This is a genomic window from Paenibacillus phocaeensis, from assembly GCF_900021165.1.
GTDB classification, from domain to species: Bacteria; Bacillota; Bacilli; order Paenibacillales; family Paenibacillaceae; genus Fontibacillus; species Fontibacillus phocaensis.
Genome location: NZ_FCOQ01000006.1, coordinates 57672 through 173014 on the forward strand (window position 1 = coordinate 57672; position 115343 = coordinate 173014).

Here is a 115343-nt window from a genome sequence, read left to right on the forward strand (position 1 = left end):
CAGCCCGCGGTAAAAATCCGCCGACAACGGATTATATACGTTCAGGTTGAAGTCGCCCACCATGGGGTAACCTGCCCCGGCAAACCTGCGGATCGCCCCCAGATTGGTGACCAACAAGCCGTCGATCGGCAGCCGCTCGCCGTGCAGCAATCCTTCATAGAGATCAAAATGCTGCTCCGTCATCATCCGAGGCAAACCGAGATACAGCTTGGCTTCGCCTTTCATTGCCGCCAGTTCCTTGAGGTCAGCCTTCGTAAACGGCCGATCCGGCTCGAAAACGTCGCCGGACAGGTAGAGATGGTCGGCTCCTGCTGCCAATGCGGCTCTGGCTTGCGCCATATTGTTCACATGCACGGAAACACCGGCGTTCATGCCACTTCCCTGCGGGTTCCCCTTCTCTTGACCGGCGACGACAGCGAGCGCCTCCCGGATCGCCTCCACGCGCTTCTCGCCAAGCTCCCGCTCCTCTGTCGGCGTGCTGAACACTTTGCCCGTGCTATAGAATTTGCCCGTCCCCTCATACCGCCGGTTGATGTTGGACAACCCCGGCCGGCCAAACGCGTACCCGGTTGAGAAATCGCGTTTGCGGTTTTCATACAGCAGCTTCGTGTCACGGCTTCGGTCAAAGCCAACCGGATCGTCGATATAGCGATCAATCGCATCGCCGTAAGCCTTCACGAGCATGACCACGAATGCGGCGTCGCGCATGCGCCCTTCGATCTTGAAGGAGGTGATGCCGCCGTGGATCAGCTCCGGGATATGCTCGTACATGAACATGTCTTTAACAGCCAGCGGGTATTCCGCCGGATAGACATTGCCGTCTTTTTTCACACGGTAATCCCAGCGGCACGGCTTCAGGCATTTCCCTCGGTTGCTGCTCATGCCGAAAACCATAGAGCTGAAGTAACAGTTAGCTCCATGCACCGAACACATATCTCCATGCACAAAATACTCCAGCTCCATGCCGGTCGCTTGCTGCAGATACCGGGTTGTCATCAGGTCCATCTCGCGCGACGTAACGACCCGGGTCACCCCCAGCTCTTGCAAGGCACGAACCATTTCCACGTTATGCACGTTCATCATGACTGAGGAATGTACCTTGAGGTTAAGCCCCATTTCCCGGATCAGCGACAGAACGGCGAAATCCTGAACGATGATCGCATCGGGACCCGCCGATTCCAAAAATCGTAAATACGCCTTCGCCTCGTCCAGCTCACCTTCATTCAGCAGATTGTTGACGGTGACGTAGACTTTTTTGCCGAGACCGTGCGCAATCCGGACCGCCTCCGTCATTTCCTCCAAGCTAAAATTGAACCCTTTGCGCATCAAGCGCATATTCAGGCTGGGTCCCCCGAAATACACCGCATCGCAGTTCTCTCCAATAACTTGCTTGAAAATTTCGAACGTTCCCGTGGGCGCAAGCAGCTCGACTTCTCTCCCATTAAAAAAACGTGCCACAGTCGTTTCCCCCTCACATGATTCAATCGCCAACCTATCAACTAGCGATCTATCCTATCCTACATCCCATCCAAATTTGTCTGCATCACTCTACTACCTACTGCGAAACCTGCATTTGAGGCAACCTTCCCGCGACTCTTCCGGTGGACGGAGGCCAAATGTTGCAAAAACTGCAGCATTCCGGGGACCATCCGAGCGTTCCACCCAAGAATGTTGCATAAACTTCAACATTTCAGCGCCTATCTGAACATTTCACGTAAAAATGCTGCAGAAAATGCAACATTCCTCCCCTTTCCCTCGCCTACCCTCCCAAAAAGTTGCAGAAAGTGCAACATTCCGCTGGAGAGAAGGTCCGCCAGATCGCAACGGCAGCGTTATGACGCATGGTCCCCTTACAACGGCGGGAGGCAGCGTTGTAACGCATGTTGCTGCGCGTCAGCGCAAAGCCCAACGTTGCGAGGCCTTGCACATCGCAAAGCTTAGCGCAGTTACGCAAGTGTGCGCGCCGGGGCACTGCGCCTCGATTCAAAGCAAGCGATAGCCCACGGCCGCAGCCGCCAGCAGGACATAGGACACCACGAACCAGGTGTCCCTGCTTCTCCAGGCCAGCAGGTGGTATTCCGAGCGGGGCGCGCCGATCGTATACCCCCGGGACTCCATGGACAAGACGAGCTCCTCCGCCCGGCGGAAGGCGCTGACCGTAACCGGAACGAGCAGCGAGACGAGCATGCGTCCCTTCTCCCTCCAGGGCAGCTCCTTCAGGTCCGCACCGCGGGCGGCTTGCGCTTTGAGGATTTTGTGCGTCTCGTCCAGGATCGTCGGGATGAAGCGCAGCGCAATGCTCATCATCAGCGTCAGCCGCTCGGACGAGATGCCGACCCGCCTCAGCGGCTTCAACACGCCGCTAAGGCCTTGGTTCAGCAGCCCCGGCGTTGTCGTAAACGTCAGGATCGCGGTGAAGGACACCAGCAGCCCCATGCGGAAGGCGGCGATCAGCCCGCTACTCACTCCTCCGCTGTACAGCGCCCAGGAGCCGATGCGCCAGAGCACCGCTCCCGACTCGACCGTCAAGCATTGGACGACGAAGATAAATACCATCAGGACCCAGAGCGGTTTAGCCGCCTTCAGGTAATATCTCAACGGGATTCTGGTCGACAGCATGTAGGCGACTGAGAACGCGGCGGCCAGGGCCAACGCAGGCCAGGAGCCTACGGCTACGATAGCGACCAGATACAACACCATTCCGGTCAACTTCGCCCGCGGGTCAACGGCGTGCACCCAGGAGCCGGTGTCAATGCTGCGTCCGAACAGCAGTTTATTGCGCATGTTCACCGCCTCCTCCCCGGGGAGGGCCCGCCGAGACCGCTTCTTCCTGCGGCACTGGCTCGGGACGCTCCTGCATCGACTCCCGCAACGATGCCTCCGTTGGCTCCTCCAACGGCTCCTGCACCGACTTTTTCGTTCGCTCCTGCATCGACTTCCGGCTCGACGCCTCTGTGGGTTCCTCCATCGACTCCTTCGTCCGTTCTTGCATCTGCTCCTGCATCGACTCCTTCGTCCGTTCCTGCAACGGCTCCCACTTCGACGCCTCCGTCCGCTCCTCCAACGGCTCTCGCTTCGACGCCTCCGTCCGCTTCTGCATCTCCCGCGCCAGCCGCTCAGCCAACGCCTCCGCCGTCAAGCACGGCGGCTCGCCGGTCAATCCGTATTGCGACGCCGCCCGGTTCCAGTAACGGATGCAGGCCGGGATCGCCAGCCCTTCCGCCTCCAGCCGCGCGGCCTCCCTTACCAGTTCCGCTGCGTTGCCCTGGAACGACTTGCGCCCCTCCTTCATCACGATCCACTGCTCAGCATACGGAAGGATTTCCTCCATCCGGTGCGTAACCACAATTACCGTCTTTCCCGCTTCGCGATGCAGCCGCGACAGCATTTCCGCCAATTCGGCCCGGCTTTGCGGGTCCAGCGTAGCCGTCGGTTCGTCGAGGGCGAGGACGTCCGGCTCCATCGCCAGCACCGAGGCGATCGCTACTTTACGCATCTGACCGCCGCTGAGGTGAAACGGGTTGCGGGCGAGAACCGAATCGTCCAGGCCGACCTGCGCCAATGCGCGGCGGGCTCGCTCCTTCGCTTCGGCTAAGGTGCAGCCGAAATTAAGCGGCCCGAAGCAAAGATCCTTCTCCACCGTATCCTCAAACAACTGTTGCTCGGGGAACTGGAAGACGAGTCCGACGCGGCGCCGAAGCTCGCGCATCGGCGGCATCTTGTCGCCCGCCTGCATCGTCATCTCCAGAACACGCACCTTGCCGCCCGTCGGCTTCAAGATGCCGTTAAAATGCTGCATTAACGTCGATTTACCCGATCCGGAAGCTCCGGCGATCCCGGCGAACACCCCGTCCGCCAGGTATAGGTCGACCTCCTCCAGCGCGGGCTGGCGCCATAAGCTGCGCTCATCATAAGCAAAGCTGACCCGCTCGAATTGAATGGCCATCAGAGATCCACCTCCCCTTTGCCGTCCATTCCCCAGCCCGCAGGAACGGGCACTCCCCGCCGCTCCAACTCCTGCTGCAGCCGGATTCGGTACGGAGCGATTAACCGGCAAGCGGCAAGCCGCGCCTCGTCGCGAAACAGCTCGCCCGGCGTCAGGTCGGCGGCTACCGTCCCGCCGCCCAGCACGATGGCCCGGTCAGACGCCAGGATCTCATCGGCATCATGCGTGATCGACACCATCGTGTAGCGACCGCTTTGCTTCATTTCCCGCAGAATGGCGAGCAGCTCGCCGCGCGCTTTCTCATCCAGCATCGAAGAAGCCTCGTCGAAGATCACGATGCCCGGTTCCATCGCCAATATCGAAGCGACGGCCACCCGCTGTTTCTGCCCCCCCGACAGCTCGGAGGGGGATTTGGACAGCAGATGGCCGATTTGCAGTTTATCCGCGTACTCCCGCACGCGATGCACCATTTCCTCCCTTGGCAGATTCCGCCCCTCCAGGCCAAAGGCGATATCCTCCTCCACGGTGGCGCCGATAAATTGATTGTCCGGGTTTTGGAACACCATCCCGATCCGCGGACGCAGCCGCTGAACGGTGCTCCGGTCAAGCGGAGTTCCTTCCACGTAAATCGCACCGCCGTTTACAGCCATCAGACCGCCCAGCAGCTTCGCCAGCGTGGATTTACCGCAGCCGTTTGGCCCAACCAGCGATACCCAGCTACCCGAAGGGATGCTCAGCGTGATCTCGTGAAGCACGGGATGCGCCGGGTGATACGCGAAGGACACCTTCTGAAGTTCGTAAGCCAATCCGGTTTCACCCATTTCTCTCTCCCCCTTAAGGAATGCGAAGTACGAGGCCCTCCGGCTTAAGCCGCTTCCGCCAAGAAACCTTCAAATAAAGACAGCTTTGACAATGCGGGGATCAAATACTTTACAGCAATCCCAACCGCGATCCCGGTCAGAACCCCCATAATCAACAGCATCGGCAAATAATAGAAGATATTCGTCGTATTGAAATACAGCGCAGCCGCCGTCAACTGCCCGATATTGTGGGCAATCCCCCCAACGATGCTGATCCCGATCACGCTGAGCCGCTTCCGGCCAATCAGAAGCAAGAACCACATCGCTGCAAAGCTGAACAATGCCCCCATAATACTGAAGAGGAAGCTAGAAAAAGTCCCGAAGATAAATGCGGTCAGCAACGTTTTCAGTACCACCATCATCAAGGCATCGCGGGCCCGCAAAAAATAGAGACAGGTCAGCACCATAATATTGGCTAGCCCCAGCTTCGCCCCAGGTACGCTCATGTTCACCGGAATCGCGGATTCCACCAGACTAAGCACCACCGCTACCGCGGCAAATATCGCCACGATCACCGTTCTCTTCAACATTAAATTAGACGATTCATTTAACGAGCGCATCGACATCCTCTCCTCCTCCCGTAGATACCACTTCGACCATCAATTTATGTGGAAGGCAGACGATCGTCCCGCCGTTTCGGTCGATGAATCCGAAGGTCAGGCACACTTTGTCCGGGCAATCGGCGTCGATCATCTCAATACCGTAATCATGCACCTTCAAAATATTGCTGCCGTACTCCGTTTCGATGTCCACAGTCTGTTCCTCCCCGGTCAACTGAACCGTTTTGAACAGCTTCCCGTCAACCGTGATTCTCGCTACCCGTTCTCCATTGTTGTGATTGTTTTCACTTGAATCGTCAAGCCATCTCGGAACCAAGAACACTAAAGCGACGGCAACGATTAAGCCGATCAACAGGATATCTCCGCGTTTCATGGCAAACTCCCTTATTTTTTGATTATATAAATCTTAGATGAACTCATTATACATGGTGCCTCCCGAACTTCAGTGTGACAAATATCTCACCCCCATGTCCTTTCCCTGGTTTTCACAAAATCATCACTTTGAAAGGGATTTTATGGATAAGTATTGCATTTTTAAATTATTCAAAGTATAATTAAAAATTAGTTGTTATAACCACGTTGCAGTTCCTCAAAAGATTATAACTCTCCTTATACCATTCCGGTATGAAATTCCTATTTGAATGACCCAATAAAAGTAAGAATTTTGACGATTTTCTGATTCACACTGGCGCGGTCATCGGAGCCGCAAGGACAAATGAGAGGTAGGGCTTTTGTTGTTTTAGAAACAGGCAGTATGTTGTAGTCGAAGCAGGAACACCGGCCAGTCTTCACGTGTACATGAAGGCTTGGATAACAATACGAAGCGGGCATTGGCGCGAATAGCCGATGCCTGTTTTGCTTACACTAATATTGTCTTTCCAAACAAAACCAAAGGGGTGTGTAAAATGCGCGAAGGTTTGATTCCTACCGTTCTTGGAGCTGTAGTATCCGCTTCGGCCGCATCACTGCTTGGAAGCAAGTATAAGCTTGCCGCTACCGGCGTGCTGGGTTTCGGGTTAGCCCATATCGTACTGGGCACCATTGACTTGATCGAGCACCGATAGCTTCCGTTTGGGAGACGGACGACCCGGGGCGCATGCTCCGGGTTTTTTTACATTCCTCTGATCTGCCTCCAACAAAAATGGGGTTAAATTCATTATCTTCGAGCGGAAATATGCAGAGGATGGTCAGCGATGCGCTTCAGCGATCGTCTCGCGAAGCTCTCGAATATCCAGCATGGGAGACCGCCCGTACATCCGAGCGTATTCCCTGCTGAATTGGGAAGGGCTCTCGTAACCGACGCGAAAAGCCGCATCGGCGGCCAGCATCCCTTCCGTCAGCATGAACCGGCGCGCTTCCTGCAAGCGCACGGTTTTCTGATATTGCAACGGGCTCAGGGAGGTGACGCGTTTAAAGTGTTTATGAAATGCCGAGGTGCTCATATGAACAGACTCCGCCAGTTGATCAACGGCCAGCGGGCTGTCGTATTCCCGATTGATTTGTTGAATCGCTTTGGCGATCCTTTGGGCATGGCTTCCTATTCTCGCAAATTGACGGACTAATGCGCCTTGTTCGCCTTGAAGCACGCGATACAGGATTTCACGAATCACAAGCGGCGAAAGAACCGGAATATCCTCAGGCGTATCCAAGAGCTCCAGGAGCCTCACAACGGCTTGGAGCAACGCCGGCGATAACGGATTGACCGCGATCCCTCTGCTCGCTTCTGCCCTCTCCGGCCGCTGAGGTTCTTCCATCTCTTTGACGATGTCCAGAACGACATCCGTGTCGAAGCTGAGCTTTAACGCCAGGTAGGGCACCTCCGGCGATGCCTCGACAATACGGCCGATCATCGGCAGTTCAACGGAAACGACCAGGTAGGTCGAGGGATCATACCGATAAATATCATCCGCCAAAGTGGTCGTCTTTGCCCCTTGGGCCACAATGCAAATCGACGGCTGTTGCACCGATTCCAACGGTTCCGAAGCCTTCGTTGCATGCCGCAAGGTTAAGGCGGGAACGGCTGTCGAATACAAGCCGTCGGCCGGGGCATGACGCCGGATGAGCCCGGCCAATTGCTGCAGGGACGGTTCCAACTTCCCCGTTTCGTTCATTGGGCATCTCTCCCTCTCGCATCACTACAGTATTCCCTTTATCATAACCAGGCCGAAGAGAATTAGGCAAGAATTAAACAGTTCCGTTCTAACGGACTGAACCGGTCCTCCCTTATGATGAAGAAGCAAGGCTGAGCAAGATCCTCAAGATCAGCCAAATCTCGGACCTAAGGAGCGAACAAATATGAATTTAGTTGAAAAGGTTGCTATTGTTACCGGAGCATCGCGGGGGATCGGCCGACAAATCGCCGTTCAATTGGCGCAGAGCGGAGCCAAAGTAGTCGTTAATTACACCTCGAATCGGGAGAAAGCCGATGAAGTGGTCAAGACAATCGAACAAGCCGGCGGCACGGCCGCGTCCATCCGCGCGGATGTCAGCAAGGTCAGCGAAGTCGAAGCTTTATTTGCCGAGACCCTTGAACTCTTCGGGCGTGTGGACATTCTGGTCAACAATGCCGGTATCCTGGAATATACCGCGATTCAAGACGTAACGGAGGAGTTGTTCGATCGACATTTTGCCATTAATGTCAAGGGGACCTATTTTGCTTGTCAACAAGCGATGAAGTATATGGCTGCCGGAGGAACCATCGTCAATCTATCTACTTCCGTCTCGGGCGCCATGCTGCCAACGTACAGCGTTTACGCCGCAACCAAGGGTGCGGTAGAGCAGCTCACGCGCCAATTGGCCAAAGAATTCGGTCCACGGGATATCATCATTAACTGCATCGCGCCCGGGCAAGTGGCTACCGAGCTGTTCCTAAACGGGAAATCGGAGGATTTGATTGACTCTTATCGCCGTATGAATGCCTTCGGACGCTTGGGTGAACCGGAAGATATCGCGAACGCGATCGAGCTCCTTGTTAGCGACAAAGCCCGTTGGATTACGGGACAGACCCTCCGCGTCAATGGTGGATTTAATTAATCCAGGAAAAAGCAAATCCCCCTCCGGCAGCCGGAGGGGGATTCAGGCGTTCTGCACCTCCGACGCTGGGGAGGTTCCCTGCTTCTAAACAAAAAAACGCGGCCCCCGAAATCCTCGGAGACCACGTTACGCTTGCCTTATTAAGATGCTGGTGAAGGGATTCGAACCCCCGACCTACGCATTACGAATGCGTTGCTCTACCAGCTGAGCTACACCAGCAGGTTCGTTTTTAGCGAACAAAATTTATTATACCCCGATTTCAAAATAATGCAAGCGTAAATGTCGGGGAAATCGGAGGATCATAATTTCTCGCGAACGGAGCGCAGCTTCTGCTCGGAGGAGCTCGCTTTGTCCCGGCGGTCATCGATCTTGATCGACGTCGATACGCGGCCGGTGCCCGATTGGAACGGCGCTTCGTGGATGGCGCGAATGGCGGCGAACACGTCGTCCAGCGGCCCTTCGAGAATCGTGCTCATCGAGGTGAGGGTAAAGGTGATGCCCGGCTGCTTCTCCAGCACCCGATGCAATTCGGCGACATAAGCGCTCAGGCTGGTGCTTCCCGTTCCGATCGGAATGACGGTCACTTCGGCGATAGCCATATTGGTCCCTTCTTTCCTGATATGGATTTGGATTAGGATAAACCCCATAGACTTGGTTTTCCTCCTATACGTATTCTACCCGTCCTTGCTCTTGAAGATCAACCACCAACCGCGTCATGGAGTTTGTTGCAGAGGCCTGGCTTCTAACGGAACACAGCGCCCTTATTCACTCGTTTCCCGGCGATTTCCCACTGTAACGGAACTCAGAGACCCTATTGGCCCCTTTTGGCGGAGATCCGGCTGCTTTTCCCCGGAATAAGGTCCCCTGGTTCCGTTAGAAATCAAGACAGCCCCAATACGAACAAATAGCGGCTTGAGGTTCCGTTAAACCATGCCGTTTGTCCAGACGCAACCTCCATATCGATCTTCCTAGTTCCTCAGCCCCATTTAAAAATGTTCACAATTGGCCTCCGTCCCCCGCTCTCCGCATCACTACGCGGACCGGAGATTTTCATGTGGTTTTCAGTCCTTTTTCAACACAAATCCACCGTTTACAAACACAACATCTTGGGCTATTCTTAGATCATCGCAACAAAATATAGTGTGAACGGGTGATCCGGCGGACAAGCCGCCGGACCTTAAAAGGGAAGTGCGGTGCAAGTCCGCTGCGGTCCCGCCACTGTAATCGGTAGCTAGGCGCTAGAGGCGAAGAGTTCCATCGTGTCGTCTTTTAGGCCCAGCCGTTCGACTGACTTCTATGCCACTGCGGCTTGATTCATCAGCTGCGGGAAGGCGTCAGCAACGCCCCGAAAGCCAGGAGACCTGCCCGTTTGGAAGACACCGACGGAAAACCTGCGAGGAACAGGGATGGTGTCCGCTTGCCGCTGAACCCTAGGGCTGTTGTTGTTCTGCCCATCTATCGACGTATGCAGCGCATTCGGGCATGTCCACCCTCGTCGGGTTGGACATGCTTTTTATATGAAATAAAAGCTCAGTTTATGGGGAGGAGAACTTTGTTATGGCATTGCTAAACCAAACGTATACCGACCGGGACACCTTGCTGGATGAAGTCATTCAATTAGGTGAGGAAATCGTGCACAGCCGCAATCTCGAGGTGCTGCGCGAGAACGCCAATTTGAACGGAGAGAGCTTCTCCGGCAAGATGAGTAAATTCGGAAGCGAGTATGCCAAATGGTACGCAAACCATTTCGTGATGCCAGCCCGTTTGGTGCAAGCGATCCAGGACAATATCGTCTACGTTCACGACCTGGACCAATACGCCATCGGTACAACCAATTGCATCTTTATCCCTTTCGATAAGCTGCTTCGCGAAGGCTTCAATACTGGAAACGGCAGCGTACGCCCGCCTACCTCGATCATGACGGCGATGGCGCTGGTGGCGATTATTTTCCAGTCCCAGCAAAACTCCCAATACGGCGGCGTATCCGCAAACAAATTGGACTTCGATCTCGCCCCGTACGTTGCCAAATCGTTCGCAAAGTATTTCCGCAAAGGGCTGGATTACTTCGAGGAAGGCATCGCAAGCGCCGAGCTGGGCGACATCACGATGAGCCGCAGCGATCTGCGTGAGCAATATCCGAGAACTTTTAAATATGCGCTGAAGGAAACCGAAAGCGAAACCCTGCAGGCCGCGGAGAGCCTGATCCATAATCTGAACACGATGTCGAGCCGGGCCGGCGGGCAAATCCCGTTCACCAGCATCAACTACGGCACGTGCACCTCACCGGAAGGGCAACTGGTCATCAGCTCCCTGCTTACCGCAACGATGCGCGGGCTGGGCAGCGGGGAAACACCGATTTTTCCGATCCAGATCTTCAAATGCAAGCAAGGCATTAACCAGAACCCGGGAGAGCCGAACTACTCCCTGTTCCTGAAGGCGGCGGAATGCTCGGCCAAACGGCTGTATCCGAACTTTGCCAACCTGGACGCCCCGCTCAATCTGATGTATTACGATCCGTCGAATCCGGATACGGAATTCGCCACCATGGGCTGCCGCACCCGCGTGCTGGCCGACCGGTTCGGACGGAATCATCTGTCCGGCAAAGGCAATCTTTCCTTTAATACGCTGAATCTCGTCAAGTTGGGTTTGGAGCATGGCATTGTACTGGGGCAACGGAAGGAAGCCGACGAACGCGGTTTCTACCGCGAGTTGACGCATTATATGGACATCGCCCTGGAAGGACTGCTGCACCGCTTCAACATCCAGGCCTCGCAGAAAGCGAAGGCTTCCGACTTCATGATGCGCGAAGGCGTCTGGGAAGGCGGCGAGAAGCTGGCGCCGGAAGACACGGTCGGCGACCTGCTGAAGCACGGCAGCTTGTCCATCGGGTTCATCGGGCTGGCCGAATGCATGAAGGCGATGTACGGGAAGCACCATGGCGAAGACGAAGCCGTGTACCGCAAGGCGTACGATCTGATCGCTTACATGCGCGATTATTGCGACCGTCAAAGCGATATCCATAACCTGAACATCACCTTGTTCGCCACTCCGGCGGAGGGGCTGTCCGGCAAGTTCACCAAGCGCGACCGCGCGGTTTACGGTCCGGTTCCCGGCGTTGTGGATCGCGAATATTACACGAATTCGTTCCATATTCCGGTCTACTATAACATCAGCGCCGCGCGTAAAATCGAGCTGGAAGCCAAGTTCCACGGGCTGTGCAACGCGGGAGCGATCTCTTACATCGAGCTGAACGGCAATGCCCGCAGCAACCCGGCGGCGTTCCTGAAAATCGTGCAGTACGCCCTGCAGCAGCAGGTCAGCTATTTCAGCATCAACCATCCAATCGACCGTTGCTCGGCCTGCGGTTTCGAAGGGATCATCGGCGCAACCTGCCCTTCCTGCGGCAGCCATGAGAACGACGTGCACATCCGCCGGCTGCGCCGGGTGACCGGGTACTTGACCGGCGACTTCCAAACGCGGTTTAACGCCGCCAAGCAAGCGGAAGTCCGCGACCGGGTCAAACACGACGTATGAAGCTTTGCGGCTATTACCCGGAATCCATTAATGAAGGCGAAGGCTTGAGGGCGGCGATTTTCATCAGCGGCTGCCGTCATTATTGCAAGGGCTGCTTCAGCCCGAAGACCTGGAACTTCGATTACGGCGAACCGTTCACCTTGGAGCGCGAAACCGAAATCATTCATGACATTAAAAATAATCCCCTGCTGAGCGGCCTATCGATCCTTGGCGGGGACCCTTTCTTCTCCGCCGCCGAGGTCAGCGGGTTTATCGACCGGCTGGTTGCCGAAACGGGGCCGGTATCGATCTGGATTTACAGCGGCTATACCTACGAAGAATTAATAGAACATCCCGGCTCGCCCGAATATGAGCTGCTGCGGCGCTGCGAGGTGCTGGTTGACGGAAGGTTCGTCGAAGAGCTTCGCGACCCTTCCCTGCTCTATCGCGGGAGCTCCAACCAGCGGCTGATCGACATTCAGCAAAGCCTCCGGCAGGGACAAGCCGTCTTATGGGAGTCCATATTCTCTTTCTAACTATAGAGATAAAAGCTGATTTTTTGAACACGAACGACAGGAGTTTCTGGTATAATTAAAAGCCTGTGACCTTCGTCACAGCCCGACAAACTTCATCACGGAGCGCAAGCAGATGGGCGCCCCCTTTTTTCACCTGTTATCTGCAATTTAAACATTCAAGATTTGCGGTAACGCCAGCATTTGCAGCAATCATTCTACTTATTTCACGAAAGCGAGGATTCATCTCATGCCCACTCTAGTGACGAAACCCAACAACCGACAGCTAGCGTTTGACGGCGAGCGCCTTGGCGTCTATGCCGACCGTGTTCTGCAAGGCTTACATAACCTCGATAAGGAACGCCTGCTGCGCGGCGTGAATGCGAAGCTCCGCCGGGATGAAGTGACCGGGGAAGAGATCAGCAACGCGTTTACGATGTCCGCCCTGGAGCTCGTCACCAAAGACGAACCGGATTGGAAATTCGCGGCCGCCCGCTCCCTGCTGACTTCCCTATATAAAAAAGCGGCGGTCAACCGCCGTTACAAAGCTTATCCCGAGGAGCCGTACGGCTCGTTCTACCATTTGATCGCCGAGCTGTGCAAGCTGGGCATCTACCGCGAGGAACTACTCGAGTGCTATACGAAGGAACAAATCGAAGAGCTGGGCCGCACGATCGACCCGTCCTGCGATTTGCTGTTCGACTATATCGGCCTGCTGACGCTCACCGAACGTTACCTCGCCACCGACTTCGACGGACGGACGATGGAGCTGCCGCAGGAGCGCTACATGGTCATCGCCATGTATCTGATGCACAAAGAGCCGGAAGAGAAACGTCTGGAACTGGTGAAGGAAGCATATTGGGCGATGAGCAACATTTATATGACCGCCGCAACCCCAACGATGTCCAATGCCGGTAAAAAGGTCGCCGGCCAGCTGTCCAGTTGCTTCATCGATACCGTCGACGACTCCCTTGAGGGCATCTTCGACTCCAATACGGACGTAGCCCGTTTGAGCAAAATGGGCGGCGGCATCGGCGTCTACCTAGGCAAGGTCCGCGCCCGCGGCTCCGATATCCGCGGCCACAAGAACACCAGCTCCGGCGTTATCCCTTGGATTCGCCAGCTGAACAACACCGCCGTCAGCGTCGACCAGCTCGGAACGCGGAAAGGCGCGATCGCGGTTTATCTGGACGTTTTTCATAAAGATATTCTCGCCTTCCTTGACCTGAAGCTGAACAACGGGGATGAGCGGATGCGCGCGCATGACGTTTTCCACGGCGTCTGCCTGCCCGACCTGTTCATGGAGGCGGTGGAAGCCCGCGGCGAATGGAATCTGTTCTGCCCGCATGAAGTGAAGAAAACGATGGGCTGGAAGGATGAAAATGGACGTCCGCTGGGTCTGGAGGACTTCTACGATGAGGAGTTCGGGAAAGGCAGCTTCCGCGAAAAATACGCCGAGGCCGTCGCCCACCCTACCCTCTCGCGCATCACGATGCCGGCGATCGATATCATGAAGCGCATTCTAAAATCGCAGCTGGAGACCGGTACGCCGTACATGTTCTACCGCGACACGGTGAACCGCGCCAATCCGAACCGCGCGCATGGGATGGTGTATTCGTCCAACCTGTGTACGGAAATTATGCAGAACCAATCGCCGACCGTCGTCGAGCAAGAGGAACTGGTGACGAAGGACGGGCAAACCCGGATCGTCGTATCCAAAATCCCGGGCGACTTCGTCGTCTGCAACCTGAACTCGATCCACCTGGCGCGCGCGGTGCCGGCCGGCGTGCTGGAACGGCTGGTGCCGATCCAGACGCGGATGCTGGACAACGTCATCGACATCAACAATATCGAAGTGCTGCAGGCGCAATACACGAACAGCCAATATCGGGCGATCGGGCTCGGCACGTTTGGTCTGCATCACCTGCTCGCGCTCGAAGGCATCCGCTGGGAGTCCAAGGAAGCCGTGGCGTACAACGATGCGCTCTATGAGAAAATCAACTACCTGCTGGTCAAATCCAGCATGGAATTGGCCAAGGAAAAAGGCAAATATCCGAAGTTCGCCGGCTCCGACTGGGAGACGGGGCATTACTTCGAAGCCCGGAACTACACGGACGGCACACGCGAAGGCAAATATGTGACGACCGAGCAATGGCGCGAGCTGCAGAAGGAAGTCCGCGAGAACGGCGTGCGCAACGCCTGGATGTTCGCGATCGCACCTAACGGATCGACCTCGATCATCGCCGGCTCCACCGCCAGCATCGATCCGCTGTACGAGCTACTCTCCTATGAGGAGAAGACGACGTACAAGATCGCCAACCCGGCGCCGGACCTGTCCGAAAAAACGATCTGGTACTACAAGACGGCGTTCCTGATCGATCAGCACTGGTCGATCGACATGGCGGGCGCCCGCCAGCGCCACGTTGACCAGGGGCAAAGCTTCAACCTGTACGTGCGGCCGGACATCAAGGCCACCGAGTTCCTGGAGCTGCACCTGCACGCCTGGAAAGCCGGGCTGAAGTCGACGTATTATGTACGGAGCCGGGCGTTGACGATTGAGGAGTGCGAATCGTGTGCATCGTGATCTCAACCCTCCCCACCCCTCCCTTACCGTAAGGGAGGGCGCCCGAGGGCCCGCTGCCCTCTGGTCTCCCGCAAACGGGGGGAACGTGGGAGTGACTGAGGCGCTCCTGCACGCTCTCCCCTGCGGGGATACGCTTAGGTTGGCTCGTGGAACGCTTTTCCCCCTTCGGGTACGTCTTACTTTGGGCGCACCCGGGTCACCTGGGAAACCGTGCTGCTCATGACTGCTGCTTTCGAGGCACCCGGGGGACGTGGGCGCCGGGAGCGCTTCTCGCCCTTCGGGCCCGCTCTACTGCGGCGCTCCTGCGGGGCGGGGACTGCGACTGTGGCGGTAAATGGTGCTGCAGCGTGCGTAACTCTCGTTGTCCCCTTCGGGGATGCACTGACTACTGGTGCAAAGATTAGTTAGTTAAAGGACGAAGGAGTAGCAAAGGCGCTTAGTAGTGCCACTGTGTGCTGGGAGGCGTTGTCCCCTTCGGGGATGCACTTGCTTCAGGTGCAAAGATTAGTTAGTTAAAGGACGAAGGAGTAGCAAAGGCGCTTAGTAGTGCCACTGTGTGCTGGGAGGCGTTGTCCCCTTCGGGGATGCACTTGCTTCAGGATCAAAGATTAGTTAGTTAAGAGACGATTGAGCGGCAGGGGCGGTTGAAATGCCACTGCGTGCTAAGAGACGCTGTCCCCTGCGGGGATGCACTTACTTTACAGAACAACAGAGCAGCAGAGGCGCTGTTTTTTAAATGCACTGCGTGCTCGGAGGCGCTGTCCCCTGCGGGGATGCGCTCACGGCTATGTAAATAAACATGCGGGGAATGGGTCAGAGGGATCCGTGAGCAACAGCGATCGTAAGAACATTTCAACCCGGCAGCCCATAAACTGCATTTCCCAGCCATCGTTTAACTTACGCCATCACATATTTAAGGAGCGAAAATCCCATGCAACTTCAAACGATTTTCAACACCGAAGCGCCGAATAAATCGACGCGGATCATCGGCGGCGAATGCTCGGGTATCCTGAACTGGAACGACATCCGCATGCCGCATATGTATAAGCTGTACAAAGTGCTGCTGCTCAACCACTGGATCGCCGACGAGATCCCGATGGCCAAAGATGCGCAGCAATTCGCCCTGCTCGATCCGGAAGAACAGCGCACGTTCAAGATCAACATCTCCTTGCTGGCGGTGCTCGACTCGATGCAAACGATGTTCGTCGGCGATGTGAAGCGTTACTTCACCGACTCCTCGCTGGAGGCGATTTCGGCGATCATCGGGCAGCAGGAAGTGGTCCACAATCAATCGTATTCTTATGTACTCTCTTCGATCGTGTCCGAACAGGAGCAGAAAGAGATTTTCGAATATTGGAAACATGATCCGGTGCTGCTGGACCGCAACAAGTTCATCTCCGACATCTATCAAAATTTCCGCAACGAACCGACGCCGCAGTCGTTTTTTGAGTCGCTAGTCGCTGATCTTATTCTTGAAGGGATTTTCTTCTACAGCACGTTTGCGTTCTTCTATAACTTGGCGCGCGATCAGAAAATGATGGGCACCAGCCAAATGATTTCGTACATCCAGCGGGATGAGAACCAGCATTGTTACTTCTTCGCCGAGGTGTTCAAGCAGTTGCTGATCGATTACCCGGAGCTGAACACGAAGGAAAACATCGATTATGCCTACCGCACGATCGACCGGGCTGTGGAGCTGGAGACGAACTGGGCACACTACACGCTAAAAAATGTAAAAGGCATCGACTTGAACGAATTGTCCGATTACATCAAGTACATCGCGAATAAACGATTGACGCTGATGGGACTGGACAAAGCGTACCAAGGCGTTGATATCAACTGCATGCCGTGGATCAAGCCGTTCTCCGATGAGGCGCTGAATGCGACGAAAACGGACTTTTTCGAGGCGAAATCCCGCAACTACGGCAAAGTTGGCGACGACAACGGGTTCGACGACCTGTAAGGACGACGCTGCTCTAGTAAGGAGGCTCTTTCGCTCTCAATGCGGAAGAGCATTTTTTTGCAAAAAAATTCGTCCCATTTAACTTCAGTTTAAAAAAACAGGATATGCTAAGATCATCTACCAAATTGGCCCAGCGCCTGAACGATTGGAAGGACGTTTGCATTTATGGACTTGCTGATTACCGTTATTCTGCTCCTCATTTGTCTTGTGGCTTCCAATATCATTAGCCACTATATCCCGCTCATCCCTACTGCGCTGACGCAAATCGCTCTCGGGATCCTCATTGCGCTGGCCTTCAACGGGTTTTCGCTGGAACTGGAGACCGAGTGGTTCCTGCTGCTGTTCGTTGCGCCCCTGTTGTACAACGACGGCCGGTATTTCCCCCGCGATCAACTCTGGAATATGCGCGGGGCGATTCTCGGGAACGCGATCATTCTGGTGGTCTTAACCACGCTGGGAGGCGGGTACCTCATTCATGCGGTGATCCCCGGTATTCCGCTGGTTGCGGCTTTTGCGTTGGCAGCGATCCTCTCCCCTACCGATCCGGTGGCCGTGAACGGGATTGCCAAGCGGATTCATCTCCCGGAGAAGGTGCTTAATCTGGTCCGGGGCGAATCGTTGATCAACGATGCCTCGGGCTTGGTCGCTTTTAACTACGCGGTTGCTGCGGTTGTTACGGGTTATTTTTCGCTGCGGGAAGCCGTGTTCGATTTCTCTTACATGTTCGTAACCGGGGCCTTACTGGGGCTCGTGCTCAGCTTGATCATGACCTGGATCCGCTTCTCCTTGCTCAAACAAGGGATTAAGGATGCTACGCTGCATTCGCTGCTGCAGATTCTGACGCCGTTCCTGATCTTTATCATTACGGAGGATTTCCTCCATGCCTCCGGTGTAATTGCCGTTGTGGTGGGCGGTATCGTGCACTCGCTGCTGCGGGAGCGGACGGAGACGATGCTGGCGGAAGAACAGGTATTAACGGAAAATATCTGGTCCACCGTGCTGTTCATCCTGAACGGGATCGTTTTCCTGCTGCTTGGGTTGAACATCCCGTCGTCGATGCAGGCTACCGTGGATAACCCGAACATCAACAATGTGCTGGCGATCGGTTATGTGCTCGTCGTTGGGGTCGGGATTTTGGCGATTCGTTTCATCTGGTCGCATTTATTTGCGATTTATGAATACCGGAAGGCTAAAGGGGGCGAGGTTGACAAACCTACGGTAAAATCCAGCCTGCTGCTGACCCTGACCGGGGTACGCGGGGCGGTTACGATGGCCGGGGTCCTGTCGATTCCCTATGTGGTCGCCAGCGGCGGTCCGTTTCCGGAACGGTCGTTGATTTTGTTCTTGGCGGCAGGTGTCATCTTGTTTACTTTGATTGTGGCCACGATCTTTTTGCCGTTGCTTAGCAAGGGGGGCGTACCCGGCGTGGAGGCCGACGAGTTCCTCGATATGAATGAAGCCCGTACCCGCGTGCGGCGGGTGGCGCTGAACAAGATCAAAGAGGAGATGAACGAGGACAACAAGGCTGCGGCTTATCAGCTCATAGACGAGTATAGTCGGCTGCTTCATCCGGCCTTTGCTCAGGGGGGAGCGGGGCGTCTGGACCGACCGGTCATGTTGGGAAAAATCACCGAGCTGCACCGGTCCGCACTGAAGGTGGAGCGCAGCTATATTCAGCAGGTGATGTCGGACGGAGGCATGGACAAAGACATGTTCGAGGCCTTCGAGAAAGCCCTGGAACATCGGGAAGAGAAGCTGTCGCAAAGCGGCCGTGCCCGCTTCTTCTTTCTGGTCAGCAGTGCGGTACGGGATTTCCAGCGCGCCAAACGCAAATCCAAGGGATATGCCATGAAGGCCGAAGGAAGAACCATCCAAATTCAAGCGCTGCAAGCTGCACTTGAACACTTGCAAGGGCTGAAGAAAGGGAACGAATCGGACAACCTGGTCCAATTTGTCATCCTGGATTACAAGCGTGTGATCGCTCGATTGAAAGGCAACGAGGATCCATTCAATGAGAAAACGGAAGCGCAGAAGGAAGAACTGCGGCTGCTGGTAATGGACGCCGAACGCGCAGAGATCAGCCGCATGTTCGAAAACGGCGACATTAGCCGGGAACAAGCCCGGGAGCTGCGCCGAACGATCAACCAGATCGAAAGCCTCACCCTCTACGAGCACGAGGAGTAGAGCAAGTGCAAAAGGCGGACCCGCCTCCCGAAACGGATGCGGGTCCGCCTTTTGGGCGTAAGGGCGGGGGCGAAGCGGGAGTGCGGGGTACGGGGTACGGGGGGAGTACTGCGGGGCCTCGCGGGCTTGGCCCCCGCGAGCGTAACGGAACGTAGCGCGCTTATGGGGGCGTATAGCGGACGCCTTCCCAATCTAACGGAACTGAGGGACGCTATTGGGGCGACTGGGCCTGGATTCAGGCCCAAAACCGCCAAATAGCGTCTTTCCGTTCCGTTAGATCGGGAGTCCGGCGTTTTTCGCCCAAATAAGGTCTGCTCGTTCCGTTTCGCGAGCCGCGCGGCGGTGGCGCATCCAACGCGCTTGGGCGGAGCCCCCGCGAGCGTAACGGAACGTAGCGCGCTTATTGGGGCGTATAGCGGACGCCTTCCCAATCTAACGGAACTGAGGGACGCTATTGGGGCGACTGGGCCTGGATTCAGGCCCAAAACCGCCAAATAGCGTCTTTCCGTTCCGTTAGATCGGGAGTCCGGCGTTTTCCGCCCCAATAAGGTCTGCTCGTTCCGTTTCGCGAGCCGCGCGGCGGCGGCGCATCCAACGCGCTTGGGCGGAGCCCCCGCGAGCGTAACGGAACGTAGCGCGCTTATTGGGGCGTATAGCGGACGCCTTCCCAATCTAACGGAACTGGGGGACGCTATTGGGGCGGGTGGGCCTGGAATCAGGCCCAAAACCGCCAAATAGCGTCTTTCCGCTCCGTTAGATCGGGAGTCCGGCGTTTTTCGCCCAAATAAGGTCTGCTCGTTCCGTTTCGCGAGCCGCGCGGCGGCGGCCCCCCGCGGGGCTTGGCTCCCGCGAGCGTAACGGAACGTAGCGCACTTATGGGGCGTATAGCGGACACCTTCCCAATCTAACGGAACTGAGGGACGCTATTGGGGCAGGTTGGCCTGGAATCAGGCCCAAAACCGCCAAATAGCGTCTTTCCGTTCCGTTAGATCAGGAGTCCGGCGTTTTCCGCCCCAATAAGGTCTGCTCGTTCCGTTACGTGAGCCGCGCGGCGGCGGCCCCCCGCGGGGCTTGGCTCCCGCGAGCGTAACGGAACATAGCGCGCTTATTGGGGCGCATAGCGGACGCCTTCCCAATCTAACGGAACTGAGGGACGCTATTGGGGCGACTGGGCCTGGATTCAGGCCCAAAACCGCCAAATAGCGTCTTTCCGTTCCGTTAGTTCGGGAGTCCGGCGTTTTTCGCCCCAATAAGGTCTGCTCGTTCCGTTACGTGAGCCGCGCGGCGGTGCAGCCCCGCGGGGCTTGGCCCCCGCGAGCGTAACGGAACGTAGCGCACTTATGGGGCGTATAGCGGACGCCTTCCCAATCTAACGGAACTGGGGGACGCTATTGGGGCTACTGGGCCTGGATTCAGGCCCAAAACTGCTAAATAGCGTCTTTCCGTTCCGTTAGTTCGGGAGTCCGGCGTTTTTCGCCCCAATAAGGTCTGCTCGTTCCGTTACGTGAGCCGCGCGGCGGTGCAGCCCCGCGGGGCGGAGCCCCCGCGAGCGTAACGGAACGTGAGCGCTCCCGCCAGGGCTCATCAGGATCACCCTCGCCGCGCGAGGATCATAAACCGATGCTCCCGGCTGGACACATATCCGGTTTGCTCCAATTGGTCCTGCAACTCGCATAACTTCTCGAAACAACGTTCCACGGAGAAACCGGCAAATTCCCATTCGATGATTTTGGCATAATAAACGAGCGCGCCGATCTCCCTAAACCTCACCTCGGGAAAAAACTCCTGCTGCACTTCGACGGTGTACCCCGCTTCGGTCAAATCGCGAACCGTGTGGGCCAAATCGAAATTAGCCGGCGTCTCCATCGCTCCCTCGCCGAGCAAATACCGCGACAGCTCCCGGTTATTCTGACCTCCGACCTGTTGGGTAATAAACACCCCGCCCGGTTTTAGAATCCGGTAGACCTCCCTGGCCGAAAACGATTCATGGCGATTAATGACCAGATCGAAAAATTCATCTTGATACGGCAGCCGGTCATCCTCCTCCACCTTAGCGACTTCAATTCCATACGCAGGCAGCTTGGCCTGGCACAGCTCATAGTTGGGTTGATAAGCTTCCGTCGCATAGGTGCGGCCCGGCGGAGGGGACAAGGACAACAGAAACTCGCCTCCGCCGGTTCCCATATCGAGCATGACCGTCTCTTGATGCAGGTGCTGCTGGACCATGGCCCTATAATCCCAAGGCAGTTCCTCTTCCTCCAGCCGTCCGTTCAGTGCGGAAAAGTCCCAGCCTTGAAAACCCTTGGCTTCCTCCGCTTCCCACAACTTCTTCAGTTCACTTCGTTCCAATCCAACCACTCTCCCCGTCCTAGTTCCGCGCGACAATTTCCTGCAACGCCTTCTCCAGCGTATCGTAATGGAAGGAGAAGCCCGCCTGCTGCAGCCTTTCCGGCAAAACCCAGCGACTCTTCAGCACCAGCTCGGTTTCCGTGCGGATGAGGCGAGCGCCGAACTCCAGCATCCAGCGCGGGGCAGGCAGTCCCATCGGAACGCCCATCGCCCGGCGCAGGCTGGCCATCAGCTCCCGATTCGTGACCGGGTTCGGAGCGGAAGCGTTAAATACGCCGTCCAGCTCGGGACGTTCCTGCAGAAACCTGACGATGCGGAACAGGTCCTCCATGTGAATCCAACTAAACTGCTGACGCCCGGACCCTTGGGCCCCACCCAGCCCGAAGCGGACCAGGTTGCGCAAGGGGCCCATCACTCCGCCGTGATCCAACACGATGGCGATGCGCAGTGCAATTTGCCGCGTAGCTGGGAGTTCAAAAGAAAAGAACGCTTCCTCCCACGCTTTGGCAACGTCAACCGAAAAACCCGTGCCGATCTCCCCGCGCTCCTCCGTCATCGGGCGGTCCTCCGCATGCCGGTAAATCGTCGCCGTACTGGAGTTGATCCATAACGCCGGCGGGCGCTGGCAGGCGAGGAGGTTTTCCCCAAGCAAGCGCGTCGTCTCCGTCCGGGAATCCAGGATGAGTCGTCGGTTCTCCGGGGTGTAGCGGCAATTCACAGATCGGCCTGCCAGATTGATCAGCAGGTCCGCCCCTTCCAACGCCTCCACGATGGCGTTCTGATCCTCCCAAGGGATATGGGGAGCTTGTCTGGAAATGACCTTAACCTCAGCTCCCTGTTCCTTAAACCGCCGCGCAAACGCCTGTCCGACAAACCCCGTACCTCCTGCCAATACGACCTTCGACATGTGATCCGCTCCTTCGCTTTGACATTTTGTTCATTATACCATGGGCGGAAGGGTGATTTTTTCCAAACTCGAGGGTTCCAAAATCGGGAGTTGTGTGAAGGACGAAGTTAGGCGATAATGCTCCTAAGTTGAGTTGAAGCTTCTGATGCACAAATGAGGAGGATGAACGTGGACAAATTCGGCATGTACGCCAAATTCACGACAAAACCCGGAGCGCGCGACCAGTTGGTTGACATTTTGCTGGAAGCAGCCGCGGGGGCCGGAGCTGTACCGGACTGCGAGCTGTATGTAGTCAACGTCTCGGAGACGGAGCCCGATACCGTGTGGGTCACAGAGGTATGGAGCAGCGCGGAAGCTCATGCCGCCTCGCTGCAAGATGAAGCCACGCGGGCGATGATTCAACGCGCCATGCCGCTGATCGCCCGGCGTGGAGTCGATTCCGCTCCGCCCGGTTGGCGGAAAGGGCATCAAGTAGGCCGCTCCCGGCCTTCCTGCTTCCTGCTTTCCGCTTTGCGGAGGGAGTCGATGGCAGCGGCTCGCACGAAATGCAAAAGTGCAGCTCGTTTCCGCCATTTCGCGCCAATTCGGGCGGTCAAATGTAAAAGTGCAGGCGATTTCCGGCAAATCGCCGACTCTCTCGGATTCGTCCCCGAATCAAATGCACTTTTGCACTTCGTCCGCTTTGGAAGCGAAATTTGCGGAAAATCAGCTGCACTTTTGCAGTTGGCTTGTGGCCCTGGCGGGGAAAGACCAGCCCTGAGCCCTGAGCCCAGAACCGCAAAAAGCCCTGTTCCCACCCTACCATCGGAACAGGGCTTTTCGCGGTTTATGCTTGCAGTTCTTTCACGATGCTGCGGACTGCGTCAACGAGCGGCGTGGCCGGCCGGCCCAGCAGCGCTTCCAGGTCGCCGCTCGGAACGTCCAGCGCGCCTTCGCGGATCGAGCGCTGGATGGACACGAGGAACGGCACCACCGGTTCCGGTACGCCCGCACCGCGCATCGCTTCAGTGTATCCAGCATCGTCGACGTGCTGTACGAGCACCTCGCGGCCCAAGGCCTCGCCGATGATCCGGGCCAGCTCGGCATGCGTAATCGGCGTGCCTGACAGCTCATAGGCCTTGTTCTCATGGCCGTTGCCAGTCAACACTGCCGCTGCGGCTTGCGCATAGTCCTCGCGCGTGGCCCAGCCGACCTTGCCCTCTCCGGCGGACGTCACGAGCGGCGCGCCAGCCAGAATTCCCTGGATCGTGCCGGTCTCATTCTCGATGTACCAGTTGTTGCGCAGGAACACATAAGGAATTCCCGTCTTCGCGATCGCTTCCTCGGTCGCTTTATGAACGGGCGCCAGCTCCAGCGAATTATCCGTAGCGTTCACCACGCTCGTATAAGCGATGAGTTGAACCCCTGCCCGCTGCGCTGCCGCAACGGCCGCCAAATGCTGGCGGACCCGCGCATCGTTATCGCCTTGCGTCGATACGATCAAGAGCCGTTCCACCCCGGCAAAAGCCGTATCCAACGAAGCGGGATCCTCGAAGTCCCCCCGCCGCACGTCCACGCCCCGGGCGCGGAGCGCGCTGGCTTTCTCCGGATCGCGCACGCTAACCGCCAACTGCTCGGTCGGCACCTTTGCGAGCAGCGCGTCCACCACCTTGGCCCCGAGCTGACCCGTTGCCCCTGTCACTAAAATCTTCATCCTGGAATCCTCCTTATCAAATAAGTTGCCATAAAGTCACCATTCACTTGTAACCATTATAGTTACAACGATATAGGAAGTCAATTCTCTTCGCGCAGCAGTTCCCTTAGCATTCCCTCTCGATGATTGACGAACTCCTTCATGATTATGTAGTGATCGGTCTCTTCCAGCGTGGTCTTCTTGATCCCGTCCGGCGTAAGCTGATACATAAGGCTGTCCGGATACGCCATCAGGATCGGCGAGTGCGTGGAGATAATGAACTGGGAGTGCCGTCCGACCAACTCGTGAATCCGCGCCAGCATCGCCATCTGCCGATACGGAGACAACGCCGCCTCCGGTTCGTCCAAGATGTACAGGCCGCGCCCGCTGAAGCGGTTCATAAATGCGGCGAAAAACGATTCCCCATGCGACATCGTATGCAGCGATTTCCCCCCGTAGGAGTCGACGATGCGAGGCTGGGACACCCCCGCTTGATTTTCCCGATCCAACTTATCGATCTCCGTCGCCAGGTTATAATAACTCTCCGCCCGGAAAAAGAACCCGTCCCGCGGCCGTATCGGCCCCCGCACGGTGCGCAGATAGCGATGCAGCTCGGAGTGGGTCTCAGCCGTCGCGAAGCTGAAATTCATTGTGCCGCCTTCCGGGTTGAACCCCAGGGCGACGGCGATGCCCTCCAGGAGCGTGGATTTGCCCATGCCGTTTTCGCCGACGATGTAGGTAACCTTCGGATGGAAGTCCAGTCGTTCCAGCGACGAGACCGCCGGCAGATGGAAGGGATATTCGGCAAACGTCGGCACCTCCTGCCGCTGCAGCGTGATTCCCCGCAAATAGGCACTTAACTCCATCAGGCGCCGCCCCTTTCCGCATCCAGCCCGCCGTGGTACAAGCTATGATAGAATCCGCGCTGACGCAGCAGCTCCTCGTGCGGGCCCTGTTCAGCCAGACGGCCTTCCTTCAAGACGAGAATTTTGTCGGCCTGGCGGATCGTATTCAACCGGTGGGCGATCACGAAGCTCGTTCTTCCTTGCATGAGCCGCTGCAGGCCCTCCTGGATTTTGATCTCCGTCACAGTATCGATGCTGCTCGTCGCCTCGTCCAGCACGAGGATTGCCGGATCGGCCAGAATCGCCCGCGCGATGGCCAGCAATTGACGCTGCCCTTGGCTGATGCCGCCGCCGTCCGCGCCAAGCACCTTATCGTAGCCGCCGGGCATCCGCACGATGAAGGAATGCGCATTCGCCAGCTTGGCGGCTTCCTCCACCTCCGCATCGGTCGCATCCAGCCGCCCGAAGCGAATGTTCTCCCGGATCGTGCCCTGGAAGAGGAACGAATCCTGCAGCACAAACGCCATCTGCGAGCGCAAGCTGTCGCGCCGGAGCGTCCGGATATCGCAGCCGTCAACCGTGATCGTCCCCCGGGACGGCTCGTAGAAGCGCGAGAGCAACTGGATCAGCGTCGTTTTGCCGGCCCCCGTCGGTCCGACCAAGGCGACCGTCTCTCCCGGGTTCGCCGTAAAGCTGATCGCCTCCAACGTATCGCCGTCGTCGTTTTCATTTTCCTCATAGGAGAAGTAGACGCCCGAAAAGACCACCTCGCCCCGCACCAACGACAGCTCCGCCGCCTCTTCTTCGTCGCCAGCTTCGATCTCCTCGTCCAGCACCTCGAACACCCGCTCCGCGCCGGCGATCGCCGACAACAGCGTGTTCCACTGGTTCGCCAGGTCATTCAGCGGCCGGGTAAATTGCCGCGCATACTCGACGAATACGACGATCACCCCAACCGTCACTCCGGCACTGCCGCGCACGGCCAGCACCCCACCGATCCCGGCCACGATGGCGAAGCTCAGGTTGTTCAGCCCGTTCATCAGCTTCGGGATGAAGCCGGAGATCGTCTGCGCCCAGAAGCTGGAGCTGCGAATCGCCTCATTCCGTTCGCGGAAGCCTTGAAGCACTCGCTGCTCTTGGGAGAACGCCTTAATGATCCGCTGCCCCGACAACGTCTCCTCAATGTAGCCGTTCAGGCTGCCGAGTTCCTGCTGACGCTGCTTGTACAGCGGCCCTGTCCGCTTCGTGATCCAGCGCATCCCGGCCATCATCAGCGGCACCACAAGGAACGTCAGCAACGTCAGCAGCGGGCTGAGATACAACATCACGGCGACCGTACCGGCCAGCGTCAGCACGCTGGAGAAGATCTGGATCGCCGAGCTGTTCAGCGTCGAGCTGACATTGTCCATATCGTTGGTCAGCCGGCTCATGATCTCGCCTTGCTGGCGTTTGCCGTAATACGGAATCGGCAGCCGGTGCAACTGGGCAAACAGCTCGGAGCGCATGCGATACACCGTCTCCTGGGCGATTCCGATCATCCAGATGTTTTGCAGCCAGGAGGTGAGCGAAGAGCCGGCAAATACCAACGTCAGTCCGATAAGGAACATCACCCAAGGCCGACCTCCGCCCGCCTCCAGGTAATCGTCCACCGCCATCCCGACCAGGTACGGGCCCAGCAGCGCCAGCCCCGAGCTGAAGACGACCATCAGCAGAACGGCGGCCAACCGGGCTTTATGGGCAGACAGGTAGCTCCAGATCCGGCCCAGCGTGCCGGACCAGTTCTTAGCCCGCACCTTGGGTCTTACGCCGCCGGGTCCGCCCCCGTGGCCGGGCCGCCGCGGCCCAGATGCCGCCGCTGCCTGTAGATCCTGACGCGCTCCTCCGCCCTGCGGGGCCTGCGAGGATGGCCCCAGCCCCGGCTTCGGGTACGGATGGCGAAACGGTTCAGTGAAGGTCTTGAACGGCATGGGTCTCCGCCTCCTTTCCTTGCTGGGATTCACAAATCCGCCGGTACAATTCCGAACGCTGCAGCAATTCCTCATGCTTGCCGCTGGCGATCAGCCGCCCGTCATCCAGCAGCAAAATCAGATCGGCCGCTACCGTGGAGCTGATCTTCTGCGTAATCAGCAGCGTTGTACAGGAGAGGCGCGAGACTTCCTCCAGCAAAGCCGCCTCCGTGCGGACGTCCAGCGCGCTCGTGCTGTCGTCCAGGATGAGGATGGCCGGCTGCCGCACCAGCGCCCGGGCGATCGACAAGCGCTGCTTCTGTCCGCCGGACAGATTGACGCCGCGCTGGCCGAGCCGCGTCTCGTAGCCGTGCGGCTGGCGCTCGATCGTGTCGTGGATCTGCGCCTGCCGGGCGGCAGCCCGGATTTGCTCCGGCGTCGCCTCCTCGCGGCCCCAGGCGATATTCTCCCGGATCGTTCCGGAGAATAACATGACCTCCTGCGGCACATAACCGATGGCGCGGCGCAGCCGCTTCCGGTCCCACTCGCGGATGTCGATCCCGTCGATGCGAATTGTCCCTTCCGTTGGCTCGTACATGCCGGGGATCAACTGTACCAGCGACGATTTTCCCGATCCGGTCGCGCCCATGATGGCTATCCGCTGCCCCGGTTCCGCCGCAAACGAGACCCGCTCCAACGCCATCTCTTCGCGGCCCGGATAGCGGAAGGAAACCTTGCTAAACTCGATGCGGCCCTGGATCGGCGCCACCGCCTCCTCCGCCGCCGCTACCTTCCCAGCCGTTGCCCCCAGCTCTCCCTCCGTCTCCGCACCAACCGCCTCCGCCACGCGGCCTTCCCGCTCGCCGGCCGGATCGTCCTCCTCCAGCACCTCGCGCACCCGCCCGGCGGACGCCGCTCCCCGCGACAGGGAGCTCATGATCCAGGACAACGCGGAGAGCGCGCCGATCGTCCGCAGCGAATAGTTGATGACGGCGACCACTTCACCCACGCTGGCGCCGCCGTCCGCGATTTCAATCCGTCCGAACCACAACACCGCAATGATCCCGGCGTTCATGATGAACAGCAGGAACGGCATCGTCGTCTCCGTCAGCTTCAACGCGGCGACCGTACCCTGGCGCAAATCCCGGTTGCGCTGCTCAAAACGCCCGATCTCATGCGACATCCGGACGAATACGCGAATGAGCCGCATGCCGGTCAGATTTTCCTGAATCAGCCCGTTAACGCTGTCCGTGCGCCGCTGCACCGTACGAAATAAAGCGGACGCTCTGCGGATCATCCACAACACGAACCCCAGCAGAACAGGAACGGTGACGGTCAGCAGCAGCCCCAGCTTCACATGCACGACCAGAGCCATCCCGACGCTGCCAATCACAACCAGCGGCACCCGCGAGGCAAAGCGCAAGCACATGAAGATAACGTCCTGCAGCACAGTAATATCCCCGGTCAGCCGGGTAATTAACGATGAAGCGGCGAAACGGTTAAACACCGCATACGAAAAAGACTGTACCTTCTCGTACAGCCGATCGCGCAGATCGTAACCGAAGCCTTGGCTCACATGCGAGGCGAAGAAGGAGCTGGCAATCCCGGCCAGGAACGCTGCCAAAGCGCTCGCCATCAGCACCCCGCCCCAAATCCAGGCGACGGTCACGTCGTGCTGCCGAATCCCGTGGTCGATGATCCGCGAGATGATCAGCGGCTGAACCAGTTCCACCGCCAGCTCGATCAGCAGCATGACGACCGCCGAGATGGCGGCGATCCGGTATTTCTTGAAAATAGCGGTCATAACGGACATCCTGATTCCTCCAGTCCGGGTGATTCCGTAAGAATCGCCAAGTTGGTAAACTATTCTGTTTTATTATAAAACAGATGGAGGCCTCGCTCTAATATTTTCGGTTATCCACCTCCAATTCGGCGGTCACTTCGGTAAAGACGGTTTCGGGGGTGACGATCCTTTTGGGCAGCGTCCGCCCTTCCATCAGTTCTCTTACCGCCTGCATCAGATTCGGCCCGAGCAGCGGGTTGCATTCCACCACCGCGTTGATTTTGCCCTCGGCCATGCTTGTCAGCGCCCTGCGCGTTCCGTCGACGGATAGGATCACGATATCTTTCCCCGGCTTGAGCCCGTAAGCCTCGATGGCTTCGATAGCGCCCAGCGCCATGTCGTCATTATGCGCGTACAGCACATCGATCTCCCCGCCATGACGCTGCAAGAAAGAGCGCATAACCTCCTCCCCCTGCTCCCGCGTAAAATCAGCATGCTCGCTCTCCAGCACCTCGAATCGCTCATCGCCGAGAACCATATCCGCGAATCCCCGGCCGCGATCAATGGACGGTGTCGATCCTTCTGTCCCTTTGAGTTCCACGATTTGGATCGGCCCGGGGTGACCGACCATTTTGTCCAGCAGAAATTTGCCCGCCTTCTTCCCTTCTTCGTACAAATCCGAGCCAATTAGGGTCACATAATTGGAAGCATCCACCGCCCTGTCGACGATAATGACCGGGATTCCGGCCTGCTCGGCTTCGTTCAGAATCGGTCCCCATCCGGTCTGGATGACCGGAGCGATCGCAATCACATCAACCTTGCGCGAGATAAAGCTGCGGACCGCCTCAAACTGCTTCTCCTGCGATTGCTCGGCATTTTCGAACAACAGCTCAATGCCTGCCTCTTTGGCCGCCGTCTTGATCGATTGGCTGTTCGCGTTCCGCCAGTCGCTCTCCGAGCCCAACTGGGAGAACCCCAGCTGGGTTCGGTGTTTCGCCGCGGCCGGCTCTGCGGACGCAAGCTCCGGACTTGAGGTCACATAGGTCGTCGCCGGATCCGTCTCGATGCGGACCGAAGCTTCTTCTGCGGTGCCGGTCTGGCAGCCGGAGAAGATCAACAGAAACGCAAGCAGGGCCAGTAAAGACATCGGTTTGGTTAAAATGGAACGATGGTGCCTATGCATAACTCGTCTCCCCCTATTTCGTGATCTCCCATTATCCGGAAGCTTATCACAAGCGCTTTCATCGGAAAAGAGCGAAAAAAACCTGGGCGTCTCGTCGCCTCAGGTTCTTTTCGTGAATATCCCCGTGGGTTTCCCCTACCCTCGCTCAGCCAGCTGCCGCTCCCCCAGCAGCCTCTGCAGCAAGATAAACAGCAGAAGCAGTACGCCGATCACAATCCGCGTCCACCAAGAGCTAAGGGTGCCTTCAAAGCTGATGATCGTCTGAATTACGCCCTGAATCATGACCCCAAAGAAGGTGCCAACGACATACCCCACACCGCCGGTCAGCAGCGTTCCGCCGATCACTACCGCAGCGATTACGTCCAGCTCCATCCCGTTCGCATGGAGCCCGTAACCGGACAGCATATAGAACGTGAACACGACGCCCGCCAGCGCGGAGCACAACCCGCTGAAGCCGTACACCATTAATTTCGTGCGGGCGACCGGCAGCCCCATCAGCAGGGAGGACGCCTCGCTCCCCCCGATGGCATACGTGTTGCGGCCGAACTTCGTGTAGTGGGCCAAGTAAATCCCAAGGGCAACCACCGCCAAAGCGATGATCACGCTAATGGACACGAAGTGATCGCCCGGCAGCTTGATCTTCGTTTGGGCCGCTGCCGTATAGAAAGCGTTGTCGATCGTAATCGTGTTAATGCTGATGACGTAACACAGACCGCGGGCCAGGAACATCCCCGCCAGCGTAACGATAAACGGCTGGATGTGGAAATAATGGATCGCCGCGCCCATTGCGGTTCCGAATCCCGTCCCCAGGATCAGAACGAGTAAAATCACAAGCGCGGGCGGCCACCCCTGCTGCAGCAAGCTCGCGGACACCATCGTCGTCAGAGCGATCATCGAGCCGACGGACAAATCGATCCCGCCGGACACGATCACGAACGTCATGCCCACCGCGGAAATCAGCAGAAAGGCGTTGTCGATCAGCAGATTTAGCAGCACCTGACCGGAGAAAAATCCCGTATACCGGAACGAACCGGCGATAAACATCAGCAGAAAGAGGCCGATCGTAACTCCTAACGGAATATAATTGCGCTTAAGCATGCGGCTTCACCCCCGGTTTCGCTGCGGCCGGCGTGCCCGGTTTCCGTCTTCCGCTCAGGGCGGCCCGGAATTGTTCGGATTGAATGAAACACACCGCAAGGACAACTACCGCTTTCACGACCAGCGTGATTTCCGGCGGTACGCCCACCATGTAAATCGTTGTCGTCAACGTCTGAATAATCAGCGCCCCCACCAGCGTTCCCGTCAAATGAAAGCGCCCCCCGTTCAAGGAGGTCCCGCCGACAACCACGGCTAAAATCGCGTCCAGCTCGTACCATTGTCCGGCATTGTTCCCGTCCGCGCTGGATACGTTGGAGCTGAGCAGCAAACCTGCGATCCCCGCGCATAAGCCGCAGAACGAATAGACGGCCAAGGTCACCGTCCGCGACCGGACGCCGGCCAGCCGGCTGGCGGTAGGCTTGCACCCGACCGCCTCGATGAAGAGGCCGAGTGCGGTTTTACGGGTCAGCAAGGACGCCGCCGTAAACAGGATCGCAACCACAAAGATGGAAAACGGCAGCGAAAGCCAAAACCCCGCCCCCAGGTACTGATATTTCGGGCTCTGCACCGTGATGATCTGCCCGTTCGTAATCAGTTGTGCGATTCCTCGCCCGGCCACCATCAGCACCAAGGTGGCGATGATCGGCTGAATGCCGATCCGGGAGACGAGAAATCCGTTCCAGAGGCCCAGCGCGGCGGACAGAACCAGCGCGAGGACGGCGGCGGACAGCACGGTCAACCAGCCGTTCTGATCCGCGGCCCGGCTGATCTGCAAGCAGGCCATCGCCCCCGCAATCGCTACAACCGAACCTACGGACAGGTCGATCCCCCCGGTTGCGATCACCAGCGTCATTCCGATCGCAACGAGAATCAGCGGGGAGCCAAAATTCAGAATGTCGATCAGACTGCCGTAGAGATGACCGTCCCGCATTTTGATCGAGAAGAAATCCGGCGAATAGATCAAATTGAACAGGAGCAACAAGGCGAGCACGAGCAAAGGCCACAGCAAACGATGTTTCTTCATCCCTTCTCCCCTCCCGCGATCACCTGCATCACCTGCTGCTGATTCATTTCGGCGCGTCTCATTTCCTTCACCTTCCGGCGGTCGCGGAGTACGGCGATCCGATCGCTGACCCGCAGCACCTCCTCCAGCTCGGAGGAGATGAACAACACGCTCATCCCCTTCTCCGCCAGCGTCAATACCAGCTTCTGAATTTCCATCTTGGCGCCGATGTCGATCCCGCGGGTCGGCTCATCCAGAATGAGCAGCTTCGGTTCGGTCACCAGCCAGCGGGCCAGCAGAACCTTCTGCTGATTGCCGCCGCTCAGATTGCGGATCAATTGCTCCGAATCGGGCGGATGAATATTCAAGAGGCGAATATACGCCTCCGCAATTTCCTCCTGGCGTTTGCGCGGAATCGCGCGGAACCATCCCTTTGCCGCCTGAAGCGCCAATACGATATTTTCCCGAACCGTCAAATCGTCGATAATGCCTTCCTTCTTCCGGTTCTCGGAGCAAAAGGCGATGCCTTCGTCGATGGCCTGACGGGGGGAGTGAATGCCACCTCTCCCTCCGCTGTCGGCCATGTGCAGGCTCCCTTGATCATGCCGGTCCGCCCCGAAGAGCAGGCGGGCCATTTCGGTCCGTCCGGAGCCAAGCAATCCAGCTAGACCCACGATCTCCCCTCGGTGAATCTGCAGATCAAAGGGCTCGATCGCCCCTTGCTTCCCTAATCCCTCCGCACTCAGCAGCAGTTCCCCCGCCGGCTTGCCGCCGTCCTCCGCCGAGCTGGAGAACCCCTCCAGCAGCTCCAGCTCTTTGCCGATCATCTTCGACACCAGTTCGATCCGGGGAAGCTCCTTCACCAGATATTCCCCTATGAACTCCCCGCCGCGCAGGATCGTAATGCGGTCGGATATCTCGTAGACTTGATCCAGAAAATGCGTGACGAACAAAATCGCCAGCCCTTCCTTCTTCAGCTTCCGCATAATCGCAAACAGCTGCTGAACCTCGCCATGATCCAAGCTGGAGGTGGGTTCATCCAGGATCAACACTTTGGCGGAAATGCTGAGCGCCCGCGCAATGGCAATCAACTGCTGAACCGCAACCGAATAAGAATCGAGCGGAAGGGTCACATCGATGTCCAGATGCAGCCGTTCCTTCAGCAGACGCTCCGCGTTCCGGTTCATCTCCTTCCAACGAACCCGGCCGAACCGGTAAGGCTCGTGGCCGATATACATATTTTCCGCCACGGACAAGTTCGGACAGAGGTTGATCTCCTGATACACGGTGCTGATGCCGGCAAGCTGCGCCTCCTGAGGACTATGCACCCGGACCGGCTTCCCTTCCATCTCCACAAGGCCTTGATCGGCGGCGTAAACTCCGGTCAGCACCTTGATCAAGGTCGATTTGCCGGCGCCGTTCTCGCCCATCAGCGCATGCACCTCACCGGGGAACAGCCGGAAATTCACGTTTTTCAATGCTTTTACGCCGGGGAACGTTTTATGAATCCCCGACAGATGCAGAATCGGTTGCATATCCGTCATCTCGCTTAATACTTCCGGTTAGGCAGCTCGCGCTTCGCGTCTTCGGACGTAAACACGCCCTCCTCGGTCACGATCCGCTTCTCGATGTCCTTGCCGGCAACGACATCCTTTACGGCTTGCATCAACTGAGGTCCGAGCAGCGGGTTGCACTCCACGATAAAATTGATTTTGCCTTCACTGGCCGCGACGAATCCGTCTTTAACCCCGTCCACCGTGATAATGAGGATATCTTCGCCCGGCTTCAAACCGGCCGCTTCAATGGCCTGGATGGCCCCAAGCCCCATATCGTCGTTGTGGGCGTACAGCACATCGATCTTCTTATTCGCCTTCAGGAAAGACTGCATCACTTCTTTCCCCTTCGCCCGGGTGAAGTCACCGGTTTGCGAGGCGATCACCTTCAGCTTCGGATTCGATGCAATGACCTCCGCGAAGCCCTTCTGGCGGTCGATCGCCGGTGCGGAACCCGTCGTTCCCTGCAGCTCTACGATATTGATCTCCTCGGTCGAGTCCTTGAATTGATCCACCAGCCATTGTCCGGCCCGGCGTCCCTCCTCCACGAAATCGGAACCGATAAACGTCTTGTAGAGCGAATCATCCGGCGAATCGACAGCCCGGTCGGTCAGAATCACCGGGATCCCGGCATCCTTCGCTTCCTTCAACACCGTATCCCAGCCCGATTCCACCACCGGCGAAAAGGCGATGACATCCACTTTCTGCTGGATGAAGGTACGAATCGCTTTGATCTGGTTCTCCTGTTTCTGCTGGGCATCGGAGAATTTGAGCTCAATGCCGGCTTCCTTGGCCGAATCCTGAATCGAGGTCGTGTTCGCCGTTCGCCAGCCGCTCTCCGCCCCAACCTGTGAAAATCCAAGCACGATTTTGGGATCTTCCGCGGTTGGGTCTGTCGTATTGTCCGTTGTCTGGGTGTCGGTTGTACTGGATTGCGCGGCTTGGCTGCCGCCGTTATTCGCCGGCTCCTGGGCGTTCCCGCCCGAACCGCTGCCGCCGCAAGCGGACGCCAAGAGCAGCAGCAAGGACGCCGCCGCAATCAGTCCGGTTTTTTTGATCGATACCATAGTCCAATTCCTCCCCTTTTTTGGTCACCAAGGTCTGGCGTGACTTGATTATAAAACGCTTTCAATTCCTCGAGATACGGAGTTTCATCGCCCACGTTTGCGTTTTCTTTCGCTTCTCTGCTTCGAGGGGGCGGTCCAGTTTGTTTTTTTGCGGCGTTCCTTTGATTTCTTGTGAATGATTGCGTTTTCAAAGGGGTTGCTTCATAATATGGGATCAATAGAGCCCTTCTTGAAAGGCAGGCCTCCCCATGAAGCTGATCAATTGGATCTCCTCCAGCCTGCGCGCGAAGCTCCTCCTGATGTTCCTGTTCCTGACGGTCCTTCCGCTCATCGCCATCGGGTTGGTCGCTTATCAGAAGTCGTACAACACGGTCTACGAGAACAGCAAAGCCAGCGCAGTGCTCACAGCGGATCAACTGGCGCGAAGCCTGGGAACGCTGTTCACCGACAGCAGCAAATTGCTTGAGCTTGGCAAGCATTCGCAGGTGCTGCATTTTCTCTACTCGCAAACCGACACGTATGAAGATGCCAAAGAGATCCTGCGCACGATCGATTCCTACCGTCAAACCTACAAATACGAAAGCGTCCTGAATATCACCATGATCAACTTGTACGGAAGGGGCATCAGCGAGCGGCGCGGGGTATTTGTGCTGGATAAAAACCCGCTGCGCAACCCTCATTTCGCCTATTTGCTCAACAACCCCGATGTCGTGCTCACCGTCCCTCCGCTGGACGCCCTGACGCTGGACCATCCCGACGGGCTTCAGGAGAAGCCCGCCATTTCGATCATGGCCGCCGTCAAACAGCGAATTACGCATGAAACGATCGGCTTCATCGTCATCGATGTGGACGCTTCGGCGGTCAGCAAGTTCTGCGACGAGGTCAAGGTGGGCGAAACCGGGTTCTTCTATATCGTCGACGCCAGCGGACGTCCGATCTTCATGCCCTCGGGGCTTGTCCCGGATCAGGTCCTGCCGGAGCGGGATATCCTGGCCCGAATGGCGACCGGCACTTTGACCAGCTATGTCGATAAATCGGACGGCGGGCCGAAGTTCATCTTCGCCTCCTCCCCCCGGGCCGCAGGCTGGAAAATCATCGGCCAGGTTCAACTGCGCGAAATCGTCAAGGAAGCCGATTCGATACGGCAATTGATCATCGTCAGCGTAGCGCTGAGTCTGTGCTTTGCCGTTTCTTTGCACTTTTTCATCACCTCCCGGCTCACGCGCCCGCTCAAGCTGTTGAAGAACAAGATGAAGCTTGCCGCCTCCGGCTTTCTGGAGTCGAAGGTTACGCCTGCAGGCAACGATGAAGTCGCAGAGCTCGGACGCAGTTACAACATTATGCTGGGGAAAATCAAAACCCTGCTCGAGCAAAGCATTCGGGAGCAGGAAGAGATCAAGAAGGCGGAATTGCGCGCGCTGCAAGCCCAGATCAACCCTCACTTCCTGTACAATACGCTCGATTCGATCTTGTGGATGGCGGAGGCGGGGAAAAACGACCGGGTCATCACGCTGGTCCAATCGCTCTCCCGGTTGTTCCGCATCAGCTTAAACCGCGGGCGCGACTGGATTCCTCTGGAGAAGGAAATCGAGCACGTTCACAGTTACCTGATTATTCAGCAGATGAGGTATCGCGATATTTTGGAGTACCGGATCGAGGTGGAGCCGCAGCTCCTCCCCTGTTCCGTTCTCAAAATGACGCTCCAGCCGATCGTGGAAAACGCGTTGTATCACGGCATCAAGAACAAGCGAGGCAAAGGAATGATCACGGTATCCGCGGAGGAGACCGAACAGCACGAGCTCCGGCTGTCCGTACAGGACAACGGGTGCGGCATGCCTCCAGGCAAGCTTGAACGGCTGCGCCGCGATTTGTTGAACGGACGCCTGCCGGTGGAAACCGGCGAAGAAGTATCGGGCGGCTTTGGCCTTCATAACGTTCATCAGCGGATCAGGCTTTTTTACGGAGAGCCTTACGGGGTTCGGATCGACAGTGTGGCCGGAGAAGGAACGACAGTGACCCTAACCATTCCAAAGGGCAAGGAGGAATGACCGATGAAGAAAGTGCTGCTTGTAGATGATGAAATTCTCGTCAGGGAGAACATTCGGGACTGCATCCCGTGGGAACGGGAAGGGTTCCAATACCTCGGCGATGCCTCTGACGGGGAGGTCGCTCTGCCGATGATCGAGCAACTGCAGCCCGATATCCTCATCACCGACATCAAAATGCCGTTTATGAACGGCCTGGAGTTATGCCAGGTGGTGCGCGCCAAATATCCTCAGATCAAGGTGATTATTTTAAGCGGTCACGGGGAATTCGATTATGCCCGAGAGGCGCTCAGCCTTGGCGTTGAGGAGTATTGCCTGAAACCGATCAGCGCCTCGGATCTCATCGGGCTGCTTCGCGAGGTCAGCGATAAAATCGATAAGGAGCGCAGCGAAAAAGAACGGCTGGAGGGTTTGATGCGGCGTGAGCGGGAGAAAGCCGGGAATTCGCGGCACAAGCTGTTAAGCGATTTATGCGGGGGACTGTTGTCGGCGCCTGAGGCCATTCAAACGGCCGAACTGTTGTCGGTTCCGCTGGTCGCCCGCTGGTATGCCGCAGCGATTGTCGATCAACGTCCGGCGGAGCCGGCAAACGAAGAAATGGAGGAGACCGGCGGCCCGGAGTGGATCGATCTGCAAGAGCACATCCGCAAAGCCTGCGACCGCGGCCAAATGCTGCAGTATCCGGCCAGTCGGACAAAGCAGGTCTGCATCGTTAAGGGGGATACGGAGGGAACCGTCAAGCAAGCGCTGGAGCCTTTTCGCCGAATGCTGGCAGCCCTGGAAGAGCCGGCTTGCCGCTTCCCGCTGTTCCTTGGGATCGGCTCGGGGCATGAGCGCATTCAAGGTATCCACCTCTCTTTTCTCGAAGCCGAGGAATCGCTTCATTGGCAGCGGCTCACGCGCCAAAACCGGCAAAACCTGCTGGAGGCGACGCGCAGCTCCATTCAGCACAATATTTTGCTGGACCGGCAAGCCTTCATCCGGTTTCTCAAAATCGGGACCTCCCGGCAATTGTCCTCCTTTATCCTTGAATTTGCCGCCGTGCTTCAGCCGATCGATTGGAAGGCTTCACTGACCGGATACTACATCCTGAACGACCTGACGCTGGAGGTGTTCAAGGCGGCCGAAGAGTCCATTCGCGGGCCGGGCGACTCCGGCCAGAGCCTCCGGGCGTTTCAGACGCGGATCGAAGCGGTTAGCTGCTGGGAGGAGGCCTGCGCTTATTTAACTCACCTGGTAGAACAATTTTGGCTGTGGCGCGCCAGGTCGGCCGACCGTTACGCTGAATTACTTCATCGGGTGAAGGAATATATCACCGCCCATTATGACAAAGGGGATATTTCGCTGCAGCAAGCCGCCGAGCAGGTCAATATGAGCCCGAGCCACCTAAGCAAAATATTCAGCCAGGAAACCGGTCAAACGTTTATCGAGTTTCTGACGGAAACAAGGATCCGTAAAGCGATGGAGCTGCTGCAGTCAACGCAGAGCAAAACGTATGAAATCGCTTGTCAGGTCGGGTACAGCGATGCGCATTATTTCTCGAACTTGTTCAAGCGGGTAACCGGGATGACGACCACCGAATTCCGCAAGCATGGCGCTTGGTCCTCCAATCGGACCAACGTCCGCCTCGCCAAGGAGGAGCCGCATGATCGCGCCGTTTCAGGGTCGATGGACTAAACGCTGGACCGCAGTCGCCCGGAGGAACCGGCCGGGGAGCAGGCGAGCCGAATTGCGCGTGTGGGGGGTGGGGTTAGGTGTGATGTTGGGTGTAGTGTTGGTGCTCACGGGTTGCCAAGGGGGGCCGTCGGCCGAGACGGAAGATGGCGGGGTTGCCCCCATCGTCTCGACTGCCGCCCCCGCCGCCGTCTTGCCTTCTTCCACTTCGCCTCAGCTTCAAGCGCCGAGGTATATCTTCGGCATCATCTATCCGATGGCGCATCCTTTTTATGAGGAAATCACCCGGCTTGCGGAAGAGGCGGGGGCCCCCGAGAACGTGAGGCTTGTCGTCAAAGCCCCCGAAACGGTAAGCGTGGAGCAGCAAATCCATATGATGGAGACGATGATTCAGCAGCAGGTCGACGGCATCGCGATTTCGCCGATCGACTCCGCCGCGCTCACCCCGGTGATCAACAAAGCGGCGGATGCCGGAATCCCCGTCGTCTGCTTCGAATCCGATGCCCCGGACAGCCGGCGTTCAGCTTACATGGGGACGGACAACGTGAAGGCCGGAGCGGAATTGGGCCGTGTGATCCAGAAACGGATGAAGGATAAAGGGATGGTCCTCGTTGCATCCGGCGTTTCGTCCATGAGTCAGAACCGGGACCGGCTGCAAGGGCTGCTGGACTTCCTGCATGACGATACGCATATCCAGGTGCTGGAGGTCCGCTCCAACGAAGGAGACGACGGCAAGGCGCTGGCCGATCTGGAGGCGATGATCGACGCCCATCCCCACTTCGACGCCTTCATCTCCACCGATCTCACCTCCGGCTCCGCTTCGGTGCTTGTCTGGAAAGCGATGGGATTAAGCCGGTATGCCGTCGCGTTTCATCTGACGCCGGAGATGAAGGAAGGCTTGCGCAACGGTCAGATCACCTCCGTGCTTTCGCAAAACGAGGCGGGCTGGGGCAGGCTGCTGGTCGGTCAACTGCTTCGGCTGGCCCGGGGCGAGCCGGTTCCGGACTTCACCGACACCGGCCGAATGGTGATCGACGGCTCCCCCGAGGGGCTGACGTCCCTCCCGAAGAAATGAGAGGAGACGACACAAAGCCCTTCCGGCGGTTCAACCGCGGAAGGGCTTCCCTTCGTGGATTAAGCTTGTCCTTCTCCCCCCAGGACAAAGCGGTAAACTTCCTCCACCTTCTCCTCCGTCAGCTCGCCGCTGTTATCGAATTCGAGGATCGAGGAAGCCGGGATATCCCAGTTCACCTCCGGCACGAACTGCACGCGGTGCTTGAAGTCGTCCCAATGCTCCAGCTTCCACGTATCGCGGTCGGTGCACCGGTCGATGATGCGTTCCTTTTGGGTCTCCATGTCCTTCAGCGTGACGACGACGACCTTAACGTCCACTTCTCTTTTGGACAACCTGGCTTCTTGAAGGAGCGTCTCCATCCAGTCTTTGCTCTTCAGCTCCGCGGTAAACGGGGAAATCATAAATACGTTTTGGCCGGCCGCCAAATTTTCGATGCAGATGTCCCGCGTCGTATCGTATTCAAGGTCGCGCAGGTGCTGCTTGTAAAAATCGGAGTCGCGGTCGTTCACGTCCAGACCGTTCATCTCCAGAATTTTCTCCACAAAGCGTCCCCCAACCGTATCGCGGTCCAAAAAAGCGGCAGGCATCCGTCCTGCCAGCTTGCGGGCCACCGTCGTTTTCCCCGTTCCGGCGACTCCTACGAAAAAGACCAATTTCTGCATGATGTCTTCGTATCCTCCTTCGGCATTGCAAGCCGTTATGTATATTGTCCTATTGTACCATTTTTCGCCGGTTTGCGCCGTTGTCCTGCCTGATCTTGAGACAAAAGAAAAACCGGCCCGGGAGTTCCCGGAAACCGGCGATTGAAGCCCCTGTTCCACGCGCCGCCGCGCTGGCTTCAGGATTGCTGCTGCCGCAGCCGCGTCTCCCGAACAAGCTCCTTGACGTTGTCCTCAAGCCGGCTGCGCAGCTCCTCGGCGATATCAAACCCGCCGGCTTCGGTACGGGCCACCTGGGTGTCCACCGCATACACGCCGCCCAAAATATAACGGGCGCCCAGCACGGACAGGACCGGCTTCAACGCGTACTCGATCGTCAGCAGGTGCGCGAGACTGCCCCCGATAAAGAGCGGCAGGACCACTTTCCCGGCCAGACCTTTTTGCGGCACCAGATCCAGGAACGTCTTCAACACGCCGGTATACGACGCTTGATAGACCGGGCTGGCCACAATCACCGCGTCCGCTCCGGCCACCAGCGCGTTCGCTTTCACAATCGCTTCGCTTTCGAATTTCGTATGGATCAAATCCTCCGGCGGCAGCTCCCCCACGTTCAAATGGCTGACTTCGAAGCCTTCGCCGCGCAGCAGCTCCTCGGTCAGCGCGATCACCGCCCCCAGCCGGGATCCCAGCGTCGGATTGCCGTTAATTACCGTAACTTTCATATGGAGTCTCCCCTTGTCTCATTCGGACGTTCGCCTTCCCTCGCATCCCTGACGAATTCCCTAAATTTTAAAACGATGCTATCAAGATTTGCATGAAAAGTCAATGCGGACGGGGCGTCAACGTCGGGGCCCCGATTGACAACAAGGCTGGCTTCGCCTGAGGCGAGATACAACGCCTCGATGGTTACAACGCTTCAATGAGATCCCCGGCGAGCAGCGATGCCGGATTGCCCGTGCGGGCGGCGGCCGCGCGTTCGCCGGCCCGGCCGTGCAGATAGACGCCGAACGCCGCCGCTTGCACGGCGTCCAGGCTCTGAGCCAGCAGCCCGGCGATCAGGCCGGTCAACACGTCCCCGGAGCCCCCGGTCGCCATGCCGGGGTGCCCGGTGACGTTGACGAACACGCGGCCGTCCGGGGCCGCCACCACGGTGCGCGCGCCCTTCAGCACGAGCGTCACGCCGTGCTGCATCGCGAAGCGCCGCGCCAGGCNTTCTCTTTCTCCTTCTCCTCCGAGTCCGAGTCCGGGTCCGAGTCCCGCCCCCTGCCAATTGCCGCGGCATGACGCTCGCGAATTCTCTCCTCGGGGTACTCCGGCAGCCGGCCTTCCCGCCGCAGCCGGCACAAGGCCAGCACCTCCTCGGCAATCGCCCGACCGGCGTTCTCCATCAAGGCGACCGTCGGGATCCCGATCTGCTCGATGGCGTGGCGGTCAATGGCGCGCATTTGCTCCGACGTCACAAATTTCATTGGGTCTCCTCCCCCTGTTCTTGCCTAATACCCTACGGTGAACCGGGCACCGAGATAATACGGGTCCTCCGCCTCATCAATCAGGGCTGCCGCGTAATCCTCTGCGGTAATCCGGCTGTTGTCCCGCTCATCAACGACGAGACGATCCAGGCCAAGACGGAACACGCCCGTGCGTTTCCCCGGCTCGATGAGCGCCGGCGGACTCAGCACCGTCCACTCCAGGTCCGACGCCCGGTAGATGCTCAGCGCCTCTTCATGAGCTCGGGCGAGCGGCCGCACTTCCTCCGGGAACTCCGGCGTATCCATCAGCCGGACGCCCGGGGAAGCCTCAAGGCCGCCCGCTCCGCCGACGGCGATCAGCCGCCGAACCCCGCCGCGCTTGACGCCTTCGATCAGCGAACGCGTCGCTTCCTGCAGCTCGTCCTCTTCCCCGAAGCGCGGCCCGTACGCGCTGATCACGAGGTCCTGTCCCTGGACCAGCTGGGCGATTGCATCGGGGATCAGGATATCCCCTTCCTTCAGGACGAGATGCCCGGCCTTTGGGGTACCCGCCGGGACGAGATCGGGCAACCCCATCTCGACAGCTCGCGCCTGATCTCTGACCACTGCCGTCACTTCATGTCCGCGCCGCAGCGCTTCCTCCGCAATTCTTTGTCCAATGGTGCCCGTCGCGCCAAATAATACGATTTTCATCTATCGTCTCGCCCTTTCCTCGCAGTTCGCTCTATGCATGCGGGTTGTCTCTTCGCAGTTGGATAGCATTCCCAAGTTTGCTGTTTTCATTATAATCGTCCCGCCTCGGCAAGTCCAAATGAAAACAGGGCTTCCCCGCTGCCACGCTGCCACGCAGCCAGAGAAACCCTATATCGCCCGCCGGTGACTCCTTTGTTGACATTTGTTCAACATTTTCACCGGTCTTTGCTGAGATGGATCTATTATGTTGTCATTGTTGCAACATTTTCGGCCTAAATTGGTCGGATGTGCGCGGAAATGTTGCACCTTTTGCAGCACTTTCACCTAAACGAGCTCGGGAGGTATGGAGATGTTGCCTTTTTTGCAACAATTCGGCGATGGCTTGGCGGCTCTTTCATCGTTCCGAATCCCCCCGTACAAGCGTACAAGCGCACATGCGCAACACACACCGTTATCCTGCTTTCCCTAACGCAAAGCTCAGGATCAAGATCACAAACACAACCGCGGTAATCAGCACATACCGGTAATCCCGCTCCGCCCAAAACAGAAACAGCGAGACGAAAACGCGGAATACCGGCGTCAGAATAAGCAGCAACAGGCCGGTCTGAATCACCGCCGCCGCCTTGAAGGCCAATAAGCCGGACATGATGGCGCCGAAGCTGGTTGGATACGTGTCCCCCGGATACCCGCTGTCCCCGGTGACCAAGTACTGGACAAGTCCGACTATAATGACGACCGCAGCAAGCAGGACGCCCACTCGCAGCATTTTGCTGATAGCCGTCTCAATTTCGAAGGTGCGGGCCTGCACTCCATTGTTATGGTCGTCCATCTCAACCCCTCCATCCTTGGTAGATCATTTGAAACGCGACATATATCATCACCGGGATAAAAAGCTTGCGGATCGTCTTGCTCTTCATCCGCTGCATCAAGCGCGACCCTGCGGTCGCTCCGATCAATACCCCCAGCGCAACGGGGGCCGAAATGATCGGAATAATGTCCCCGCGAAGCAAATAGATGCCCGCACTGGCCGCTGCCGTAACCCCCATCATGAAATTGCTGGTGGCGGACGACACCTTGAGCGGCATTTTCATAAACACATCCATGGCCATAACCTTGAAGCTCCCGCTGCCGATGCCCAGCAGCCCGGAAATCACCCCCGCGCCATACATCACCCCGAAGCCCTCGTACACACGGTCCACGTTATAAGCAACGGTCTTGCCGAGCGCCTTGTCGTAATACTCGCCTTGCAATCCGAGCTTTTGGGCCATCGGGTGCAGCGGAACGTTCTCCGGAATTTCCTGCTTGCCCTTTTTGATCATGGCATACGCTGAGTACAGCAGCAGCAACGCGAAAATAATATACAAAAACCGCGGGGCGATCAGTGCCCCGATAAACGCGCCGGTAATCGCCCCGACGGTCGTGGCGATCTCCAGAAACATGCCGACCCGCAAATTGGTGATCCGGTCGCGAATATATGCCACCGCCGAGCCGCTCGACGTGGCGATGACAGAGATAATGCTCGCCCCAATCGCATGGTTAATATCAACGCCAAACAATAAGGTCAGCGCCGGTGTAACGATAATTCCTCCGCCTAATCCGAGAACCGAGCCCACGATCCCCGCTAAGATGGCGATCATAAAAATTTCAATCACTGTGGAAGTCAATCCGCTGGCATCTCCTTTGCCTTTTACTCACATGCTTGACCCGCTACGGTCACCCCATGTTCATGCTTGCTCCAAACCATTCCGAGGCCGCCGGGAGCGGTATACTCGAAGCCAAAACGCCGATACAGCTTATCCGCCGGCACATCCGCGATCAAGCTGACATAGGTGAACGGCGGCGTGTGCCGCTCCAGATATCCCATGATCTCGCCCATGATCGTTGTGCCGAGTCCCCTCCCCTGAAGTTCCGGACGCACCGCGATGTCGACAACCTGCATGAAGCAGCCGCCATCCCCGACGATTCTCCCCATTCCCGCCAGTCCCTTCTCATCATACAAAGAGACCGCGAATAAAGAGTGAGCCAGGCCGACCGCTGCTCCTTCGGCGCTGCGCGGACTCATTCCGGCCAGCGCGCGAAGCTTTAGATAATCGTTAACCTCGGGCGCTTCGCGAATGAGTTTCACCCCCGCGCCGGGGGGTTGTTCATTGATGTTGTTCATTCAGGTTGTTCCCTCCGCTGGCCGTTGATTTTTCACAAGTTTTCATCAGTCTCCAAGTATACCACATTTCCGAATCTCTTGAACCAAGCTTGAATCCGAACGGCACGTATGCAATAGTGAAAGGAGGAATATGGAAAGGGTGATCGCCGTGTCACTGTCGGAATGGATAACCTGGCTGCAGACACCTGAGCATTCCGTGCTAGCCGCCTTCCTGGCGTTGTCTGCGTTCCTCGCACTCTACGGTGCGGCACGCGGCAAAATGGTTCGGGACGAGCAACGCCATCTCGATTACATCAACTCCACCTTGGATCGTTATGCCGCCGCTGCCGGTTCGTTAATGTCCGCCTTGGATCTGCCATCACAGACTTCCCCGGAGCTGGACCTCCTGAGGGGTAAGCTGTTGGCTTGTCGAGCCGCGCCTTATAGCAGTGAAAATTTGCTGGCCCAAATCGCGGCTTTCGCCGAGGATGGCGATTGCTCCCGCTTGCCCCTGTTGCTGAGAACCATTGAGCGGGAGGGGGAAGCGCTGATCGCCGAGCGGGACAAGCTGCTGCGCCGGACGGAGCGACCCGGATGGGGAAGCTGGATTTGGCGCGTTTTTCGGCCCGGATTGCCGGTATTGTTCGCTTTCGCCTTCTTCTTGTCGTTGCTCCGATTGTGGCGCCTGCTGGGAGAAAGCTTCCCCGGTCAGGCGGACACCGGACTCGTCTGGGCGCTGGCAGCCGACTGGATGCAATTGGCCTCGTGCTGGTTGGCTCTACTCTTCCTTTACCTGGCCATCCTGAGCGGGCGGAACCAGCATGTTAACGCGATCCCCGCCCGGCTCCTGGCCTTCCTGATCGCGGTGTTGGCCGCGGGCCATCTGGCAGCCGGCAGTTGGCTGGCCCCTTATATCTTGGGGGCGCAGTTGCTTCTGCTTCTCGCCGGATTTCGCTTGAACCGCCGCAAACCTCGGAAGGCGCGCCCTTACGTTGGCCATGATCCGCTGCCGTTGGCAACGGAGGCTGCGGAAGCCGCCGCTCCTGAAGCCGTAACAACGCCAGGCCGACCAGGGGAAGGCGAAACGCCGCAATAAGCGAAAAACAACCCCGATTCCTTGAGGTGGTTCAGGCATTACTGCCTGACCCGCTCGGAATCGGGGTTGTCCTCGTTATGCAGGGCATCGTTTCTTGGGTTACCGCTGTCCGGATTCGCGCAAAGGTTTGGCTGTTTGACGGGAAGCGCCGGAAGCCCTGGAGGCGCTGCCCGGATTCAACTCGTAACGTTTGCGTTCCGTGCGTTCCATTTGTACAATTTGGCCTTCATGGACAACGATGTTCAGCGAACCGAATTCCATGCCGCCCAACAGTTCCGCGATCCGCTCCAGCCAGATTTCATCGACTTTCAATGGTTTCGCCATCCCCCTACCCCTCCCCTTATAAATTCACCCGAGCCTTCCGCTGCTCACGTAACCTCCGGCTACGCTCCGCTGCTCTGTCTCTAGCTTCATCCAACCTTCGTACCTTCTCGTCGCCAAACTTCACTCAACCGGTTACACTCCAAACTACTAACTACTAACTACTCCTAACTACTCCTAACTACTACTTACTAACTACTAACTACTAACTACGCTGCACCTTATTGCTGCTCACTCCGCGTTAACTCCGCTGCTCTCCAACTAACTTCCCGCATTTTAACGGAACCCAGAGCCGTTAATGGTCCTCTTCGCGAATAGTCTGAGTTCTAACGGAACCAGGAGACCTTATTGGGGATAGATGCAGCTAATTTTCCGCGATATGAGTCAAATAAGGTTTCTGAGTTCCGTTACAGCGGGAAATAGTCGGGAAATGAGCCAATAGCGGCGCTACGTTCCGTTAGAAGTTGGCCACCCCATACGCAGTCCAGCTCTACTGTTAGTTCGGCGTTCGCCGTTTGCCGTTCACCTTCCAATTCCCAGTTCGGCGTTCGCCGTTCCCTTCCAACTCCCAGTCCACCGTTTCCATCACCAAACACAGACACAAGTTGCCAGCTACTCACACTCACTTTTCATTACTCCCTACTTTTCTTCAATACGCGACTCAACTAACTCCCCCACGCCTACTAATGTGACTCCACCCGCATTTTAACGGAACCCAGAGCCGTTAATGGTCCTCTTCGCGAATAGTCTGAGTTCTAACGGAACCAGGAGACCTTATTGGGGATAGTTGCAGCTAATTTTCCGCGATATGAGTCAAATAAAGCATCTGAGTTCCGTTACAGCAGGAAATAGTCGGGAAATGAGCGAATAGCGGCGCTACGTTCCGTTAGAAGTTGGCCACCCCATACGCAGTCCAGCTCTACTGTTAGTTCGGCGTTCGGCGTTCGCCGTTCACCTTCCAACTCCCAGCCCACCGTTTCCATCACCAAACACAGACACAAGTTGCCAGCTACTCACACTCACTTTTCATTACTCCCTACTTTTCTTCAATACGCGACTCAGCTAACTCCCCCACGCCCACTAATGTGACTCCACCCGCATTTTAACGGAACCCAGAGCCGTTAATGGTCCTCTTCGCGAATAGTCTGAGTTCTAACGGAACCAGGAGACCTTATTGGGGATAGATGCAGCTAATTTTCCGCGATATGAGTCAAATAAGGTCTCTGAGTTCCGTTACAGCGGGAAATAGTTGGGAAATGAGCGAATAGCGGCGCTACGTTCCGTTAGAAGTTGGCCACCCCATACGCAGTCCAGCTCTACTGTTGGTTCGGCGTTTACTGTTCACCTTCCAGCTCCCCGTCCACCACTCACAGTTCACTTTCGCTGCACCCGTTCATAGTTCACCTTTGGCTGTTCACCGTTTACTGTTTAGTTCACCGTTCACTGGGACCTTCCACTGTTCACTGTCCACTGTTCACTGCTCACTGTTCACTGTCCACCGTGCACTGGAACCTTCCACTATTCACTGCTCACTGCTCACCATTCACTTTCACCTTCCAGCTCCCAGTCCACCATTCACTGTTCACCGTTCACTTCCACCGCTCATCCTTCACCTTCACCATTCACAGCCCCATCCCCGTTCCCACCACCGCATGCGGCAGGACGCGCGGCGCTTCACCCCCTCCACACCTCGCACAACGAACCACACTACTACTACACAATTCAACTACACCCTACACACCGCCCGGCAGCACCTGATGCACGCCCCCGGGCCCCGGCACTTCCGCATTCTATTCCCCAACGCCGAGTTGTTTAACCCCATTAAGCAACTCGGTGGCGGAGCGGAGCTTGGGATCATTCCCCTAATGACGGCTTTGGCGCGTAAACCAGCCCTTGAGAAGCAGGGTTACGAGCGCCAGCAGCAGCAAGAGGGAAGCCACGGCAAACGACGCGGAAAATTGGTATTCGTTATACAGAATCTCCACGTGCAGCGGCAACGTGTTTGTTTCTCCCCGGATATGGCCCGAAACGACGGAGACCGCGCCGAATTCCCCCATCGCTCGTGCGTTGCAAAGCACAATTCCGTACAATAGACCCCATTTGATATTCGGGAGCGTAACCTTCCAGAAGATGCGGAAGCCGCGAGCTCCCAGCGTTACGGCGGCCTCTTCCTCCTGCTGCCCTTGATCTTCCATCAGCGGGATGAGCTCGCGGGCAACAAACGGGAAGGTTACAAATAACGTCGCCAGGATAATGCCTGGCAAAGCGAAGATAATCGAGATGTGATGTTCATCCAGCCACGGTCCGAACCAGCCGTGCGAGCCGTAGACCAGCACGTAGATCAGACCGCCAATCACCGGCGATACGGCAAAGGGCAGGTCGATCAAAGTGACCAGCACCTGCTTGCCGCGGAACTTGAACTTGGTGACGGCCCAAGCGGCGGCCACCCCGAAGATCGTATTGAGCGGTACGGTAATCAAAGCGACGAGCAGCGTCAGCCGCAAGGCGGACAACGCATCGGGATCCCGGATCGCCGCGACGTACACGCCCCATCCTTTCTTGAGCGCTTCCGTCAGTACGACGGCAAGCGGCAACACGATCAGCCACAGCAAGACCAGCGCGGCCGCCGTGATCAACACCCATTTCACAGCCCCGGACCCCTGCCCCGCATGCTTACGCGGAGCCGTTGGCCTGCTCGCCGCTAATGGCACAGAACCGGCCATAATCTCCCCTCCCTATCGATTGCATTCCCCAAGCTTGCCTTTCCCGACCGCTCGCGGTAAATCGTCACCTCATCTTCCCGCTTACCGCGTGGTCTTGCGAAATCGGCGTTGCAGCGTATTGATGAGCAGCAACAACACGAACGAGATCAGCAGCAGCATCAGCGCGACCGCCGTCGCCCCGGCGTAGTCGAATTGCTCCAGCTTCGACATAATGAGCAGCGGGGCGATCTCCGTCTTCATCGGCATGTTGCCGGAGATGAAGACGACGGACCCATATTCCCCGATGCCGCGGGCGAACGCGAGCGCAAACCCCGTCAAGAGCGGGGGCAGCAGCTCCGGCAGCACCACCTGGCGGAAGGTGCGGAAGCGGCTCGCGCCGAGCGTGGCCGCCGCCTCTTCCACCTCGGCATCCAGGTCCTGCAGCACCGGCTGTACGGTGCGCACGACGAACGGGATGCCGATGAACATCAAGGCAAGCGTGATGCCGGCTGGCGTAAACGCGATGCGGATCCCGAGCGGTTCGAACAAGGAACCGATCCAGCCGTTCGCCGAATAGATCGCGGTCAACGAAACGCCAGCCACCGCCGTAGGCAAGGCAAAAGGAAGGTCGATCATGGCGTCAAACACGTTTTTACCGGGAAAATCGTACCGGACCAGCACCCAGGCTAAGAGCAGCCCCAGTACAGCATCGATCAGTCCGGCCACCGCCGCGGTTACAAAGCTCACCCTGTAGGAGGCAAGCACGCGCGGGTCGGTCGCGATATCCCAAAACTTCTCCCAGGTTAGTCCTGTAGAATTCAGCAGCAAGGCGGATAGCGGGATCAGTACGACCAAGCTGAGATACAGCACGCTAAATCCCATCGTCAGCCCGAAGCCGGGCAGAACGCCGCGCTTTGTGGTGCCACTGTGCATATTTTTCGCCTCCGATTCGTTACGGTCGGTACATATTATTGCGGTACATAAATTTGGCTGAAGACGCCGCCGTCATTAAAGTGCTTCGCCTGGGCTTCGGCCCAGCCGCCGAATTCCTCGATCGTAAACAGCTTGATTTCCGGGAATTTGTCGGCATATTGCGTCTTGACACTGTCCAGCGTCGGACGGTAATAATTCTCCGCGGCGATCTTCTGACCTTCTTCCGAATACAGGTACTTCAAATAGGCTTCGGCGACTTCGCGCTTGCCGTTGGCATCGACATTTTTGTCGACCACGGCAACCGGCGGTTCGGCGAGAATGCTCTCCGACGGATAGACGATATCGAATTTATCCGGCCCCAGCTCCTGCACGGATAACCAGGCCTCGTTCTCCCAAGCCAGCAGCACGTCGCCCAGTCCACGCTCTACGAACGTTGTGGTTGCGCCGCGCGCCCCGCTGTCGAGAACGGGAACATGCTTGAACAGCTCTTGGACGAACTCCTGCGCTTTCGCTTCATCGTTATTGTTATGATGCAGCGCATACCCCCATGCCGCCAGGTAATTCCACCGCGCCCCGCCGGAAGTTTGCGGATTCGGCGTGATCACCTCGACGCCGTCCTTGATCAAATCGTTCCAATCCTTGATCTCTTTGGGATTGCCTTTACGAACGAGAAATACGATGGTTGACGTATATGGCGAGCTGTTATGCTCGAATTTTTGCTGCCAACCCTCACCGATCAAGCCGCTGTCCGAAATGGCGTCAATGTCGTACCCCAGCGCCAAGGTGACCACGTCAGCCTTCAGACCGTCGATGACCGCCCGGCTTTGCTTGCCCGATCCGCCATGCGACTGTTTAATGGTGACCTTTTGTCCTTTTTCTTTCTCCCAATAAGCCGCAAAGGCCTTGTTATAATTCTCGTATAATTCCCGGGTCGGGTCGTAGGATACGTTCAGCAACTCCACCGCTTTGGCCTTCTCCCCGCCGCCGGAGTTTCCGGCTGCCGCGCTGGCCGCCTCGTTGCCCCCGCTTTGGTTCGCCGAGCAAGCCGCCAGGACCCCAACCAATATCCATGCCAGACTCATCAGAACCCCTTGCTTCAACCTTCTGTTCACTCGTATCACTCCCCATACTCACTTTACTCGCTTTACTAGGGCAGGGCAGGCATCTACCGCAACCAACATCCGACAAAGGAAAACGGAGAAACGCCCCACCCCCTACGGTCAAACCGAGCCACTACCCGTGTCTGCCAAGGCAAGTAGAGCGTTCCTCCGTCCGTACGGTGAGAACATTTTTAATTATTCCTACCTGTTTAGTATGCTATGGTGTTATTTTATATGCGGCAGCCTAAAAATGTCAAACCTTTTTATGCAAAATCAGCAAATTATTTATAAGCTCCCCTTATAGTCGATACAGGCTAGGGGTGGGGCGATCGATGCCTCCTTCCGTTAATCAAAAAAACCCGAAAGCCGGCATAATGCAGGCCTTCGGGTGTAAAGATCAAATCTTTCGCCTTCTTCAATTGATAGGAGGCTTCTTCTCACTTGGTATCTGCCGGCTGCCCCGCGTTATCCCTACTCCTAAAGATATGCTGTTCTGGGCGGCTGGGTTCCTGTCACTGAATAAAAACGTGAATACTATTTCAACATCCCCGCTGTCAAGTGCGCGGGAAGCGGTTCGATGCAGGACGGCTTGGCGATCTTTAAGCTGTGCTCCGCCAGCATCAGGCGGCCGCTCTCAGGATCGCGGCGCAAGGCGGCGATATCGCCGCTGTATTGATTCGCCACCAGCACGTAGTCTTCCAGTACGGCGAAATTACGCGGCCAGCTCCCTCCCGCACTCGTCCATGCCGGATCAACCAGACGCCCGGTCTGCGGATCGAGGCGGAAACGGACGATGCTGTCATGCCCGCGGTTAGAGCCGTATACGTACCGGCCGTCCGGTGAGAAATGGATATCGGCAGGGTAATTCTCCCCCTGATAATCCTCCGGCAGCGAGCTGGCATGCTGGATCGCTTCAAGCCGCCCCTCTTCCGGGTCGAACGCGTACGCCGTCATCGTGTTGTTCAACTCGTTCATACCGTAGGCGAACCGTTCCGACGGATGGATCACGAAATGCCGCGGCCCCGCTCCCGGCGGCAGATCCACCGCCCCGTGCCTGACGAGCCGTCCGCACTCCAGACGATAAATCACGATCTGGTCGGTTCCCAAATCGGAGACGAACGCGAACCGTCCGTCCCGGCTTGGCACGATGCTGTGGGCGTGAGCCGATTCCTGGCGCTCCGGATTCACGCTGCTTCCCTCATGGCGGATACAGGCGGTCATTTCACCCAGCGCACCATCCGGTTCAAGGGCAAACACATTGACCTGCCCGCTGGAATAATTGGCAACCAGCAACCTCCGATCCGGCCCGAACTGCAGAGCAAGATGGCAGGGATCCGCCCCCTGCGTTGCCAGCTCACCGTTCAGCATCTCCAGCTTGCCGTCCTTCGGATTCAGAGCAAATCCGGCGACCCGCCCCTCGGTTTGTTCGCTTACCGCATATAACCGCAGCCCCTCGGCATCGATCGTCAAAAAGGACGGATTCACCAGACCCGAGGTGGTGTGGATGACTCGTAACTCCCCGGTGTCCCGCTGCAGCTCGCAGAGATAAATTCCCGGTTCGCCGCTCTCGGCATAGGAACCGACATAGAAGCGCCAAACCCCTTGGTGAACTTCACTCATCGAACGTTCTTCCTTCCCTTGGTCAAATTCATCCAGCATCCGCTTTACTTCGGACAAAGGCAGCCGGTCAAAATACAGCTCCAGCTGCCGTTCTGCCCCGCCATAAATTTGGTTCATCACGGAAGGGATGTTCGAGGAAATGGTGCAGGCGGAATGCTCGCTGCCGGAACACCAGCTTGGACGCAAGGAGCCTTGGGCGAACATCCGGTACAAGTCGCCGAGAGAGACCGACGACAGCTCGGTTTTCAGCAAATAACCGCCATGTGCCCCCTCCTTGGTCGTCACGAGGTCTTGACGGCGAAGCAGGCTAAGCACTTTACGTACACGTGCCGGATGAGTTGCCACGCTGCAGGCGATTTGTTCGCTGTTGGCCATCCGATCCTCCCTGGAATCCAGAAACAACAAGCAATGGACGGCGACCGTCAGTTCGCTGTTCATCTTCGTACCCCTTTCCCTTTCCGATTTGAAACAAAGACAGGCGAGTATGATATAATGTTCTCGCGAATCGCTGTTGCTGACTATCACCTACAACCTACACAGAAAGGGAATTTCCATGAATCTGATGAATCCCTCTTATCTGCAAATCGCCTTTACCTTCGGTGCGATGGCCATGGCCGTCGCTGTTCTATTTATCCGTTTGAAAGCCAGCCGCAAGCCCGTCACGGTGAAGAAAATTGTGATTCCGCCGCTTGGGATGACGACCGGCTTCATGATGTTTATCGTCCCGGAGACGCATATTCCTCTCCTGTGGGGCGTGATCGCTTTCGCCTGCGGCTGGCTCCTCTTCTCCTATCCGTTGATTCGGACAACCAAGTTTGAGAAGATCAACGGCGACATTTATGCGGAACGTTCGCGCAGTTTTATCCTGATCCTGATCGGCCTTGTGGTCGTTCGTCTCCTGCTGCATGAAGCCGTGGAACAATTTGTCTCCGTAATGCAAACGGGAGCCCTGTTCTTCCTGCTCGCTTACGGCATGATTATTCGCTGGCGCTTGTTTATGTTCAAGCAATACCGGGCGATGACCGAAAATGCCGCTGCATCCTGAGTCCATCGTACACATTGAGGCCAAAGCATCATCCCTCGACAATCGAACGGTTGCGCCCTTCTTCCTTGGCTTGGTAGAGGCAACGATCCGCTCGTTGGATCAACTCCTCCGCCTCCATCGGATCGAACGGGGCGAGGCGGTACCCGCCAACGCTAATTGTCACGTACGGCTCCGCGGCGGAGCGCTTATGCTCAATCGCCAGGTCGGCGACCGCTTGTCGCAGCCGTTCGGCAAACGCCAAGGTCTCCTGCGCCTTTAGCCCGGACAGGACAACCACGAACTCCTCCCCGCCGTATCTAGCCGCAAAACCTTGCTCCTGCTTCGCCGAAGTATAGATCGTCCTGGCGATCTCCTTCAGGACGTAGTCCCCGCCTTGGTGTCCATAATAATCATTATAGGCTTTAAAACAATCGATATCTATGATAAGCAGGGAAAGTGCCGTATTCCGCTCCTCCGGGGCAACCATTTCCCAGGCTAAAATCTCATCAAAACGCCGGCGGTTGGGGATTTCCGTCAACCCGTCAAGATTGGTCAGGCGAATCAGCTGCTCGTTTGCATGTTCGAGCTGCAGCCCTGATTCCGTCAGTTGCCGATGCTGCTCCGACAACCGGATAAACAATCGGTTCACCTCATTCACCACCGCACAAATCACAACGGTGGAAGCGACGACAGAATTGAACTTGGCTACATACCACCCCAATGTAAACCGCATGCCGGCAAACAACGTCAGCGTCGCATCCATCAGGAAGGCAAGCAGGGCTACCGCCAGCCATAAATGCAGCATAGACCAGCCCTTCACTCTTCTCCACACCACCGCCAAGGCCAGAAGATTCAATATCCACAAAACCGGTCCGATCCCCGAGGCATTCAATTTTCGGTAATCCTCTTGCTCAATGATGTCCGGGATCCATCGATCTCCTAACGTGGTGAGCTCAAATACGCCAAATGCGGTCAACAGCGTCAGCGTGACGCCAGCCGATCCGAAGTTGAAGATCTGCTCCTTCGAGCTTATCGGCTTGGACCACCTCCGGCTCACCCAGGCGTATAGCAGGATGCCAAGCGAAAATCCCCCGTGCCAAACCACCCAAAGCCATGTGGAGGTCTGCCCGCCAGCCCCGATGAACTCCCCTAATCCGCCTAAACGGTTGGGAAACGTCAGAATATGCAAGGCCGTCATTAACCCGCTGAATAAATAAGTGCAGGACAACACGAGCAGTGCCGGAAGGCCGGAGGCTCGATATTGACTGTATAGGATAAAGGCCGTCAGCAGATCGCCAAATATCAGCCAGCCGATCGAGGCGGACAGGATAGATTCGTTGGCGGGAAGCGTTATCATCCCGAACGGCAATGCCGCGAGCGATACCGCAACAATGAGAAAACCGAGGAAGGCGGCCAGCTTCCTTTGCTTGCCGCTGGAGGGAATGTCAAATACATGAGAGGCTACTTTATAATTTCCGTGCATCGGTGCGCGGGTTCTCCCTTCTGGATGTCCACATCAGTGTAGTACCTCAAACATATTAAATTTTTAATATAGATGCAATCCTTTTATGGATATTCTGAATGAAAAAAAACAGCCGCATTCGCAATTATGCGAATACGGCTGTAGTTGCTGGCTGCATCACCAAATCCGGCGGCAGACTCGCCTATGCCTTCTTGGCCGACGACTTTTGATCGGAGCTCGGATTGCTCAGTTGGGGAAGCATGCGCATTCCCTGGACCATCTCGGACGAGCACAGCGGACAAACGGGGCTGTAATCAAACGTGAAATTGTCCCGCATCCATCCGTTGCAGTCATCGCTCGTGCAGGTCCATACCGGCGTATTTTCCTCAGGAATTTCTTCTAACGTTTTTTTACGGTAGTTCATAATTCCCCCTCCTTCAAGGTGAGCATTTCAACCGGATGCATCGATATGGTTCGTTTAGAGTGCTATATGTACCATCAGAAGCAGGCTTCTGAAAGTTAACCGCATGAATGATCTTAGCGTAGAAAAACTGCCCTTAATGCAAGAACGCATTAAGAGCAGTTTCTGGCTGGCTTACAGTTTTACAACGTTCTCGGCTTGTGGGCCGCGGTTGCCTTGAACCACGTTGAATTGTACGCGCTGGCCTTCGTCGAGGGTTTTGAAGCCTTCGCCAGTGATTGCGCTGAAATGAACGAATACGTCATTTCCGCCTTCCACTTCGATAAAGCCAAAACCTTTCTCAGCGTTGAACCATTTTACTGTTCCGGTTTCCATGGGGAATACCTCCTGTTTTAAAGATTAACATGATTCATTTTTTTAACAGAAGTCGCTCAAAAAGGCTGACCTTTATTGAACATGCACCACTTGTATAAAAAAAATTCACATATTGAAAAAAGTTCCAGTTTTTAAAAAGTGACACTCTTTTCAATACATGAATGAATATCTTCTTCCAAAAACACGAGATGAACTCATTATAGCCTTTTGCCAGATAAAAAGCAAATCCCCTGTTTTTGCAAGCCCGTCCGGGAAAGACTGGACAAACCCGAGTGAGGAAAACTATAATGACAGATGTAATCTGCAGTCATACTGTTCAGGGGTGCTGGAATCGGCCGGCTGAGAGTGTATCCCTCAAAGATACTGACCCTTTAACCTGATCTGGATAATGCCAGCGTAGGGAGCCATACCATGGATATGAACCTGTATTATTTTCATTTCCATTGCCTATCGCGTCCCGGATCCGGGACGTTTTTTTGTATCCGGACGTTTGGAATTACGCTTAAGGACGCACTTCCAGGGTTATACCAAGAACAAGCTGCGGAAATTCATACCCACGAAGGAGAGGATGTGTCGTGAAAGTTCAACGACGTGCTGCACTGACAATGTTCCTTGGCTGCACGCTGCTGTTGCTGTCCGCCTGCGGCGGAACGAACGGGAACAGCGCCGGCAAGGCGGCTGCCGGGAACGACGGCGGACAGAACACCGAGGCGGCTGCCCCAAATCAAACGGAAAGCCCGGAGCTGCAGAAGGTCAAGATTGTACTCGACTGGAGTCCCAACACGAATCATACCGGACTGTACGTCGCCCGGGAACAGGGATTTTTCGCCGAAGAAGGGCTGGATGCGGAGATCCTCCTCCCCGGTTCTGGAGGAGCCGAAGCCATGGTGGCCTCTGGTGAGGTGCCGTTTGGGGTCAGCGTCCAGGAGAACGTGACGCAAAGCCGGCTTCAGGGCGTACCGCTCGTCTCCATCGCCGCGGTCATTCAGCATAACACCTCCGGCTTTGCTGCGCCTGTAGCCAAGAACATCAAGTCGCCTAAGGATTTTGAGGGCAAAGCGTACGGCGGTTGGGGTTCCCCGGTCGAAAAAGCGGTGATTCAATCGATCATGGACCTGCAGGGCGCCGATGTCGACAAAGTGAAGTTCCTCAATATCGGGGATGCCGATTATTTTACAGCCGTGAAGCGGGACATCGATTTCGCCTGGATCTTCTATGCCTGGACCGGGGTCGAGGCCGAGCTGCGGGGCGAGCCGCTCGATATGCTGTATGTCAAGGATTTCTCCGAACAGCTGGATTACTACACTCCGGTTCTCGTGACCAACGAGAAGACGATCAAGGAGGATCCGGAGCTGGTGAAGGCGTTCATGCGGGCCGTATCCAAAGGTTATCAATATTCGATCGATCACCCGGACGAGGCGGCACAAATCCTCCTGAAGGCCGTGCCGGAGCTGGACAAGGACCTGGTCGTCGCCAGCCAGAAGTGGCTGAGCCCGAAATATCAAGACGACGCAGCGCGTTGGGGCGAGCAGAAACGAGAAGTGTGGCAGAACTACTCCGATTGGATGCACGAACGCGGCTTGCTGGAGAAACCGCTGGACGTCGATGCCGCATTTACCAATGAATTTTTGCCAAGCGAATAACTTTCCACATTCCGATTTTGAAAGGATGAACAACCGATGCCAAACGCACTTTTAAGCATTCAGATCATTCCGAAAACACCGAACGGCGAAGACGTCATTCCCTATGTTGACCGGGCCATTGAAGTCATTCAGGCTTCCGGCGTTAAATATCAGGTGAATCCCCTGGAGACGACCATGGAGGGGGACCTGGATGAGCTGCTGGCCATTGTGAAGCAAATGAACGAGGCCGTCATCGAATACGGCAGCCCCGGCATAATCTCGCAAATTAAAATCTCGTACAATCCCAAAGGCGTCAGCATGGATAAGCTGATCGAAAAATATCGGCCATGAATCTCCGCAGTCTTTGGCACAGCATTTGGCCGCCCCTTGTGGCGGTCCTCTTCTTTTTATTCATATGGCAGGGCGCTACCGCCTGGTTTCACATCGAAAAATGGATCCTCCCCAGCCCGGTTGATATCGGGCGCGAAGCGGCCGCCGGTGCGGCCGGCTTAGGGGAGCACACGCTCGCAACGCTTAAGCTCATGCTGATCGGCTTTGCCATCGGAACGTTTGTGGGCCTGCTGGTAGCGTTTGTGCTCCATTACGTCCCGTTTCTCAAGGCGTCGCTGTATCCGCTGATCATCTTGAGCCAAAACGTGCCGACCATCGCGCTGGCCCCGCTGCTGATGATCTGGTTCGGCTTCGGAATCCTGCCGAAGATCATCGTCATCACGCTCGTCTGCTTCTTCCCCGTTGCGGTGGCCGCCATGGACGGACTGAGCCGTACGGATCGGGCGATGCTGGATTATATGCGGATGATCGGCGCATCCAAAGCGGATATCTTCCGCAAGCTGGAGGTGCCTTACGCCATCCCTTCCCTCATGTCCGGCGTCAAAATCGCCGCAACCTACAGCGTCATGGGGGCGGTCATTGCCGAATGGATCGGCGCGGACAAGGGGATCGGCTACTATATGATGCTGCAGAAGGCTTCGTTCCGCACGGACAAGATCTTCGTCGCCATCGCCATCATCGTGGCGATCAGCCTGGCCATGTTCGCCGGCGTCGCCTTATTGGAAAAATGGTTAATCCGCTATAAACCGGTGAACGACCGGAGATAAGACACGAAGACAGCTTAAGAAAAAGGAGGGTTCGTTCATGCGCGAGGAGTCAATAGAAAAGGAGCCGTCCGTACCCGCGCTCGAGGTCCGACAGGTTCATAAAACATTCCGCGACCGTCGCCGGGAAGTGCCGGTGCTGCAGGAGATCTCGCTGCAGGTGCCGGCCGGGGAATTCGTGTCGATCATCGGTCCGTCCGGCTGCGGCAAGAGCACGCTGTTCCATGTCATCGGCGGTTTGACCGATCCGGATCAAGGAGAGGTGCTCCTTCAGGGACACCGGGTCACCGGGCAGCGCGGACATATCAGTTACGTGCCGCAGCAGCCTGCGCTGTTCCCCTGGCGGACGATTGAGGACAACGTGATGCTGGCGCAGGAAATCGCCGGAACCCATAGCCGGAGCTCGCGCGAGGATCTTCGCCACTGGCTTGAAAAAGCGGGACTCCGCGGGTTCGAACGGGCTTACCCCCACATGTTATCCGGCGGCATGCAGCAGCGGGCTTCTTTCCTCCGGGGGCTGCTTGCCCCTCAGGAAGTGATGTGCCTCGATGAGCCGTTCAGCGCCCTCGATGCGCTGACGCGCAGCGAAATGCAGCGCTGGCTGCTGGAGATTTGGGAGGAAAACAAGCGCTCCGTCCTGATGATTACGCACAGCATCGAAGAAGCGCTGCTGCTCTCCGACACGATTGTGTTATTCTCGAATCGGCCGGCCAGCGTGCTGCATCTCATCCAAGTTCCCTTCCCCCGCCCGAGGCGTGAAGCCATCACGGAGGATCCCGAGTTTGTCCGATTGAAGCGGGAGATCGCCGCCCGGATGACCGAAGAACAGCGCAAAATGGCAGCAGGAGGAGTCTAAACCGACTCCTCCTGCGATTAGATATTCATTTCGGCGACGTCCACTTGATCCACATCCAACATCAGTTGAACCCATCTGCGCAGATGCTCGCTCTCCCCTGCGACAGCGAGCAGCCAGGTCACGGACTCTATGGATGCTTGCGACTCCGCCGGATCTGTGAGTTCGGGGATTCGGGCCAGCACTTGCTCATAGGCGCATAGTTTGGCGTCGATCAGCCGGAAGCGCATCAACCTTTGTTCACAATCGGGAAGTAAGGTGACGCGAAGGGACAGTAATTTCCTCCCCGCCTGGTTCACATGCTCCAACTCTGCCGGAGATACAAGATGGTTCCAGGAGCCTTTATCCATGTCCACCCTCCCCTGATCTCTGCGATGATGATTACATAATCGAATAAATATTCAACATTTCATCGGATAGCTGCATTAACGCATCCACAATCTCCGGATCGAACTGGGTTTCCCGATGCCGTTGCAGTTCCAGCTTGGCCTCCGCCATTGTCAGCTTCCGCTCCCGGTAATGCCTGTCCGACGTCATCGAATCGAAGGCGTCAACCACCGCGCAAATCCTTGCTTTATAGGGAATTTGCTCCCCCTTCAGCCCATCCGGATATCCGGCCCCGTCCCAACGTTCGTGGTGCCATCGGACGATATCCGCAATCCCCGGGCCAAACGCCGGATCCGCTTCAACCAGTTCCGCCCCGATGACAGGGTGCAGCTTAATAATCCTCCACTGCGTTTCCGTCAGCGGCTCCCGCTGCTCAATGATCTCACGGGGGATCATGGTTTTGCCGATGTCATGCATAAAGCATCCGCGGACGAGCATGTCCTTCTCCGAGCCGCTGATCTCGAGCGGTTCCGCGATTTTCTCTGCCAGCATAGCCACCCGAATACTATGGTGATAGGTTTCTGGATGTTTGCGCACGAGCAGATTAAACCATTTCACTGCATCCGGGCTATTCTCCATATACAGATCGTCTATGAACTCATTAAAAACAGTCAACCGTTCTGCCCCCTAAAACCTGTGTCTTCATTTGCCTTTCCCGTTCTGGAGCCGATCCTCTTTTTTTTTCGCAAGAAAAAAAGAAATTTCTGCTAGAATCGAGTTAAATTTTTATGCCTTTTACCCGATGATGATTCAGAGCAAACGGATGATCAACAAGACCATGTCGTACAATATCAATTATGCGACATGTCTAGGTAAAAAATGGTCAAAATATGGCAAGGTTTGTAATTAACTCTTGTTACATTATAGGACAAAAGAGCGATTTTTGCATTATTTTCAGCAAAAAAATAGACAAAAAGCACTAAAATATTTGTCAAAATTACATAAATTCCTTCAAACAGTCCTGTACGAAGTCCGGGGCGGCCTTTTTCATCTGCTCGACGGTATGTAGATAACGCTGTGTCGTGTTAATATGAGAGTGCCCCAGAGTTTCCTGAACCTGTTGCAGCGAGGCGCCTTGCAGCAAGGCCAGAGTCGCGTTCGTATGTCTCAGCCAGTGGGGAGTGGGCTGCTTCTGAATTCCGCTGGCGATGCCCGCTTGCTTAATGATTCGTTCAATTTGACGCGATGTAATGGGAAACAGCTTCATTTCCGGATCTGGTTCGGGGGATTTCGCCAATCTTTGCGCGTGCTCCTGGTACATGCTCCAGAGCTCGCGCGGAATTTTGACTTCGCGCGTTTTTCCACGTTTCGCATGGGTTACGGTCAACCATACGGATGTTTCAAGTAAATCGGTGTTAAAGTCCTTCCATTTGATCCCGCACAGCTCGGATACGCGAAGCCCTAACAGCACCAGGGACAGCCCGATCAAGTAGTTTCGCAAGCTTTGGCACCGCAGCGTCTCCAGCAGTTTGCCGACTTCATTGCGGGTGAGATAATGCCTGCGGCTGGTAACGGCAATGGCCGGAATGCGGATGTTCTGCGCTGGATTATGATCGAAAAAGCCGATGCCGCGGTCGCTGCCCCATTTATAGAACGACTTCAGCGGCGCGATAAAGGCGGCGACACTGGCCGGAGCCAACGGTTTTTGGGCATCGCGGTAGAATCCCTTCGTAAGGTAGATTTTATAGGCTTCAATTTCCCGCCAGGTGACCTCCCGAAATGGGACCCCTGAGAGGAATTGTCTAAATTGTTCCAAAGCCCGGAAGTAGTTTCTGCGGGTATTTGGCGCTTTGGCGCACGCCGTCAGAAACATCTGAATGATCTGCTCGTCCTGATACTCTTGAGCGACGGGTAAATGAAACGGATATTGCTGAGCTACAGCAGACAAATAATTAGTACTCATATTTGAAGTGGACCTCCTGTTGACGTTAATTTTGTCGCATAATTGATATTGTACGACATGGTCTATTTGGCTGTGATAAATAAACCTTTCTCTGGATGTGTGTTCACTCTACAAAATGAGGTAAGCTTCGAAATCCGCCGAACCGCATTACACAAAAAACAGATATAATAAAGACATGCTGTTAACCTGTTTCTGGAAAGGGTCTGGTGAGATGTCCTGCGTTCTTCATGGTTTGCCTTTGGAAGTCCAAGTCCCGTTGGTCGACGCCCATATTCATTTGGACCTTTACGATGAGGTCACTCGGGAACGCCTGCTGCAAGAGCTGCCGGGTTGCGGGGTGGAATCCGTGGTTGCCGTTTCGATGCATCTGGCTTCCTGCAAGCTGAACCGCGCGTTGGCGGAACGCCATCCGAGCCTGGTGCACCCGGCATTTGGATTTCACCCCGAGCAGCCGATCCCCGCGGACGGGGAAATCGAGCTGCTGTTGGATTGGATCAGGCACCATGTCGGGGATATGGTTGCCGTAGGTGAGATCGGACTCCCTTATTATGCTAGGCAAGAAGCGCTGGAGCAAGGAAAATCCTTTGATCTTGAACCCTACGTCGACCTGCTGGAGAAGTTCTTGGCCCTCGCCAAGTCGATCGATAAGCCGGTTGTGCTGCATGCAGTCTACGAGGACGCCGACCTTGTCTGCGACTTGCTGGATCGGCATGGCATTACGAAGGCTCATTTCCACTGGTTCAAAGGTGCCGAACCCACGGTGCGGCGTATGGCGGAGCGCGGCTATGCGATCTCGTTTACGCCGGACATCGTCTACGAATCGGAAATTCAGGACTTGGCCCGACGTTATCCGCCCGATCAGGTCATGGCCGAAACCGACGGCCCCTGGCCGTTCGAAGGACCGTTTGCCGGACAAATCACCCACCCGCGCATGATCAGTCACGTCGCTATGGCTTGGGCGAATCTTCAGGCTCTGACCCCTGAGGAGGCTGCGGCGACATTATATCGGAATGCGCAGCGTTTCTATGGATTGTGACGAACGAATCTCTCTAACCCGCATGCAAAGAAGCTGTCCCCCAGGCCATGATGACCCGAGGGACAGCTTCTCTGCGTTTAGTTCAATTCAAAACCGCGTTTTGCCAAAAATTCGCGCATATGCAATCGCGCCGGCTGAGCCAACTTCTCAGCCATCAGCTCCGACCAGGGCGTATCCTTCGTCCCGCCGGTTCGTTCCCGCAGATACTTGGACATCACCTCGTCATATTGGGCCACCTGTTCTTCCTGCCCATCGGTGTCGTAGCTGTCCCAGTGCAGCACGGCCGACAACGGGAGCCGCGGCCGCAGTCCCGGATCCTGATCCGGGTATCCAAGGCACATCCCGAAGACGGGGTACGCCAGCCGCGGAAGGCCAAGGCATGTCGCCACTTCTTCGCTTCGATTTCGGATTCCGCCGATATACACGATGCCAAGTCCTAATGACTCCGCAGCAATCGCGGCATTTTGCGCCGCCAGCGCCGTATCGACCGTGGCTACAATAAAGTTCTCCGTCGAGCCTTCATAAGTCGTTTGCGAAGGAATATGCTGCTCCGCCGCCCGTTTTAATCTCGACAGGTTGGCGCACCAGACTAGGAATACCGGACATTCGGCCACATACGCCTGATGTCCGCAGAGCTCGGCCAGCTTGGATTTTCGATCCGCATCCGTCACCGCAATCACGCTATAAGCCTGCACATTGCTGGAGCTGGAAGCCATTTGCGCCGCGGACACGATTTGTTCGACCCGCTCCCGGGTCACCGGGCGGTCGCTGTATTTACGTATCGAGCGATGCGCCATCATTTGGGATATCGTCTCGTTCATCTTTTTTACACTCCTGTTCCCTGCATATGGTTAGTTTTATTATGGAACTTTCCACCATTGGAAGCAAGGCGCCTCCCTTTCATGAAGCAGGCCGCGCAGTCGCCCGAGACTTATTGCAAAAGCTTCAACTCTATTAGACGAAGAACCCGGTGTACAGCAGATAGATCGCCATCCCCCAGACAATCAGCGCAGACGCCCGGTTAATGCCTCGCAGCAGGGCACCTCCCCGGTCCAGGCTTCCGACGATTTTACCCGCCATCGCCAAACCGATAAACCAAAGCCAAGACACCAGGATCGTCGCCAGCGTAAACGCCCATTTCGGGCCGCCGGTATACCCCAGCGAGCTTGTCCCGATGACGCCAACCGTATCCAGAATCGCATGCGGATTCAGAAACGTCACCGACAATGCGAAGACCACCTGCTTCTTGGCCGGCAGCCCGGAGGGTCCGGCAGAGGCCGGCGCAGATGCGTCTCTCCAGATCGTCCAGCCGATGTACAGCATAAAGGCAGCCCCGGCCGCAAAGAGTGCGATTTTCAACCAGGACCACGATAACACCAGCACCGAGACCCCCAAAACGGCCAGCAAGATCAGTATTGTATCGCCCGCTGCGGCTGTCAGTACAGCTGGCATCGCCCGGCGCAGTTTACGTCCGGCTGCCCCCTGATTAAACACGAACACGTTCTGCACTCCTAACGGCAAAATCAGGCCAAACGCCAGTAAAATTCCATGAATAGCCGCACCTAACATACGCTCTCCCCCTTTGATCTCTAACCCGAACCTAATTGTACCCGGCCGCTCTCCATTTGGCTCCATCCATTTGGATGGAACTCAAACCAACCAAACGATATAATAGGGAAAATAACGTCGTTCGCGCAATACCGTTACAATCCTGCAGATAAGGGGGGCTGGCAAACATGAACGATTCGACTTGGCGTCCCAGCCGAAATTCGCCGATCCCGCTCCATCGCCAGATCATGGAGCATATACGCGACCTGATCGCCGGCGGCGAATGGCCGGTTGGCACGCGCATCCCTTCCCAGCGGGAGCTTGCCGTCCGCTTCGGCGTCAACCGCAGTACCGTGGTCGCTGCGCTGGACGAGCTGATCGCCGCCGGGTTGCTCCAGGGCAGCCGGGGCGGCGGCACCCGCGTCGTCAACCGGACCTGGGGAGTACTGACCGCTTCCCCGCCGCCGGACTGGAACGAATACGTCAGCGCCGGTGTGCAGGTCCCCAATCTGCCGGCCGTGCAGGAGATCAACCGGGCTGAGTTCCGACCCGGCATCCTGCGGCTCGGCACCGGCGAAATCGGGCCTGACTTGCTGCCTCAAGCCGAAATGGCCGAACTGCTGACGCGAATGGCCGCAAATGCCCCGTCCCTCGGTTATGGCGAACCCAACGGGGATCTGCGGCTGCGTGAGGCGATCGCCGCCAGGCTGAGTCTGCAGGGCATCACCGTGTCGCCGGCGTCACTGCTGATCGTGTCCGGTGCTCTGCAGGCGCTTCAGCTCATAGCCGTCGGCCTGCTTCACCGGGGACAGACCGTGCTGACGGAACGCCCGTCGTATCTGTATTCAGTGCCCGTGTTTCAGAGTGCCGGGATGAAGCTGCGGGGCGTACCGATGGATGAACAGGGGCTGCGCGCCGATCTGGTTGCGGTATACGCCAAGCAATATTCCGGCTCCTTGCTGTATACCATCCCGACCTTCCATAATCCGAGCGGACGGGTCATGAGCGAATCCCGGCGGCGTCAACTACTGGAGGTCTGCGAGGCGGCCCGCTTACCTTTGGTCGAAGACGACGTCTACCGCGAGCTATGGCTGGACGATCTGCCGCCGCTTCCGCTAAAAGCCTATGACACCAGCGGAAGCGTGCTGTATTTGGGCAGCTTGTCCAAATCGCTGAGCCCCGGGCTGCGCATTGGTTGGGTCGCCGGCCCTCAGCCCGTCATCGAACGGCTGGCGGACATCAAGATGCAAAGCGATTACGGCTCCAGCGCTCTATCGCAGCAGATGGCGGCGGAATGGCTGGAGAGCGGTCGGTACGACCTCCATCTGGAGCGGCTGCGGGCTGCGCTCCGCCTGCGGCGCGAGGCGATGCTGGGCGCTTTGGAGCGGCATTTCCGTGACATCGCCGACTGGGAGGTGCCGAGGGGAGGTTTTTATGTGTGGCTGAAGCTGCACGGCTCCCCCTCCCCTCGCAAAGTTTTTGATGTTGCGCTGAAAGCCGGCCTCCTGGTCAATCCGGGGCATTTGTACGACCGCGAGGCGGACGGCTGCTTACGTCTCTCTTACGCCTATGCCAAGGCCGAGGAACTAAGCGAAGGCCTCGCCCGCTTGAGCCCCATTGTGCGCACCTTGGTTTAGCCAGGCCAGGAAACTATTTGCCGCTTGAAGGCGTTTATATACACGAAGGGGGAATCCGCATGCGTATGCAAAAGGGGCTGCGATTATGCCTGGCCTGTCTGGCCGCTGTGTCCATATCGATCATGGCCGCCGCCTGCACTTTAAGCGGCAAAGAGGACCCATCGACCACTCCGCCGGCAGTTGAACAGCCCGCTCCGGAGCAAGACCCATCGCCCGGCGAGACGGGGAAGCCGGAAGTGGAAACGGGCAATGTGCCTGACCCGGAGGAAGCCGCGAACGGCAACGAGGAACCTGGGATTGCGGACGGGGACATGGACGGTTCGGCCGGACAGCTCTACGCCATGACGTTTGAGGCCATGCTGAAGCTGGACGAAGCGTTGAATCGCGAAATGAACTATATCGCCGTCGACCTGAGCGAAATGACGCAGCTTACGGAAGACGATAAAGCCTATATTATTGAGTATTTGCAAAGTTTCGACACCGAAATCCGCGACCGCACACTGGAGCAATTGATTGAGGAAGAGCAACCCGAGTCGGACAACGCGGCGCTAAAAGGAGTCTTGCTGCGCGTCGACAAGGTCGAAATTAACGAAGACTCCGCGCGGATCGAGGGCTCCAAATACCGCTCCGGCACCGGCGCGGTCGGCGCCAAAATCACCCTGAAGCTCGAGCAGGGCGCCTGGAAGCTGTCCGACTCCGAGATGACCTGGATCAGCTAAGGCGAAGGCCGCGGCCTGTGGCGGCCAGAGGCGCGTGACGGCTGGGCAGAGGGCCGACCCGGCCACGGGGGGCGAGCCGTGGCCGNGCATTTTGAGGCCAAACCCCATCCCCTGGACGAAAATGTTGTAAAAAGTGCAGCATTTTCGCCTAAATTCGCGCTAAATGCGAAAAAATGTTGCAGGTTTTGCATCATTTCGGTTCCTCTACTTTACAACTCGAGCAAAATGCTGCAGGTTTTGCAACATTTTATCTCCAGTTCCTCCAGGTCACGACCACCTTACCTCCCGCACCATCAACTCGCAACACGCACCCAATTACCGCCCCTACACCACACACTTATTAATTAGTCATCCCCCCCTTCCCAGCCGCATTTTCACATAGCCCCCAACCTCTGTACTCTCGCCCCATCCAGCAATTTAGTAATTACTTCCACTCCACCCGCATCATCCAGAGGATCCACTCATCTCCATAGACACCCTCTTATATGCACCCTACGGGCCTCCTAACTCACCACTCCATCCAAGCATCCTTACTAAACTCTTACCGAAGAACAGGGAGGCAACATCTGATCTACCTAAGCCCACCCAAAATGTTGCATTTCATGCAGCATTTTGAGGCTAAACTCCGTCCCCTGGATGAAAATGTTGTAAAAAGTGCAGCATTTTTGCCCGTGTCCGCGCCAAACACAAAATAATGTTGTAGGTTTTGCAACATTCCAGTGACTTCACCCTACAACTCGAGCAAAATGTTGCAGCAAATGCAGCATGTCCCCTCAGTTCCTTTAGGTCACGATCGCCTTCTGCACCATCGCTTAAAAAAAGCTCTGCTCCAATAGCTGCCCCCCACTTCATCCCTCCTTCGACAAGCCGCCCACCCGGTCGAGCCACGATCTCCCCGAATCTAGATTTACATTTTATTGCAAAAGTGATATCATAACAGTATCAATTCAATATGCAATTGAAGGAGTGTCATCTAGGATGAAAGAAAAAGAAATTTCGTACCTGAACGGTTTTGTCGCCCTGTTGTTCATTTTTGGATTCTTAGCCTTGGGGGCTTACCTCATCACGCTGCTCGAGGTCGTCTCTATCATCGGCGGCGCATTCTCCATCGTTATCGCCTTTGTGCTTTTGACCGGGCTGACGATCGTCCAACCCAACCAATCGGCGGTTGTGACCTTCTTCGGCCGTTACCTTGGCGTGATCCGCAAGAGCGGCTTTTATCTGGCCCTCCCGTTTTCGACCCGCAAGAAAGTGTCGCTGCGCGTTCGCAATTTCAACAGCGCCAAGCTGAAAGTTAACGACGTGAACGGGAACCCGATCGAAATCGCCACCGTGGTCGTGTTCTCGGTGGTCGACTCCGCCAAAGCGTTGTTTGAAGTGGACGAATACGAAACCTTCGTTGAAATCCAAAGCGAAGCCGCACTGCGCCATGTGGCCAGCAAATATCCGTACGACCAGTTAGACGACTCCGGCTTCTCCTTGCGCGCCAATACGGAAGAGATTGCGCTGGAGTTGACCGGCGAACTGCAAAACCGCCTGGCCATCGCAGGGGTGAAGGTGATCGAATCTCGCCTGACGCACCTGGCCTACTCGACCGAAATCGCCAGCGCGATGCTGCAACGCCAACAAGCGGAAGCGATTATCGCTGCACGTGAGAAAATCGTCGACGGCGCCGTCACCATGGTGCAAATGGCCATCGAACGACTCCAGGCCGGCCAGGTCGTCGAGCTGGATGACGAACGCAAGGCCGCGATGATCAACAACCTGCTCGTCGCCGTCGTATCCGACCGTTCCGCCCAGCCGGTCATCAACACCAGCACCTTGTATTAATTGAGGGGTATCCATTCACGATGGCCAGCAAGAAGAGCTTCCCGCTTCGCCTTGACCCGACTCTCTATCAGGCTTTGGAACGCTGGGCGGCAGACGAATTCCGAAGCGTGAATGGGCATATCGAATACCTGCTGCGAGAAGCTTTGCGCCGCGAGGGGAGATTGCCTTCCACCCGGGTGCCGGGCAAGGAGGAGGAGAAGCATGATACAGACGAAAGCAATTCGTAAGACGTGGTGGGAGCCAAAGTCGACGGCCCTGCTGAAGGAATATGCCAAAAGCTCCGGGGGAGCTTACACCGCCGGAAAGATCCGGGGCTGGAAGTACAAGGGACAGCATGTACGGGTACCGCTCCCCCATCGTTTCGGAAGCTGCGAGGTGATGGTCACCGACCCGAACAACGACTCATCCGGCAACGCGTACGTGATCACCGTCAAATACAGCTACCGGCCGCGCCGCAAGCTGGAGTTCGTTTTATTTTCGGCCAAGCGGCATGTTCTAGCGTGGTTTGTCGGCGGGCTCCGGGATACATCGCTCCCGAACTCCGCTATGAACAAGCGGTTTCGGGCCAAGGCTTCCCACCCCAGCCTGCTGCGGTCGGCCTTGAAATATGAAAGGCTCGAGAAGCTGTTGGATGTCCATCCTCACGTTCATTTCCGGCTGCGAATTCAGAGTGGGCGGGCCACATTAACCTGTACGGAAAAGTTCAAAAAGCCCGACATCCCCGCCATTGCGGCAGCTGTCGAGCTTACGAGAACGATGATCCTTGCCCTGGAGGAGCTAGGAATTATCGGCGATTCTCCCTCTCATCCGATCCAATAACGCAAATAAACCAGCCCTCAAGATGCAAAGCCCAAAGCCGGGACGCACCCGGAGCTTTGCCCATGAGGGCTGGTTTTGTGTTTTACAGCTTCACCCGCTGCAAGCGCAGCGCGTTCAGCACGACCGATACCGAGCTGAGCGCCATCGCCGCACCGGCCAGCCACGGAGCCAGGAAGCCCGCGGCCGCCACCGGGATGCCGATCGTGTTGTACGCGAGCGCCCAGAACAGGTTCTGCTTGATGTTGCCCATCGTGCGCTTGCTCATGGCGATGGCATCCGGTACGCCTTCCAGGTCGCCGCGCATCAACGTCACATCGGCGGCCTCCATGGCCACGTCGGTGCCCGTGCCGATGGCGATGCCTACGTCGGCCACGGCCAGCGCCGGCGCATCGTTGATGCCGTCGCCCACCATCGCCGTCTTCAGGCCGCGGGCCTGCAGCTTTTTCACTTCGGCGGCTTTGCCTTCCGGCAGCACCTCGGCCAGCACCTCGTCGATCCCGACCTCGGCGGCGATCGCTTTGGCGGTGCGCTCGTTGTCGCCGGTGATCATGACTACGTGAAGGCCCATCTCCTTCAGCCGCGCCACCGCGGCTTTGGACGTCTCCTTCACGGTGTCGCTCACGGCGACCATGCCGGCATAGACGCCGTCCACCGCCACGAGCAGCACGGTTTGGCCGGCCGCCTCCAGCGCGGCCATACCGGCCTCCGCGGCGGCGACGTCGACGCCTTCACGCGCCATCAGGCGGCGCGTGCCNCTGGGCGGCCTCGAGATGCTCGCCGCCCTTAAACAAGATGCCGTACTCCGCGGCCCGCCCGGACCCGGCCATAATCGACGTTGGCGTCGCCAGCCCCAGCGCGCAAGGGCACGCGATGACCAGCACGGCGATCGCCTTTTCCAGCGCCTCGGCGAAGCTGCCCGGCGTCACGAAGAAGAACCACACCAGGAACGTAACCACAGCAATCCCAACTACGATCGGGACAAAAATCCCGGAAATCACGTCCGCCACCCGCTGAATCGGCGCCTTCGAGCCTTGCGCCTCTTCCACGACGCGAATGATCTGCGCCAGCGCGGTTTCGCTGCCGACCTTGGCGGCCTGCACGCGCAGCACGCCGTGTTTGTTGACGGTCGCGCCGATCACTGCATCGCCTTCCTTCTTCTCCACCGGGATGCTCTCCCCGGTCAGCATCGATTCATCCACCGACGAAGCGCCGCCGACCACCAACCCGTCGACCGGAATTTTCTCGCCCGGCTTCACGATTAACACATCCCCCGGGACAACCGCCTCGATCGGCACCTCGGTCTCAACGCCGTCTTTAAGAACAAGCGCCGTTTTCGCCTGCAGCCCCATCAGCGTTTTAATCGCCTGCGAGGAGCGGCCTTTGGCCAACGCCTCGAACCATTTGCCGAGCAGGATCAGCGTAATCAGGACCGAACTCGTTTCATAATACAGCTGGGGGGTATGCCCATGCGGCATGGATAATGACTCCAGGCTCAGATACAAACTGTAAAAATAAGCCGCCGACGTCCCAAGCGCCACTAAGACGTCCATATTTGCGCTGCGGCTGCGCAGCGCCTTGTAAGCCCCGACGTAAAACCCGCGCCCAATGACGAACTGCACTGGCGTTGCCAGCACGAGTTGGAACCACGGGTTCATGAACAGTTCCGGCGTCCAGATCCAAGAGGTGAAGGAGAAATGTCCGGCCATCGCCCACAGCAGCGGGAACGCCAGTACCGCCGAGACTACCAGCTTATTTCTCTGCTTGCGGATTTCCCGCGAGCGGATATCCTCGGACTCCTGCTCGGACGGCTTCAATACCGCGCCATAACCCAGTTGACTCACCTTATCAATGATCTGCTCCAGCGAGACAGCGCTCGGCTCATACCGCACTTGCGCGGTTTCCAGCGCCAGATTGACGTTGGCCTGCTCTACGCCAGGCAGCCGGTTCAATCCCTTCTCGATCCGGGCCGCACAGGCGGCACAGGTCATCCCGGTAATTTGCAGCGTCGTTTGATCGTGATCCGCGCTGCTCATCGGCAATGCTTTATCCATAACTATTCCTCCATCTCAAAACCCACAAAGTTTAATACCCCATGGGGGTATATTCCAGACGAGCGAATCCTTCACCCCCGGGAGTCCGGCTTCCCCGGTATCCCCGAATTTTCGGGGGATCAAAGCGCCCGCCGCCGATACCGCAAGCTTCGGGCTCCGAACCCCCGACACCGCCTCGCACCGGAATCAGACTACGTCGTAGCCTTGATCCTCGATCGCTTCCTTGATTTGCTCTAACGTTACTTTCGTTTCGTCGAAAGTCACATCTACCTTTTTCGCAGCCAGATCGACTTTACCTTCCGCACCAAGCCCGGCAACCGCACCCTCGACCGACTTCACACAATGATTGCAGGACATGCCTTCCACGTTTAATGTAATCTGTTGCATATCAAATTCCTCCCATAATATAAAATAAAATCCAACCTTGCCGCGTACCCCCGTGGGGTTCCGCCGTTATTTCATGAGCTTGTTGACCGTGACTAACAGTTCGTCGAGCACTTCCGTCTCCCCAGCCTGAATCCGCTCGATCACGCAGCTCTTCATATGTCCCTCCAGCAGCAGCCGGCCCACACTGTTCAGCGCGGATTGCACGGCGGCGATCTGGTTCAGCACATCGTCACAGTAAGTATCCCTTTCGATCAGCCCTTTGATACCGCGGATTTGCCCTTCAATCCGGTTCAAGCGGCTGGTCAGATTATTCTTCATCGCTTCGGAATGGTGGCTGTGTCGTACCATCTTGCCATTCTCCGTCGCGTCAGGTCCTTCGCAATGCTCCCCGCAGTGCGCGGACGTCGGATGTTCCTGCTTCTCCATCTTCGCCATACGTCTCTCCTCTCCAAACCCGCGTGGTTTGCTGTGGTAAACTCATTATAATATACCCCCACAGGGTATGTAAAGTGTTATTTTCTCGCTCATTCAAAATAGATTCGATCCGAGGCCTGTCCAGCGATCCGTTCTCTTTTAAACTAGATACGTGATCCTTGATGAGTCTGGACACCTACTTGTCGACGTCTCCTTAGGCTGAAGCCGGAAAAATTGATCGTGGGTCCGTTCCGGCAACGGTTCACCGGGCGTTCCCTCTCCTTCTGTACCAACCGCAGCTGGCAGTCGATTCGTCGGAACGATGTGCTTCTCCCCTCGCTAAGACGGAGACCCGCCCGCAAGTGGTCGTGGACGGCTTCAGAAGATTCGGCAGCGTGCTTGCTAGCCACTCCCACTCTGCTTATTTTGCTCTTCGACCGCGCCTCCCATCCATTTACGGAGCAGTTCAAAGGGTTCAGCTTTGCGCTTTGCTCTTGGTGCAACTGCACTATTCCTCTGCCCGGCGGGATCGCCCAAGCGATCATCGAGGCGATGCCGGACAAGCAGCCCTACAGCTCCCACAAAACCTGAGCGGCCCTGCTGTCCATTTAGGGGGAGAGCCGCAAAGCGGCGGAGCATGTAGCTTTGGAGTGACACTCCGCTAGCAACCTAGTAAGTGTGTACCCAACCAGCGAGGCCAGCCAAGGAACCCAACCAGCGAACCCAGCCACAATGGCAAATTCGTGCTGCGCTTGCTGGAGTCGAGTGATGGAGTAGCAACTTGTGTCCCCAGCGGGAGTTCGCGGTAAGTTATGACAGCGAACCTTCTGGAAAATTTCGGCTTTCTAACGGAACTCAGAGCCGCTATTGGTGGGGGTTGCGGGTGCGCCGCCGTCTAACGGAACCAGGAGACCTTATTTGGGGCAAACGAGGCTAAACTTTCGCGAAATGAGCCCAATAAGGTCGCTGGGATCCGTTACAGCGGGAAATCGCCGGGAAATGAGTAAATAAGGTCACTAGGTTCCGTTAGAGCGGCGGAGTGACTCCACCATCAGTAACCTAGCCAGTGCGTGCGAGACCAACCAGTGGACCATTCAGCGAATCCAATCAGCGAATCCAATCAGCGAATCCAACCAGCGAATCCAGCCTGGGAATCCAGCCGTCAATGGTAAGTTCGTGTTGCGCTTGCTGTAGGCGAGTGGTGAAGTAGCAAATGTGGTTCCAGCGGGAGTACGCGGTAAGTTATGACGTCGAACCTTCTCGCTAACTTCGGCCTTCTAACGGAACTCAGAGCCGCTATTGGTGGGGTTTGCGGGTGCGCCGCCGTCTAACGGAACCAGGAGACCTTATCTGGGGCAAACGAGGCTAAATCATTGCGAAATGAGCCCAATAAGGTCGCTGGGATCCGTTACAGCGGGAAATCGCCGGGAAATGAGTAAATAAGGTCACTAGGTTCCGTTAGAGCGGCGGAGTGACCCTTCATCAGTAACCTGGCCAGTGCGTGCGAGACCAACCTTTGGACCCAATCAGCAGTACCCAACCAGCGAATCCAGCCTGGGAATCCAGCCGTCAATGGTAAGTTCGTGTTGCGCTTGCTGTAGGCGAGTGGTGAAGTAGCAAATGTGGTTCCAGCGGGAGTACGCGGTAAGTTATGACGTCGAACCTTCTCGCTAATTTCGGCTTTCTAACGGAACTCAGAGCCGCTATTGGTGGGGTTTGCGGGTGCGCCGCCGTCTAACGGAACCAGGAGACCTTATTTGGGGCAAACGAGGCTAAACTTTCGTGAAATGAGCCCAATAAGGTCGCTGGGATCCGTTACAGCGGGAAATCGCCGGGAAATGAGCAAATAAGGTCACTAGGTTCCGTTAGAGCGGCGGAGTGACTCCACCATCAGTAACCTAGCCAGTGCGTGCGAGACCAACCTTTGGACCCAATCAGCGAACCCAATCAGCAGTACCCAATCAGCAGAACCCAACCAGTCAACCCAGCCAGCGAATCCAGCCATCAATGGTAAGTTCGTGCTGCGCTAGCTGTAGGCGAGTGGTGAAGTAGCAAATGTGTCCCCAGCGGGAGTACGCGGTAAGTTATGACGTCGAACCTTCTCGCAAATTTCGGCCTTCTAACGGAACTCAGAGCCGCTATTGGTGGGGGGTGCGGGTGCGCCGCCGTCTAGCGGAAACAGGAGACCTTATTTGGGGCAAACGAGGCTAAACTTTCGTGAAATGAGCCCAATAAGGTCGCTGGGATTCGTTACAGCGGGAAATCGCCGGGAAATGAGCAAATAAGGTCACTAGGTTCCGCTAAAGAGTTCAGGCTACGAATAGTGAGTCCAAGCTCAAATAGTGAGTCCAAGCTCAAATAGCAAGTTCAAGCTCGAATAGTGAGTTCAAGCTCGAATAGTGAGTTCAAGCTCAAATACTAGGCCCAAGCTTGAAGCCTGCCGGAACCATCGCTCCGGCTCCGTGGCGCCTATTCCTTTGAGCAGGCCCTCCTTGCTCGGATCGAAGGGCTGTCCTATCCGCCACCTCGGCGAACCGGCTGACATACAAAAACCCGCTGCCACGAATCCGTGACAACGGGTTTCTTTTTCATAACAACCGGCTATGCGCTTACCGATAACCCCAGATCATCGTCAGCAAGGTGCCGAACACGGTAACCAGCCCGACGAACAACGCATACACGAGGTTGGCATACAACGCGCCTTTGCTGCGGTTCTCGCCGATGTGCATGAACATGAACAGCTGAACCGACATCTGGATTGCCGCGCAGACCAGCAGGATCGTCATGCCGACGCCGAACGACATATCCCAGAAAACCACCGACAGCGCTACGGCAGAAAGGATCAGTGAGAACACATATCCCATGACGTGCTGAATCGGGAACAGTTTTTTCATGTCACATCAGTCCTTTCAAGTATACAAAGCTGAAGATGAAGATCCAGACCACGTCGAGGAAGTGCCAGTACAGCGAGAAAATAAACGATTTGTTCGCTGTATCATGCGTGAATCCTTCGCGTTTCACCTGAATCATCAGCCCGCTGCCCCACAGCAAACCAAGCGTTACGTGGGCACCGTGTGTCCCAAGCAGGACGAACAAGCTCGACAAGAAGGCGCTCGTTTGCATCGTCGCCCCTTCATGCACATAGGTGACGAACTCGGTAATTTCGATGCCGAGGAACCCAAGGCCCAGCAGCAGCGTGATGGCGAAGAAGACCATAAACGGTTTCTTCAACCCCAGACGCATGCTGTGGACGGCCAGACCGCAGGTGAAGCTGCTGGTCAACAGCAGGAACGTTTCGCCCAGAACCGGTCCGATTTCGAAGATCTCCGCGCCGCTTGGCCCGTTCCCCGTCCGGTTCCACAAGGTCAGATAAACCGAGAACAGCGTGGCGAAGAGCACGATTTCTGCGCCCAGGAACAGCCAGAACCCCAGAACCCGGTTGCTGTTCTCTTCCGTTTGATATTCCAGAGGCAATGTGTGATCTACCTTCATGCGTGTTCACCCCGCAATCCCGCATCTGCATCCATCCGATTGGCCAAAGCCTTCTCGGTTTTGATAATTTCATTGACCGGAATGTGCCGGCCGTGGTCGCGTTCGAACGAACGTACCGCCAGCATAACAAGAATCCCCAGGCCGGCGATTATCGCCGGTACCCACCAACTGAAGACCATGAAGAATCCGAAGAACATGAAAATCATGCCCAGTATAAACGGTTGACCGCTGTTGTTCGGCATATGAATCTCTTCGATTTTGTCCGTGAACAACGGTTTGCCGCTTTTCTTCGCTTCCCAGAACGGATCCAGCGAATCCACCTTCGGCACGACCGCGAAGTTATATTCCGGAACCGGAGAATGCGTGCTCCATTCCAGCGTACGCGCATTCCAAGGGTCGCCGGTTTTATCCCGCTCCGCATAGCGGAAGCTCCAGTAAATGTTGTACACCAGAACGATAAACCCGATGGCGAGTCCCACCGCCCCGATCGAAGCGATCAAGTTCAGCGGACCAAAGCCCGTGCTTTCCGAATAGGTGTACATCCGCCGGGTCATCCCTTTCAAACCCAGGAAGAACAGCGGCAAGAACGTAACATTAAAGCTGATCGCGATAATCCAGAAAGCCAGTTTGCCCTGGCGCTCATTGAGCCGGAAGCCAAACAGTTTCGGGAACCAATAGTAGAACCCGGCGATGACCGCGAAGACCGTCCCCGGAATCAGGACATAGTGGAAGTGAGCGACCAGGAACATCGTATTATGATATTGATAGTCGGCACTCGCCATAGCCAGCATGACCCCGGTTACCCCGCCGATCGTAAAGATCGGAATAAAAGCGAGGGAGTACAGCATCGGCGTCGTAAACTCGATGCGCCCTTTATGCAGCGTAAACAGCCAGTTGAATATTTTGACCCCGGTCGGAACGGCAATCGCCATCGTGGTAACCGAGAAGATCCCGTTGACCATCACGCCGTGTCCCATCGTATAGAAGTGATGCGCCCATACGACGAACGACAGCAGGGAAATGACGACCATACTCCAGACCATGGATTTATAGCCGTACAGGTTTTTGCGTGAGAAAGTCGAAATGATTTCACTGTAAATCCCGAAGGCCGGCAAAATCACGATGTAAACCTCCGGATGGCCCCATACCCAGAACAGGTTAGCCCAGAGCATATCCATCCCGCCGTTGGCCATCGTAAAGAACTGCGTGCCGAACAACCGGTCGAACATCATCAGCGCCAGCGCCACGGTTAATACCGGGAACGCGAACAGAATAATGACGTTGGTGATCAGCACCGACCAGGTAAACATCGGCATTTTCATCAGCTTCATGCCCGGCGCACGCATTTTCAGAATGGTCACCAGGAAGTTGACCGACGTCATCAGCGTCCCGATCCCCGCGATCTGGATCGCAATCGAGTAATAGTTGTTGCCCACCGTCGGGCTGAACTCGATGCTAGCCAGCGGGAAATACGCCGTCCATCCGGCATCCGGGGAGCCCCCGATGACGAAGGAGATGTTAAACAGCATAGCTCCGGCGAAGAACAGCCAGAAGCTGACGGCGTTCAGCCGCGGAAATGCGACGTCGCGCGCGCCGATCTGCAGCGGAATGACTACGTTCATCAAACCGATGATAAACGGCATCGCCATAAACAGGATCATAATGACCCCGTGCGTTGTAAAAATCTCGTTATAGTGCTGCGCGTCCAGCAGTCCATTCTCCGGTACCGCCAACTGAGCCCGCATGAGCAGCGCATCCACGCCGCCGCGGAAGAGCATCAGCAGCGCCGCGATAATATACATGATGCCGATTCGCTTGTGGTCAACGGTCGTTAACCATTCGCGCCACAGCCAGCCCCATTTTTTAAAATAGGTTAGTCCGATGACGATCGCCAGCGACACAACTACGATGCTGACCATCGCGCCGTAGATCATCGGCTCCCCCGTGACGAAAAATTCGTCCCATTTCATGTCAGGTACTCCCTTCCCGTTGATTAGTTATGCATCTCGTGTTCGCTAGTTTCCGTCATGTCCATATTGGAATGATCCATCGTGGATGGATCCATTTCAGAGTGATCCATTTCAGAATTATTCATTTCAGAATGGTCCATCTCTTCCGTTCCGCTCTCTCCGCCATGGTTATGACCGGCATTCTCCCCTTCCGGTGCAGGCCGGAAAGCCAGGTGGGTCGAAGTATACGTTTGGCGGCCGACAAAAGCCGTCTCCAGCAATTTGTCGAAATCCGCCTCCGTCAGTTCAGGTGCCGTGTCCTTCACTTCTTGGACCCATTTGTCATATTCGGACGGTGACATCGCCAGCGCTTCGAATTCCATATGCGCAAAACCTTCACCCGAGAAGTTGGAGTTCTTGCCCATGTACGAGCCCTCATGCTCGGCAACGATGTTGAGCTTATTGACCATATCGCTCATCGCATATTTCTGACCTGCCAACTGCGGGACCCAGAAGCTCGTAATCGGACCAAACGAATACAGCCGGAATTCAATCGGACGATTTGTCGGGAAGTTTACATAGTTCACGGTCTCAATGCCTTCCTCCGGATAGCTGAAATGCCATTTCCAGTTGGAGGAGGAGGCGTAAATCACAAGTGGCTTTTGGTCCTCGTAGCCTTCAGGCACCTTCTCCACGGCCGACGTACTGCGTACGGTCACGACCGACAGCACCGCCACAATGATGACCGGAATCGTAATCCAGGTGATTTCCAGCCATTTGCTGCCTTCCACATGCGGCGGTTCATAATCCGGAGCCGCTTTGGAGGCGCGATATTTCGTCAACATGTAAATGTACAGCGTGTAAACGACCAATAAAATGACGGCCATCGTTAAAATGGAAAAAATGATGACTTGCGATTGGGTCTTGGCCACCGGACCTTTCGGATTCAACACCGTCAACTGGTTACATCCGGTCAGGAGGACAAGAAGGGCTGAAAATAAAGCGAGCAGCAACCCTTTCCTTTTCATAGGATACCGATACCCCTTTCTTCATTGTGAACGCCATCTTTCGTGCATAGGGATGGCTTCGTTCGATCAGCTACTTTTATGTTAGGAAAGGGGCGATTGAATAACAATTCATAGAGATTGTTATATATGTTAAATTATTACATCTAATATTGTGATTTTTGTCCTATGCAACACAGTCAATGTTGATTAGCGGCGATTTCAGGTCAAAATCCGGCGAATTCGGCGATTTTGATAATTGTTCACAATGCGGCTCTCGCCTATCATAGTTCGCAGAATTGTCATATAAAATCCTCTTTTTGTGATTTTGTTCACAACTTTATTAGTTATTGTTTATTTCAAGATCTTCTCACTCCTTTTTGCACCACTGGTAATTGCGAAATTTTTATGACATTTGAGAAAAGGCAAAAAAACAAGAGGTTGTCCCAACGAAGCAAACTTTGCCTGCCTCGGGACAACCTCTTCATCTTATTTATATGAGCGTAGGATTACATTACGGCAACTTACAGCAGCTCTTTCCGCAATTGCTCCGGCGATTTTGGCGACAGCAAACCAAACGGAATATCAAAGACCGTCTTCGCTCCGAACTGGCCGGCTTGCGACAGCTTGTAGGCCGCACGAGCGTAAGCGACCAGCACGCTGGCTGTAAATTCCGGATTGCTGTCCAGCTTCAATTTGAACTCGATCAGCTGCGTACTGTTCTCGCCGGTCCGACCGCTGCGGAGCACCATACCACCATGCGGCATCGTAGAGTGATTCGCTTTCAACTCTTCTTCGCGGATAAAATGCACCGTCGTATCGTAGTCCGAGAAATAGTTCGGCATCGTCTTGATCTCTTGCTCAATCTTCGCCAGATCTGCGCCTTCCTCCGCAACCACGAAGCATTCACGCAGGTGTTTCTCGCGCGTGGACAACTCTGGATTTTCGCCTTGCCGCACCCGCTCGACCGCCGCTTCTACCGGAATCGTATACTGAACGCCGTTCTTCACGCCCGCCACGCGGCGAATAGCGTCGGAGTGCCCTTGGCTGACGCCTTTTCCCCAGAACGTGTAATCTTTCCCTTCCGGCAATACCGACTCGGCCAGCAGCCGATTCAGCGAAAACAAGCCGGGATCCCATCCCGTCGAGATGATGCTGACTGTTCCTGCTTTCTCGGCAACCTCGTTCACCTTCGCGAAGTATTCCGGAATTTTCGCATGCGTATCAAAGCTATCGACCGTATTGAACATCGCGGCAAGCTGCGGTCCTTGCTCCGGCAGATCCGTAGCCGACCCGCCGCACAGAAGCAGTACGTCGATGTCTCCCTTATATTTTTCAATCTCTGAGATGTGAACCACGCCGCTTGCCGACGCCACCTCATCCGGTTGTCTGCGTGAGAAAATTGCTTTCAGTTGGAAATCAGGGTTTTGCTTCAAGGCCATCTCCACGCCGCGCCCCAGATTCCCGTATCCTACGATGCCTACTTTTATCGTTGCCACTTGATATCCTCCTTCAACATGGTCAAACTCGTCTCAACCTATGGACTGACTAAGCTCCATTGTAATTTACCCTCATCACTTTTTAAATAGTTAACATGTAAAGTTAGTGTTTTAGTTTAAAAATTATGCGCTTTTGTGCAAATCAAACTGTAGTTTTATGCAAATCATAGTGTTTCGATACTTCACAAATCAGACACAAATAATCGAGATTGGGGTACGATATAGCCCATTCTAGTCATACCCGCCCCTATTTAATCATTGTAAAATGGTAACCATTGTGAGGTAGTTCATAGACTAATTGGAATTGGGGCTGAACCGAATTGAAATTGCTGCGATCCAAGTGGGCTTTATTCGCGGCGGTATGCGCCGTTCTTCTAGTTCTGACTCCTGCATCCGCTTTCGCCCATGCTTATGTTGTCGCTTCGAATCCAGCGGCGAATGAAGTGTTGGCCGCTTCCCCTGTTGAATTTGTGATTGAATTTAACGAGCCCGTTGAGGCCGGCTTCCATAAGATTGCCGTCATCGGGCCCAACGGGGATGACGTGGCGGACGGGGAAACCAGCATCGACCCGGATAGACCCTCCCGATTGACCGTCGCCTTGCAGTCAAACTTACCGGACGGGCTGTACACGGCAAAATGGAACATTGTATCCGGGGACGGACATGCCATCTCTGGAACAATCCCGTTCCAGATCGGACAGAGCGCGGCCAACAGCGGCCTCCCGGTCCATCCGACGCCGGATGGTGGCAGCTCCTTCCCGGACTGGAGTCTGCTGCTGGTCCGCTGGCTGTTCTATGGCGGAATGGCGGGCTATCTCGGAGCGGTCGTATTTCACGGCTGGCTTCTTCCCCGCCCGGATAACGGCTGGTCGAGCCGTCTGAAGCGGCGCAGCCGAAGCGTGTGGCTTGCCGGATTTATCGCCGTCTCCTTCGGCATTCTGCTTAGTTTGCCGCAACAAACGGCGAGCGATGCTGGCGGAGGATGGAGAGAAGCGTTCGACCCCGGCCTTTGGCGGCAAACGTTAGTGTATACGACCTTCGGGGGGATTTGGAAGATTCAGCTCCTGCTGCTGGGCGGTTGGCTCTTGTCGACGTTGTTTCTTCTCCGCGCCAGCCGGTTAACCCGCCCACGTCTGCTGCCGCTGATCGGTGCGATGCTCTTTGGACTGGGCCTGCTGCTCTCCAAAGCCTTTATCGGACATGCCGCGACCGCCGAACCGCAAGGTTTCGCCGTTACTGCGGATTTTCTGCACCTGGCCGCATCATTGATCTGGCTCGGCGGCGTTGGCGCTATAGCGTTCTTGCTGCCGGCAGCGGCAGCTCCGCAGTCCGCTGAAGACAGGACTCGACCGAGCGAGCCGCCGCACAAGCAGCTGTATTGGCATACCGTCCGGCGTTTCTCGATGCTCGCCTTCTTCATGGTGGCCATCCTGCTGGGAACCGGCGTCTATAGCAGCCTGCTGCATGTTCCGACGCTGTATTCGCTTACGCATACGACATACGGACGCGTACTGCTGGCGAAAATTGCCTTGACCCTGATCTGCCTGCTGCTCGGTGGATGGTCCTTCCTGCGCGGACGTCGGGCTGGGAAGCCGTTGAACGCCGGAGTATGGACCGAATTCGGAGCCGGCCTGGTCGTGCTGGTACTCGCCGCTATCCTGGCGAATTTGCCGACCGCTTCGGCCTTGCCCGGCCCTGCTGCATTGACACAACAATTGGATGACGGAACAAAGGTAACGATTCACATCACTCCAAACGCCGTGGGCGCTAACATCTTTCAAGTCAACGTACAAGGGACGGACGGACAACCCCGCAGCGATGTGGAGCAAGTGACGCTTACGCTAACCTCGAAGGAAATGGATATGGGTACTACGGAAATCGTCTTCCCCGGCAGTTCACCGCCGGAGGTTCGCGAGCTGATCACGATGGGCGGCCGTTGGAACGTTCGTGTCCATATTTTGACGAAATCGCTGGATAGTTACGACTATGATGCCGAGCTGGCGGTAGGAAGTCCATAAAGGGAACAGACCCATAATAAAGGAGATTATAGCCATGTTCAAAACAACTCGTTCTCTCGGAAACCGGTTTTGGCGTTACGCCGCCGGCTCCGCAATGGTTTGGATTCTCACATTCACCTTGTTCACCGGAATGGCCAGCGCACACGTTACCGTGATGCCAAGCCAGTCCACCCCGGGCGCCTGGGAAACCTACATTCTGAAGGTGCCCGTCGAGAAGGAGATCAACACCGTAAAAGTCGCATTAAAAATCCCGGAAGGCCTCGCCTTCAAACAGTACCGTCCGGTGCCGGAATGGAACGTGGAGTTGACAACGGCCGATAACGGGGCGGTCACTGCCGTGACCTGGACCACTGAAGGTGACGGGATCGGAGCTGGCGAGTTCCAGCAATTTGAGTTTGTCGCACAGAACCCCGGCGAGGACACGGAACTGGCTTGGGACGCCTTCCAGTATTACAGCGACGGCAGCGTGGTGGAATGGACCGGAGCGGAAGGCGCCGATCGGCCGCATTCCCTGACGGTCATAAGCGCTGCGGAGAACGCCGGGCAGATCGATGGACAGACCGACGGGGCACAAGCCGGGCATGATCACGACAGCGCAAATACGTCTGCAACAGCCGACACAGCGGAAGCCAACGTTCCAGACGCCGAAACCTCCGCTTCCCCAAGCGGCAATTCCCCAGCGGGGACTGCGGCCATCGTGCTTTCGGCTTGCGCCTTGCTCGTCTCGCTCATCGCCTTAGGGCTGGCACTGCGCGCCAGACGCAAGTCGGCGTAATTCAAAAAGCAGCGGTTCTCCCGGACGCTTCGATGCGTTCAGAGATCCCGCTGCTTTTTTTGCATAGCTGAAGCTAATATCGATTCATCTCGTGCTGACAGGCGCCTGGTCGAACGGATCACGATCTACCCGCTGCCGTTCCCGGGGAATGGCGAACAGGCAGCCCAGTGCGAGCAGCATCCCGATCGACGCGCTGATGAACAACGCCGGGTAGCCAAATACGTCGATCAGCCAACCGAGCAGCGGCGGCGACGTAATCGCAGCCAGGGACGATACGAAATAGTAAATCCCCGTGCGTGTCCCGATGCTCTCCTCCCGCCCGGTGGCAACCACCCACGGGTAGGAGTTGATGTTGATGCAGGCCCAGAAGACGCCCCCCACGATCAACAGCACCCGCAGCCACAAGACGGAATCGACGAAGATCATTGCGCCGAATACGATAAACAGTCCGGCAACCCCGGTTGAAATGATTGCTTTTTTTCCATAACGGGCTCCCAGCCAGCCGCTTGGCAACGCAAACAGCAAAAATGCCAGCGAGAAAAACGTCAATGAGAACGAAGCTTCGGCATCGCTCATCCCGACCTGCTTGGTGCCATACAACGTAAACAACGCTTCAACGCCTTGATAGGCCACGAACCAGAAGTAAATCGCCGCTAATATCAACACCGTCGTCTTATCCAATTGGTCTTTGATCCGGATTTGCGGCTTCGGCTGCTGCCCCGCTGCAGCGGTACCAATCAAGCCCTGCTCCAGAGCGACGGGTTCGCGGATGACCGCCTTGAGCACCAGCAGGCAAATCAGCATGACGACCCCGGCAAACAGAAACGGCATATACGAACCGATCCCGTAGAGCTGTGAACCGATGCCAAAAGCCAGCACCGAGCCGATCCCGCCCATGAAGTTAATGACGCCGTTCGCTTTGGTGCGCTGCGGTTCCGGTGTGATGTCGGGCATGAGCGCGACCGTTGGCGCCCGGAACAAGCTCATCGCCAAATTCATTAATACCATAAACAATACCAGAGTCACGAATCCGGTATGCCACGGAATCAGCGTTGCAAACACCGCGCCCAGCGGCATGCCGATGAGCAGGTAAGGCATCCGGCGGCCGTACCGGGTATTCGTTTTATCACTGCGATGTCCAATCCATGGCTGCAAAATAATGGCGAAGTAATTATCGATCGTCATCATGAACCCGATCATGGCGGCGCTTTTTAAATAGTCGTCCAAAAACAGCGGAACAAACGCATTATACAGCGCCCAGGTCAAGCTAATGCTGAAAAAACCCAGTCCCAGCAGCCATGTTTTTTTCATCCGCTCACACTCCTGGTTTGGCCAGCAGTTCTGCCAAGCGGTCGGGGTAATCGGTAATAATACCGGCTACGCCTGCAGCGATCAGCATCTGCATCAGCCTCGGATCGTTTACGGTAAACGGATGGTAAACCACTCCGTTGGCTTTGGCGAGTGCTACCAGCTCCGGCGTCAGCGCGTATTGGTAAGCATGAAGCGCCTCCGCGCCAACTCGTTTCGCGTAATCCCACGGCTCGTACAAGCCTTCCATATACAGAATGCCGGTACGGATGTCCGGAGCTAATTTTTTGCATTCCACCAGGGAGTAGTGGTTAAAGCTGGAGATGATGATCCGTTCGCTTAAGTCATAGCGGCGCACCGCATCCAACACCTTCTGCTCGATGCCGGGGTACAACACGACGCCGGTCTTTAGCTCCAGATTCACGATCGTGTCCGTGCCGCGTACCAGGTCCAGCAATTCCTCCAGCGTCGGGATGCGTTCGCCCGCGAAGTCTTCATGGAACCAGGAGCCCGCCTCCTGCTGCTTGATTTCGGCCAGCGTCAAATCCTTTACCCACTCCGGCGTTCCAGCCGTCCGCTGCAGCGTCTCGTCGTGAATGAGAACCAGCTGCCCGTCGCGCGTCATCTGCACGTCCGTCTCGATGCCGGTCGCCCCTAACTCCAGAGCTTTGGCAAAAGCCAGCATCGTGTTCTCCGGGTAATGCCCCGCCGCCCCGCGATGCGCAAAATTGATAATATCGCTCAAAAGGATCATCCTCCTAGGGATTTATTTAAAAATAATATTATCCATCCCTTCACTATAATCCTGCATTGTTAGAGTTGTATAAAAGGCCAAGTCGAAGTAAGGCTATGTCTCCCTCCGAAAACTCAGAATAATTTCGCGCAATCAATGGTGCTTCACGGCTCTTTACACGATTATCCCTTTCGTTCAGAAACGGGGGCTCGACATGTGGTTACCGGAGAGTTGGGCGTGCTAAATTTATTTTAAGATAAGACGGTGTTTGCTGGTATTTTCTGCTTGCCAAGGGAACATATGTTTGATATAATAAGAAAAAAAGCGAACATACGTTCTTATTTTATTGTCCTGGGGGGGATGAATGTGGATTTAAGCGCGAACATGGATCTACCTCCTCTTAGCAGCCGTTTTCGCAGTGAGGCGGACTGCATAGAGATGTTAATCGCCAAGAAGTGGCCGAACGGCTTCGTCTGTCCGCGTTGCGCTAATACCGCGTGTACCCGTCTGTCTTCCCGTCGTCTTCCATTATTCGAATGCGGAAGATGCGCCTATCAAGCCTCCCCTTTGGTGGGCACCATTTTTGAAAGAACCCATCTGCCCTTGTTGAAGTGGTTTCAAGCCCTGGAACTGTTCCTGCTTCCCGACGGCATCTCGGCGTTGCGTCTGAGTCAGGTGATCCGGGTCACTTACAAGACCGCATGGTTGATGCTGCACAAGATCCGCCATACCCTCGGGGAAACCGATGCCAGGGAGCTTTTGAGCGGAGACGTGAGGGTGAGCAGCGATCAATACGGGGTGGATCCTCTGCGGTCTCACCCTTATGCCACAGCGGTCGTAGCCGGATGCACGGTAACGGAGACTGGCGAGCCGGAGCGGGTTAAGATTCATGTGGTTTCGCAAAAGAGAGGAGACGGAATACGGGCAGGCCGGCTCGAACTCGACACGTTTGTAAAAAGGAATATAGACGTCCACAGCTCAACCATGCAGCCATTCCCGTTGACCTTTCGGCTGTATTTGCCCTTATGGAGAGAAGTCAGAGCGGCTTGGAAATCTCTCAAGGGAACTTATGTCGCCTTGGGCTTGAAGCATTTACAGGCGTATTTGAACGAATACACCGTACGCCGTCACTTGCGCATGTCCGGTTCCGAAGAGACGATGCGCGAGGAATTGCTGCACAGATGTGTGGCTATTCCGGCGATCTCTTACCGTCAACTGATCGCACGCCACCAGAGCCCGCCCCTTGCAGTTGCGGCATAATCGAAAATGCTCCCTTCTCCTGCATTTCTCAAGTGTTTCGTTATCTTGACGCATCCGCGATTTGTGCTTCTTCTTCACTACCTGATGGAACGGGATAATCATCAAAAGAGGCTGATACCCAGGTGTCCTCCTCCCCAAAATAAAAAAACGTGCCGCTGCAAATGCAGCCGCACGTCGTTCGCAGGTTGGTCTTGATGCCGTTCACGAGCGAAACTCCATAGTCTATCTTCGTCCCAGTCAGGAACGGTTCACTGCCACCGGTTCAGCTTTTCGCAGCTCGGCATTCAGCGTCGCGGCGTCGCGTACCGCACGGGCGTCCTGCAACACCTCACCCGGCTTGCTGGCCTTCCCGATCACATACCCGGCAAACGGCAGGCCGACGAAATCAAACGTGTACTGCAGCTGCTGAATGAGCGGCAGCGCCTTGATCCGCGGGTTGTCGCCGCCGACCACGATAGCATACGCGGTTTTGGCCGCCATCCGCTCCTTGAAATTGAAGCGGACGTCGCGAAGGCTTTGCGACCAGCGATCGATGAAATTTTTCATTAAACCGGACGGCCCGTACCAATACACCGGCGTGGCAAAGATCAAAATATCATGCTCCAGCACCTGCAGGATCAGATCGTCGTAATCGTCGTCCACCGGATCAAAGCCGCCTTCGTCATGCCGTTGATCGTGAATCGGCTTGATCTCTTTCTCGCGCAAAACGATATTCGTATAGGGGATCCCCTCTAATACCAGCCGCGTCAGCTCCTCCGTGTTCCCTCCATTTCTTGCACTTCCCTGAATAACTGCGATGCGCATTCCCTGCACTCCCTTTCTGAGGTCTCAAGCGAAACTTTTCCGAAATTACGCCTACTTATGTTATACGACAGGCACCCCATTTTATGCCAATCAAAAAAAGTTTATGGCGTTTTTCCGCGAAACGTGCAGAGGGTTGTCTACGAATACAAAGAATTTGCCAATTCCAGCAATAAGCGCTTACATAAGCATGAAATCAAGCTTTTTCTCATTCAACCCGCCCGGAGCTGTCCGGAGTTCAAGTCCCTGCCCCGACTTCCAGACGAGGAGCCGACCCGACCAAGGTCCAGTTCACAAACCGTCCCCAGCCCGTTATGTCCCGCTGCGATTCCCGGTAAAATGAAGACATGAACAGCGAAGAATCCTTCGTTAAATTGAAACTTTGCCCCCATGAATCCAGAACTTGAAAATACATGAAAGTGAGCGTGGTTAATGATGAGAAAACTATATCGTTCGGCAACGGATAAGCAATTAAGCGGCCTGTGCGGGGGGATTGCCCAGTGGCTTGGCGTAGACTCCACGGTGGTGCGGTTGATCGCCGTCATCGCGGTATTTTTCAGCTTCGGGTCGGTCGTCGCCTTGTACCTGATCGCGAGCCTGATCGTGCCGAAGGAGCCGATTGGCAGCTACAGCTACGATGATCCGTTTTCCCCGTTTTGATCGGTAAACCTATCGCAAACCCAATTGAACTCAAAGGAGAGATTTTAAATGAGCAGCGTATTTGACCGCATTGCCAATCTGGCGAAGGCTTCGATTCACGAGGTATTAAACAAACTGGAAGACCCGGTGTTGATGACCGGCCAATACTTGCGCAACCTGGAGGACGACATCGCCGCCGCGGAGAAAATGATCAAGGAGCAGCAGATGACCGCCACTGTCCAAGAGCGGAAAAGCGCCGACATCGCCCATCTTGCCAAACAAAGTGAAATTCGGGCATTAACCGCCCTGGAGCAAGGTGATGAGGTGACCGCGCGCCATGCCGCCGCAGAGAAAATCCGTTACGAGGAACAAGCGCAGCAGCACGCCAAAGAAGCGCAGGAAGCTCGCGATCGCGTAGCGGAACTGGAAATTCGCCTCGCGGAAGGGAAAGCGGAGTTTGCCCGCTTGAAAGAGAAACGGAATGAACTGGCAGCCCGTGCCCGCAAGGCCCAGGTGAAAGCCGAGGCCGAGCGGCCGAACTTCAGCCGCGGCATCGAAAGCGGCGCAGCCGCGCGAGGGTTCGAGCGGATGGAGGAGAAGATTCTAAGCTGGGAAGCACAGCAGGAAGTCTCGACCAGTTACGGGAGAACGTCCGGCATCGCAGATGCGGGCGGAACCCAATCCACCGCCGTCAACGAAGAACTGGAACGCTTGAAGGAGCAATTGTCGAACCGGCATGCCTGAGCCGTTGATATAGCGAAACCGCCCGATGAATCCCATCGGGCGGTTTTGGTTTAGGCCATCGCAGCGCCCAGCTTCTTTACTTTCTCCAACCATTTCAAACGCGTCGATTCCAGAGAGGACGAAACCATGTGAAACTCCGTAATGCGTACCGTCTTGATGCCGCAATATCCCAAGATATTGCTTCTCATCACCCGGTGCCCCGCCCGTTTATAGAACCAGCGGTTATACCAGGACGGCGTATCCATGGTCACGATCAGATGGGCGGTTTTCCCCTTGAGGAGTTTATCCCAAAGCAAAGAGTTCGGTTGATGTTGGTAGGCGAACCCGGGCAAGAAGACGCGGTCGATAAACCCCTTCAGAACCGCCGGCATCGTCCCCCACCACGTCGGATACACCAGAACCAGATGGTCCGCCCAACGAATCATCTCCTGCGCTTCCCTGAGCTCCTCCTCCAGCTCCGTTCTTTGGCGATACCCGTATTTTAAATTCGGATCGAAAACGATTTGGCTTAGGTCGATTTCCCGTACCTTTGCACCGGCCTGGGATGCCGCGGCATTCCGGTACGCCTCCGCCAAAGCGGCGCAAAAAGCCTCGGGGTCGGGGTGGCCGTTGATGACTAAAATATTCATGGCGATCTCCTCCTTAAATTTAAAGCTTCCGGTGTTCTCAACTTGCGAAGAATGGGATCTTTAGCATAAGGCGAACATCCAGGCGGCGAAATGATCCATCGTGTAAAAATATTGCGGATCAGTGACATTGCCTATTTTACTGCATTATCCGAACCAGCGCCTTCCACAATGCCTTCAAGAAATGGACGGGATTCACTCCGGGACAATATCGGGCGAGAGAGCTAAGAACGGTATAGATGCAAAAAAATCCCGGCAAGAACGTCCTCTTGCCGGGATCTTTGTAGGAGATCGTTTATTTGCCGTCCTTGCCGGCTTTGAACACTTCGCTGATGGCGCCGAGGCTCCCCAGCGTTTCGATCGCATTGGACGGGATAAACACCTTGTTCGCCGGTCCCTTGGCTACTTCTTTCAAAGCCTCGAAAGACTGGTATGCCAAGACGGCTTCGTTCAAGGCAGCGTCGCGCAGCATTTCGATCCGCGCTTTTTCAGCGGCGGCAACCGACTCGATCGCCTTCGCTTCCCCGAGCGCCTCAAGCTCCTGGGCTTGACGGAAGCCTTCGGCTTCACGAATCCGTGCTTCCTTATCGCCCTCCGCCTTCAGAATCTTACTTTGCTTATCCCCTTCCGCACGCAAAATCATATCCTGCTTGGCGGCTTCGGCCTCGAGCACGATCGCCCGTTTGTTCCGCTCGGCCTTCATTTGTTTGTCCATCGCTTCCTGAATATCTACCGGCGGGCGAATGTCGAGCACTTCCACCCGTTCGATCCGTACGCCCCATTTCTCCGTTGCTTCATCCAGCGCGGTCCGGATATCCGTTGAGATCTTCTCCCGACCGGACAACGTTTCGTCCAGCTCCATCTTACCGATGATCTGACGCAGCGTGGCCGTTGTAATGTTCCGCACCCCGTAGACAAAATCGGAAATGCCATAAGTCGCTTGCTCTGGATTCACTACCTGATAGAAAATGATCGTGTCAATCTGGACCTGAACATTATCCTTGGTAATGACGGTTTGCGGAGGCACATTGGTCTGCTGAATCCGCAAATCATGATACGTCCGCACCTGGTCGATAACCGGGATCAGCACGTTAAGGCCCGGCGTCAGCAAGCGGTTGAATTTACCGAGCCGTTCGACGACCCCCACCCGTTGCTGCGGTACGATTTTGACCGTCAGCGAGATAAAGACGACGACAACGACAACAATGACCGCAATAATTGCCCATTGCATTAAGAAATTTCCTCCCATCGTTCTACTTCGATAATTGTACTGCTTCGCTCCAGCACCCGAACCTTCTCGTCCCTGCCGATCGGGACGGTCGCCGTAGCGCTCCACGAATCTCCCCCAACCTTCACGATGCCGTATTGCCCGGGTTCAATCGGTTCCACAACGATGCCTTGCTTCCCTACCAGTTCGGTACCGATATCCTTAAATCCTTTTGCTGCACGAAATTTTCTGGAGAGCGGTTTCGTAAATACCGTCAGGACCAAAGCGACCAGACAGCCCGCAACAACCTGCCAGAAATAAGCTTCGGGGGCCACCAAAGCCACGGCTGCCGCCACCAGCGAACCGATGCAGAGCCATAGCAGGTAAAAAGTCATCGTCATCATCTCAAGCACTAATAAGATTCCGGCGACGATGAGCCAAATTGCCCACATTTCCATCCCCCTGTTGCACCACCTTTCAGCATTATAATTATTTATACGGTGAACATATCAAAAAGTATCAAGGAATGATATGGTTTTGCAAAAAAAGCACCCCAGCGTGTACAGCTGGAATGCTTGGGTTAACCCAAAGAAGCCTTGGGATTGGCTAAGTTATCGGTGGAAAGTCACCAGCCGGAACACCGCCGCCTGGCTGTCCATCGCTTCCTCGTTCCCATACTCGAAGGACTGGACAACATACAACCGCTCGTCATGCTGCAGGGCTGCCGCGAAGTTTTTGACTTCCGCCAGCGTCCCCCTGAGGGTAAGCCGAAGGGACGTCGCGGTGAACCCGGCCGAGCTGAAATCCGCTTCCATCAGCAGACCGGGATTTCCCGCCCCGGATAAGGAGCCGCCCATGGGAGCCTGGCTGGCGAGCGGGCTGTCTTGGCCGCTCGCCGGGCTTTCGACAGAAGACGAGGGAGCGGAGTCGCCCGCTAGCCGAGCCTCGACAGCCGCCGCTTGGCCGCCGAGCCCCGGTACCGCGAAGACCACTTCCTGGATCCGTACGCCGGAGGACTTAGCCGCTTGCTCGAGGTCCAGCAAGATCCCTTCCCGGTCAGGTTCACCCGGTACCGCCGCCTCCCGTTTGGCGTTGTCGGCCGAGGCCCCCTCTGCCGCCAAATCCGCCCTTTTGGCATCCAGGATCGTCTGGGTCTTTTGCAGAAACAGCCGTTTCTCTTCGTGGTCGGCTTCTAGGTTCACGGATGTCTCCACCGCTGGCCGATAACCCAAGAAATAAAATGCTCCCGCCGCCAGCATGACCAACGCGGCCACCATCATCCAGCGGGCTCCGGCCGATCCGGACGAATGTTCCGTCTTCATTCTCCGTCACCTGCCTGTTCCGTCGTTCCTGTCCCTGGCAACAATTCGAATGTACCGATATATCCCCGCCCCGGCAGTTGCTTCACCGATTGAATCAACTCGCCGCCAAGCTCCGATTGCTCGCGGAGTGCAGACGAATAAGCGCTGGCTTGACTTAAGCTGGTGAACTCGCAGGTCCACGCCAAGCCGGCTTCGCCAAACCGAACGGTCTCCAGCTTACTGCCGGCGGGCAGCGGGGCCTCCAGGGTGCCGACCAGCGTCCGAAGATCCGGCCGCTGCTCGCTCAGTTTGTCGATCAGCTCAATTCCCGCAGCCCCGAATCCGGAGGCCCCCAAGCTTTGCAATTCGCTTTGCAGCTCGGCTTGCTGCCGTTCGGTCTCGGCGATGGAGATTTTCAAGGCTGCCGCCTCTTCCCGCGCCCCCCAATACTCGTAGCCAAGGTAGCCGCCGAGGCCAAGCCCGGCAAGCAGCAGCAGGATCGGGAGAATCACGGCGGCCGAGGCCGGACGCGGTTTGGGAGGGAGCAAGTTGATGTCGATCATCGGAGGTCCGCTCCCTTCATGGCTAACCCCAGGGCAATAGCATAGCTGCCTTGGTCCGCCATTTCATGTCCGGCAAAATACGGTGACAGATCCACCTCGGACACGCTCACTTGGTCAAAAGCCGCCGTTAACTGCCGGGCGATCTCCGGCTTGTCCGGCGCCGCGCCGGCGATCACGATGCTCTGCACCCGTTCATTGCCTTCATGCAGCGTGTATTCGTAGAAATTCATCATCCGGGTCACTGAGGAGACGATCTCCCCATACCGCCACGTATTCAGCTTGTCCCCGGTCATCGGCTCCAGGGGAAATGTCCGTACGAAGTCGGGCAGCCCGTGATGATACGTGTAGATCTCAGCTTCTTTGGCCTTGAAGTTGATCGCCATCACATTGCCGGACTCGCCAAGCAGGCGCTGCTGCCGAAGAATTCGCGAGAGCGCGATCGCGGCCAAATCGACCGCTTCCAGACGAAGTCCGGCCTGTTCCAGCGACGACACCAGCTCCTGAATCACCGGACGCGGTACAGCCGCGACGAAGGTCAACAAGGCTTCCTCCTGCTCGCGGTCCTCCATCCAATGATAATCGATCACCGGGTCCTCGAACGGCAGGCGGATGCTGCCCTCGATCTCCAGCTCGGTTACGCGGCGCTGCTGTCTGCGCTTGACCTTAGGAACGGAGAGCAAGCGGATAAAAGACTGGGAGGTGGGGGCCGCCAAACGGACCTTCTTGCCCGCAAGCCCCCGGCGGTTCACCCAGCGCTTCACCATGTCGGTGAACCCGCTGACATCGGGGACGCCGTCTTCGTTCAACTCAGCATCGACCGGCAGCAAGCCGGCGCGTTCCACGATCCCCTGTTTGGAGTTGTATTTGACGTAACGGATGCCGTCCTCATCGATCGTAATCCCGATGTGGGCCGGCCGCCGGTTCAGTAATGAGGAAGGACGTTTTGCAGATACCAATGGATGATCTCCTTTCCATACATGTAAACCACAAGGGTGCCGATTGCCAAAAAGGGACCAAACGCCAGCGTCTGGCCGCGGCTTCTGCGGCCCCGCGCCAACTGGAACAGGCCGGCGGCGGCGCCGGCTGTACTGGCCAGGAACAAGGCTAGGAGCACGCCGGGGAAGCCGACGACCCAGCCGAAGACGGTCAGCAGCTTCACGTCGCCCATCCCCATCCCCTTCCCGGAGGTGAGGAGGGCGATCAGCAGCAGCAGACCGCCGCCGCCAAGCGCGCCCAGCGCTTGGCTCCACAGCGGTACGCCGCCCGCCAGCGGGGCGGCGACGAGCAGCACGGCGCCGAACCCCAGCACGGCGCCGTTGGGGATGATGTGCGCGGTCCAGTCCGTGACCGCGCACATCACGGCCAGGGCGGTCAGCAGCAGGCCGACCGCCCATGCGCCTGATGCACCGAACCGCAGGTGCATCAGCGCGAACAGCGCCGCCGTCGCGAGGGCGGCGGCGAGGTCTCCGGCCCGGCGCANGTGAACGTTATGGTTTCACTGCCGATAATCAGTGTCACTATGGCTTCAGTCGTATTCACCTTGTCCAGATTTACAGAGGTATTGTCACTTAAGGTTGTTCCGGTTTTCGGATCCGTTAGGCCTTTAGGCATGTAATTGTCGTCCACCAAGTTTTTGAGCGTATGCGTCCCTTTAATCTCCCCATTATTCTTCGCAATCGATCTCAATCTTGCCGCCTCGTACAGCTGGTTCGCCGTTGCGGATCTCGCATTCACTTTCGTATCATTCAGCAATCCCGTAATCATCGGCACCGCGATCGCGGCGATAACGCCGATAATGACAATAACGGCCAGCAGTTCGACTAGCGTAATCCCCTTCTCTTCCTTCCGCAAACGTTGAATCCGTTCGATGAGTGCTGTCATGATAATGAACCTCCTAAAATAGTAATTCGTTTGAATCTAAACTCGGTTCAACTGATGTTTCGATATAAACTGAGCATCGGGATCATCACCGAAGCGATAATGAACCCCACTACACCGGCTAGCAACAGGATCAATACCGGCTCGATCAGTTGCTTGAGCTTGTCCACAGTGTTCTCCACGTCACGTTCGTAGAAATCGGCGACCTTGGCCAGCATCGCATCGATCGAACCGGTCTCCTCGCCAACCCGGATCATCTGGGTCACCAGCGGCGGAAACACCCACGATTGGCGCAGCGGCTCGGACAACGGCCGTCCTTGGCGCAGCGACGTCTGACATTCCCGCAGCGTGGCCCCGATCACTCGGTTGCCGACCGCCTTCTCCACGATGGCCAAGGCCTGCAGCACCGGCACCGCACTGGCGAACAGCGAGGATAACGTCCGAGTCAATTGGGCGATCGCGCTTTTCCGATTCAGAATCCCAAATACGGGGGCCTTAAGCTTGAAGTAGTCCCAGGCATACGCCCCGCGCTCCCACCTCAGGAGCAGATACACCGCAGCAAACGCCGCCGTGGCGATCAACAGCCATATGATCCAATGCTGCTCCAAGCTGCGGCTTAGCGAAAGCGTAAACTTCGTGATCGCGGGCAAATCCCCTCCGAGTTGAGTGAACATAACCTGAAACCGCGGGATCATAAATTTTAGCAAAAAGATAATGACAAACACGGCCATCACGCTGACGATGAGCGGATACGTCATTGCGGACTTTACTTTTTCCCGGGTGACATGCGCTTTTTCAAAATATACTGCCAACCGCTCCAGCGTCTCCTCCATGCTGCCCGCCTCTTCCCCCGCGCGGATCATGTGCACGAAGATCGCCGGAAAAATCCGCGGGTAAGCCGCAATCGCACCGGAAAACGTATGGCCCTTGCGCAGCTCCGCCGTCACTTCAGCCAGCGTCTTCTTCAGCGGCTTGCTTTCGGATTGCTCCGCCAGGATGGCGGTCGCCTCAACGATCGAAATGCCCGCCTGGATCATCGTGGCAAATTGCCGGCAAAACACGACGAATTGCTCATTTTTGACCGGACTGCCCAGATAAAATTCTTTGTTCCATATCGTCTCGCGCTTCTCGCGCAGACCGGTTGCAACGATTTGTTGCCTCTTGAGTTCGGCAAGCGCGGCGGATCGGTCCGGGGCTTGCAAAGCCCCTTTGCGTTGTTTCCCCACCCTGTCCCTGCCTTGATACACATATTGGGGCATTTAAGCATCTGTCCTTCCGCTTCTCACGTCTGTCTCCGCCCTCAACCTATCCGAGAGGGCTTTCCGTCAAATACGGCCGGGCCGAAGCTTCATGAACTACGCCCTGCCGCAGCAGCTCGCGCAAGCTCATTTCCAGCGTGTGCATCCCAAGCTGGAAGTTCGTTTGCATCACGCTTTTGATCTGATGAACTTTCTCCGAACGGATCAGGTTGCCCACCGCCGGCGGATTCAGCAGCAACTCCGTTGCACACACCCGTCCTTTCCCGCTGCGAGACGGCAGCAGCCGCTGGGACAAGATCGCCAGCAGCACCGAGGCCAACTGAATCCGGATCTGCCCCTGCTGGGCCGGCGGAAAAGCGTCGATGATTCGATCGATCGTCTGCGGCGCATCGGCGGTATGTAAAGTAGCGAAGACGAGATGGCCGGTTTCGGCCGCCGTAATCGCCGTTCGAATCGTTTCGGGATCGCGCATCTCGCCAACCAGAATAATGTCCGGGTCTTGGCGAAGCGCCGCCCGGAGGCCGTTATCAAAGGATAACGTATCGAGTCCCACTTCCCGCTGATTGATGATCGACTTGTCGTGGCGGTGCAGATATTCGATCGGGTCCTCCAATGTAACGATATGCTTGCGCTCCGTATGGTTGATGTGATCGATTAGCGATGCCAGGGTCGTCGACTTCCCGCTGCCGGTCGGGCCGGTGACGAGAAATAAACCTTGCGGCTTCTGGGCCAGCTTCAACAACACGGGCGGCAGATGGAGCGTCTCGAACGCCGGGACCGAAGGCGAAATGACCCGTGCTGCGATGCTGATCGACCCCCGCTGCCGAAAGACGTTGATACGGAACCTGGAGATTCCCGGTACACCATATGAGAAATCCAGTTCTCCCTGCTCCGTGAATTTCTGATACTGGGCCGGGCTCATCAGCTCTTGTACGATCCGCTCCAGCGAAGACGGCGACAACAGCTCCTCGCCCAGCGCCTGAAGCGTACCGTCGATGCGCAGCACCGGCGGCGAATTCACCGTCACATGCAAATCGGATGCGCCGGCGTCAAAGGCCTGTTTCAGCAATCCGTTAAACGTCTCGTCCGTTACGGTATAATCCTGATTCATCATCGCTCTTCCTCTTCCACTTCGCGGATCATTTCCTGCAGGGTGGTTCGCCCCTCCAGCACCTTCTGAATTCCGTCCGCGAACAGCGTCGTCATCCCTTGAGCCTTCGCCATTTGGCGCAGCTCATGAACGGAGGCGCCCTCCACAATTGCCGACCGCAAATCGTCGCTGATCAGCAGGGCTTCATGCACCGCCATCCGGCCGCGGTAGCCTGATTTGCCGCAGGTGCCGCAGCCGGTGCCTCGGTACAGCTTGTCCGTATGGAAACCAAGCCGCTCCAGATAGATGGTTTCCTGACTTTCCGGCGGATAGGCGGTTTTACAGTCCGGGCAGATGCAGCGCACCAATCGCTGGGCCACAATCCCGATCAGCGATGAAGCGATCAGATACGGTTCGATACCCATATCGCGCAGGCGAACGACGGTACTCACCGCATCATTAGTATGTAAGGTTGAAAAAACAAGGTGGCCGGTTAAGGAGGCGCGAATCGCGATTTCCGCCGTCTCCAGGTCGCGGATTTCCCCCACCATGATAATGTTAGGGTCCTGCCGCAGAATGGAGCGCAGCCCTCTGGCAAACGTCAAGCCCGCCGCCGGATGAACCTGCATTTGGTTCACGCCGTCCAGCATATATTCCACCGGATCCTCGATCGTAATAATATTCGTATCTTCGCGGTTCAAATGCTGCAATGCCGAATACAGGGTTGTCGTCTTCCCGCTCCCCGTCGGCCCGGTCAGCAGCACCATGCCATGCTGCTTCTCGATCATGCTGCGGAACAGGGTTAACGTCGCCTCCGTCATGCCCAGCTTGTCCAAGCCCTTCACGCCCTCAGTGAGGTCGAGCAGCCGCATGACGATCTTCTCCCCATGCACCGTAGGCAAGGAGGACAACCGGATATCAATGGGCTTGCCGTCCACAACCAGCTTGATGCGGCCGTCCTGCGGCAGCCGCCGTTCCGCGATGTTCAAGTTGCCCATAATTTTCAGCCTAGCGATGATGACGCCTTGCATCGACTTCGGAACGGTCCGTTCGCTGCGAAGCAGCCCGTCCATTCGGTAGCGGATCGCCAGTTGCGTCTCCATCGGATCAACGTGGATGTCGCTGGCACCGAGCCGCACCGCCTGCTCGATCATCTGCTGCACCAGCCGAACCACGGGGGAATCTTCGCCCAGGATCACCGAATCTTCGACATCGATTTGAGCGTTGCCGGTCCCAAGATCTTTGATCATCTCGTTCATGGAGTCCTGCAGCCCATAGAGGCGCGCCATCCCCCGCTGCAGCTCGCCCCTCGAAATAATCGCGGGTTCGATCGTGAAGCCGGTGCTCATTCGAAGATCATCGATGACGAATAAATCCAAAGGATCGGCCATCGCGACCATAAGCTTCCGCCCGTCTACACGAATCGGGAGCACTTGATAACGCTTGGCCATCTGCTCTGGGATGACCTGGCTTAACTTCGCATCGATTTGATACCTGGATAATGTGACATGAGGAATACCAAGCTGAAATTCCAACACCTCGATGAGCTGGTGCTCCGTCAAGACGCCTTGCGCCAACAGCACGTCGCCGAGTTTCTTTCTGGTGCGCTGCTGATCCTCCAAAGCGGCCTGCAACTGCTGATCCGTGATGATTCCGGATTCCAGCAGAAGTTCGCCCAACCTTTTTTTGATCGTGTACATGGTTCACCTCATCCCTGTTGGATTTATTATGAAATTGAAATATTCATGAGCTGAAGTCTTTCGAACCAATTATAGTTCCAGAGGCCTAATCTATCAAACCGGAATAAAACGAGGAAAAATTAAACAGTAGTAATTTAATACTGATTATATACCTTTCGCCAAAACGATGCTATCATTTTTATAGTAAAATATACCTAGATTACAAAGCTCGACAGGACTCTCCATCGTTAAACAAGACTCAACATTTTACTGCCGTTTGAAAGCGAGTGGGTGGTCATGAAATCTAATTTATGTCAAAAAAGGCGGCTCCTTCGCCAGACGTTCGCGCAAGAAGAAGGCCTGACGCTTCTTGAAGTGGCCCTGGCTCTGGTCATTCTCTCTATTGTCAGCTTATATTTTCTCTCCTACTTTTCGAACAGCGCTTCGCACAGCAAGCTTACGAATCAGCGTCTCTCCGCGACCCATTTGGCCAACGCTCGGCTGCATGAGGTTCAGTCTATGAAATTCTCAGAGCTGCAGGCCCTGGCCAGCCGGCCTCCGGGAGCGCTGCCCGATACAACCCGTGGGATCTATCTGATAAAAGCCGAGGTCAGCGATCACAGCCCTGCCTATGCTGCCCACCCCGACATCCTGTACATTACCGTAACGGCGTACTGGCAGCCCGACCCGTCCCAGGGAGCCGGCAAGTATAGACATAAGGTCTCGATCACCGGCGCGGTGAAGAAAAACTACGCCACCGCCGGAGGAGGGAGTTTACCATGAGAGAACTTATCCGGCGGCTTCGCCGAGAAGACGGAATAACCCTGGTGGAGCTGCTGGCCGCCTTGGCTCTCTCCGGTCTGCTGATCGTGTTGGTGTCGACGGTGCTGACCACCTCTCTGTTCGCTTTTGGACGGGTTAACGACGAGACGCAGCTTCGGAATGAGGCGATTACGCTAAGCTCCGCACTCCAAGCCAAGCTGAGAAACGCCGTGACCGTCACAAGCTCCGGCAGCCGCTTTACTCAATTTCAGGCGGAGGTGGTCACCGATGCACTCTCGGAGACTTCCCGGACGATTCGCGTCCAGCTTGACGGGGGGCGGCTTCTCCTCAATGGCGTCCGTCTCAGCGAGGACACGCTGGATTTAACCGGTACGACCTTTTCCAAGGGACCGAACGATCTGCAGGTAAACCTGCAAGTGGCGCTGAGGAATAGGCCGGAGGTGGAGCCGATCTATTTGTTCGTTTCGATTAAACTGATCTCGTGAGGAGTGTAGGGATGAAAAGAAGAGGACAAACCGCTTTCCGCCAAGAGCAAGGTTATGCCTTGGTCTCTGTGCTGCTTCTGGTGGCCATCCTGCTCATCGTCGGGACGCTGCTTATGCAGTCGGTGACGAACTCCCAAGGCATGGTGAACATCTCCGAAGATATCGTCTCCGCCCAAGCCGACGGCGAAACGAAGCTGCTCATTAAGCTTGCCGATCTGCGAGCGGCTGTGATGGCGTTGAAGGAGAAGGACAAAGTGACCCTGGAGGATGTCGAGGCTGCCGCCGCTCCATTCGTGGAACCGGGCACTGTAACCTTGGACAAGGAGAACCAGCGATACGTGGCGATCGTCAAAGCCGATGGAATATCAGACAAGATCACGCAAACCTTCCGCCGCAAGGTGGAGATTACGCTTTCCTTCACTCCCGGCAATCCCTCTCCGGGAACCGGAACGGGCGGGTATGCGGTGGTCAGCTTTGGGGCTATAAGCCTGAATGGGGCTATCATCAATGGCAACGTCTACTCAGCGGGCGCCGTCACCTACAACCCGTCCAAAATCAACGGGGTTCTGGTATCCCCGACATTACCGGCAGGGCCAGATCTCCCCCCGCCTAACCGGGTGGAGATCACGTCCATTGTTGATCAAGTCGATCAGGAGATTAAAACGACCCACTCAGCCCTCTTCTCGACCCGGGCAACACAGTTGGATTTCGAGGTCAAAAACAACACCCCATTCACAAAATCTACTGTATTGGATTCGATCAAGCTGATGTCCAATGTTTCATTAACCGTGGATGGCGACCTTTGGATCAAAGGCGGTGTTACCCTGGAAGCCAATTCGTCGATCATTACCAGCGGAATCATCTACATTAGCGGAGATCTGATAATAAACGGCGGCAGCAATACGAAACTGCAAGCGAACCTAATCAAAGTAAACGGAAGTACTAACTTTAACAGTGAGCCCAAAGTAACGCTGACCGGGGATTTTTACGGAAACACACTAAACATAAGCGGTACGCTGACGGCAAAAAACATCTATATTACAGGCGCATCGAACAGCAGCCTAAACGGGGATAATCAATTTAACTTGTTCGCGGCAGGTTCGATCAACCTCAACAACGGAAACTCTCCGGCTACCTTATCCGGCAATGTCTATACGAACGGTGCGCTCACCATCAACGGGAACGATAAAGTTACCATCAACGGCACCGCCACTCTGCCCACCGCACCCGAGAAACCTTCGGAGATCTTGTTTGAGGAAAAAAACCTCGTGATTAACTGAACTGAACAGCTTCCCGAACAGCTTCAGTGCAGTTCAGCTAACTCTAACGGATTCCAGAGCCGTTATTTCGGAGAAAACAGCGTTCCCAGCATTGTAACGGAACACAAAGACCTTATTTGGCGTTTTGGAGCAATCTGACCCCCTTTATCGGCCAAATAAAGGCTCTACGATCCGTTACAATTTGAACCTGCCCCATTGGGGACAAATAAGGTCTCTCAGATCCGTAAGAGTGACGCTCGGCACGGGCCACCACGGCATCCTATCAGCCATCCCCCCAGCGCACGAACAAACCGACTCGCTATGGCAAGCCGGTTTGTTCTTTGTTTGTTGACGCTCGGAGAGCAGACTTGTTACTTCAGAGACTCGGCGATCCGGATCAGTTCGCTTTTTTCAATCTTTTCGCCCATGCCTTTCGTATGCACCGTGAGATATAATCCGTCCGCCTCCCAGTCGAGCGTGTGTTCATTAATTATGACGGCATCCGTTCCGTTAACTTTCGCCTGTTCGATCGTGCCGTCCGTGGACCAGATATATGCGGCTTCTTCGTCGGCATACGCTTCCATGACTTTAATTTCTTTCCCCGTGTCACCCTTGCTAAAATACAACTTGATATATTTGGGGCTAACCTCCCCCTGCTCATCGACAAACTGTTCAGCCCGGTTAAAAGTATATCCTTCCGGTAAATAATCCGGCCATTTCACCTTGAAACTGGTGTGCGCGCTTAACGTGTCCGGATCGGTCAAAATCCGTACCCCTTCTTTTTCCTGCGCTTCCGCTTCGGCTTTGGTTACGATTCGCCCGTTCGTAAAGTCATAAATCTCCTGCCCGTCAGCCGTATACAACGGTCCCGTCTGGGCTGTCACCTCGTCTACGGGTTTGCCTTCCTTTGTAAATATTTGACCGCGCATGTCTTTAGGAATCGGATAGGACAAATTCTCCGAAGGAGGCTCAACTTGAATTGCAGTAATATGGCCCAACGAAATGGTGGAAATGATCCGGCTCAGCATCGTGCTTGCAAACGTCGGCTGGGTAAACGCCACCCCAACCACGATAGCGGATGCGGCAGCGATCGCCGCGATTCCGGCGAACTTCCAGCCGACTCTCCCACGCAAGGCTCCGGCGGCGGCGTTTCTCTGCGCAATCCGGCGCTTAACCGCCCCTTTATGATCGGCCGCGCCAAAGTCGGCGGCGGCCAGCGTTCTGCCGATGGCTAGCAGATCCGAATGCGCCCCGACCGGCTCTGCGGAACCCACGCATCCGTCCAGCAAAGCGTCCACGTCTGCCTCAAACCGACGGTGTTGTTCCTGATGGTTCACCTTTCATCCTTCCTTTCCAATTCAAGCTTCAATTTCTTCATGGCGCGAAACATCATTACGCCGACATGGCTTTCACTCAGACCTGTGAATTCAGCGATTTGGACATTTTTCAGTCCTGCCCCGAATTTGAGCGCAAGAAGATGCCGCTCCTGGGGCTTAAGCAATTGCAAGGCTCGATTCAATTCGGTTTCCGCTTCCCGGATGAGGGTCCGATCCTCCGGCCCTTGCTCCTGAGATGCCGACTCTTTGAACAGATCCAGGGAGAACAGTTTCCGTCTCTTCTGTCTGCGGTAATAATCGTTTACCGTGTTGCGGGCTATGGCGATCAGCCATACCTCAAGCGGGGAACGGTCGGCCCGGAAGGTGCGATATCGGGTCAGCACTTTCTCAAAAACCTGGCTGGTCAAGTCCTCTGCCGCATATTCGCAGTCCACCCGAAAACGTATATATTTGAAAATTCGGCTATAGTAAGTTTCAAAAATCGCGTCAAACTCCGTTTCGACCGATCCGGCTGTCCGCTCTTCCTGATCCTGCTTGTCCTGCTCCTTCACCGTCGGAAACAGCGCGCGCTGCTGCAGCATTTCCTCCCCCTCCTTTCTCCAAGGAACGGATTTCTCGGGGCCGCTTCCTCCGCGCGGCAGGATGCCGCCTCCAAGTCATCCGTATGTTAATACGTTTCAGGTGCGGAATTCATTACACGCCGCCTTTGATTTCTCTCGTGCCCCCTTTGCAGGATTATCCCTTTCATTCAGAGTTCCGGGAGAAGGGGCCTTGCCAGGGGGCAGAACCAGAGTCCGGGGTTCAAGGTTCAGAGTTCAGAGGTTCAGAGTTCAGAATCCAGAGTTTCAGAGTCCAGAATCCAGAATCCAGAATCCAGAATCCAGAATCCAGAGTTCAGAGTTCAGAGTTCAGAGTTCCAGAGGTAAGGCAAGAACTTCTTCATTCTCGGCCACTTGATCAAAGAGGGAGGATTTCTCCATTCCCGCCATCTGATCAAAGGGGATAATCGTGCAAAGAGTCCGCCAGTTGAGTGCAGACAGTTGAGGGTACACAGTTACAGGCAAACAGTTGCACGCACACAGTTCCAGGTACGCGATCATGCCAAAAAACCGCCGGGCCTACCCCCAGCGGTTCCTCTTCGCAATCTCTATGCTTTTATTAGGCCGTCACGACGTCCAAATCTACATCGCGTTTGAAGGCTTCGATATCGTTCTCGCCGAGGATCTTGCCGGTGATTACGCCGGCGGTGATCGAGTCGTTGACGTTCAGAGCAGTCCGGCCCATATCGATCAACGGTTCAACGGAGATCAAGAGACCCGCCAATGCAACCGGCAGATTCATCGTCGACAGGACGATCAGCGAAGCAAACGTCGCTCCGCCGCCAACGCCGGCAACGCCAAACGAACTGATGGTTACGACCAGGATCAGCGTCAGGATGAAATCCCAGCTCATCGGATTGATGCCCACCGTTGGGGCGATCATCACAGCCAGCATCGCCGGATAAATCCCGGCGCAGCCGTTCTGCCCGATCGTTGCACCAAACGAAGCGGACAAGTTGGCAATCCCTTCCGGTACGCCCAGACGTTTCGTTTGAGTTTCGACATTCAACGGAATCGTTGCTGCACTCGAACGCGAGGTGAACGCAAACACCAGCGTTGGGAACACTTTACGCACATATTGAATCGGATTGTAGCCGAATGCGGCCAACAAAATCAAGTGAATGATGAACATCACGATCAAGGCCACGTAGGAAGCACCCACGAACTTGATCAGTTTCAGAATCTCTTCGGCATTAGTCGTGGCCGCAACGTTTGTGATCAGCGCCAGGATGCCGTAAGGCGTCAGACGCAGCACCAGCGTAACGATCCGCATCACGACGGCGTAAACCGCTTCAACCACTTTGCGGAACGTGTCCGCTTGCTCCGGCTTCTTCTTATCCAAGCCAAGCACGGCAACCCCGATGAACGCCGAGAAAATCACGACCGCCAAGGTCGAGGTGCTCCGTGCCCCCGTCATATCGGCAAAAGGATTAGTTGGGATGAAGTCCAGAACTTGCTGCGGAATCGTCTTGTCTTCCACCGAGCCCAGCCGTTCTTCCAGCGCCGTCCCGCGCGCCTGCTCCCGATCGCCCGCCTGGATTTCGATCGCCTTGAGATCGAAGCTCAAGCTCGTCACGATGCTGACGCTCGCAGCGATAGCTGTCGTAATCAGCAGCACTGCGATGATCAAGCCGCTCATTTTGCCCAAATTCTGCTTGCCCTTGAGGTTCATAATGGCTGAGATGATCGATACCATGATCAGCGGAATCACGACCATTTGCAGCAGTCCGACGTAACCTCGGCCGGCCAAATTAAACCAGTCGGTTGATTTCGCAATCACCTCGGAGCTTGCCCCGTAGGACACTTGCAGGATAACCCCGAACACCAGGCCAAGACCCAGTCCGGTAAATACCCGTTTTGTAAAAGAAACGTGCTTCTTCTGCATCCAAACCAGAACGCCAATCAGCACCACCATGACGGCTACATTAATGATGATACGCAAGGTATCCATAATCAGATCTCCCCCTGAAAAATAATACATAAATTCGTCCTCGCACCAAGGTGGGTTAACGCCCAGATGCAATTTACAAATCGTATGATAACACATATACGAGTATTTTGATAGGATTAATTTTAACAAGGCCTGTCAACAAATTAAAAAGACTCCGGCGTCTTGAATAAAGCAGCATAAAGTCACCGGATTCCAAGAGAAAATAGAAGCAAACGTTAGATTTCTCTAGTTAATATCCGAACAAATCACTGTAGCTCTAAATTTTGCGTAATTTCGCTTGTGCAAACGTTTTACCTTTGTCTTTAGGTCGGTTATGATGGTGGAATAACGGATGATTAGTGAAAGGAAGATGAGGGATGCCAACCACAGGCCTTCTCCGGCGTAACAGGCTGCGGCAGTTTGGAAGCGCTGTCCTGATCCTGCTGCTGCTCGCAGGCTGCACCGGAACGCCGGGCAGTCACAGCGCTGCCACAGAACCGAAGGAGAGCAATACCGGAACCGTTGCAGATTCAAGTCAGAACACAGCCGGGGGCGGAACAACCGCTGCTTCCGGGACGGTGGACCCCCAGCCATCCACGGTATTCTATGAAGTGTTTGTTCGGTCTTTTGCCGACTCGAATGGCGACGGGATCGGGGATCTTCGCGGCTTAACCCAGAAGCTAGACTATTTGAATGACGGGAACCCGGATACGGACACCGATCTCGGAATTGGCGGCATCTGGCTGATGCCGATCAACCCTTCGCCGAGCTACCATGGCTATGACGTCACGGATTACCGCGACATCAATCCGGATTATGGTACGCTGGACGACTTCCGCGAGTTTCTGAACGAAGCGCACAAACGCGGGATTAAAGTCATCATGGACCTGGTCGTCAACCACACCAGCAAGGAGCATCCCTGGTTCACCCAATCGGCCACCGATAAAAACAGCGCCTACCGGGACTGGTACGTCTGGGCCGAGGACAGCGGTCGGGCCACGTCCGGAACCAGTGCCGCAGGCAGCGGCAACCCTTGGCATAGCTTGCGCGGCGATCATTACCTGGGGATTTTCTGGGACGGAATGCCCGATCTCAATTTCGATAACCCGGATGTAAGGAAAGAGATGATCGATACGGGAAAATTTTGGCTGGAGCAAGGTCTGGACGGGTTCCGCCTCGACGCTGCGAAGCACATCTACGAAGACCTACAGACGGACAAAAGCCAAGGAACCACCAACAAAAATGTGGCCTGGTGGCAGGAATTCCGCAGCGGATTAAATGAGGTGAATCCGGAAGCCTACCTCGTCGGAGAGGTATGGGATCCTTCGGCGGCTTTGATCTCCTCCTATCTGGACGGGGCCTTGGATTCCGGGTTTAACTTTAGCCTGGCCGAAACGATCCTCAGCAGCGTCAAGAATGAGAAGGATGCGAATATCCCTTTCACGCTGGAGCGATCGTATAAGCTCTACGGCGAGAAATCCGGCGGCAACTTCGTCGATGCTACGTTTCTGACCAACCATGATCAGAACCGGGTCATGACTCAACTGGAAGGCGATTTACCACATGCTAAAGTGGCGGCGAGCCTGCTGCTGACGCTGCCCGGCAATCCGTTTATTTATTACGGCGAAGAAATCGGGATGTTAGGCGCGAAACCCGACGAGCTGATCCGCGAGCCGATGCGCTGGACGCCGGACGACAGCCAAGGGCAAACGACCTGGGAGGTTGCAGAGAACAATACCGGCAAAAAAGGCCTTAGTGTCAGCGAGCAAACCGGCGACTCCGCCTCCCTCCTGTCGCATTACCGCAAGCTGATTCGGATGCGCAGCAGGATTCCCGCGCTCAAAGACGGCGCGATCCAGGAGTATGCGACGAACCAGCCGGGAATTACAGCTTATACACGCATGACGGAGGAGCAGGCCGTGCTGGTTGCTCACAACTTGACCAGCAGCAAACTTACCCTCTCCTTAAATCCGAGTCAAGCGGACGGCAAGAGCTTTACCCAAGTGCTTGCGGAAACGGGCGAAGGAACAGGCCTTAGCGGGAACACGCTGACGATCCCCGCCTACTCGACGGCAATCTTGGAATAAGGCTCCATCAAAATAAAACGCTACGGCGTCGAAGGAAAGCGCAGGCTTCCTTCCGCCGAAGCGTTTTTCCGTTATGAATCCGCGGCGCCTTCTCCCTGGAACGCGCTTAGCGAGCGTTGCAGGTGTGCCGCCAGCTCTTCCAAGCGTGCCGACAGATTCACCAATCCCGCGCTGACCCGGTGCTGCTCTTGGGACATGGAAGCCACCTCCTCTGTAGAGGCGTTGGTTTGCTCCACGACCGAGCTGACCGTGTCCACAAAATCCTGCAGGATCGACTGCGAATGCAGCAGGGCTTGTACGGATGCGGATGAATTCCGGATTTCCGTCACAAACCGCTCCATTTCCGCTTTGACGTTCTGGAAGATGCCTGCCGCCTCTTTCACGGCTTCCGTCTGCGCCGCGAACAGCGGCGAAATGCCCGTCAGCACCTCGACGGTTTGCCTGATCGCCTCCTGAATCTCCTCGGTGATCGCCGACACCGTTTGGATCGATTCGCCGGAAGCCGCGGCCAGTTCGCGAATTTCCCCGGCGATGACCCTAAACCCCTTGCCGGCCGCCCCGGCGCGAGAGGCTTCGATCGAAGCGTTCAGCGACAAAATATTCGTTTGCTTCGTCATTTCCACCATAGGGACCAGGATCGACCGGATTGAGCGGGTGCTTCGGCTCAGCTTGTCCGAATTTTCCTCCAGCAGGACGGTCATGCGCGACACCGACTCCGTCTTCTCCACCAATTGTTCCATATAGGCTTCCCCTTTGTGGCTGACCTCGATGACGCGGACGGCCGATTCGTCCATCGCCGCATTGAGGCGGGCCACTTGGCCCATTTGGCCGCCGATCTGTTCGGCCGTCTCGGTTCCTTTCTCCGCCTCCGCAGCCAGGGTCTCCGCTCCGGCTGCAATTTCCCCAGTCGCCTGTGCAATTTCTGCCGCAGTCTGGGAGGTGTCCCGGGAAGCCTTCGTCAAATTCTCCGCAGTTGCCAGCAATTCGACTGCCGACTCGCTGGTTCGCTCCACTAATCTGGAGATTTGCTCCAGCATTCGGTTGAAGCTATGCCCCAGTCTTCCGATTTCATCGCGTCCCTTAAAGTGCGTACGCACCTGCAGATTCCCGCGTTCGCCTTCCTCCATGAGCCGGACCAGCTTCTCCAATGGCCGTCCGACCATGCGCACCAGTAAATACCCGATCATAGCCGCGACCACCACCGCGCCCAGAAGAACAAACAATGTCACAACCAGCAGCCGATCTGCTGCGCTCAGGAAGTCGCTTTCCGGAGCAAACCCGACGATCCGCCAGTCGGCGGTTTTCAGCGGCCGATATACCACCAGTTGCTGAACTCCTTGCTCGTCGGCCGCCCGGAACGAGCTCTCCCCCGATTTGGCTAGTTCTGGGTTGACTTTGATCACGGATTCCGTCTCCAGGAGGGCCGGATCCGCCGCATGGACAATGTGGTTATCGGCGGTCAGCACCCGCACCTGACCGGTTTTCCCGATTTGCAGGTTGCCGAGAATTCCCCCCAGCGCCTGCGCTTTGATCTCGAACAACAGAATGTACTCCGCCTCGGGATGATTCATGTTCCGCAGCAACCGGGCCATCGTCACCGTCGGCTCGGTATAGGCATTAAAGAAGCCTTTCTGCAGCGCCGGGAACCACACGGGATCGCCCTCCGCCTCCAGCACCGCCTGCACGCGGTCCTCCACCGCTTCATGCGTACGCACCCCGCTGACCCCCGACGATTTGTACGACTTCACATCTTCCAGGCTCTTGGCGACCAAGCGCAGCCCTTGCAGGCGCTCGTCGGCGCCCTTCAGCGCATCCAGCTTCTTGCGGATCCGGTCCTCGGCTTGTGTCCTCGCGACCGTTCCGATATCCGGCTGATTCACCGTTTCAAGGTCACTCCGCAGCGTCTGGTCCACGGCAAGCTGCCGCGAGGTAGCCTCATACTGGTCAAGCAGAAAATCGAGCTTGTCCGCCGCCTGCTCCACCGCTTGGGCCGAAGCCGCCGCCACCTGCTCCCGAATAATTTCCCGCGACGCCCGGTAGGAGCTGAATCCCAGTACCGCCGACAAGGCGACGACCGCCGCAACTACGATCACAAACATTTTCAAGCCCACGGAGTTCCAACGCCACCCACCGCGAAGCTTCTTCATACCCCGCATCCCCTTTTTATCATATGTATAAAAAAAGGGTATAGCCCAGCATGACTGTGGCTATACCCAGGTGTCTCTAACCGCTTGCTGCATTATCCTTTGCTGGCGCCCGAAGTCAACCCGTCGACAAGCAGGCGCTGCAGGAACATGAACAGGATCGTGATCGGGAGAGCGATCAGAACCGCCCCTGCGGCGAATAAAGTAAAGTTACTGTTCTGGTTGCTGCTGACCATGTCCCACATCCCGACGGCCAGCGTCCAGTTCTCCTTCGTCCGCAGCACGAGCCGCGCGAAGATGAAGTCAACCCAGGGACCGACAAACTGGGTTAACGCCATATACGTCAGCATCGGCTTGGACAGCGGGAGAATAATACGCCGGAAAATCAGGAAGTTGCTGGCCCCGTCGATCCTTGCCGCCTCATCGAGCGATCGCGGGATCGTATCGAGGAAGCCCTTGGCGATAAACGTGCCGCCGAGCGGCGCCCCGGCCGCATAGACGATAATGAGCGCCAAATGCGTATCCAGCAGTTGCAGCTCCCGCAGCAACAGGTAAATGGCGATCATGCTCATGAAGCCCGGGAACATGCCCAGGACGAGCAGTCCTGATAGCGCTGTTTTGCGTCCGCGGAACCGGAACCGGGATACCGCGTAGCTGGTGAGCAGCGTCAGCAGCACGCCGAGGATCATGGAGCAAACGGCGATTTTCAGCGTATTCAAGTACCAGGTGCCAAACAAATAAGTTTTGGACGTAAACAGTTCGATATAATGGTCAAACGTAAACTTCTCCGGAATCAGCGTTTTGCTATAAAGCGATTTGCCCGGCCGCAAAGAACCGAAGACGACCCAAAGCACAGGGTAGACGGCGGCTATGCACAGCAGTACCAGCACAATGTAGCTGGCGCCCAACCGAATCGCGTTTCGTATTTTCCGTCCGCTCATTGGATCATATCCTCCTCTTTAAACGACTTGGTTCTGCGGTAGTTGTAAATCGAGAACGAAGCGATAATGATGAAAATGATGATCCCGATAGCAGAGGCCATGTTGTATTTGTTCTGGTTCAGCGTCAGCTTATACAACCACGTAACCAGAAGGTCGGTGGCCCCGGCATACTGATAATCCCCCTTCACCGGATCGCCGCCCGTCAACAGGAAGATGGCGTTAAAGTTGTTGATGTTGCCGGCGAACTGGGTAATCAGCGTGGGGGCCGTTGTGAACAGAACCATCGGCAACGTCACGATTCTGAACTTCTGGTACCCGGTGGCACCGTCCACTTCAGCCGCTTCGTACAAGTCCTTTGGGATCGTCGTCAATACGCCCAGGATCAGCAGCATGGAGACCGGAATCCCGACCCACATGTTGACAACGATAACCGTAACCTTCGCCCAGAACGGATCAGTCAGCCACGGCAGGCCGCCGAGTCCGAAATACCCGAGGTACTGGTTAATCGGGCCGAACTGGCCGTTAAACATATTTCGCATCACAAGCAGCGAGATCAGCTGCGGAATGGCATAAGGAAGAATTAAAATCGTTCTCCACAGCCCTTTAAAGCGGATGCCCTGTTGATTGATGAGCAAAGCCACGAGCAGACCCCCGAAATAGGTCGTCACCGTCGACAAGATCGCCCAGATAATCGTCCAGGTCAAAACGCCGTAAAAGGTATGGCTCCAGGTTTTGAGCGCCACCAGATTCTTAAACGTACCGAATCCGACCCAATCGACCAGCATCGCCGGCGGAATGTGTTTGGGCGCCGAATAGTTGGTAAACGCAAGCAAGATCATGAAAATGATCGGCATCACGGTAAAAAATAAAATCCCGATGGCGGGAATGCTTAAAAAAGCGACAGCGAATTTGTAATCCAGTACGTAACGCACCGTTTGCTTAAAGTTATTCGGCTTCTTGCCTTTGTCCCGTTCCAGCCCGATTTTGCGGGCATCCTTGACGTTCATGATATATACGATGATCAAAATAGCCACAAACAGCAGCGTGATCAAACTTTGGATCATGATGAAGATCGAGTGATCCCAGTTTCCGTTCATATTCGCGCCGGTTCTTGGTGTCTCCCCGAGCGTAATGATCCCCCAAATCGCATACCCTAAGTTTCGAACGAGATAAATGATGCTGAATGCTTCAAAAAGGACGAGCAGCAACCCTTTAACCCATTGCCGGTTATAGAGTTGTCCAAGGCCCATGCACAGTATCGACAGAATCGTCGCCCGGTTCCGATGTTGGTGTCGGTCCATTTCCCTTCCTTCTCCTCTCCCTTGGGAAATTAAGGATGACCCGCCGCTATAAGCGGCGGGCTCAACCTATCCACATTGGGTGAAAGTAAGTTCTGACTTACTCAGCTGCCCCGCTGTTCAATTCCTTAATTTGTTTCACAGCACTTTCCATAGCTTGTTTCGGATCCGCATTATTATTCCAGATTTCCGGGAGCGCTGCGTTTACCGGAGACCAAACGTTCGCCATTTCCGGAATCGAAGGCATCGGTTGAGAGTTCTTCGCTTGCTCAGCAAATACGGATACGTATGGATCGTTTTTGATTTGGTCGGTTTCCAGCGCTTCGAGGTTCGTCGGAACCGCGCCTACTTTTTCGTTCAGCAGCAGTTGAGCCTCTTTCGTAGAAGCGAAATGCGCGAACAGTTTGGCTGCATTCGGATATTTCGTAAAGGAGTTCACGACCCAAATTTTAATGCCGGAGAAAGTGATCGCCGTCTTGCCATTGACAGATGGATACAGGGCAAGACCCAGGTTGTCGCCGAGAGCGGCTTTGTAACCAGCCAGTTCCCAAGGGCCGTTGATGTCCATCGCTACGTCGCCTTCATTAAACAAGCTGCGTTTGATGTCCGGGTTGATGTCGCCGCTGTTGATCGGCAGAACTTCCTTCAAGCTTTGGAACACTTTCAAGCTTTCAAGTGCGCCTTCGTTAGCCAGACCGATGTCGTCCGGGTTCGTGCCGTTATCGCCAAACAGGTAACCGCCGGTGCTGGCAATGAACGGATAGTTGAAGTACATGTTCCCGACTTCCCACATGATCCCGTATTTGTTTTTGGATTTGTCGGTAAACGTTTTGCTGAATTCCAGCACGTCTTTGAAGTCCTTCGGCGCTTCGGGAAGAAGCGATTTATTGTAATACAGAGCCATCGTTTCGGCTGCTCTCGGATAACCGTACAGCATGCCGTCGTAAGTTGCGCCTTGGATCGAGGCTTCCGTATTGTTCTTCGTAGTCTCATCCGCAAACACGTCGTTTGGCAAAATCAAGCCGGAGGTTGCCGCATTACCCAAGTGATCGTGAGGGACGATCAGGACGTCGGCAGCCAGCCCGGAAGGACCGTCCTGCGTCAATTTACCGATTTGGTCGGTTGGAGCCACTTCTTCGATTTTTACGTTTACGCCGTATTTTTCCGTGAATTGCTTGGCGATTTCCTCGGTAAATACTTTCTCTTCTTTACTTTCCCAAATCACCAGCTCCGCGCCGTCTTCAGGCACGATCGAGTCAGCCGGAACATTATCGCCTGTGCCCGCATTTCCTGCATTTTCAGTTTGGTTGGCCGGCGCATTGGCGTTTCCATTATTGCCGCCGTTATTTGATCCGCATGCTGTGATCGAAATAACCAAGGACACTGCCGCAACCAAGGTCAAAGCCTTTTTGAACTTCATAACCATAACCCCTCCTAAATGATGTAGACATTTGTTGCGCAAACGTTTTCAGAAAATACCTGAAACTATTCGGCCTTATGGACTTTCTTTTGCGATAGTTTAGTATTTCCCGCCCGAAAGCGCTTTATCCATGTATCACATCATACATCATGCCAGAAGAGTTGTAAAAACGTTTGCACAGTAGAAAAACTGGGGAAAATCATTTCAATACTCTCCAATTCTTTGATTTACTCTGGAATTCGCATTTTTTGTATTATCTTGAACTTGCCATAGGAATGCCTATGTTGCATGTTTGTGCGTTTTTTCTCGATGTATCGAGCGATATTTAACGTTGCTTGGTCCTTCCCCCCTATTGTTTTCAACGGGATAACCTCCCGATCTTTATCGTCTTGTGCAATGGTTTGAACAATGTTATAATCCGGATCAATGAGAGCAATACTAGCTTTGCCGCTCGGTTCCATAATTTGAAGGCGCTGTTATCGAAAGGTACATCCTCGGCCCGTTTCCGGCTTGGATGTGCTTTTTTTGCTTCCAAAGCTTAGGCGGAACGGGGGGCCAGGCGGACACAAGCGGTCACTAACTATTCAGGAGGGATTTCTTATGTTACTCGAAGCGGTGTATCACCGTCCCAAGCTTAACTGGACTTATGCCTACGACAACCAAACACTTCATCTGCGCCTGCGCGCCAAGAAAAAGGATCTCACCGAGGTTTACGCTTTTGTCGGGGACAAATACATGTGGGATCAGAGCAAAGAGCTGATTCCGATGACCTTGATGATCAGTGACGAGATGTTCGATTACTGGGAATGCGCATACCAGCCGCCGCTGCGCCGGACGAGATACGGCTTCCTGCTGAAGTCCGGCGATGAGCAAATCTGGATGACGGAAAACGAATTTACGAAGGAGCGCCCGGCCGGCCCGGAACGGCTGTTCGAATTCCCGTTCATTAATCCGATCGACGTGTTCACGCCGCCGGCATGGGTGAAGGACGCGATCTTCTATCAAATCTTCCCGGAACGGTTCGCGAACGGCGACCTGAGCAACGATCCGAAGGGCGTGTTGCCTTGGGGCGGCAAGCCGGAACGCGACAACTTCTTCGGCGGGGATCTGCAAGGGGTCATCGATCATCTCGATCATCTCAGCGGGCTCGGGATAACGGGCATCTATTTCACCCCATTGTTCGAAGCTACAACGAACCATAAATACGATACGGCCGATTATATGAAGATCGACCCGCATTTCGGCGATATCGCCACGGTCAAGAAGCTGGTTCAAGCCTGCCATGAGCGGGGAATCAAGGTGTTGTTCGATGCGGTATTCAACCATTCGGGCAAGACGTTTGCTCCCTTCGTCGATGTGATGGAAAAGGGCGACAAATCCCGCTACAAGGACTGGTTCTATGTGCGCGAATATCCGCTGCAAGTGAAGAACGGCGTGCCGACGTACGACACGTTTGCGTTCGAGCCGCTGATGCCGAAGCTGAACACGGAAAATCCGGAAGTCAAAGAATACTTGCTTAAAGTCGCTGAATTCTGGATCAAGGAAGTGGGGATTGACGGCTGGCGGCTGGACGTCGCAAATGAAGTGGACCATGCCTTCTGGCGCGATTTCCGCAAGACCGTAAAAGCCGCGAATCCGGACGCCTACATCTTGGGCGAAATCTGGCATGAGTCGTCCGGTTGGCTGCAAGGGGATCAATTCGACGCCGTCATGAACTATCCGTTCACCGAAGCCGTGCTTGATTTTGTCGTTCGCGGCACGCTGGATGCCGAGGGCTTCGCGAATGCGATCGGCAAACAGTTGTCCCGGTATCCGCTCCAAGCCAGCGAAGTGGCGTTTAACCTGTTGGACAGCCACGATACTCCACGCCTCCTGACGTTATGCGAAGGCAATAAAGCGCAAATGAAACTGGCGGCCCTGTTCCAGTTTACATACAGCGGAACGCCTTGCATTTACTACGGGGACGAGGTCGGCCTTGACGGCGGTCAAGATCCGGATTGCCGCAAGTGCATGGAATGGGATCCAAAACGTCAGGACCGCGACCTGTTCGCGTTCTATCAGAAACTCATCGCCGTTCGCAAGCAGCTGGCTCCGCTGCGTACCGGCAGCCTGAAATTCCTGCTCGCGGAAAAAGAAGGTTCGAAACTGGCTTATGAGCGCATACTAAACGGTGAAAAAGTGCTGGTCTTGCTGAACAACTACGATGCCGGGCAGACCCTCGAGGTTCCTGCGGCAGGTCAAGCTTGGCGCGATGCCTTTAGCGGTCAAACCTACAGCACCACCGAAGGCAAGCTCGCCGTTAGGCTGCCGGCTTACGGCTATGCCGTACTGACGCAAGCGTAAGTTAGATCCGCCCTGATCTCGCAAGCTCCCTGCGGCCGGCCTTATTCGGAAATGAAAAGGCCGGCCGCGGTTCTTTTTAATAGTAAAACGTTTGCGCAATAGGGGCAGTTAATTATTCCCTTTACTGTCGATTTCCGTGGGGATGATCCCGAACCAAAGGCGAATGTATGCGGCTTATCCCCAGATTCTCTATTTACTTTCCTTTTTCTTTCGATTAATATTACAGTGTAAAGCAAACGGTTCCACAGAGGAGGTTTTTTATGGCCGTCACCATTAAGGATGTCGCCAAAAAGGCCGGAGTATCGCCCTCTACCGTGTCCCGGGTGCTGTCCAATCACCCCAGAATCAGCGCGGAAACTTCGCGCAAAGTGAAGCTCATTATGGACCAGCTTGGTTATCATCCGAACATTATGGCCAAGAGTCTGGTCTCCAAAACGACAAACAGCATTTGCATCATGCTGCCGAAGTCCGCCGAGGAGTTATTCTCCAATTTCTTCTTTATGGAATTGATTCGCGGCATTGTAACCCAGGCCAGCCGTCTTGGTTACGACGTCCTCATCAGCTCCGGAGCCAATGAGAAGGAAGAAGTCGAAAGCGTCTCCAGGCTGTTGAACGGACGCCGGGTGGACGGGGTTATTTTGCTGTATTCACGGCAGAACGATCCTGTGATCGATTTTCTCCATGAAGGCGGTCACCCGTTCGTACTGATCGGACGCAGCGAGAAATATCCTGATATTTTAACGGTGGATAATGATAATATCCAGGCGTCGTACGACGCCACGAAACATTTGATCGCGTTGGGACATGAACGGATCGGGTTCGTCAGCGGACCTCCGGAGCTCGTCGTCTCCAAAGACCGGTTGAAGGGCTATCAGGATGCGCTCAAAGATTCAGGCCTGGAGTGCCGGCCCGAATGGATTGTCGAAGGTGAGTTTTTACAGGACAGCGGCTATCGGGCGATGTCGTTCTTCATGAATCTTCCGGACCGTCCGACGGCCCTGGTCATGATCGACGACGTTGTAGCGTTTGGCGTGCTTCGCGGCCTGCACGAGCTGAAATACAAAGTGCCTGAGGATTTGTGCCTGGTCAGCTTCAACAATATTCCGCTGTCGGAACTCTCAACACCGCCGCTCAGCAGCGTGGATATCGGGATCTACAATTTGGGTTACACCGCCTCGCAGGTGTTGATTCAATCGATACA

General features: G+C 55.9%; 101 protein-coding genes, 1 tRNA gene, 4 pseudogenes and 2 riboswitches (2 of these 108 cut by a window edge). Of the genes and pseudogenes, 36 read left to right on the forward strand and 70 right to left on the reverse strand.

The features are described 5' to 3' along the window. The 6 genes from BN3795_RS00765 to BN3795_RS00790 form a co-directional block, all read right to left on the reverse strand. On the reverse strand, positions 1-1458 hold the 5' portion of the coding sequence (locus BN3795_RS00765) for a peptidase U32 family protein (protein WP_068782845.1). Its footprint begins 633 nt before the window's first position; 1458 of the gene's 2091 nt are visible here — the first part of the coding sequence; the start codon lies at positions 1456-1458; the stop codon falls past the left edge of the window. Between the two features lie 525 nt (positions 1459-1983). Further along, on the reverse strand, positions 1984-2784 hold the full coding sequence (locus tag BN3795_RS00770) for an energy-coupling factor transporter transmembrane component T family protein (RefSeq protein WP_068782846.1): 801 nt from the start codon (positions 2782-2784) through the stop codon (positions 1984-1986). Further along, on the reverse strand, positions 2774-3946 hold the full coding sequence (locus BN3795_RS00775) for an energy-coupling factor transporter ATPase (RefSeq protein ID WP_232729812.1): 1173 nt from the start codon (positions 3944-3946) through the stop codon (positions 2774-2776). The genes BN3795_RS00770 and BN3795_RS00775 overlap by 11 nt, the downstream gene beginning before the upstream one ends. Next, complete coding sequence (locus BN3795_RS00780; RefSeq protein ID WP_068782847.1) at positions 3946-4767, reverse strand: ATP-binding cassette domain-containing protein; 822 nt, start codon at positions 4765-4767, stop codon at positions 3946-3948. Before BN3795_RS00780 ends, BN3795_RS00775 begins: the two co-directional genes overlap by 1 nt. Positions 4768-4811: 44 nt before the next feature. Further along, positions 4812-5366 carry a Gx transporter family protein gene (locus tag BN3795_RS00785; protein WP_068782848.1) on the reverse strand — a complete coding sequence of 185 codons (555 nt, stop codon included), beginning with the start codon at positions 5364-5366 and terminating at the stop codon, positions 4812-4814. Next, complete coding sequence (locus BN3795_RS00790; protein ID WP_068782849.1) at positions 5350-5739, reverse strand: NusG domain II-containing protein; 390 nt, start codon at positions 5737-5739, stop codon at positions 5350-5352. The genes BN3795_RS00785 and BN3795_RS00790 overlap by 17 nt, the downstream gene beginning before the upstream one ends. Positions 5740-6271: 532 nt before the next feature. On the opposite strand from BN3795_RS00790, the gene BN3795_RS00795 reads away from it, so the two are divergent. After that, positions 6272-6430, forward strand: a complete 159-nt coding sequence (locus tag BN3795_RS00795; RefSeq protein ID WP_068782850.1) for an asparagine synthase — start codon at positions 6272-6274, stop codon at positions 6428-6430. A gap of 123 nt (positions 6431-6553) precedes the next feature. Here the strand turns inward: BN3795_RS00795 and BN3795_RS00800 are convergent, their stop codons facing one another. After that, the gene (locus BN3795_RS00800) at positions 6554-7477 is read right to left on the reverse strand and encodes an AraC family transcriptional regulator (protein ID WP_068782851.1); all 924 of its coding nucleotides are present in this window, start codon (positions 7475-7477) and stop codon (positions 6554-6556) included. Positions 7478-7661: 184 nt separating this feature from the next. Between BN3795_RS00800 and BN3795_RS00805 the strand changes: the two genes are divergently transcribed. Further along, complete coding sequence (locus tag BN3795_RS00805) at positions 7662-8399, forward strand: SDR family oxidoreductase (protein ID WP_068782852.1); 738 nt, start codon at positions 7662-7664, stop codon at positions 8397-8399. 146 nt (positions 8400-8545) lie between these two features. On the opposite strand, the gene BN3795_RS00810 is transcribed toward BN3795_RS00805, so the two are convergent. Together BN3795_RS00810 and BN3795_RS00815 are read right to left on the reverse strand one after the other, a co-directional pair. Beyond that, positions 8546-8618 (reverse strand) — tRNA-Thr (locus tag BN3795_RS00810). 80 nt (positions 8619-8698) lie between these two features. Continuing rightward, positions 8699-8998: an MTH1187 family thiamine-binding protein gene (locus tag BN3795_RS00815; protein WP_068782965.1), complete on the reverse strand. Its 300-nt coding sequence runs from the start codon at positions 8996-8998 to the stop codon at positions 8699-8701. A 532-nt stretch (positions 8999-9530) separates the two neighbouring features. Next, positions 9531-9782: riboswitch (cobalamin riboswitch) on the forward strand. Positions 9783-9956: 174 nt separating this feature from the next. Here BN3795_RS00815 and BN3795_RS00820 point away from each other — a divergent pair. The 5 genes from BN3795_RS00820 (at position 9957) to BN3795_RS00840 (ending at position 19155) form a co-directional block, all read left to right on the forward strand. Further along, the gene (locus tag BN3795_RS00820; protein WP_068782853.1) at positions 9957-11933 is read left to right on the forward strand and encodes an anaerobic ribonucleoside triphosphate reductase; all 1977 of its coding nucleotides are present in this window, start codon (positions 9957-9959) and stop codon (positions 11931-11933) included. Then, complete coding sequence (gene nrdG, locus BN3795_RS00825) at positions 11930-12448, forward strand: anaerobic ribonucleoside-triphosphate reductase activating protein (protein ID WP_068782854.1); 519 nt, start codon at positions 11930-11932, stop codon at positions 12446-12448. Before BN3795_RS00820 ends, nrdG begins: the two co-directional genes overlap by 4 nt. Positions 12449-12674: 226 nt before the next feature. After that, positions 12675-15008, forward strand: coding sequence for a ribonucleoside-diphosphate reductase subunit alpha (locus BN3795_RS00830; RefSeq protein ID WP_068782855.1), 2334 nt, complete (start codon positions 12675-12677; stop codon positions 15006-15008). Between the two features lie 931 nt (positions 15009-15939). After that, entirely contained in the window at positions 15940-16971 is a 1032-nt protein-coding gene (locus tag BN3795_RS00835; protein WP_068782856.1) for a ribonucleotide-diphosphate reductase subunit beta, read from the forward strand. 165 nt (positions 16972-17136) lie between these two features. After that, positions 17137-19155 carry a Na+/H+ antiporter gene (locus BN3795_RS00840; protein ID WP_068782857.1) on the forward strand — a complete coding sequence of 673 codons (2019 nt, stop codon included), beginning with the start codon at positions 17137-17139 and terminating at the stop codon, positions 19153-19155. A 1590-nt stretch (positions 19156-20745) separates the two neighbouring features. Here the strand turns inward: BN3795_RS00840 and BN3795_RS00845 are convergent. Together BN3795_RS00845 and BN3795_RS00850 are read right to left on the reverse strand one after the other, a co-directional pair. Beyond that, a complete protein-coding gene (locus BN3795_RS00845; protein WP_232729813.1) occupies positions 20746-21513 on the reverse strand; it encodes a class I SAM-dependent methyltransferase in 768 nt (255 codons plus the stop codon). Between the two features lie 10 nt (positions 21514-21523). After that, positions 21524-22411, reverse strand: coding sequence for a TIGR01777 family oxidoreductase (locus BN3795_RS00850; protein WP_068782859.1), 888 nt, complete (start codon positions 22409-22411; stop codon positions 21524-21526). A 183-nt stretch (positions 22412-22594) separates the two neighbouring features. Between BN3795_RS00850 and BN3795_RS26120 the strand changes: the two are divergent. Continuing rightward, positions 22595-22753 (forward strand): annotated as a pseudogene (locus BN3795_RS26120) (putative quinol monooxygenase); the annotation flags it as partial. A 484-nt stretch (positions 22754-23237) separates the two neighbouring features. Here the strand turns inward: BN3795_RS26120 and BN3795_RS00860 are convergent. From BN3795_RS00860 to BN3795_RS00900, 9 genes are all read right to left on the reverse strand, one after another. After that, positions 23238-24104 (reverse strand): SDR family oxidoreductase, encoded by an 867-nt coding sequence (locus BN3795_RS00860; RefSeq protein ID WP_068782861.1) that lies wholly within the window; start codon positions 24102-24104, stop codon positions 23238-23240. An 80-nt stretch (positions 24105-24184) separates the two neighbouring features. Beyond that, a complete protein-coding gene (locus BN3795_RS00865; protein WP_068782862.1) occupies positions 24185-24949 on the reverse strand; it encodes an AAA family ATPase in 765 nt (254 codons plus the stop codon). Then, positions 24949-26895 (reverse strand): ABC transporter ATP-binding protein, encoded by a 1947-nt coding sequence (locus BN3795_RS00870; RefSeq protein WP_068782863.1) that lies wholly within the window; start codon positions 26893-26895, stop codon positions 24949-24951. Before BN3795_RS00870 ends, BN3795_RS00865 begins: the two co-directional genes overlap by 1 nt. After that, a complete protein-coding gene (locus tag BN3795_RS00875) occupies positions 26873-28687 on the reverse strand; it encodes an ABC transporter ATP-binding protein (protein WP_068782864.1) in 1815 nt (604 codons plus the stop codon). Before BN3795_RS00875 ends, BN3795_RS00870 begins: the two co-directional genes overlap by 23 nt. 88 nt (positions 28688-28775) lie before the next feature. Further along, complete coding sequence (locus BN3795_RS00880; protein ID WP_232729814.1) at positions 28776-29840, reverse strand: ABC transporter substrate-binding protein; 1065 nt, start codon at positions 29838-29840, stop codon at positions 28776-28778. A 135-nt stretch (positions 29841-29975) separates the two neighbouring features. After that, a complete protein-coding gene (gene yjfF / locus BN3795_RS00885) occupies positions 29976-30938 on the reverse strand; it encodes a galactofuranose ABC transporter, permease protein YjfF (protein WP_068782865.1) in 963 nt (320 codons plus the stop codon). Beyond that, positions 30931-31962, reverse strand: a complete 1032-nt coding sequence (locus BN3795_RS00890) for an ABC transporter permease (protein ID WP_068782866.1) — start codon at positions 31960-31962, stop codon at positions 30931-30933. The genes yjfF and BN3795_RS00890 overlap by 8 nt, the downstream gene beginning before the upstream one ends. Further along, positions 31959-33485 carry a sugar ABC transporter ATP-binding protein gene (locus BN3795_RS00895; RefSeq protein WP_068782867.1) on the reverse strand — a complete coding sequence of 509 codons (1527 nt, stop codon included), beginning with the start codon at positions 33483-33485 and terminating at the stop codon, positions 31959-31961. The genes BN3795_RS00890 and BN3795_RS00895 overlap by 4 nt, the downstream gene beginning before the upstream one ends. 5 nt (positions 33486-33490) lie before the next feature. Then, positions 33491-34561, reverse strand: a complete 1071-nt coding sequence (locus BN3795_RS00900) for an ABC transporter substrate-binding protein (RefSeq protein WP_068782868.1) — start codon at positions 34559-34561, stop codon at positions 33491-33493. A gap of 248 nt (positions 34562-34809) precedes the next feature. Between BN3795_RS00900 and BN3795_RS00905 the strand changes: the two genes are divergently transcribed. Genes BN3795_RS00905 through BN3795_RS00915 form a run of 3 tightly spaced genes read left to right on the forward strand, consistent with a single transcriptional unit; the run spans position 34810 to position 39355 of the window. Then, positions 34810-36609: a cache domain-containing sensor histidine kinase gene (locus BN3795_RS00905; protein WP_068782869.1), complete on the forward strand. Its 1800-nt coding sequence runs from the start codon at positions 34810-34812 to the stop codon at positions 36607-36609. Between the two features lie 3 nt (positions 36610-36612). Continuing rightward, positions 36613-38283 carry a response regulator gene (locus BN3795_RS00910; RefSeq protein ID WP_068782870.1) on the forward strand — a complete coding sequence of 557 codons (1671 nt, stop codon included), beginning with the start codon at positions 36613-36615 and terminating at the stop codon, positions 38281-38283. After that, on the forward strand, positions 38252-39355 hold the full coding sequence (locus BN3795_RS00915) for a substrate-binding domain-containing protein (RefSeq protein WP_110944919.1): 1104 nt from the start codon (positions 38252-38254) through the stop codon (positions 39353-39355). Before BN3795_RS00910 ends, BN3795_RS00915 begins: the two co-directional genes overlap by 32 nt. A gap of 59 nt (positions 39356-39414) precedes the next feature. Here the strand turns inward: BN3795_RS00915 and BN3795_RS00920 are convergent, their stop codons facing one another. From BN3795_RS00920 to BN3795_RS00955, 7 genes and pseudogenes are all read right to left on the reverse strand, one after another. Beyond that, positions 39415-40017, reverse strand: a complete 603-nt coding sequence (locus BN3795_RS00920; RefSeq protein ID WP_068782872.1) for an AAA family ATPase — start codon at positions 40015-40017, stop codon at positions 39415-39417. Between the two features lie 176 nt (positions 40018-40193). Then, on the reverse strand, positions 40194-40736 hold the full coding sequence (gene ssuE, locus BN3795_RS00925; RefSeq protein ID WP_068782873.1) for an NADPH-dependent FMN reductase: 543 nt from the start codon (positions 40734-40736) through the stop codon (positions 40194-40196). A 184-nt stretch (positions 40737-40920) separates the two neighbouring features. Continuing rightward, positions 40921-41232 (reverse strand): annotated as a pseudogene (locus tag BN3795_RS00930) (ADP-dependent NAD(P)H-hydrate dehydratase); the annotation flags it as partial. 275 nt (positions 41233-41507) lie between these two features. Continuing rightward, positions 41508-42176, reverse strand: coding sequence for an NAD(P)-dependent oxidoreductase (locus tag BN3795_RS00940; protein WP_068782876.1), 669 nt, complete (start codon positions 42174-42176; stop codon positions 41508-41510). A gap of 451 nt (positions 42177-42627) precedes the next feature. Beyond that, positions 42628-43005: a DUF1634 domain-containing protein gene (locus BN3795_RS00945; protein ID WP_110944920.1), complete on the reverse strand. Its 378-nt coding sequence runs from the start codon at positions 43003-43005 to the stop codon at positions 42628-42630. A gap of 1 nt (position 43006) precedes the next feature. Beyond that, a complete protein-coding gene (locus BN3795_RS00950; RefSeq protein WP_408634992.1) occupies positions 43007-43813 on the reverse strand; it encodes a sulfite exporter TauE/SafE family protein in 807 nt (268 codons plus the stop codon). 50 nt (positions 43814-43863) lie between these two features. Continuing rightward, on the reverse strand, positions 43864-44337 hold the full coding sequence (locus BN3795_RS00955; RefSeq protein ID WP_068782878.1) for a GNAT family N-acetyltransferase: 474 nt from the start codon (positions 44335-44337) through the stop codon (positions 43864-43866). A 139-nt stretch (positions 44338-44476) separates the two neighbouring features. Between BN3795_RS00955 and BN3795_RS00960 the strand changes: the two genes are divergently transcribed. Continuing rightward, the gene (locus BN3795_RS00960; RefSeq protein WP_198524607.1) at positions 44477-45412 is read left to right on the forward strand and encodes a hypothetical protein; all 936 of its coding nucleotides are present in this window, start codon (positions 44477-44479) and stop codon (positions 45410-45412) included. Positions 45413-45511: 99 nt separating this feature from the next. On the opposite strand, the gene BN3795_RS00965 is transcribed toward BN3795_RS00960, so the two are convergent. The 5 genes from BN3795_RS00965 to BN3795_RS00985 form a co-directional block, all read right to left on the reverse strand. Next, positions 45512-45736: a YezD family protein gene (locus BN3795_RS00965; protein ID WP_068782880.1), complete on the reverse strand. Its 225-nt coding sequence runs from the start codon at positions 45734-45736 to the stop codon at positions 45512-45514. Positions 45737-47595: 1859 nt separating this feature from the next. After that, the gene (cysW, locus tag BN3795_RS00970) at positions 47596-48456 is read right to left on the reverse strand and encodes a sulfate ABC transporter permease subunit CysW (RefSeq protein WP_068782881.1); all 861 of its coding nucleotides are present in this window, start codon (positions 48454-48456) and stop codon (positions 47596-47598) included. Between the two features lie 81 nt (positions 48457-48537). Further along, the gene (gene cysT, locus BN3795_RS00975) at positions 48538-49368 is read right to left on the reverse strand and encodes a sulfate ABC transporter permease subunit CysT (RefSeq protein WP_068782882.1); all 831 of its coding nucleotides are present in this window, start codon (positions 49366-49368) and stop codon (positions 48538-48540) included. 35 nt (positions 49369-49403) lie between these two features. Then, the gene (locus BN3795_RS00980; protein WP_068782883.1) at positions 49404-50480 is read right to left on the reverse strand and encodes a sulfate ABC transporter substrate-binding protein; all 1077 of its coding nucleotides are present in this window, start codon (positions 50478-50480) and stop codon (positions 49404-49406) included. 522 nt (positions 50481-51002) lie between these two features. Further along, positions 51003-52526, reverse strand: coding sequence for a beta-propeller fold lactonase family protein (locus BN3795_RS00985; RefSeq protein ID WP_110944921.1), 1524 nt, complete (start codon positions 52524-52526; stop codon positions 51003-51005). A gap of 115 nt (positions 52527-52641) precedes the next feature. On the opposite strand from BN3795_RS00985, the gene BN3795_RS00990 reads away from it, so the two are divergent. Further along, positions 52642-53133, forward strand: a complete 492-nt coding sequence (locus BN3795_RS00990) for a CcdC family protein (RefSeq protein WP_068782884.1) — start codon at positions 52642-52644, stop codon at positions 53131-53133. Between the two features lie 28 nt (positions 53134-53161). Here the strand turns inward: BN3795_RS00990 and BN3795_RS00995 are convergent, their stop codons facing one another. The 3 genes from BN3795_RS00995 to BN3795_RS01005 all read right to left on the reverse strand — a co-directional run bounded on the left by BN3795_RS00995 (position 53162) and on the right by BN3795_RS01005 (position 55370). After that, on the reverse strand, positions 53162-54595 hold the full coding sequence (locus BN3795_RS00995) for a sensor domain-containing diguanylate cyclase (protein ID WP_068782885.1): 1434 nt from the start codon (positions 54593-54595) through the stop codon (positions 53162-53164). A gap of 181 nt (positions 54596-54776) precedes the next feature. After that, a complete protein-coding gene (locus tag BN3795_RS01000; protein ID WP_068782886.1) occupies positions 54777-54998 on the reverse strand; it encodes a cold-shock protein in 222 nt (73 codons plus the stop codon). Positions 54999-55169: 171 nt separating this feature from the next. Beyond that, positions 55170-55370, reverse strand: a complete 201-nt coding sequence (locus BN3795_RS01005; RefSeq protein WP_009223993.1) for a cold-shock protein — start codon at positions 55368-55370, stop codon at positions 55170-55172. 308 nt (positions 55371-55678) lie between these two features. Beyond that, positions 55679-55791: riboswitch (TPP riboswitch) on the forward strand. A gap of 184 nt (positions 55792-55975) precedes the next feature. On the opposite strand from BN3795_RS01005, the gene BN3795_RS01010 reads away from it, so the two are divergent. From BN3795_RS01010 to BN3795_RS01025, 4 genes are read left to right on the forward strand one after another with little or no spacing between them, the layout of a single operon-like run. Next, positions 55976-57013 (forward strand): ABC transporter substrate-binding protein, encoded by a 1038-nt coding sequence (locus tag BN3795_RS01010; protein ID WP_068782969.1) that lies wholly within the window; start codon positions 55976-55978, stop codon positions 57011-57013. 36 nt (positions 57014-57049) lie between these two features. Then, positions 57050-57343: an MTH1187 family thiamine-binding protein gene (locus tag BN3795_RS01015; RefSeq protein ID WP_068782887.1), complete on the forward strand. Its 294-nt coding sequence runs from the start codon at positions 57050-57052 to the stop codon at positions 57341-57343. Further along, entirely contained in the window at positions 57340-58110 is a 771-nt protein-coding gene (locus BN3795_RS01020) for an ABC transporter permease (RefSeq protein ID WP_068782888.1), read from the forward strand. Before BN3795_RS01015 ends, BN3795_RS01020 begins: the two co-directional genes overlap by 4 nt. Positions 58111-58147: 37 nt before the next feature. Beyond that, positions 58148-58963, forward strand: coding sequence for an ABC transporter ATP-binding protein (locus BN3795_RS01025; protein WP_068782889.1), 816 nt, complete (start codon positions 58148-58150; stop codon positions 58961-58963). A 17-nt stretch (positions 58964-58980) separates the two neighbouring features. Here the strand turns inward: BN3795_RS01025 and BN3795_RS01030 are convergent, their stop codons facing one another. The 3 genes from BN3795_RS01030 to BN3795_RS01040 form a co-directional block, all read right to left on the reverse strand. Next, positions 58981-59310, reverse strand: coding sequence for a hypothetical protein (locus BN3795_RS01030; RefSeq protein ID WP_068782890.1), 330 nt, complete (start codon positions 59308-59310; stop codon positions 58981-58983). A gap of 31 nt (positions 59311-59341) precedes the next feature. Continuing rightward, positions 59342-59962 carry an HD-GYP domain-containing protein gene (locus tag BN3795_RS01035; RefSeq protein WP_110944922.1) on the reverse strand — a complete coding sequence of 207 codons (621 nt, stop codon included), beginning with the start codon at positions 59960-59962 and terminating at the stop codon, positions 59342-59344. 322 nt (positions 59963-60284) lie between these two features. Beyond that, positions 60285-61250: a tyrosine-type recombinase/integrase gene (locus BN3795_RS01040; protein ID WP_068782891.1), complete on the reverse strand. Its 966-nt coding sequence runs from the start codon at positions 61248-61250 to the stop codon at positions 60285-60287. Between the two features lie 211 nt (positions 61251-61461). Here BN3795_RS01040 and BN3795_RS01045 point away from each other — a divergent pair, with 211 nt between their 5' ends. Further along, positions 61462-62286, forward strand: a complete 825-nt coding sequence (locus tag BN3795_RS01045; protein WP_068782892.1) for a TatD family hydrolase — start codon at positions 61462-61464, stop codon at positions 62284-62286. 77 nt (positions 62287-62363) lie between these two features. Here the strand turns inward: BN3795_RS01045 and nfsA are convergent, their stop codons facing one another. Beyond that, entirely contained in the window at positions 62364-63107 is a 744-nt protein-coding gene (nfsA, locus tag BN3795_RS01050; RefSeq protein WP_068782893.1) for an oxygen-insensitive NADPH nitroreductase, read from the reverse strand. 133 nt (positions 63108-63240) lie between these two features. Then, positions 63241-63855, reverse strand: a complete 615-nt coding sequence (locus BN3795_RS01055; protein WP_068782894.1) for a LysE/ArgO family amino acid transporter — start codon at positions 63853-63855, stop codon at positions 63241-63243. Between the two features lie 167 nt (positions 63856-64022). Between BN3795_RS01055 and BN3795_RS01060 the strand changes: the two genes are divergently transcribed. From BN3795_RS01060 to BN3795_RS01080, 5 genes are all read left to right on the forward strand, one after another. Next, positions 64023-65471, forward strand: coding sequence for an aminotransferase-like domain-containing protein (locus BN3795_RS01060; RefSeq protein ID WP_068782895.1), 1449 nt, complete (start codon positions 64023-64025; stop codon positions 65469-65471). Positions 65472-65530: 59 nt separating this feature from the next. After that, a complete protein-coding gene (locus tag BN3795_RS01065; protein WP_068782896.1) occupies positions 65531-66190 on the forward strand; it encodes a hypothetical protein in 660 nt (219 codons plus the stop codon). Between the two features lie 978 nt (positions 66191-67168). After that, positions 67169-68020, forward strand: coding sequence for an SPFH domain-containing protein (locus BN3795_RS01070; protein WP_068782897.1), 852 nt, complete (start codon positions 67169-67171; stop codon positions 68018-68020). A 20-nt stretch (positions 68021-68040) separates the two neighbouring features. Then, positions 68041-68247, forward strand: coding sequence for a hypothetical protein (locus BN3795_RS01075; RefSeq protein ID WP_068782898.1), 207 nt, complete (start codon positions 68041-68043; stop codon positions 68245-68247). Then, positions 68222-68839: a hypothetical protein gene (locus tag BN3795_RS01080; RefSeq protein ID WP_068782899.1), complete on the forward strand. Its 618-nt coding sequence runs from the start codon at positions 68222-68224 to the stop codon at positions 68837-68839. The genes BN3795_RS01075 and BN3795_RS01080 overlap by 26 nt, the downstream gene beginning before the upstream one ends. 82 nt (positions 68840-68921) lie before the next feature. On the opposite strand, the pseudogene BN3795_RS01085 reads toward BN3795_RS01080, so the two are convergent. From BN3795_RS01085 to BN3795_RS01095, 3 genes and pseudogenes are all read right to left on the reverse strand, one after another. Next, positions 68922-70890, reverse strand: a pseudogene (locus BN3795_RS01085) (heavy metal translocating P-type ATPase). 186 nt (positions 70891-71076) lie between these two features. Beyond that, the gene (gene copZ, locus BN3795_RS01090; RefSeq protein WP_068782900.1) at positions 71077-71277 is read right to left on the reverse strand and encodes a copper chaperone CopZ; all 201 of its coding nucleotides are present in this window, start codon (positions 71275-71277) and stop codon (positions 71077-71079) included. A gap of 66 nt (positions 71278-71343) precedes the next feature. Continuing rightward, positions 71344-71712 carry a metal-sensitive transcriptional regulator gene (locus tag BN3795_RS01095; RefSeq protein ID WP_068782901.1) on the reverse strand — a complete coding sequence of 123 codons (369 nt, stop codon included), beginning with the start codon at positions 71710-71712 and terminating at the stop codon, positions 71344-71346. A 219-nt stretch (positions 71713-71931) separates the two neighbouring features. Between BN3795_RS01095 and BN3795_RS25400 the strand changes: the two genes are divergently transcribed. After that, positions 71932-72282, forward strand: a complete 351-nt coding sequence (locus BN3795_RS25400) for a hypothetical protein (protein ID WP_198524608.1) — start codon at positions 71932-71934, stop codon at positions 72280-72282. Positions 72283-74300: 2018 nt separating this feature from the next. On the opposite strand, the gene qoxD is transcribed toward BN3795_RS25400, so the two are convergent. The 5 genes from qoxD to BN3795_RS01125 all read right to left on the reverse strand — a co-directional run bounded on the left by qoxD (position 74301) and on the right by BN3795_RS01125 (position 79635). Then, positions 74301-74585, reverse strand: coding sequence for a cytochrome aa3 quinol oxidase subunit IV (gene qoxD, locus BN3795_RS01105; RefSeq protein WP_068782903.1), 285 nt, complete (start codon positions 74583-74585; stop codon positions 74301-74303). A 1-nt stretch (position 74586) separates the two neighbouring features. Beyond that, positions 74587-75183 (reverse strand): cytochrome aa3 quinol oxidase subunit III, encoded by a 597-nt coding sequence (gene qoxC, locus BN3795_RS01110; RefSeq protein WP_068782904.1) that lies wholly within the window; start codon positions 75181-75183, stop codon positions 74587-74589. Further along, entirely contained in the window at positions 75180-77153 is a 1974-nt protein-coding gene (qoxB, locus tag BN3795_RS01115) for a cytochrome aa3 quinol oxidase subunit I (protein ID WP_068782905.1), read from the reverse strand. Before qoxB ends, qoxC begins: the two co-directional genes overlap by 4 nt. Positions 77154-77176: 23 nt before the next feature. Further along, positions 77177-78160 carry a cytochrome aa3 quinol oxidase subunit II gene (gene qoxA, locus BN3795_RS01120; RefSeq protein ID WP_068782906.1) on the reverse strand — a complete coding sequence of 328 codons (984 nt, stop codon included), beginning with the start codon at positions 78158-78160 and terminating at the stop codon, positions 77177-77179. 500 nt (positions 78161-78660) lie between these two features. Next, the gene (locus BN3795_RS01125; RefSeq protein ID WP_068782907.1) at positions 78661-79635 is read right to left on the reverse strand and encodes a diaminopimelate dehydrogenase; all 975 of its coding nucleotides are present in this window, start codon (positions 79633-79635) and stop codon (positions 78661-78663) included. A 320-nt stretch (positions 79636-79955) separates the two neighbouring features. On the opposite strand from BN3795_RS01125, the gene BN3795_RS01130 reads away from it, so the two are divergent. Further along, complete coding sequence (locus tag BN3795_RS01130) at positions 79956-81653, forward strand: copper resistance CopC/CopD family protein (RefSeq protein WP_068782908.1); 1698 nt, start codon at positions 79956-79958, stop codon at positions 81651-81653. Positions 81654-81687: 34 nt separating this feature from the next. Further along, entirely contained in the window at positions 81688-82428 is a 741-nt protein-coding gene (locus BN3795_RS01135) for a YcnI family copper-binding membrane protein (RefSeq protein WP_068782909.1), read from the forward strand. An 84-nt stretch (positions 82429-82512) separates the two neighbouring features. On the opposite strand, the gene BN3795_RS01140 is transcribed toward BN3795_RS01135, so the two are convergent. After that, entirely contained in the window at positions 82513-83739 is a 1227-nt protein-coding gene (locus BN3795_RS01140) for an SLC45 family MFS transporter (RefSeq protein WP_068782910.1), read from the reverse strand. Positions 83740-83743: 4 nt separating this feature from the next. Then, positions 83744-84481 carry a glycerophosphodiester phosphodiesterase gene (locus BN3795_RS01145; protein WP_068782911.1) on the reverse strand — a complete coding sequence of 246 codons (738 nt, stop codon included), beginning with the start codon at positions 84479-84481 and terminating at the stop codon, positions 83744-83746. Positions 84482-84835: 354 nt separating this feature from the next. Here BN3795_RS01145 and BN3795_RS01150 point away from each other — a divergent pair, with 354 nt between their 5' ends. After that, complete coding sequence (locus BN3795_RS01150; protein ID WP_110944934.1) at positions 84836-85729, forward strand: transposase; 894 nt, start codon at positions 84836-84838, stop codon at positions 85727-85729. 40 nt (positions 85730-85769) lie between these two features. Here the strand turns inward: BN3795_RS01150 and BN3795_RS25405 are convergent, their stop codons facing one another. Both BN3795_RS25405 and BN3795_RS01155 read right to left on the reverse strand, forming a co-directional pair. Next, a complete protein-coding gene (locus BN3795_RS25405; protein WP_198524610.1) occupies positions 85770-85934 on the reverse strand; it encodes a hypothetical protein in 165 nt (54 codons plus the stop codon). 32 nt (positions 85935-85966) lie between these two features. Next, complete coding sequence (locus tag BN3795_RS01155) at positions 85967-86533, reverse strand: flavodoxin family protein (RefSeq protein ID WP_068782913.1); 567 nt, start codon at positions 86531-86533, stop codon at positions 85967-85969. A 429-nt stretch (positions 86534-86962) separates the two neighbouring features. On the opposite strand from BN3795_RS01155, the gene BN3795_RS01160 reads away from it, so the two are divergent. After that, complete coding sequence (locus BN3795_RS01160; RefSeq protein ID WP_332835579.1) at positions 86963-87190, forward strand: PspC domain-containing protein; 228 nt, start codon at positions 86963-86965, stop codon at positions 87188-87190. A gap of 48 nt (positions 87191-87238) precedes the next feature. Further along, complete coding sequence (locus BN3795_RS01165) at positions 87239-87913, forward strand: PspA/IM30 family protein (RefSeq protein WP_068782914.1); 675 nt, start codon at positions 87239-87241, stop codon at positions 87911-87913. Positions 87914-87963: 50 nt separating this feature from the next. On the opposite strand, the gene BN3795_RS01170 is transcribed toward BN3795_RS01165, so the two are convergent. Continuing rightward, complete coding sequence (locus tag BN3795_RS01170; RefSeq protein WP_068782915.1) at positions 87964-88542, reverse strand: NAD(P)H-dependent oxidoreductase; 579 nt, start codon at positions 88540-88542, stop codon at positions 87964-87966. A gap of 117 nt (positions 88543-88659) precedes the next feature. Between BN3795_RS01170 and BN3795_RS26200 the strand changes: the two are divergent. Continuing rightward, positions 88660-88778, forward strand: a pseudogene (locus BN3795_RS26200) (AraC family transcriptional regulator); the annotation flags it as partial. 56 nt (positions 88779-88834) lie between these two features. On the opposite strand, the gene BN3795_RS01175 reads toward BN3795_RS26200, so the two are convergent. The 10 genes from BN3795_RS01175 to BN3795_RS01220 form a co-directional block, all read right to left on the reverse strand. Beyond that, on the reverse strand, positions 88835-89770 hold the full coding sequence (locus BN3795_RS01175; RefSeq protein ID WP_059042285.1) for an SPFH domain-containing protein: 936 nt from the start codon (positions 89768-89770) through the stop codon (positions 88835-88837). Beyond that, a complete protein-coding gene (locus tag BN3795_RS01180; protein WP_059042283.1) occupies positions 89770-90204 on the reverse strand; it encodes an NfeD family protein in 435 nt (144 codons plus the stop codon). The genes BN3795_RS01175 and BN3795_RS01180 overlap by 1 nt, the downstream gene beginning before the upstream one ends. A 153-nt stretch (positions 90205-90357) precedes the next feature. Then, positions 90358-91068: a hypothetical protein gene (locus BN3795_RS01185; RefSeq protein WP_068782916.1), complete on the reverse strand. Its 711-nt coding sequence runs from the start codon at positions 91066-91068 to the stop codon at positions 90358-90360. Continuing rightward, positions 91065-91610 (reverse strand): hypothetical protein, encoded by a 546-nt coding sequence (locus BN3795_RS01190; RefSeq protein WP_068782917.1) that lies wholly within the window; start codon positions 91608-91610, stop codon positions 91065-91067. Before BN3795_RS01190 ends, BN3795_RS01185 begins: the two co-directional genes overlap by 4 nt. Beyond that, on the reverse strand, positions 91607-92566 hold the full coding sequence (gene pilM / locus BN3795_RS01195) for a type IV pilus biogenesis protein PilM (protein ID WP_068782918.1): 960 nt from the start codon (positions 92564-92566) through the stop codon (positions 91607-91609). Before pilM ends, BN3795_RS01190 begins: the two co-directional genes overlap by 4 nt. After that, positions 92533-93033 carry a prepilin peptidase gene (locus BN3795_RS01200; protein ID WP_068782919.1) on the reverse strand — a complete coding sequence of 167 codons (501 nt, stop codon included), beginning with the start codon at positions 93031-93033 and terminating at the stop codon, positions 92533-92535. Before BN3795_RS01200 ends, pilM begins: the two co-directional genes overlap by 34 nt. Further along, the gene (locus BN3795_RS26125; RefSeq protein ID WP_068782920.1) at positions 93033-93491 is read right to left on the reverse strand and encodes a prepilin-type N-terminal cleavage/methylation domain-containing protein; all 459 of its coding nucleotides are present in this window, start codon (positions 93489-93491) and stop codon (positions 93033-93035) included. Before BN3795_RS26125 ends, BN3795_RS01200 begins: the two co-directional genes overlap by 1 nt. 47 nt (positions 93492-93538) lie before the next feature. Continuing rightward, on the reverse strand, positions 93539-94714 hold the full coding sequence (locus BN3795_RS01210; protein WP_232729815.1) for a type II secretion system F family protein: 1176 nt from the start codon (positions 94712-94714) through the stop codon (positions 93539-93541). A 79-nt stretch (positions 94715-94793) separates the two neighbouring features. Continuing rightward, positions 94794-95858, reverse strand: a complete 1065-nt coding sequence (locus tag BN3795_RS01215; protein ID WP_068782972.1) for a type IV pilus twitching motility protein PilT — start codon at positions 95856-95858, stop codon at positions 94794-94796. Continuing rightward, the gene (locus tag BN3795_RS01220) at positions 95858-97537 is read right to left on the reverse strand and encodes a GspE/PulE family protein (RefSeq protein ID WP_068782922.1); all 1680 of its coding nucleotides are present in this window, start codon (positions 97535-97537) and stop codon (positions 95858-95860) included. Before BN3795_RS01220 ends, BN3795_RS01215 begins: the two co-directional genes overlap by 1 nt. A 276-nt stretch (positions 97538-97813) precedes the next feature. Between BN3795_RS01220 and BN3795_RS01225 the strand changes: the two genes are divergently transcribed. The 3 genes from BN3795_RS01225 to BN3795_RS01235 are packed head-to-tail and all read left to right on the forward strand — an operon-like array spanning position 97814 to position 100064. Then, positions 97814-98299 (forward strand): type IV pilus modification PilV family protein, encoded by a 486-nt coding sequence (locus BN3795_RS01225; protein ID WP_068782923.1) that lies wholly within the window; start codon positions 97814-97816, stop codon positions 98297-98299. Next, entirely contained in the window at positions 98296-98784 is a 489-nt protein-coding gene (locus BN3795_RS01230; RefSeq protein WP_068782924.1) for a prepilin-type N-terminal cleavage/methylation domain-containing protein, read from the forward strand. Before BN3795_RS01225 ends, BN3795_RS01230 begins: the two co-directional genes overlap by 4 nt. Before the next feature lie 11 nt (positions 98785-98795). Further along, complete coding sequence (locus BN3795_RS01235; RefSeq protein WP_068782925.1) at positions 98796-100064, forward strand: hypothetical protein; 1269 nt, start codon at positions 98796-98798, stop codon at positions 100062-100064. A 350-nt stretch (positions 100065-100414) separates the two neighbouring features. On the opposite strand, the gene BN3795_RS01240 is transcribed toward BN3795_RS01235, so the two are convergent. From BN3795_RS01240 to BN3795_RS01255, 3 genes are all read right to left on the reverse strand, one after another. Beyond that, entirely contained in the window at positions 100415-101380 is a 966-nt protein-coding gene (locus tag BN3795_RS01240) for a DUF4367 domain-containing protein (RefSeq protein WP_068782926.1), read from the reverse strand. Then, complete coding sequence (locus BN3795_RS01245) at positions 101377-101961, reverse strand: sigma-70 family RNA polymerase sigma factor (RefSeq protein ID WP_110944924.1); 585 nt, start codon at positions 101959-101961, stop codon at positions 101377-101379. Before BN3795_RS01245 ends, BN3795_RS01240 begins: the two co-directional genes overlap by 4 nt. Before the next feature lie 577 nt (positions 101962-102538). Further along, a complete protein-coding gene (locus BN3795_RS01255; RefSeq protein WP_068782928.1) occupies positions 102539-103930 on the reverse strand; it encodes an L-cystine transporter in 1392 nt (463 codons plus the stop codon). A gap of 356 nt (positions 103931-104286) precedes the next feature. On the opposite strand from BN3795_RS01255, the gene BN3795_RS01260 reads away from it, so the two are divergent. Continuing rightward, positions 104287-105996: an alpha-amylase family glycosyl hydrolase gene (locus tag BN3795_RS01260; protein ID WP_068782929.1), complete on the forward strand. Its 1710-nt coding sequence runs from the start codon at positions 104287-104289 to the stop codon at positions 105994-105996. 71 nt (positions 105997-106067) lie between these two features. Here BN3795_RS01260 and BN3795_RS01265 read toward each other — a convergent pair whose 3' ends face one another. The 4 genes from BN3795_RS01265 to BN3795_RS01280 form a co-directional block, all read right to left on the reverse strand. After that, the gene (locus tag BN3795_RS01265) at positions 106068-108143 is read right to left on the reverse strand and encodes a methyl-accepting chemotaxis protein (RefSeq protein ID WP_068782930.1); all 2076 of its coding nucleotides are present in this window, start codon (positions 108141-108143) and stop codon (positions 106068-106070) included. A 92-nt stretch (positions 108144-108235) separates the two neighbouring features. Then, entirely contained in the window at positions 108236-109081 is an 846-nt protein-coding gene (locus tag BN3795_RS01270) for a sugar ABC transporter permease (RefSeq protein WP_068782931.1), read from the reverse strand. Further along, positions 109078-110382 (reverse strand): carbohydrate ABC transporter permease, encoded by a 1305-nt coding sequence (locus BN3795_RS01275; protein ID WP_068782932.1) that lies wholly within the window; start codon positions 110380-110382, stop codon positions 109078-109080. The genes BN3795_RS01270 and BN3795_RS01275 overlap by 4 nt, the downstream gene beginning before the upstream one ends. 97 nt (positions 110383-110479) lie before the next feature. Continuing rightward, positions 110480-111799, reverse strand: coding sequence for a sugar ABC transporter substrate-binding protein (locus BN3795_RS01280; RefSeq protein WP_068782933.1), 1320 nt, complete (start codon positions 111797-111799; stop codon positions 110480-110482). A 600-nt stretch (positions 111800-112399) separates the two neighbouring features. Between BN3795_RS01280 and BN3795_RS01290 the strand changes: the two genes are divergently transcribed. Then, on the forward strand, positions 112400-114142 hold the full coding sequence (locus BN3795_RS01290; RefSeq protein WP_068782935.1) for an alpha-glycosidase: 1743 nt from the start codon (positions 112400-112402) through the stop codon (positions 114140-114142). Between the two features lie 260 nt (positions 114143-114402). Then, positions 114403-115343, forward strand: partial view of a LacI family DNA-binding transcriptional regulator gene (locus tag BN3795_RS01295; RefSeq protein WP_068782936.1) — the 5' portion only. 97 nt of this gene lie beyond the right edge of the window; 941 of the gene's 1038 nt are visible here — the first part of the coding sequence; its start codon is at positions 114403-114405; its stop codon lies off the right edge, out of view.

Coding starts and splice junctions, on each gene's coding strand:
- BN3795_RS00905 (WP_068782869.1), top strand. CDS start 34,810: ATGAAGCTGATCAATTGGATCTCCTCCAGCCTGCGCGCGAAGCTCCTC.
- BN3795_RS01260 (WP_068782929.1), top strand. CDS start 104,287: ATGCCAACCACAGGCCTTCTCCGGCGTAACAGGCTGCGGCAGTTTGGA.
- yjfF (WP_068782865.1), bottom strand. CDS start 30,938: ATGCTTAAGCGCAATTATATTCCGTTAGGAGTTACGATCGGCCTCTTT.
- BN3795_RS00880 (WP_232729814.1), bottom strand. CDS start 29,840: ATGCATAGGCACCATCGTTCCATTTTAACCAAACCGATGTCTTTACTG.
- BN3795_RS01275 (WP_068782932.1), bottom strand. CDS start 110,382: ATGGACCGACACCAACATCGGAACCGGGCGACGATTCTGTCGATACTG.
- BN3795_RS01160 (WP_332835579.1), top strand. CDS start 86,963: ATGATGAGAAAACTATATCGTTCGGCAACGGATAAGCAATTAAGCGGC.
- nrdG (WP_068782854.1), top strand. CDS start 11,930: ATGAAGCTTTGCGGCTATTACCCGGAATCCATTAATGAAGGCGAAGGC.
- BN3795_RS00955 (WP_068782878.1), bottom strand. CDS start 44,337: ATGAACAACATCAATGAACAACCCCCCGGCGCGGGGGTGAAACTCATT.
- BN3795_RS01075 (WP_068782898.1), top strand. CDS start 68,041: ATGGCCAGCAAGAAGAGCTTCCCGCTTCGCCTTGACCCGACTCTCTAT.
- BN3795_RS01055 (WP_068782894.1), bottom strand. CDS start 63,855: ATGTTAGGTGCGGCTATTCATGGAATTTTACTGGCGTTTGGCCTGATT.
- BN3795_RS01165 (WP_068782914.1), top strand. CDS start 87,239: ATGAGCAGCGTATTTGACCGCATTGCCAATCTGGCGAAGGCTTCGATT.
- BN3795_RS00795 (WP_068782850.1), top strand. CDS start 6,272: ATGCGCGAAGGTTTGATTCCTACCGTTCTTGGAGCTGTAGTATCCGCT.
- BN3795_RS00790 (WP_068782849.1), bottom strand. CDS start 5,739: ATGAAACGCGGAGATATCCTGTTGATCGGCTTAATCGTTGCCGTCGCT.
- nfsA (WP_068782893.1), bottom strand. CDS start 63,107: ATGAACGAGACGATATCCCAAATGATGGCGCATCGCTCGATACGTAAA.
- BN3795_RS01185 (WP_068782916.1), bottom strand. CDS start 91,068: ATGAAGACGGAACATTCGTCCGGATCGGCCGGAGCCCGCTGGATGATG.
- BN3795_RS00890 (WP_068782866.1), bottom strand. CDS start 31,962: ATGAAGAAACATCGTTTGCTGTGGCCTTTGCTCGTGCTCGCCTTGTTG.
- BN3795_RS01265 (WP_068782930.1), bottom strand. CDS start 108,143: ATGAAGAAGCTTCGCGGTGGGTGGCGTTGGAACTCCGTGGGCTTGAAA.
- BN3795_RS01225 (WP_068782923.1), top strand. CDS start 97,814: ATGAAATCTAATTTATGTCAAAAAAGGCGGCTCCTTCGCCAGACGTTC.
- qoxB (WP_068782905.1), bottom strand. CDS start 77,153: ATGAAATGGGACGAATTTTTCGTCACGGGGGAGCCGATGATCTACGGC.
- BN3795_RS01215 (WP_068782972.1), bottom strand. CDS start 95,858: ATGAATCAGGATTATACCGTAACGGACGAGACGTTTAACGGATTGCTG.
- BN3795_RS01135 (WP_068782909.1), top strand. CDS start 81,688: ATGTTCAAAACAACTCGTTCTCTCGGAAACCGGTTTTGGCGTTACGCC.
- BN3795_RS00915 (WP_110944919.1), top strand. CDS start 38,252: ATGATCGCGCCGTTTCAGGGTCGATGGACTAAACGCTGGACCGCAGTC.
- BN3795_RS00840 (WP_068782857.1), top strand. CDS start 17,137: ATGGACTTGCTGATTACCGTTATTCTGCTCCTCATTTGTCTTGTGGCT.
- BN3795_RS01255 (WP_068782928.1), bottom strand. CDS start 103,930: ATGGATACCTTGCGTATCATCATTAATGTAGCCGTCATGGTGGTGCTG.
- BN3795_RS01175 (WP_059042285.1), bottom strand. CDS start 89,770: ATGCAATGGGCAATTATTGCGGTCATTGTTGTCGTTGTCGTCGTCTTT.
- BN3795_RS01280 (WP_068782933.1), bottom strand. CDS start 111,799: ATGAAGTTCAAAAAGGCTTTGACCTTGGTTGCGGCAGTGTCCTTGGTT.
- BN3795_RS01235 (WP_068782925.1), top strand. CDS start 98,796: ATGAAAAGAAGAGGACAAACCGCTTTCCGCCAAGAGCAAGGTTATGCC.
- BN3795_RS00900 (WP_068782868.1), bottom strand. CDS start 34,561: ATGGTATCGATCAAAAAAACCGGACTGATTGCGGCGGCGTCCTTGCTG.
- BN3795_RS00940 (WP_068782876.1), bottom strand. CDS start 42,176: ATGAAAATCGTATTATTTGGCGCGACGGGCACCATTGGACAAAGAATT.
- BN3795_RS01180 (WP_059042283.1), bottom strand. CDS start 90,204: ATGGAAATGTGGGCAATTTGGCTCATCGTCGCCGGAATCTTATTAGTG.
- BN3795_RS01000 (WP_068782886.1), bottom strand. CDS start 54,998: ATGAACTACCGTAAAAAAACGTTAGAAGAAATTCCTGAGGAAAATACG.
- BN3795_RS00895 (WP_068782867.1), bottom strand. CDS start 33,485: ATGACGGATATGCAACCGATTCTGCATCTGTCGGGGATTCATAAAACG.
- BN3795_RS01025 (WP_068782889.1), top strand. CDS start 58,148: ATGCGCGAGGAGTCAATAGAAAAGGAGCCGTCCGTACCCGCGCTCGAG.
- BN3795_RS01020 (WP_068782888.1), top strand. CDS start 57,340: ATGAATCTCCGCAGTCTTTGGCACAGCATTTGGCCGCCCCTTGTGGCG.
- BN3795_RS01155 (WP_068782913.1), bottom strand. CDS start 86,533: ATGCGCATCGCAGTTATTCAGGGAAGTGCAAGAAATGGAGGGAACACG.
- BN3795_RS00780 (WP_068782847.1), bottom strand. CDS start 4,767: ATGGGTGAAACCGGATTGGCTTACGAACTTCAGAAGGTGTCCTTCGCG.
- BN3795_RS00965 (WP_068782880.1), bottom strand. CDS start 45,736: ATGGCGAAACCATTGAAAGTCGATGAAATCTGGCTGGAGCGGATCGCG.
- BN3795_RS00820 (WP_068782853.1), top strand. CDS start 9,957: ATGGCATTGCTAAACCAAACGTATACCGACCGGGACACCTTGCTGGAT.
- BN3795_RS00860 (WP_068782861.1), bottom strand. CDS start 24,104: ATGAAGATTTTAGTGACAGGGGCAACGGGTCAGCTCGGGGCCAAGGTG.
- qoxA (WP_068782906.1), bottom strand. CDS start 78,160: ATGAAAAGGAAAGGGTTGCTGCTCGCTTTATTTTCAGCCCTTCTTGTC.
- BN3795_RS00865 (WP_068782862.1), bottom strand. CDS start 24,949: ATGGAGTTAAGTGCCTATTTGCGGGGAATCACGCTGCAGCGGCAGGAG.
- cysT (WP_068782882.1), bottom strand. CDS start 49,368: ATGCACAGTGGCACCACAAAGCGCGGCGTTCTGCCCGGCTTCGGGCTG.
- BN3795_RS01220 (WP_068782922.1), bottom strand. CDS start 97,537: ATGTACACGATCAAAAAAAGGTTGGGCGAACTTCTGCTGGAATCCGGA.
- BN3795_RS01045 (WP_068782892.1), top strand. CDS start 61,462: ATGTCCTGCGTTCTTCATGGTTTGCCTTTGGAAGTCCAAGTCCCGTTG.
- BN3795_RS00830 (WP_068782855.1), top strand. CDS start 12,675: ATGCCCACTCTAGTGACGAAACCCAACAACCGACAGCTAGCGTTTGAC.
- BN3795_RS00920 (WP_068782872.1), bottom strand. CDS start 40,017: ATGCAGAAATTGGTCTTTTTCGTAGGAGTCGCCGGAACGGGGAAAACG.
- BN3795_RS00945 (WP_110944920.1), bottom strand. CDS start 43,005: ATGGACGACCATAACAATGGAGTGCAGGCCCGCACCTTCGAAATTGAG.
- BN3795_RS01005 (WP_009223993.1), bottom strand. CDS start 55,370: ATGGAAACCGGAACAGTAAAATGGTTCAACGCTGAGAAAGGTTTTGGC.
- BN3795_RS01190 (WP_068782917.1), bottom strand. CDS start 91,610: ATGATCGACATCAACTTGCTCCCTCCCAAACCGCGTCCGGCCTCGGCC.
- BN3795_RS00805 (WP_068782852.1), top strand. CDS start 7,662: ATGAATTTAGTTGAAAAGGTTGCTATTGTTACCGGAGCATCGCGGGGG.
- BN3795_RS00785 (WP_068782848.1), bottom strand. CDS start 5,366: ATGCGCTCGTTAAATGAATCGTCTAATTTAATGTTGAAGAGAACGGTG.
- BN3795_RS00870 (WP_068782863.1), bottom strand. CDS start 26,895: ATGCCGTTCAAGACCTTCACTGAACCGTTTCGCCATCCGTACCCGAAG.
- BN3795_RS00990 (WP_068782884.1), top strand. CDS start 52,642: ATGAATCTGATGAATCCCTCTTATCTGCAAATCGCCTTTACCTTCGGT.
- cysW (WP_068782881.1), bottom strand. CDS start 48,456: ATGGCCGGTTCTGTGCCATTAGCGGCGAGCAGGCCAACGGCTCCGCGT.
- qoxD (WP_068782903.1), bottom strand. CDS start 74,585: ATGAAAAAACTGTTCCCGATTCAGCACGTCATGGGATATGTGTTCTCA.
- BN3795_RS01065 (WP_068782896.1), top strand. CDS start 65,531: ATGCGTATGCAAAAGGGGCTGCGATTATGCCTGGCCTGTCTGGCCGCT.
- BN3795_RS00770 (WP_068782846.1), bottom strand. CDS start 2,784: ATGCGCAATAAACTGCTGTTCGGACGCAGCATTGACACCGGCTCCTGG.
- BN3795_RS01030 (WP_068782890.1), bottom strand. CDS start 59,310: ATGGATAAAGGCTCCTGGAACCATCTTGTATCTCCGGCAGAGTTGGAG.
- ssuE (WP_068782873.1), bottom strand. CDS start 40,736: ATGAAAGTTACGGTAATTAACGGCAATCCGACGCTGGGATCCCGGCTG.
- BN3795_RS01230 (WP_068782924.1), top strand. CDS start 98,296: ATGAGAGAACTTATCCGGCGGCTTCGCCGAGAAGACGGAATAACCCTG.
- BN3795_RS00875 (WP_068782864.1), bottom strand. CDS start 28,687: ATGTCCGTTATGACCGCTATTTTCAAGAAATACCGGATCGCCGCCATC.
- BN3795_RS00775 (WP_232729812.1), bottom strand. CDS start 3,946: ATGGCCATTCAATTCGAGCGGGTCAGCTTTGCTTATGATGAGCGCAGC.
- BN3795_RS00910 (WP_068782870.1), top strand. CDS start 36,613: ATGAAGAAAGTGCTGCTTGTAGATGATGAAATTCTCGTCAGGGAGAAC.
- BN3795_RS01010 (WP_068782969.1), top strand. CDS start 55,976: ATGTTCCTTGGCTGCACGCTGCTGTTGCTGTCCGCCTGCGGCGGAACG.
- BN3795_RS01080 (WP_068782899.1), top strand. CDS start 68,222: ATGATACAGACGAAAGCAATTCGTAAGACGTGGTGGGAGCCAAAGTCG.
- BN3795_RS01140 (WP_068782910.1), bottom strand. CDS start 83,739: ATGAAAAAAACATGGCTGCTGGGACTGGGTTTTTTCAGCATTAGCTTG.
- BN3795_RS01015 (WP_068782887.1), top strand. CDS start 57,050: ATGCCAAACGCACTTTTAAGCATTCAGATCATTCCGAAAACACCGAAC.
- copZ (WP_068782900.1), bottom strand. CDS start 71,277: ATGCAACAGATTACATTAAACGTGGAAGGCATGTCCTGCAATCATTGT.
- BN3795_RS01060 (WP_068782895.1), top strand. CDS start 64,023: ATGAACGATTCGACTTGGCGTCCCAGCCGAAATTCGCCGATCCCGCTC.
- BN3795_RS01270 (WP_068782931.1), bottom strand. CDS start 109,081: ATGAGCGGACGGAAAATACGAAACGCGATTCGGTTGGGCGCCAGCTAC.
- qoxC (WP_068782904.1), bottom strand. CDS start 75,183: ATGAAGGTAGATCACACATTGCCTCTGGAATATCAAACGGAAGAGAAC.
- BN3795_RS01200 (WP_068782919.1), bottom strand. CDS start 93,033: ATGCACCTGCGGTTCGGTGCATCAGGCGCATGGGCGGTCGGCCTGCTG.
- BN3795_RS00850 (WP_068782859.1), bottom strand. CDS start 22,411: ATGTCGAAGGTCGTATTGGCAGGAGGTACGGGGTTTGTCGGACAGGCG.
- BN3795_RS01070 (WP_068782897.1), top strand. CDS start 67,169: ATGAAAGAAAAAGAAATTTCGTACCTGAACGGTTTTGTCGCCCTGTTG.
- BN3795_RS01040 (WP_068782891.1), bottom strand. CDS start 61,250: ATGAGTACTAATTATTTGTCTGCTGTAGCTCAGCAATATCCGTTTCAT.
- BN3795_RS01170 (WP_068782915.1), bottom strand. CDS start 88,542: ATGAATATTTTAGTCATCAACGGCCACCCCGACCCCGAGGCTTTTTGC.
- BN3795_RS00835 (WP_068782856.1), top strand. CDS start 15,940: ATGCAACTTCAAACGATTTTCAACACCGAAGCGCCGAATAAATCGACG.
- BN3795_RS00815 (WP_068782965.1), bottom strand. CDS start 8,998: ATGGCTATCGCCGAAGTGACCGTCATTCCGATCGGAACGGGAAGCACC.
- BN3795_RS01095 (WP_068782901.1), bottom strand. CDS start 71,712: ATGGCGAAGATGGAGAAGCAGGAACATCCGACGTCCGCGCACTGCGGG.
- BN3795_RS00985 (WP_110944921.1), bottom strand. CDS start 52,526: ATGAACAGCGAACTGACGGTCGCCGTCCATTGCTTGTTGTTTCTGGAT.
- BN3795_RS01290 (WP_068782935.1), top strand. CDS start 112,400: ATGTTACTCGAAGCGGTGTATCACCGTCCCAAGCTTAACTGGACTTAT.
- BN3795_RS01245 (WP_110944924.1), bottom strand. CDS start 101,961: ATGCTGCAGCAGCGCGCGCTGTTTCCGACGGTGAAGGAGCAGGACAAG.
- BN3795_RS00950 (WP_408634992.1), bottom strand. CDS start 43,813: ATGATCGCCATCTTAGCGGGGATCGTGGGCTCGGTTCTCGGATTAGGC.
- BN3795_RS00800 (WP_068782851.1), bottom strand. CDS start 7,477: ATGAACGAAACGGGGAAGTTGGAACCGTCCCTGCAGCAATTGGCCGGG.
- BN3795_RS00995 (WP_068782885.1), bottom strand. CDS start 54,595: ATGCACGGAAATTATAAAGTAGCCTCTCATGTATTTGACATTCCCTCC.